Raw genomic sequence first — 115343 nt, forward strand, 5'->3', positions numbered from 1 at the left:
TTTCCCGTTCCATACCAAGACCTGTACCCCGGGGGGGGAGCCCACAGGGGACAGGGTACGTCAATGGCTGATGATCACATCAACCGATCACATCGACCAGCGCAGGGTGACACCGTAGGTCCGCGGCCGCACCAGGCCCTGACTGAGGCCGTTGGCCTCCGGCACGGTGCGGGTGACGCCGCGCTTGTCCGTTACATTGTTGGCGAAGACCGTTGCAGAGGTCGTGCCGAAGGTGGCACCCAGGCGCAGGTCGAACAGGTTGTAGCCACCCTGTTCGTTGGCCGTGATGCCAGGAACCGCGGAATTCATGTCGCTGATCCCCTTCGACAGGTAACGATGGGCAATGGTAACGGTGGGATCGAAATCGGCATCGAAGCGATAGATGGCGGTATTGGCGATGGACCAGTCAGCCGACCCGGCCAACCGCGCGCCCTTGGGTGCCGTGCCGTACCACAGGATGAACAGGTCTTCGTCCAGCCGCGCTTTCATGTAGGTGACGGTGCTTTGCAGGTCCAGATTGGCCGTGGCCTGCCAGGAAGCCGACATTTCCAGCCCCTTGATGGAAGCGGCCGCCCCGTTGGAAGCATAGTTGTAATTGTCGGGCGTCAGCAGGCGGAGCTGGATGTCGGTCCAGTCGACATAGAAGGCGGTGGCATCCAGCAGCAGCTTGCCATCGGCCAGCGTGCTGCGCAGTCCGGCTTCATAGTTCTTCAGGCTGTCACTGCGCGAACCGCTGGGGATCGGGAAGGCGGACAGGCCCGAGGTGTTCGGCGTGCCGAACCGGAAGCCTTCCGAATAGAGGCCGTAGACCATCAGCGTCTTGCTGGGGGTGTAGGTCAGCGAGACCTTGGGCGAGAAGCCATCCTCCTTGGTGTTGGTGCGCTCCACCGACGGATTGCCGGGATAGGTGGAAAAGCCGACGCTGGTGGAGGTGCTGGTCACCTCCGTCTTGAACAGGCGCCCGCCGGCCGTGATCTTCAATTCCGGCGTCACATGATAGGTCGCCTCACCGAACAGGGCGGATTCCTTGCCCGTCAGGTCGGTATAGTAGGCATTGAAGATCTCCCCGTCGGGCGCGATGATGCTGCCCGTGCCGGGACCGTAATTGGGAGAGGCGTTGAAGGCCGCCGCAGCACCCGCGGCACCCAGTTGCTCATAAAGGTGCTTGTCGCTTTCGAAATACATGCCGCCCAGCAGCCATTCCAGCGGACCATCATTGTTGGAGGCCAGACGCAATTCGGCACTTTTCCCGTCGCTGTCGCCACCGGACCGGACATAGAGCGGGTTGGTGATGTTCAGACCCAGATCGGCATTATAGGCGGCGCGATAGGGGGTGAAATCGAACAGGAAGCCCTGCTCCTTCTTCTGATAGGCACCCAGCGCCGTCAGGGTGGCGAAGCCCAGGTCACGGTCCAGCCGCAGGCTGTGGACCTGGACTTCCGTATCGTTGGGTTCCGACAGTGCGGTGGAACGGCCGAAGCTGCCATAGGCCGGGTTGCGGTAGGGGGCGTCGTCGGCCTCCGTCTTCTGGTACAGGCTGAGCCAGGAAAGCTCCGTCAGGTCGTCCGGGGTCCACACCACCGACAGGCGGCCACCGCCTACATCGATGTCGCTGGACCCCTTCTCGCCCGTGCCCGCATTGTCCAGATAGCCGGGGTCGCGCCGGAAGGTGCCGACGGCGCGCACGGCCAGCTTGTCCTCCACCAGCGGCATGTTGACCATGGCCTTGCCCGTCCAGCCGATGTCGGCATTGCGGGTGCGGGACAGGGTGGTCTCCAACGCCGCATCGGACCGGCCGGCATCAGCCTTGTTGGCAATATAGTTGACAGCGCCACCCATGGAGGCGGAACCGAACAGCGAACCCTGCGGACCACGCAGCACTTCCACCCGGTCCACGTCGAAGGCGTCGATGTCGGGGATGACGATGGTCCAGCCCGGCTCGGTCAGCGGGACCTCGTTGATGTAATAGCCCGTCGTCCCCTGGCCCTGCACATTGCCGGAATTGGTGGCGACGCCGCGGATCACGACATGCGAGGTGCCCGGCTGGAATTCGTTGAACACAACGCCGGGCGTGCGCTGGATATAGTCGGCGAAGCTCTGGGCGCCGATGGCTTCAAGCTGCGCGCCCGTCACCGCGGAAACGGAGCCGGAAACCGCACGCACGCTTTCCTGGCGCTTGGTGGCCGTGACGATGATCTCTTCCAGAAGGAAGCTGCCGCGGGCGGCCCCTGCCTCCTGCGCGCCGGCCGTGGCCAGGGGCGAGAGAAGGGCGATGCCGGAAAGCAGCAGCGTGCGGTGCCAATTGAAACGGGTCATTGCGAGGTTCCCCTGTTCTCTTATGGATGATTAAGGGCCGTGCCCCGGCCTCTGTCTTCCCCAGCCTATGCCCTTCCGGGCAGGCCCGGCATACCCGGGCAGGTCATTTACTGGTGTGATCGGGCCAACCGACCCGCGATCCCGGGTCCGCGACTACCGCAATGCAGCGGCGTGCAAGTGCTATGGGTCGCAGGCGCATACCAGCCGGACAACCATTGATTTCGGGCTCACGACAAGGGTTGCCGTAAATGGGGGACCGCAGTCATTTTGGCGATGCACAAGGTTCTGGCGACGGGCGACCGGCACCGTCCCTGGCCCGAAGACGACAATGTCGCCATCCGACGGCGACCGCCACAGCACCGCTCGTGCGGGGTCGCGACGCCACTGAATGTTGGCGCCGTCAATTGAGGGCGGTGATCACAACCAATAGGTTCTGATCACCGCAAGATAGTATTAGCCGCACGTCCGCCCCAGCCGGCGTGCCAGCCAGGTGGCGGACTCCGTCAAGGCGCGGTCAGCCAGGGGCGAGATGGAAACCGCTTCCAGGAAACTGTGGCTTGCCCCCTCGTACAGGTTCGCCACCACCGGCACGCCGGCCGCCCGCAGCGCAGCCGCCATGGACAGATTGCCATCCGCCAGGATGTCGCAGCCGGCAATGGCCAGGAAAGCCGGCGGCAGGCCCTGCAAGTCGGCCCGAAGGGGTACGGCGAGCGGATCCTCGTAATCGGCGGGACCCCGCAGATAGGCGTCCCAGAACACCACCATTTCGGCACTGTTCAGCATATAGCCGTCACCGCCATACCGTTGGTGCGAGGGGGTGACGGCATGGTCGAAGGCACCATAATTCAGCAGCATGCCATCCAGCAGCGGCTTGGCCTGTCGCCGCAGCAGCAGGTTCGCGGCAACAGCCATGTTGGCTCCCGCGCTGTCCCCGGCAATGGCAATGCGCGACGGGTCCAGCCCGGCCCCGGCCCCGTCCTGCCGCAACCAGTCGATGACGGACACGATCTCCTCCAACGCCGTCGGGAACTTGGCTTCCGGCGACAGGCTGTAATCGACACCGATGACGGCAATACCGGCGCGGGCCGCATATTCGCGCATCAGCCGGTCATGGGTGTCGAGGCTGAACAGCATCCAGCCGCCGCCGTGGATATAAAGCAGGGACGGCAATCCCCGGTCCAGCACGGGGCGATGGATGCGGATACGCACGCCGCGCGGGCCTACCCGCAACTCATCCGTCCGGGCCATGGCAGGGCCGCCCGCTGCCCAGGGCGCGCGCACCCGCTCGGCCACCTGCCGGCGGTCGGCCATGGTTTGGCCCGGCTGAGGCGGATGGGCGGCGTAGCCGCTGTTGATGGCCTCATGGAACTGCCGGATTTCGGGGGCAAGATCATCTGCGGCTTCGATACCCTGGCTCACGCACCACTCTCCCGGCTACGATCTCTTTCCGATGCTAAGGGAACCGGGGGGAAGGATGCTTGCCATGGCGGGCCAAACACTGCCGTGGGCGGGCCGATCCGGCCTCCCGAACTTGACCCGTACAAGGGAATTGCCTTTTCATCCCCTTTTCCGGGCCACGGATAAGCGGGACTGAGGGACAGGATGAAGCGCAGCGCCGATTATCTGGTGACGCAGCGGCCGGTCATCGCTCTGCAGGACGAATATCCCGCCGGTTTCGTCGATCCGTTCCATAGCCATCAGCACACGCAACTCCTGTATGCCTCGGCCGGTGTCATGTCGGTGGTGACCGATTGCACTTCATTCGTGCTGCCGCCGCAGCGGGCCCTGTGGCTACCGGCGGGCACCCCGCACGAAGTGTCCTGCCGCGGACCGGTTTCGTTGCGGACATTGTATATCGATCCTTCCCGCGACCGGGACCCGGGCCATTGCCGGGTGATCGAGGTGTCGGATTTCCTGCGCGCGCTGATCCTGGAGACCGTCGGCTTTCCACCCGATTATGACCTGCAGGGGCGTGAAGGACGTATCGTCCATCTGCTGCTGGACGAGATCGAACGCATGCCCAACGCGCCCTATCAGGTTCGCATGCCAGCCGATGAACGGCTGCTGCGCGTCTGCCGGGCCATCCTGGCCGAGCCGGCCGACAATCGCGACCTGGACGATTGGGCCCGCATGGCGACCATGAGCCGGCGGACCTTCACCCGGCTTTTCAAGCAGGAAACGGGGATGGGCGTCGCCGTCTGGCGCCAGCAGGTGCGCCTGATGGAGGCGCTGTCGCTGCTGGCCAGCGGCCGGCCGGTCACGCTGGTGGCCTTCGATGTCGGATATGACAGTCCCAGCGCCTTTACGGCGATGTTCCACCGGACCTTCGGTGTGCCGCCCAGCCTGTACCAGGTCCGCTGAGGCCGGGCGCCGGCCCGGCATGCCGACTGGCATCATGAATTTGACGATCGGAAATGCCACCGGCGCGGCGGGCGGGATGCAGGGCCCGCACCGGCCCCGACAGGCCCGCACCTGATCGGATCGGCGGTGCGGCAGCAGGGTGCGGATTGGTCCTTCGGCACCGGCGTCATTCGGCACTATCTTTTCGGAAATTTTTTTCATATAAGAAAAACAATGAAACAGGGGATTTGAGTGGCGGGAGAAAAAGGCACCCGGCTCGGGTGTTTGGTGGGGTGCCGAAGCCGACCTCTGCGTCACCCGGCGTTTTGCCGCGCCCTTCCCCTTGCCACCGCACACACCCCAGTTGGCGGCGGTCGCCTTTTCTTGAACCAACAACAAATCGGACAGGGAAAGACCATGAAATATCGCAAACGCCTTCTCATCCCCGCGCTGGCGACGGTGCTTCTGGCTGGCGGCCCGGTCCTGGGCCAGGTGCCGTCGCCCGTGCCGCCCGGCCCGGAAGCGGCCGCAGCCACGACGCAGGCGCCGGAGGCCGACGCCGACGCCGACGCCGATGACAGCGCCAGCACGGCGACCATGACAGCGGCGGATCTGGAAACGCTGCTGGATGGCTTCCTGCCCTATGCGCTGAAGCGCGGCGACATTGCCGGGGCGGTCGTGACAATCGTGAAGGATGGCGACATCCTGTTCAAGAAGGGCTATGGCGTCGCCGACCGTGCAACGGGCCAGGCCATTGACCCGGATACGACGATTTTCCGGCCGGGCTCCATCTCCAAGCTGTTCACCTGGATTGCGGTGATGCAGCAGGCGGAAGCGGGCCGGCTGGACCTGGACGCCGACATCAATACCTATCTTGATTTCAAGATCCCGGCGACCTTTGCCGAACCCGTCACCATGCGCCATATCCTGACGCATACCGCCGGGTTCGAGGAAGTGGTCAAGGACCTGATCGTCCTGAACGACAGCCAGCCGATGGCCCTGGGCACGCTGTTGTCCGCCCATGTTCCCGCCCGCATCTTCAAGCCGGGCACAGTCGTGGCCTATTCCAACTATGGCACGGCGCTTGCCGGCTACGTCGTGGAACGGCTCAGCGGCGAGAATTTCGCCGATTATATCACCCGCCACATCATGCAACCGGCCGGCATGAAATATGCCACCATGGCCCAGCCGCTGCCGGCCGACATGGCCGGGCTGATGTCCAAAGGGTATGAATCGTCCCGCGATCCGGCGCGGCCGTTCGAAATCATCAATCATGCCCCAGCCGGGTCGCTGTCGGCCAGCGGTGCCGATATGGCAAGGTTCATGATCGCGGTGCTGAACCACGGCGACGGCCCCAACGGCCGCATCCTGCGACCCGAAACCCTGGCACAGATGCTGTCGCCGCAGCATCGCCCCCTGCCCGGCCAGCAACTGGCCATGGGCCTGGGGTTCTACGAGCAGAACCGCAACGGCTACCGCATCATGGGCCATGGCGGCGACACGGTACTGTTCCACAGCGACCTGTCCCTGTGGCTGGATGAGGGGGTCGGGGTCTTCATCTCTCTCAACAGCACCGGCGATGAACGATCCCCGGGGCCCATCCGCAGCGAGTTGCATCGGCTGATCGCCGACCGCTATTTCCCGGCGAAGGCACCAACAGCCCCTGCCCCGACCGAAACCGTGAAGCGCAACGTGCCCGTGGGCGGCACCTTTTACAGCTCCCGCCGGGCCGACCATACGCTGGTCAGCTTCATCAACCTGTTCAGCCAGGGAGACCTGGTGACGAACGAGGATGGCACCGCCTCCTTCACCCTGTTCCGCGATTTCGCGGGCCTTCCCAAGCGCTGGCGCGAGGTGGCGCCCGACCGGTGGCAGGAAGTGGGAACCGACAGCCTGATGCACACCAGGACGGATGCGGATGGTCGCATCGTGACCATCACGACCGACGATTATCCGGCCATCTTCATCTTTGAACGGGTGCCGGCCTCCATCAACAAGGGCTGGAGCCTGCCGTTGCTGGGGGCAACCCTGTTCCTGGCCTTGTTCACCGCCTTGTGGTGGCCCGTAGCGGCCCTGGTGCGCCGTCGTTACGGACGGGCGCATCCGCTTGCCGGCGGCGACCTGCTGGCCGACCGTCTGGTGCGAGTGTCCAGCCTGATGGCGCTGGTATCCCTGGGCGGCATGATCGGCGTGCTGACATTGGCCATCACCCCGTTGATGGAAGGGAGCATCGGCTGGCTTCTCGCCCTGCTGAAACTGGCGGGCTGGCTGGGCATCCTGGGCCTGCTGCCGGCCGGCTGGCGGGCCTGGCAGGTCTGGCGGCAGCCCGCCGGTTGGGGCGTTCGCCTCCGCGCCACCCTGACGGTCGCCATGTTCCTGTCGGTGGCCTGGTTCCTGACCACCTACAACCTGGCAGGCTTCAGCCTCACCTACTGATCCCCGATTACCCATCCCCACCGCCCCCGGCCCCGTCCAAGGCCGGGGGCTTTGCATGATATAAGGAGCCTTCGCATCATGACCATCGCACCTGCCCTTTCCCCCGCCATCGCCGCCGGCGACCTGCTGTTCCTGTCCGGTCAGCTTGCGTTCGGCGATGACGGCGCCATCGTCGCGCCCGACGATGTGGCGCGCCAGACCGAACAGGTCATGGCCAATATCGCCCGCGTCCTGGCCGCCCATGGGCTGGCACTGGCCGATATCGTGAAGACCACGGTCTGGCTGACCGACACGGCCGATTTCGCGGCTTTCAACGCAGCCTATGCGCAGGCCCTCGGTACGCACAGGCCGGCCCGTTCCACCGTGCGGGCCGACCTGATGCTGCCGGGCGCGCGCGTGGAGATCGAAGCCATCGCCCGCCGTATCAGCGGGGAATGATCCAGAGCGTATTTCCGCTGACCGGAAACCCGCTCTCGCCCTTCAATTCCTCAAACCTCGGCGCCGCCGGGGCGGTCTTCCAGTGAAAGGAAAGCCGTCCCGGAAGCAAAAGCCCCGGAAGGCCTGCACCTTCCGGGGGTTTTTTTCCGTTCCCTGCTTCAGGCGCCAAGCGCCAGCGGGTCGGCCACGCGGGGCCAGTAATCGGGGCTGCGGGTGCTGTAGGGGATTTCGGCGAATGCCGGCGCGATGGCACCGGGGGTGGAGACATACTGGATGTCGCTGGCCATGGGGGCAAAACCGGCATGAAAATGCTGGGTGGATTTTACGATGACCATACGGGATGCCGTGGGGTCCAGGCCCAGGCCCGTGAAGGCATCGGGCTGGAATACCTGGCTGCGCTGTGAGGTCAGCACGATATGCAGACCGTCCCGTGCTTCCAGCCACACAGCGGTGCCCAACGGCGACGGCCCGCCCTCCAGCCCGGTCTGGAAATGGTTTTCCACGATATTGCGGACCGTGACCGTCAAATCGACCGGATCACCGGAAGCGGGACCGCACTTGCCGCCCAGCCGCAAATCGAAGCGCGATCCGATGCCGGCATTGCAACAGATATTGATGGCGCCCAGGTCCCAGAAACAGCCGATGACCACCTGGCCGAGGCCGCGTTCCAGCAGCCGTTTCAGGATGAAGGTGCTGTCGCCCGGTGCTCCGCCGCCGGCATTGTCGGCCACATCGGCCAGCACGACGGGCCGGCCCGGGACGGGCGGACGGTCCAGAGCCCGATCCAGCGCCGTATCGATGTCGGTCACACCGGGCCGCAACTGTTCACGCATCCGGTAAAGCCGCAGACCCAGGTCGCGGGCAAGACCCGCCGCCTTGCCGGCATCGCCATCAGCCACCACCCAGGTGCGCGTGCCCGTCCAAGGCGTATCACCCCAGGGAAAACCATGGGCCAGGGAGACCGACAGGATGCCATCCTGACCCTCCGCCTCCCGCATGGCGTCTACAAAACCGCGCACCGGTTCCACCGTCGTCGGGTAGAGGGTGATCATCTTGCAGTCGAAATCCCGCATCACGGGACGAATTTCGCCCCGCGCGGTCCGCAGGCACAGGTCGAAAAGTTCGTCGGCGCGCGCCGCTCCGTCGATATGGGGATATTCCTTCATGGCAATCAGCACGTCGGCATTGTCCAGCATGGAAGGCGACAGGTGGCAATGCGGGTCCAGCACGGCGCCGATGGCCACCCCGGGGCCGACCATGGCGCGGATGGCCGTGATCAGCTCACCTTCGCAATCATCCTGCCCCACGGCCATCATGGCGCCATGCAGGAACAGCAGCACCATATCGACCGGGCCCGACCGGCGCAGATCAGCCAATACGCTTCCCTTGAAGTCGGCCCATACCGGTGCCAGCACGCGGCCGGCCGGCTGGGAATAAACGCACAGGCTCTCCACCACTTCCAGGCCCGCCGCCTCACCGCGCTGGCGCCATTGCAGCAGGTATTGGCCGCCCTCCGTATCGGCATGCCGGATGGAAGCGTCGCCGTGGAAGATGCCATATTCCTCGAAGCTGCCACGCCCGGTCGGCATCGGCGCGAAGCTGTTGGTCTCCGTCACCAGGAAAGCCGTGAACATCCTCATGCCAGTTCCCCGCTGCAACGATCGGGAGACAGGTCGGCCGCCGTGACACCCAGGTCCGTGACGGACGATGGCAAAGGCCGGCCGGTCAGCATCGCCGCCCCGACCTGCGCCAGGGCCGGGGCCATCTGGATGCCATAGCCGCCCTGGCCAGCGAACCAGAAAAAGTCGGGATGGCCCGACGGGCGACCCAGAACGGGACTGCGATCGGCAACGAAGCTGCGCAGGCCGGCCCAACTCCGCGTCACGCGGCGCACGGGCAGGTCGGCCGCCGTCTGCACCCGGTCCACACAGACGGCGATGTCCCATTCATCAGCCTGCGCATCGCAGGGCGGGGACGGCGTCTCGTCGGCAGGGGACGCCAGGATCATGCCGGCATCCGGCTTGAAATAGAAACCGCCGCCGGGGTTGATCAGGGCCGGCCATTGCTGGATGTCGGCCCCGGACGGCGGGTCGAGCAGCATGGCCGTGCGCCGTAACGGCATCAAGCCGACCGCCGGCACGCCGGCCATCCGAGCCACATGATCGGCCCAGGCACCGGCGGCATTGACCAGCATGGAAGCCCGCACCTTCTCGGTTCCCAGCGTGACGATCCAGCCGCCATCCTGCCGTTTGACAGCACGCAGGTCGGCATCAGTGCGCAACGTCACACCGCCGGCCCGTGCCTGACGCAGATAGCCTTGGTGCAGGCCATGCACGTCGATATCCTTGGCATCCGGCTCCCACAAGGCATGACGGAATGCCCCCGATCGCAGGATTGGCACCTTGGCCACCACCTCCTGCGGGGTGAGCCAGCAGGCCGTTTCCCCGACCCGGCGTGCCCCGGCCTCGATCTCCTGCAATTCTCCCAGACCATCATCGTCGGCGATGTAAAGACAGCCGCGATGTGTCAGCAGCGGGTGGTCAGCGAAACCGGCGGGGGGCTGCATATAGAAGGCCCGGCTGGCTGAAGTCAGCGCCTTCACCGTATTGTTGCCGTACAATACGCTGTAAAGCGCGGCCGACCGGCCCGTCGTGTGATATCCGGGAAAGGCCTCCCGCTCCGCCAGCAGAATGCCTGAGCCCGGCACACCGGCCTGGACGAGACACGCCGCCATGGAGGCGCCGCCCATTCCGGCGCCAATGATCACAATCTCGAATTCCTGCATAGAGACAACCTCCCGTCTGCCTCGCATGGTCGGCAATCTTGTCCGATAAGTCAAATATTTTTCGTATAATGCAATTCTTCGATGCAAGAATGAGAGCTAACATATTGAAATAATAATAATATTGGATTTCCTAGGCACTCAAAACATTCACCGACGCCAAGCCAACGGCCCATGACGCGGGGATAATGTAGGATAGGCAGAGTAATTTTCCGATAGGAATATTGACTGTTGACCCGCGCCTGAAAGCCTGCTTCAATCCGTATAGTCAATAATTGCTCTGAAGTGCCCGCACCGCGCCCTTGCAAAGAGGCTGCGCCGGTCTTGCACGTATCAACGATAGGGTCGGATAACGGCCCTGCATGGACAGGAAAGGCGATTCCCCATGACATCGACCGCGCTTCTGGCAAGATGCCGGCCGCACCCGCTGCCCCTTCTGGCGGGACTGGCACTGACGGCTCTTCCCCTCCTGCCCTCCATGGCACAATCCACTGGCAGCCAGGAAATCCTTCTGGAAGAGATTATCGTGACGGCGCAAAAGCGTCTGGAGAACCTGCAAACCGTGCCGGCGTCGGTCAGCGTGCTGAGCGGTGCGCAGATGGCCAAGTCCAGCCCCGGCGGGCTGGCCGATTACGCTGCCTATCTGCCCGGTTTCAGCGTGACCAGCGCCGGCACACCCGGTCAGGTGACCATCGCCCTGCGCGGTATCTCGGCCGTTGGCCAGGCCGCCACGGTCGGCACCTATATCGATGACACGCCTTTGGGCTCCAGTTCCAACTATGCGCGGGCCACCAGCTTCGCACTGGATCTCTTCCCCTATGACATTCAGCAAGTGGAGGTGCTGCGCGGTCCCCAGGGCACGCTTTACGGTGCCAGCACGATGGGCGGCCTGCTGAAATACGTCACCCGCCAGCCCGATCTGAACAAGACCGAAGTCCGTTTCGGGGCAGAGATGTCCGGCACGGACAAGGCCGGCGGCGCCAACTGGGGTGTGCGTGGGCAGGTGAATATCCCGTTGGTGGAGGATCGGCTGGCCATACAGGCCAGCGCCTTCCGCCAGGAAAATGCCGGTTACATCGATAACCCGATGACCGGCGCCCGCAACACCAATCCGGTCGATCAGGAAGGCGCCCGCATCGCCGCCCTTTGGCGGCCGGCAGAGACCGTGACGGTGCGCCTGTCCGCGCTGTTCCAGAAGGTCGACGCCCTCAACAATTCTGTCGCTGCCTATGATCCGGTGACCGACAGGCCGCTGGGCGGCCGGCTGGACAGCCGCTATCGTATGGATCAATCCTTTGACAAGGACCTCTCCTTCTATTCCGGTACGCTGGACTGGGATCTGGATTGGGCCAACCTGACATCGGCCACCAGCTATTCCAAGGCTGAAACCGTGCAGGGGCAGGATGCCTCGCTGGTCTATGGCGACCTGTTCCCGATGTTCACCGGTGGCGCCGTCGCGCCGGGGCTCGCCCCGTTCGAACTGGGGCTGGACCTGGAGAAATGGACCCAGGAAGTCCGCCTGACATCGCCGTCCGGCCAAGGTTTCGAATGGATGCTGGGTGGTTTCTACACCTGGGAGGACAGTGTCCAGGCACAATTGCTGAACGCAACGGATATCAATGGCAATCCGGTGCCCGGTTTGGACCCGATGGCCATTGTGAGCATCCCGAGCCGGTATGAGGAGGTCGCCGTCTTCGGCAATGCCACGGTTGCGTTGACCGACAGGTTCGACGTGACGGCCGGCTTGCGCTGGGCCCGGAACGAACAGGATTATCAGCAGATTACCGACGGCGCCCTGGTCGGCGGTGCGGCCGAAATGGTCGGCGCCTCGTCGGAAAATGTGCTGACCTTCATGGTCAGCCCGCGTTTGCGGGTGAATGACGATCTGACGCTTTATACGCGCGTGGCCAGCAGCTATCGGCCCGGCGGTCCCAACGTGGCGCTGCCCGGTCTGCCGCCCAGCGTGGATGCAGACACATTGATCAGCTATGAGGGGGGTGTCAAATCCACGCTTCTGGACGGTCGGTTGCTGGCCAATGCCGCTGTGTTTCTGATCGACTGGAAGGATATCCAGATTGCGGCCAGCAATGGCGGCATCGGCTATCTGGAAAATGGCGGCAAGGCCCGGTCGGCGGGGCTGGAATTTGAAACGGTGCTGCTGCCGGGTGATGGCTGGCGGCTGGGCTTCAACGGGGCCTATACCGATGCCTTCTTTAAGGGCGATGTGCCCTCCGTCGGTGCGCTCGACAACGACCGGCTGCCCCTGATCCCGAAATTCTCCTTCTCTGTCACGGCGGATCAGGAAATAGCCCTTGCCGGGGACTGGACGGGTAATTTCGGGGGCGGATATCGCTGGTCGGGGTCGACCTATAATGCCGCGCCCAATGCGCCGGAAGCCGTATCGACCAAGTCCTATGGCGTGCTGGACCTGCATGCCGGGGTCAGCGACGGAACGGTTTCCGTGCGTGCCTTCGTCCGCAACGCCATGAATTCCCGCGCCACCACATCGGCCAGCATGCTGACCAGCGCGGTGGGCGTTCAGCAGCAGATCGACCGTACGGTCCTGCAACCCCGCACCATCGGGCTCAGCCTCGACGTCACCTACTGATCGGGCGAACAGCCCCGGTATCCCTGATTATTCAGATGACTGCTGCGCCTTGCCACAGGGGAAAAGGGTTCCCATCGACCCTTGCCCTGTGGCATTTTTTGTTTTCCGAAACGCTAAATCGAAATGCGGAACGGAAAAGCTGGCAGTTCTGGGGATTTGGAAACATGACGCGGAAAGCACCGATCGGGAAGGCATTGCGCCGCCTGCGTCTGAAAAATGACTGGACCCTGGCCGACGTGGCCGAGCGCACGGGTCTTGCCGTCTCCACCCTGTCCAAGGTGGAGAATGACCGCATGTCGCTGACTTTCGACAAGATCGTCAGCCTGTGCGAGGGGTTGGGTGTCGATATCGGCACGCTGTTCACGGGCGACGCACCGCAGCCATCGCCGGGCGAACCGGCGACCCAGCCGACGCCGATGATGACCCGGCGCAGCATCGACCGCGGCGCAGGCGACGACGCCGAGGCGGAGGTGGATACCAAGAATTACCGCCACCGCTACCTGAACACCGATATCACCCACAAGAAGATGATCCCCATCATCGTGGAACATTACGCCCGCACGCTGGAGGAATTCGGCCCGCTGGTCCGCCATCCGGGGGAGGAATTCATCTTCGTGATGGAAGGCGCGATCGAGGTCCACACCGAATATTACGCGCCCACCCTGGTGACGGCCGGGCAGAGCATCTATCTGGACAGCACCATGGGCCATGCCTATCTGGCGGCCGCGGATGGCCCGTGCCGTACATTGTCGGTCTGTTCCAGCCCCGAAACGCTGCGGGCCTTCAGCCCCGGCAAGGCCACATCCAAGGCCTGACAAATCAGCTCATACTATTTTGCGATGATCAGAACCAATAGGTTCTGATCATCGCCCTCAATCGCCGGCGCCAACATTCGTTGGCTTGGGCACGCCGCATGAGCGGTGCTGTGGCGGTCGCCGCCGGACCAGGTTGCGATGAGTTCTGCTCATCGCAAGGTGGTATCAGCCCGCCCCCACCATGGGGGCCGGACGGTTCACGAAGGCCTTCAGCGCGAAACTGCTCTGGATATTGGCCACGCCGGGCACGCGCGTCAGCACCTCCAGCAATGTCTGGTAGTGATCCAGGTCTCGCACCACGACACGCAGCAGGTAGTCGGCACCGCCGGTCATCAGATAGCCGCCCATGACCTCCGGCAACTGTGCAACCCGTGTTTCGAACACTTCCAGCACATCGCTGATCTGCCGTTCAACCGTGACCGACACGAAGACGATCATGGGACCGGCCAGACGTTTCTCGTCCAGATTGGCCGTATAGCCGCGGATATACCCCTCATCCTCCAGCCGGCGGACCCGGCGCAGGGTCGGGGTCAGCGACAGGCCGATCTTTTCGGCCAGGTCGCGCCAACTCATCCTGCCTTCCTGCGCCAGGGTACGCAAGATCTTGAGATCATAATTATCCAAGCCCGAATCGTGGTTCATTCGTCTTTCCATAGTGTAATTTTATAGTTCATTCATGCTTCCGTTCTGCTTAACGGTAGGCCAGATTGGTGACACTTACCAAGCGCCTTCCGATAGGCTTTGCGTGAAATGCAAAAGCCTTGCAGGGAAGCGATCCAATGGGTTTCGGGCTCGACAGCATCTATAATCAGGAAACCGGTCCCGCCTTCATGACCGGCATCCAGGCGCTGGTACGCCTGCCGATGATGCAGCGCCGCCTGGACCGGGCGCAGGGGCTGGACACGGCGGGTCTGGTCAGCGGCTACCGTGGGTCGCCGCTGGGGGCGTATGACCAGCAGCTCTGGAAAGCCAGGAAGCATCTGGCGGCGCATGACGTGCTGTTCCAGCCCGGCCTGAACGAGGATCTGGCCGCCACGGCCCTGTGGGGCGCACAGATGCACAAGGCCTATGGCGCCACCAGGGCCGATGGCGTGTTCGGCATCTGGTACGGCAAGGGACCGGGTGTGGACCGCACGGGCGATGTGTTCCGCAGTGCCAACATCCTCGGCACCTCTTCCCTGGGTGGGGTGCTGGCCGTGGGCGGCGATGATCACGCCGCCCAATCCTCCATGTTTCCGCATCAAACGGACGGCATTTTCCAATCGGTGATGATGCCGGTGATCCAGCCTGCCAATGTGTCGGAAATCCTGTCGCTGGGCCTGGCCGGCATCGCACTGTCCCGCTTCTCCGGCCTGTGGGTGGCGATGAAGACCATCGCGGAGGTGGTGGAAAGTGCCGGGTCCTTCCCCCTGCCCGACCCCTATCCCGCTTTTGCGCGGCCCGACGGCGCGGTGCCGCCGCATGGGTTGAACTGGGACCCGACCATCCCCTGGCCGGCGCAGCGCGCGGAGCTGGAACGGCGGCTGGTGGAAGAACGGCTGCCTGCCGCCATCGCCTGGGTCCGCGCCAACCGGCTGGACCGCCCCATCATCGATCCACCGGTCAAGCGGTTGTGCATCGTCACGGTCGGCAAGGCACATCAGGACCTGATGCAGGCGCTGGAAGATCTGGGTATCGGCCCCGGCGAGGCAGCAGAACTGGGCATCGCCGTCTACAAAGTGGCGGTGAGCTGGCCGCTGGACACCGCCAGCCTGATCGGCTTCGCGGGCGGGGCCGAGAACATCCTCGTGGTGGAGGAAAAGCAGCCCATCGTTGAAAACCAGATCAAGACGGCCCTTTTCAACCAGGATCGGCGCCCCCTGGTCCTGGGCAAGGCCGATGAGACAGGTGCGACGCTGCTGCCCGCGATCATGGAGTTCACCCCCCTGATGGTGGCAGGCGCGCTGGTCGCCCGGCTGGGCGGCAGCCCGGCCGCCGCACGCCTGGCACAGCGGCTGGCCGTTCTGGAAGCGCGCGCACCGAAGGGCACCGTCGTGCCGTTTCCGGCGCGCAAGCCCTTCTTCTGTTCAGGCTGCCCGCACAACAGTTCCACCAGGACGCCGGACGGCTCCATTGCCGGCGGTGGCATCGGCTGCCATGTCATGGCCTTGTCGCAACCCAAGCTGAAAACGGCAACCTTCAGCCAGATGGGCGGCGAAGGGCTGCAATGGGTGGGGGCGGCCCCCTTCTCGCAAACCGGCCACATCTTCCAGAATCTGGGAGACGGCACCTATCAGCATTCAGGCCTTCTGGCGATCCGCGCCGCCATCGCGGCCGGCACCAACATCACCTTCAAGATCCTCTACAACGACGCTGTCGCCATGACAGGCGGCCAGCCGGCGGAAGGTGCGCCCGACCCGCAGCGCATCCTGCGCCAGTTGGCTGCCGAGGGCGTGGGCGATATCCGCCTGGTGAGCGATGACCCGGACAAATGGCGCACAGGCCTGCCGCCCGGCGTCAACCTGCATCATCGCGACGAGTTGGATGCCGTACAACGGCAATTGCGGACCGTCCCCGGCGTTTCCGCCATCCTTTACGAGCAGACCTGTGCCGCGGAGAAGCGCCGGCGGCGCAAGCGCAAGGAGTTTCCCGATCCGCCGCAACGTCTGTTCATCAACCCGCGCGTCTGCGAGGGCTGCGGCGATTGCTCGGTCCAGTCCAACTGCATCGCTGTGGAACCGCTGGAAACCCCGCTGGGCACGAAGCGACGCATCAACCAATCGGCCTGCAACAAGGATTTCTCCTGCCTGAAGGGCTTCTGCCCCAGTTTCGTGGAGGTCGATGGCGCCATCCTGCGCAAACCCGACGGGAACCGGGTGAAGGAGATGGAGGCCGCCCGCTTCGCCACCGTGCCCGCCCCCACACTGCCCGCCATCGATGCGCCCTACAACATCTATGTCGCGGGCATCGGGGGGTTGGGGGTGCTGACCGTGGGGGCGCTGCTGGGAACCGCGGCACATCTGGACGGACGCGAGGCGACCGTGCTGGACTTCACGGGCCTGGCGCAGAAGAATGGCGCCGTGGTCAGCCAGGTGCGCATGGCCCCGGCTGGCCGGCCTATCCATGCCGTGCGCATCGGGGCGGGTGAAATCGACCTGATGCTGGGCACCGATCTGGTCGTGGCCGCCGGTGCCGATGCCCAGGCCAAGCTGGGGCACGGACGCTCGCACATCATCCTGAACGAGGATGTCGCGCCCACGGCCGACATCGTCACCGACCGCGACGCCAATCTGCCGGCATCGGCCATGATCGACCGTCTGACCCGGCGTGTGGATGGTGCCATTGATCGTCTGCGGGCCACGGCCCTGGCGGAGGGGCTGTTCGGCGATGGGGTTGCGGCCAACACGCTGCTGCTGGGCTATGCCTGGCAGAAGGGGCTGGTTCCCCTGTCCGCCGATGCGCTGCGGGGAGCCATCAAGGCCAATGGCGCCGCCGTGGAGATGAACCTGCGCGCCTTCGACTGGGGCCGGCTGGCGGCCGTGGACATGGCAGCGGCGGAAGCCATGGCCGGCATCACGAAGCCCGCCATCCAGGCGCCGGAAGCCCTGGAAGCCCTGATCGAGCGGCGGGCGGCCGACCTTGTCGCCTATCAGGACCAGGCCTATGCCGACCGTTACCTTTCCATGGTGGAGAATGCGCGGGCGGCAGCGCGCGGGCTGGGCGAACGGGGTGCGGACTTCATCCGCGCCGTGGCCAGCCAGGGATACCGGGTGATGGCCTACAAGGATGAGTACGAGGTGGCCCGGCTTTACACCGACCCCGCCTTCAAGGCCACCCTGTCGGCCCAGTTCTCCGGCCACAAGCGCCTTTCCGTCTGGCTGGCCCCGCCATTGCTGTCGCGCACCGACCCGCGCACAGGCCGGCCCGCCAAGCGCCGGTTCGGCCCCTGGGTCTTCACGCTGCTGCGCCTGCTGGCCAGAGGCAAGCGCCTGCGCGGCCATTGGCTGGACCCGTTCGGCCACACGGCCGAGCGCAAGGCCGAGCGGCAACTGGCGGCGCAGTACGAAGCCATGATACGGGGCATGGTCGGGCATCTGACCCCGGCCACGATCGACACGGCCCTGGAACTGGCCCTGCTGCCGGCCGACATCCGCGGCTTCGGCCCCGTCAAGGAAGAGGCGATGGCCAAGGCGGACGCGCAGCGGACCCGGCTGCTGGCCCGCCTCCACCGGTCGCGCGGCACCGCCGCGCCGTCGGCCGCTGCGGAATGATGCCGGCGGGAGGGGTACCGGGTTCCGACGGACGACCTGCGACATCCCCGGCGCCGGGGTGGCCACCTCCCCGGCCGACCACCGCCATCTGCATCAAAGCGCCCGGTAGGTGAAGCCGGAAAAGCGGGCGGTACCGGTCCCGGCCGAATAGAGGCCGGGACGCAGCATCAGGAAGCCGCCCCGCACATTGTGGTGATAGCCGGAGACCTCCATCCCGCGATCGAACCGTTTCCAGCTCTGCCCGCCGTCCCCACTGGTGTCGTAGGTGACGATGTGGCGGTCGTTGGTCACCCGGAGCCGCATGCGCCGCCCATGCGGGTTGGCTGGACGTCCACGCTCGATCCCGTACTGGTGCGTCACGAACCGTTCCGCATCAAAGCCCAGCCCGCAATAGAGCGATTGGTCATAGAACAGCACGAGCCCGGCGACACCCCCCGCTTCAATTTCGATATCGCATTCGAACCGGTAGGCATTGTCCCCTGCCACCAGCAAAAGCGGTGACGAATTTGCCGGCGCCACTCCGCGTGCCACAAGATGCAACGCCCCGCCCGCCACGCGCGCACGGGCAGCCTCATCTGCGGCGGGCTTGAAGAAATTCCATTTTGTGCCCAGCGCCAGGCTTTCGAAATCATCCGACAGCGCCATGCCGTGCGGCCCGGGCCGGCCACCGCCAGGGGCCGCGAGGGGCCGGGACAGATCCCCGCCCTTCATGCGGAACCAGCCATCATCGGTCCATTCCACAGGGTCCAGCAAGGCCTGGCGCCCCAGGGTCCAGAAGCCGTTCTCATAGCCGTGATAGACGGCCCACCAATCCCCCGCCGGCCCCTCCACCAGCGTGGCATGGCCGCGCGACCACCAATGTTCCGACGCATCCACGGTGCGGACCAGCGGGTTATGGGGACAGTCCTCCCACGGCCCATGGATGGATTTCGACCGGGCCGCGATCACCATATGGCCCGTCGGCGGACCGGCCGTGCCGCCCACGGCCGTGATCAGATAGAAATAATCGCCACGGCGCGTGATCTTCGGACCTTCCGGGGCGAAGCCCTCGACAATCCAGTCCTCAGGATAGCGCCAGGGGTCATAGACATGCTCCGGCTCCCCGACCGTGGACAGGCCATCTTCGGACAGCCGGATACGATCGCCCCTGGACAGGAACAGCCAGCGCGACCCATCCTCTCCCACGGCATGGCCGGGATCGATATGGCCCGGCAGGCCCAGATATTCCGGATCACTCCAGGGCCCCTCGATCCGATCGGCCCAGATGACATAAGTGCCGTCGGGCTTGCCCTTGACGGGGATATAGAGGAAATAGCGGCCACCATGCTTGGTCAGTTCCGGTGCCCACACCGACCCGATATTCCGGGTCAGCGCCGCCGTCACGGGGCGCCAGTTGATCATGTCGCGCGAATGCCAGATGACCAGCCCCGGATAACTGTCGAAGGTGGAGAAGGTCATATAATAATCCTGCCCGTCCTTCAGTATGGTCGGGTCGGGATGGTCGCCCGACATCAGGGGGTTCAGGAAACGTCCGTCCCCAAGGTCGGGCTTGCGCTGGTTGTCCAGCCCGCGCGCCCAGGCCAGCGGTTTGGCGGCCCCTGTCGGGCAGGCCCCGGCGGCCCTGTCGGGCGTTGATCCCAAAGCCGGCATGGTGGCCGCCAGCGTACCCGCACCCCCGATAAGGGCCAGGCCCATGGCATTGCGGCGGGACAGATCGGTCATCGCGCGTTCTCTTCCTCGGCTGGGTGGGTGACGGCCGGACCGCGCCGGCTTCGGAATGCAGGGGAAATAAAGCGAGAGAAGCGGATTCATCGCGCATGACGATGCACAATATCCACTACGGCCGATGCGGAGATGGCAGCAAAAAAATCCTGATGCTTTGCGGATCGTGATGCATCGCCAAGGATAATTGCGTGCGCCGCAGGCCTATTGGTGCCCGGATAATTCTGCCGAAGGCTGCATTTTCTTCCCCATTTCCCATGACGACTGCTGCGCCACTGATAGCGTTACCATAACCATCCGCCGCATGCGCGTCAAGACACCGGTGTCATAAAATGATCCGCTGACGTGAAGAGAAGCCCGGCGCCATCCTCGAAAGGAACGATGCCGGGCATATGGAACCGTGCCTTCAGAACCGGACCGTCAGGCGCCGGCCAGCGTCAGCACACCATCGATGCGGCGGTTCAATTGCCAGGGATTTGCGGCCTGCAAGGCCGGCGGCAACAGCGCATCGGGCAGGTTCTGGTAACAGACAGGCCGCAGGAAACGCGCCATGGCCAGCGTGCCGACAGAGGTGGAGCGAACATCGCTGGTGGCCGGGAACGGGCCGCCATGCACCATGGCGTGGCAGACCTCCACCCCCGTCGGCCAGCCGTTGGCCAATACACGGCCCGCCTTGACAGCCAGCAGGGGGAGTAACTCGGCCGCCACGGACCGGTCAGCCTCATCCATGTGGATGGTGGCCGTCAACTGGCCCTCCAACGCCAGGAGGACCTGGCGCAGTTCCGTGCCGTCACGACAGACGATGACCAGGGACGAGGCGCCGAACACCTCGTGCCCCATGACGGGATCGGCCAGGAAATGGGTTGCATCCGTGCGGAACAGCGCGGCGCGGCCCTGGGTCGTGCCCGCCGCCGCCTGTCCGGTTGCCACGCGCTGCACGCCCGGCCGGCCCGACAGCGTTTCCATCCCCTCGCAATAGCTGGAGCAGATGCCCGGCGTCAGCATCACCTGGGCGGCGACAGCCGACAGGTGGCTGGCCGCGGCAGCGATGAAATCCTCCGCCCCCTGCCCCTCCACGGCCAGGACCAGACCCGGATTGGTGCAGAACTGGCCGGCCCCCATGGTCAGCGATTGCACGAATGCGGCTGCCAGATCCCTGCCACGGTCAGCAAGGGCGGCGGGCAGAAGCAGCACGGGGTTGATGCTGCTCATCTCCGCATAGACGGGGATGGGTTCCGGCCGGCCATTGGCAATGGCAGCCAGCGCCAGGCCCCCGGTACGCGACCCCGTGAAGCCGACGGCCTTGATCCGCGGGTCGGCGACCAGCGCCTCCCCCAGCACCCGCCGGGTGCCGGGCAGATAGGAGAATACGCCCTCTGGCAGGCCGGCGGCGGACACGGCCGCCTGGATCGCGCGCGCGACCAGTTCGCCGGTGCCGGGATGGGCGCGATGGCCCTTCACCACGACAGGACAACCGGCGGCGAGGGCCGACGCCGTATCCCCCCCGGCAACGGAAAAAGCCAAGGGGAAATTACTGGCACCGAACACGGCGACGGGGCCGACGGGCTGGTTCATGCGGCGCAGGTCGGGACGCGGCAGCGGCTGGCGGTCGGGCTGCGCAGGGTCGATGGTCACGTCCAGCCAGTCGCCCCGGCGCACCGTGGCAGCGAAAAGACGGAGTTGGCCGACCGTGCGGCCCCGTTCCCCCTCCAGCCGCGCGCGGGGCAGACCGGTTTCCGCCATGGCGCGCGTGATCAATGCATCGCCGATATCCAGGATACGCGCGGCCACATCCTCCATGAACGCAGCCCGCACCTCGGGGGCCAGGGTGGAAAAGACGGGTAAGGCCGCCGCCGCCAGGGCACATGCTTCATCCACATGGCCAGGATCGGCGTCCCAGAAGCCGGGATCCAGGGTTGCCCCCGTCGCCGCCTCCACCGCCTCATAGCTTGTCTGCCCCCGGCGTTCACCCGCGCCGATCAGGATGCTGCCATTAATCATCTTCCTGAACCTCCATCTCGGGCGGGTTCTTCCCGCCTTTGCCCCCGCCGGCCATGCGACCGGTGGCCGGCCCGGTCGCGCCTGCGCGAACGAAACCGACACGCAAAACCGGCGCGCAATTGTTAGCGCTCCCAATGGCCCGATGCCAAGGACAAAGATGGGATGGCGGAAAGGAACCGCTCGGAACGGTGGTCAGCAAAGGCAATTCCGGTCCCGGGAGCATTGCTCGCCGGGACCGAATGCCCGTTGGGCGTCCTTTGTGGATCACATGGCCATTACAGGGGCGCCGCTGCCGCTGTAGGTCACCATGACCTTGTTGAGCCCGTCCTGCCGGTAGAAGGCGACATGCTCGAAGCATTTCTTGATGATCCGGAGGCCGCGCCCGGAAACGGCATCTTCGTCCACCTCATCGTCCAGCGCGTCGAAAATGGATTGGATACCGTCGGGCATCGCCTGACCGGCATCGCTGATCAGCAGCCGGACGCGCGCGCCTTCCAGGGCACAGGTCACGTCCAGCGTGCCTGTCCGGGTATCGAATGCATGCTCAATGATGTTGTTGACGATTTCGACAACACCGATCTCGAACAATATGAACTCGTCATCGCGCAATATATTCGAAGTCGCGGCCCGCAGCAGCCGTGTCAACCACGAAACCTGATCAAGACTGGCGGGCACCGTGACATGAAGAGCAGGCTCGTTGCTCATGGCACCGCTCATTGGCCAAGGGTGGCGATCGCACTTTCGGTATCGGGATGGATGGCGAAGACCTTGTCCATGCGGGTCAGCGCGAACATGGTCTGAACCGATTTCTGCAGGCCGCAAATGGCCGGCCGCTGCTTCAGGTTCAACGCCTTGATGATGGAGATGAGCGCGCCCAGGCCGCTCGAATCGATGAAGGCCACGGGCGCGACATCGATGATGATACGCTCGCCCGGCGCAGAAAATTCGGACAGGAACTGCTGACGGAAACGGACGGCAACCGCGGCATCGATGCGCGGCACCGTGACGGTCACGATCGGAATGGCACCTTCATGTCGGATATTGATCATATTCTCCCTCAACGCCCTGAGACGACTTCGAAGGCAAGGATACTGACATCATCCTCGAAACGCTCACTGCCCTGCCATTTCGTCAGGGCTCCGCAAAGAATAGCATCCAAATCAGCGAGCGGCGCGTCCCTTGAACTATCAAGAAGGATATGCAACCGCTCCTCCCCGAATTGCTCGCCATCGGGTCGGGCACATTCCGTCATGCCGTCCGAATAGAGGACGACGCGGGTTCCCGGCGCCAGAGGAACGGTGACAGACAGGTAATCCCCGTCCGCCATCAACCCGACGGGAAAACCGCCATCCCCGGCCGCCCGGATCGGCTTGCCCGGATCGATGATAATGGGGCTGGGATGGCCGGCCTGGCAGAAGGTCATGCTGTCGCCGCCCGGACTGATGATGCCGCAGATCATGGTGAAATAGTCGGGCATCCCGGCATCGACGCGGGCAAAGCGCCGGTTCAACTCGGATATGATCCGTTCCGGCGCGGGGCCAGACCGTTCCGCATGGGGAACGAAGGCCGCCACATCCAGCAAATGGTTCAAGGTGACCGACAGCAGGGCCGCACGGGCCCCATGGCCCGCCACGTCCACCATGTAGAACGCGACGGAGCCATCCGGCAGTTCCAGGTAATTGTACATGTCCCCCGAAACGAAGGTGGACGGCAGCATGAAGGATGCGAAGCGCAAGGGCCCCATATCCTTGATCGGCTCCGGCAGAAGACAGCGCTGCGCCACGGCCGCCGCTTCCATATCCTCCTGCAGGCGGGCATAGGCGGTCTTGATCTGCTCGTTCGCTTCCGCCAGCAGACGGTTCTTGCGCCGCAGCCGCTGCTGCAGCTCCAGCAGCCGTTTCACCACCTCCAGCCGCGCCTTCAGGATGGGGGGACTGATCGGTTTCAGCAGGAAATCATCGGCACCGGCCGCCATGGCTGCGCTGAAATCCGCCGCCCCTTGCCGCGCCGTCAGCAGGATGAAATGAACATAGTGCGGCAGGTTCATCGCCCGCAATTCACGGCACAGTTCGACCCCGGTGATGCCCGGCATCTCCCAATCGCTGATGACCAGGTCGATCTCCTCCCCGCTGCGCAGGGCCTCCAGGGCGGAGAGCCCGTCATGGGCCAGGCTGACGCGGAAATCATGCTGGCCGATCAGTGCCGTCAGCAGTTTCCGCATCAGCGCGTCGTCATCGACAACCAGAACATGTATCGGATTATCCATATCAGGTCCCGGTATGGTCGAGGGGGTGGAGCGGGTCGTTCGTGACATCAACCGTGGAACTGCCGCTATCATGCCCGAAAGGATCGACCAAGGGCAGACCGTCATTACCCAGGCCATCCAAACCCGCACCACCATCGAACAGCGGGGCCGACAACATGCCGAGGGGAATGCCCAGGCCGCCATCATTATCGATGTTCCAACTCGTGTCATAATGGCCCGCCGGAATGGTGGCGCCCGCCTGATCATAAAGGTCGATGCTGATGTGGCGGACACCGCTGTCCGCACCCGCATCAAGGCTGAGACTGCGCAGTACCGACTGGTAGACCGACACATCCGCCGTTCCCGACAGGATCAGCGCATGATGGGTCTCATCGAAACCGCCGCCCAGCACCTCGATATTGGTGCTGGCGATCAGCACACGGCCATCCGGCAGGGTTTCAAGCTGCAGGCCGGCCAGATACAGGCCATCACCATCATGGAAATCCAGCGGGTCCAGGGTGATGATGGCGCGCGAGACGGTCTGCCCGCCCAGCAGCGACAGGTTGAGCCCGCCGGCCACCAGCAGGTCACCGGCCAGGGCCCCATCGGCCGCGGAAAGGGACACGTGCAGGTTGGCCGACAGGGCCGCGCTGCCGCCGGCCGCCTCCCGTGCGGTGGCCGTGACGGTCAGGCCCAGTCCGCCACTGCTGCCATCAGGGGCATGCAGCGACAGGTTCACCAGATCCGCCGGCGCCAGGGTCCAGGAACCGTCATGGTTGTCCGTGCCGGCGGACAGCCGTGCCCCTGCCGGCAGGCCGGCCACAGTGACATGCAACGTCTCCGAACCGTCCAGATCGGTCAATACCGACTGGATATCCAGCGGAATACCGGCCCCGGACAGGCCGACGGCACCGGACACATGCAATGTCGGCATATCGGCAACGGCCGTGACGGTGACATGGACCTGTCCGCCGACACTGCCCTCGACGCCGCCCGGCCCCGTGACGCGGGCCGTGATGCCCAGGTTGAAATCGGCGTCGCTGTTGGCCGGCGGCCTCAGGGTCAGCCCGACAAGCTGGGCCGCGGTCAGCGACCAGGTTCCATGACCCAGGTTGGTGCCGGCCGACAGGCTGCCCCCATCGGGCACGCCCGTGACGGTGACGGTCACGGCCCCGGACAAGGCGGCATTGTCCGTCACGACACGAAGGTCGAGCGGCACAACCCCATCTTCCTGCACCGTAACGTCCAGGGCTGCCAGATGCAGCGCGGGCATCTGCGGCTGCACATGCAGGGTCAGGGTGGAACTGGCATGAGCCTGCGATCCGGTCTGGGTTTCCAAGGCCAGCGCCGTGACCGACAGGTTCACATCACCCGACAGCCCCTGCGGCAGGGTCAGGCGCAGTCCCGCAAGCTGCCCCGCGGATACGGTCCAGGTGCCGTCACCATTGTTCTGGCCGGCCGACAGTACCGCCCCCGCCGGCAGATTGCCGATCGTGACGGACAATTGCTCCGATCCGCTGGTATCGATCAGGGCGCTGTTGATCCCCAGCGCCACGCTGGCTCCGGACTGAACCGTCAGCGCGCCGACATTCAGGCTGGGCGTATCGGCAACGCCGGCCACGGCGACCGACAGATTGCCGCTGACCGTGACGGGGGTGGCCGTGCCGTCTTGTGCCGTGGCGGATACGCCCAATGTCAGGGTGCCAGAGAAATGGGCCGGCGGGGTCACGGTCAGGCCGGACAGGTCCGCCATGGTCAGCGACCAGACCCCATTCCCCAGGTTGGTTCCATGGTTCAGCGTCGCCCCCGCGGGCACGCCCGTGACCTGGATGCTGGTAAAGCTTTCCGATCCGTCCTTGTCGCCAAGGGCCAGGCCGATATTCAGGGCGATGGCGTTGTCCTCGTTGCCGGCCGCCTTGGCCAGGGTCAGGATCGGCGTATCGGTGACAGGCGCGATGGTAACCGAGACATTCCGGAGATTGAGGTTGAAATTGCCTTCCAGTTCCGACGCAACGCCGCCGACCTGGAAGTTCAGCGTGCCACTGAAATTGGCGGGCGGATTGAGCTTCAGCCCGACAACCTGTGCAGCGGAAAGCACCCAGTCGCCGGTGGCCGCGTTATAGCTGCCGGCGGAAAGGCTGGCACCGGCCGGCAGGCCCTTGACGACGAAGGACAGCACCTCCGACCCGTCCAGATCTCCCAGCACCCCGCCGATGGACAGGGCCAGCGGCTGATCCTCCACCCCGACGGGGGCGGAGAAGGTCACGGTCGGAAGGTCCGCCACCCCTTCCACATTGACATTCAGCAGGCCGATCTGCGTGGTGATGCCCAACACCTTGACCGAGATACCAAGCTGGAAATCACTGCTGTCATTGGCCGGCGGCGTGATCTTCAGGGTGGACAGCAGGCCCTGGCTCACGGTCCAGGTGCCGTCACCATTCTTGGTGCCGGCCGACAGGGTCGCCCCCGCCGGAACCCCGCCGATGGTGATGCTGAGCGCGCCCAGCAGGTTGAGGCTCACCAGGCTGGTGCCGATCGTGATGGCACTGTCCTCCAACCCCTTGACCGGGTTCAGCAACAGGCCCGTCAGAACCGGCAGCACTTCCGACGCCACCGTCACCGTCAGGACCTTCGACAGCGAAGCCATGGAACCGTCCGCCGTCTGGGACTGCGCCGTGACCGTGATCGGCAGGCTGCCGCTGAAACTCAGCGGCGGCGTGATGGTCAGGCCCGCCAACTGGCCGGGCTGAACCGTCCAGGAACCATTGCCATTATTCACCCCGGCCGACAGGCGCGCTCCATTGGGAATACCGGACAGCACGTAGGACAGGCTCTCCGCCCCGGTCAGATCGGTCAGCGCCCCCACAATGGTCAGCGGAATGGGGCTGTGATAGGCCCCGGCGATATTGCTGACCAGCAGCGTGGGTGCATCGGCCATCCCCGTCATCTGGACCGCAAGACTGCCATTGACCGTCAGGGCCCCGGCCCCCTGGCCAACACCGAAGGAAACGGCCAGATTGAAGTTCTGGCTGAAATTTGCCGGTGGCGTCAGGGTCAACCCCGTCAAGTCGGCCAAGGTCAACAGGTACGAACCATTCGCCTGCAGGGCACCATGGTTCAACGTGGCACCGGCCGGCAGGCCGGAGACGAGAACCGTGTTGACATCCGCCGCCAGGGCCACGGTGGACAAGCCCGTCAAAAGGTTGAGCGGCAGCGCCTGCCCCTCGATGCCGATGGCCGCCCCAAGACTGACCGACAGGTCTGAATGGCCAAGATCGGGCAGCCCCAGGCCCGGAGCAACCGTCACGGCAATATGGCTCGTGGCGCTGGCCTGGCTTCCACCCGACGTCTCCGTGGCCGTGGCGCGCACAGTCAGATCCAGGATGCCGCTGTAATTATGCGGCGGGGTCAGGGTCAGGCCGACCAACTGGCCCGGGGACAGCGACCAGCTCGTGCTGCCATCCGCCGCGATCGCGGCCAGTGTGCCATGGTTCAGCACCCCACCCGACGGAACACCGGTGATCGTAATTGAAAGCTGTTCCGACCCGTCCAGATCATTCAGCACGGGTGCCACCACCAGCGGAATGGGGCTATTGGCCAATCCTGCCGCCGGCAGCGCGACAAGGGTGGGGATATCGGCGACGCCGGCCACGGTGACCGGCAATGTCGCCACCGTGGTGGCCACACCACCCAGCCCCTCCGCCGCCGTTGCTGCCACGGTCAGGTTGAAACTGCCACTGTAATTGGCCGGCGGCGTAACGGTCAGGCCTGCCAACTGCGCCGGCTGCACCAGATAGCCGACACCGGGCACCAGCACACCTGCCGACAGGCTCGCCCCCACGGGCAGGCCCGACACGATGTAACTCAATGTTTCCGACCCATCCTGGTCCTGCAGCCGACCCAGGATATTCAGCGTGATCGGCTGATCTTCCAGGCCGCTGGCCGGCAACACCGCCAGCAAGGGCGCATCAGCCACCGGTGCCACCGTTACAGCCAGGCTGCCGTTGGCACTGACGGCCGTGGACCCGACATGGGCCGTGGCCCTGACGGAAAGATTGATCGTTCCGCTGTAATCCGCCGGCGGCGTCAGCGTCAGGCCGGCAAGGTCGGCCGCCACCAGGCTCCAGGTCCCGTCATGATGATCCGTCCCCGCCGACAGGCTGGCACCCGCCGGCAGGCCCGACAGGGTGATGGACAGCATCTCCCCCGGGGCCGCCCCCGCCAGGCCCGCCGCGATCGACAGGCCGATCGGCTGATCCTCCAGCCCCAGGGCCGGCAGCAGCACCAGGCTGGGCAGGTCCGCCACCGGCGCCACCGTCACCGACAGGCTGCCCGATGTGCTGACGGACTGGCCGTCAAGGCTGGCCGTCGCCGTCACCGTCAGCGACAGCGTCCCGTGATAATCCGCCGGCGGCGTCAGCGTCAGGCCGGCAAGGTCGGCCGCCACCAGGCTCCAGGTCCCGTCATGATGATCCGTCCCCGCCGACAGGCTGGCACCCGCCGGCAGGCCCGACAGGGTGATGGACAGCATCTCCCCCGGGGCCGCCCCCACCAGGCCCGCCGCGATCGACAGGCCGATCGGCTGATCCTCCAGCCCCAGGGCCGGTGTCAACGTCAATTCGACATGGACTTGTGTATCACCCGTACCCGTGCTCGGGTCCGTCGGAGACGTGCCGGTACCACCCGTGCCGCCTGTGCCCGTGCTCGGGTCCGTCGGGGTCGTGCCGGTACCACCCGTGTCACCTGTGCCTGTGCTCGGATCGGTCGGCGTCGTGCCGGTACCACCCGTGTCACCCGTGCCCACGCTCGGGTCCGTCGGCGTCGTGCCGGTACCACCCGTATCACCCGTGCCCGTGCTCGGGTCCGTCGGAGACGTGCCGGTACCGCCCGTGTCACCTGTGCCGGTGCTCGGATCGGTCGGAGACGTGCCAGTGCCGCCCGTGTTACCCGTGCCCGTGCTCGGGTCCGTCGGAGACGTGCCGGTACCGCCCGTGCCGCCTGTGCCCGTGCTCGGATCGGTCGGGGTCGTGCCGGTACCACCCGTGTCACCCGTGCCCGTGCTCGGGTCCGTCGGAGACGTGCCGGTACCGCCCGTGCCGCCTGTGCCCGTGCTCGGATCGGTCGGGGTCGTGCCGGTACCACCCGTGTCACCCGTGCCCGTGCTCGGGTCCGTCGGGGTCGTGCCGGTACCGCCCGTGCCGCCCGTGCCCGTGCTCGGGTCCGTCGGGGTTGTGCCGGTACCGCCCGTGTCACCTGTGCCGGTGCTCGGGTCGGTCGGAGACGTGCCGGTACCACCCGTGTCACCCGTGCCGGTGCTCGGGTCCGTCGGAGACGTGCCGGTACCGCCCGTGTCACCCGTGCCCGCGCTCGGGTCGGTCGGCGTCGTGCCGGTACCACCCGTGCCACCCGTACCCGTGCTCGGGTCCGTCGGAGACGTGCCAGTGCCGCCCGTGTCACCTGTGCCCGTGCTCGGGTCCGTCGGGGTTGTGCCGGTACCGCCCGTGCCACCCGTGCCGGTGCTCGGATCCGTCGGCGTCGTGCCGGTACCGCCCGTGTCACCTGTGCCGGTGCTCGGATCGGAGATGTCGGCGTTGGAGCGGGCGGTGGGGTTGGGGGCGCTGGCAGGAGAGATGCCGGGGGCGGCGTAGGCCGTGGCGGGGCTGGTCGCGGCGGAGGCGATCTGGGTCGGGTCGGGCGCCGCCATGATCCCTGCCGTATCGCCGGCAACCATTTCCGTACCCGAAACAGCGATGCCCGAACCAGTGGCTGTGCCCTGTATCTCCTGCGCAGGCACGATCTGGCCCGCACCGTCGATTTCCCGATCAAGGGCGCGGACCGGGCCGGCCGGTGTCTGGTGGGCGGGCAAGGGGAGCCCGTTGTCGCCTGTTCCGCCGGTGGCCGTGGTGAAGGTCTCGCCCGTACCGCCTTCCTGCTGGCTGCCGTAATGAACGGTGCCCAGATAGGCGTTGCCCGGTTCGTTGGGACGCACGGCCTCGGCCGCGGGACGTTCCAGGGCCTTCAGCGGCCGGTCGGGCGCATCGGCGACGCTGTCGCGGATGACGGGGGCCTTAGCGATGGGAGCGGTCTTGTCACCGATGGGAGCGGCCATGGCGGTTCTCCAGCCAAATGGATGGTGGGCGGAAGCTGGTTTTGGTTTTTAAAAAAGGAAGGCGGATCAGCGTTCGCGGAACGCACCATCAACCGTCGTGTAAATCGGCTTCAGCAGATATTGGATCAGTGATTTCTCGCCCGTCGTGATATCGGCTTGCACCGTCATGCCGGGGACCAGGACGTGATGCATCTCCTGGCTTCCGACATGGTTGGCGGCCAGTTTCACCCTGGCCTGGTAATAAGGTTGCTTCTGTTCATCAAGAAAGGTCGTGGGCGACACGCTTTCCAGCGTCCCGTCCACGCGGCCGAACCGGGTATAGTCGAAAGCCTGGATCTTGACCTTCACCGTCTGGCCCACCTTCACGAAGCCGATATCGCGCGGAGAGACGCGGACCTCGGCCACCAGTTCGTCATCAACGGGGACGAGCCGGGCAACCACGCCGCCGGGCGAGATGACACCGCCAATGGTCTTCACGGGCATCTCCTGCACGATGCCGCGCATCGGCGCGGTGGAGACCAGGCGTTCCACCCGATCTTCCTGCCCGTCCAACGCCTTGGCCAGTTCCGCCAGCTCGGCGTTCACCACGCCCAGCTTATCGAGCGTTTCCTGCCGCAGCCGGGTGTCCAGTTCGGCCAGGCGCGAGGCATTACCGTTCAGGTTGCTGCGCGTGGAAGCGATGACGCCTTCCAGCCGCTGGCGTTCGGACATGGCCGCCGCCCGCTCGCGCTCTGCTTCGATCAGCATCAGGCGGGAATTCAGGCCCTTCTCCACAAGGTCGGCCCGCATGGCCACCTTGCTGTCGATAAAGCCCAGATTGGTATTGATGCTGGCAAGCTGGGCCTGGCTCGATTGCAGCACGGAACGCAGTTCCTGCGCCTGATCGGCCAGGACCTGGCGCTGGCTCTCCCGCGCCTCCAACTGGCTGCCCAACAGCCGCTCATTTTCCACAACCAGTTCGGGCTGCCCGGCAAAGGCGGAAAAATCGGCCGCGCGACCATCGGCAAAGGCGGCAAGCCGTTCGGCCTGGGCTCGCAGGGCAAGCTGGCGGACCAGCATCTGGTCACGGCTGGACTGGGTGGCGGCCCCTTCGAACCGCACCAGCGGCTGGCCGGCCTCGACCAGTTCGCCGGGCTTGACCAGCATCTCGGCCACGATGCCGCCCTCCAGGTGCTGCACCGTCTGGACGGCGCCGGCCGGCACGATCTCCCCGAAGGAGACTGCCACTTCCTGCACAGGCGTGAAGGCCGCCCAGGCGATGAAGGCTGCCACACTGGCACCGGCCAGCAGGATGGCGGCGCGCGTCAGCGGGCGCACGCCGGGATCCTCCACCAGTTCGTCGGTGGCGAAGGAGGGCTGGGCGGAAAAGCCCGGGGGCGAGGAAAAGGACAGGGCGGAACGCATCAGATCATCCCCTTCGGAATACGGTCCCGGACCTTGTCCGCGGTGCCGAAATAGCGGGTGGTGCCGTTCTCCAGGATGAGCACCTTGTCGGCGATCCCGAGATGGCTGCGGCGATGGGTGGCGAAGAAGACGGTCGCCTGCTGGCGCAGCGCCTCGATCGCGGACATGAAGGCGAACTCGCCCTCGAAATCGAAGCCGCTGATCGGTTCATCCAGCAACACCAGCGGGGCATTGCGCAGATAGGCGCGCGCCAGGGCAAGGCGGGCCAGGACGGCCGTCGGCAACGGCTTCTCATGCAGGTCGAAGCGGGTTTCCAGCCCGTCCTTCAGCCGACGCACGGCATCGATGGCACCGGCACGGTCCAGCGCGTCGATCAGTTCATTGTCGCTGGCCGTGGGCGCAGTCAGACGCAGATTGTCGGCCAGCGTGCCCTGGAAGAACTGCGGCACCTGGGTGACGAAAGCGATGGAGCGGCGAAGCTGTACCGGATCGAACTGGCGGATATCCCGCCCGTCGATACGCACCGAACCACCCTGGGCCGCGTAAAGACCGCTAATCAGCTTCAGCACGGTGGACTTACCCCCGCCGCACCGGCCGACCAGGGCCACCACTTCACGCGGGGCGACCTCGAAGGAGAGATTGGCCAGCACCGGCTCGCTCTCCCGGCCATAGCGGAAGGTGACGCGGCTGAAGGTCACCCGGCCCTGGATCTCTCCGGCGCGATTGGGGCGGGCGGCCTCCGACCGCTCCGGCGGCGTGGCCATCAGGGATTCGATCTGCTTCATGGAGGAGCGGAGCTGCGTCACCCGCGCGCTGGCCGTAAAGGCCGCCTGCAAAGGACCAAGCATGCGCCAGACCAGCATCATGGACGCGATCAGGCCGCCGGTGGTCAGCACCCCCGTCAGCACCTGATGGATGCCGGTCAGCAGGGTGGCCAATGCTGTCAGGGTGCCCAGCGCCACGCTGATCGTGCCGACCGTGGCCGATGCCTGGGAATAACGAAGGTTGGCGCGCGCGGCATCGCGGACCACATTCTCGTACCGGTGGCGCCAGATATCCAGGTCGCCTAGGATACGGATGGCACGCATCCTTTCGATGATCTCCAGCGCCAGTTCCTGACGGCGGGCATTGGCATGGGCCGACCGGGTGACACGGCGCTGGATCACGGCATTCGCCACAATGCCCACCAGCGCATAGACGCCCACGCCCAGCAACGGCACCAGCCCCAGCCATCCACCCATCACGAAGATGGCACCGATGAACAGCAGCATGAAAGGCAGGTCCAGACAGGCCTGGGCCAGCGGACCGGTCAGCAGGTCGCGCACCCGGTCGATGTCACGCACCCGGGCAAGCTGGGCCGCGATGCTGACCCGTTCCGTCATGGCACTGGGCAGGTTCAGCAACCGGCCCAGGACAGCGTTGCCGACCAGATATCCCAGCCGGGCGCCGGCATGGGCCATGGTGCGGGTGCGCGCACGGCGGATGGCCAGTTCCAGCAGGCAGGCGCCGATGGCGCCAACCCCCAGCATGATCAGCAGGTCAGGCTGGTTGGCGGCGATCACCTTGTCATAGACGGCCATCACGAACAGCGGATTGGCGAGCGCCAGCATATTGGCGAGCAGGGTCAGCAGCAGCGAGACCAGCACCAGCGGCGCCCCTTCCGCCAGCCGCCCCCGCAACCAGGGCTGTTTCTCCCCACCCGATGACTGGGAGGCGGCCGGGGTGATCGAGATGGCCACGCCGGGGCCAAGCCCCTCACCCTGTTCGGAGCGATAGGCAACACCACCGGGCTGGGGCCTGATTATGTCAGACGGCTGCCCTTGGGTTCCACCAGCAGGGGCGCGCCCTGTGCCGGCAGGTAAAGCAGCGGCAGGCGACGCTCACGCCCGGCATCGTAAAGCCGGCGCAGCGCCGGGACGGAAAAGGCGTCCTGCGCCTGCACCGACGCGGCAAAACCAAGGCGGCCCAGCAGGTCGCGCAGATCGGCGACCGGATCGGGCCCGCACGCGGCAGGCATGGCTTCCAGCATCTGACGCTGCGTCATCGGCCAGCCGAGTTGCCGCAGCAGCAGGCCCAGCGGCTCCAGCTTCGCATTTATGTCGTTGCCGGCCGCATCCGTCGACCGTGCGGGGTTATTAACGGAAATGTCTTGCGACCGGGCAACCCCGGCCTCCAGGGACAGGGTCATGCCAGGAACTCCTGCGTCAGGTCGAGCTTGCCGTCGGCAAGGCTGTAGATGCGATCGGCCAGTTTCAAGGACGCGGGCCGGTGGCTGACCAGGATGATGATGCAGTCGCCGCGCACCTCGTTCAGCAGGGTGAACAGGCAGCGGTCACCCTCGTCATCCACGGCGGAACTGGCATCGTCGAACAGGACGATGCGCGGCCGGTTCATCAGGGCGCGGGCCACGGCGATACGCTGGGCCAGCCCGCGGGGCAGCGGCTCGGTGGCACCGTCACCGACAAAGGTGGAGAAGCCGTGCGGCAGGGCGTGGATCAGTTCGGATATGCCCACCCGCTCCGCGGCGGCCAGGGCTGCATCTTCCATTTCCGGCCGGAACATGGTGATGTTCTCGGTAATCGTGCCGCGAAACAGGATTTCATGCTGGGGCAGCAGGGCGATGGCCTGACGCAGACTGTCCGGCGTATAGGCCGACAATTCGCGTCCATCCAGAAGCACCCGCCCCTGCGTCGGCTGGTAGAAGCCCGCAGCGATGGACAACAAGGTGCTCTTGCCGCTGCCGTTGGCGCCCACCAGGGCAATGATCTCTCCCCGGCGGATATCCAGATCGATCCCGGCCAGAAGATCATCATCGGACTTGAAACCGAAATGCACGTTTTCCAGGACCAGGTGCGGTTCGGTCAGGGTTGCATCCTCCACACCGCCTGCCATCTCCGCCTTGGGCATGGCATAGATCTGGTTCAACTGATCGCGGGCGATGGAAGCCGATTGCAGGCGCGACCAGAACTGCATGATGCTCTGCATCGGGGCCAGCGAACGCCCGACCAGCAACATGCAGGCAGATAAAGCACCAACGGATAGGTTGCCGTTCAGCACCAGCAGACTGCCGAACCCAACCGTCAGCAGGCTGGCGAACTGCACGGTGAACTGGCCCTGTTCGGCCAGGTGCTGCGCCGACAGCTCAGCGGCACGGTGTTCTTCAAGCCGGCTCTCCTGCAGGTTCTCGTACCGGCGCAGCAGGGGTTGTTCCAGTGCCATGGCCTTGACCGACTGGATGCCCGTCAACAGGCTGATCACGAAACTCAGCCGCCTGTCCTCCACCTTCGTGATGCGCGACAGGGCATCACGGGCATGACGCAGCGCAGGCACAGCCGTGATGCACAGGAATGCCACCCCCACGATGGGGATCAGGACCAGCGGCCCCCCGATATAGAATATCAGCGCCAGATATATCGCGATGAACGGAATATCATACAGGCTGATCATGATCTGCCCGGAGGCGAAATCACGCAAAGTGGCAATGGAGCCGAGAAACTCCATATGGGCGCCCGATGAATGTGATTGGAACGTCCGGAGATCCGCATCCATCATATGAGAGACGGCGCGTATATTCTCCCCGGCTTCGAATTTTGCCCCAAGAGCGCCGAAAATACGCTGACGTAACAGCCGCAAGCAAAAGTCTAGAATCAGTGCAACAACGACACCGATTGCAAGAACAGACATCGTGTCAGCCGCATGATTGGGAATCACGCGATCATATACCTACAATATCGCAACCGGCATGGACAAGGACAGCAGATTTATGGTGATGCTAGACAAAAGTATGTATGGATTTACACGCCACGCCCGGGATGAAGGGCGCATATCCGATTTCGCCACATGAGTCATGGCCAGCCCCAGCCGAATGATTTCTGCGAAAAACTACTGACTCCATTCCACCGGACTGACCAGTGGGCAATTTGTATCTTTCGTATAATAAATATATACTTATATATTCCGATAATAACCGGAAGTTTATTGAATAAATAAAATTATTAACTTAGGTTTTTTAAAAAAATTTTCCTCCTTAATTAAATAAATCACCTCGGTCTTCGGAATATGGCTAAATTATGCAAACGGGCCGAACCAAGAACCAAATCCGACAGAAACTTGCGTCCACGCCTTTTGATACAGGGTGGCAGAGAGCTTGTGGAGAATGCATCATACGGAGAGACAAGGCGTTTTCATCCATATCAGTATATTCGACAGTACTGATATTCACCCTCCGCAGCCATCCGGAGCGCGTCTGCCATAGGGAGCAATCTGTCAGCTAATTTTTCAAATGTGGACCAAGAGGCGGCCTAGACTTTGACGGGACGATCACAGGATGCGGCGGTATGTCGCAGTCGCGTCCGGCGCGTAACTTGACAGTGGTAACTCGACTGGATAAGGCTGCTTGGTCGATCATCCGGATAGTTTCTCCAGGGGATGAAATTCGACGGGTCCAGCGCCTCTCCCGCTGTTTCCAATATCGAATGTTTCCAATATCGAAATCCATGACGGATCAGGTCATTGATCAGGCTGTTCCGGCCCAATCGAATAATCCCGCAGCCTGTGGCATCAGTCCACCACTCCATCCACGCAGGTGCTTGACAGCGTACACTCAATTGCATATGCGAGTTATTCTCATCCTCTCCCATTGATGGTCAAAGTTCCCGTGTCAAGAATAGCCACACCGCCGCCCCGTCGGGCCTTTGCACCAAGGCGGCCCGCCTGGGACGTGCCGGTCCGCATCGTGACGGCCACAGTCGGCGGCTATGGGCTGGCCAGCACGGTCACGGCACTGCTGGCGCGGCTGCTGCCAGTTCCCCCCGTGGAGGCCACCTTCATGGCGACCACCCTGTCCTTCGCCGTGATGACGGCGATCGTGGTCTGGGTGTTTGCCGCCCGCAACGCCCTGGCCGCCATGGGCTGGGTCGTGGGGCTGGCGCTGTCCACGGGCATGGCGGCATGGCTCTCCATCCGGTTCGGATGGCCCGCATGAAGGGTTTCCGCCAGACTCAATCATCGCTGCACACCTGGACCGGGCTGGTGGTCGGCTGGGTGCTGTTCCTGATCTTCATCAACGGTACCGCTGCCTTCTGGCGCGAGGAGATCAGTCACTGGATGCGCCCCGAACTGCCGGCTGCCGCCACGATCATCACCCCGGCCGACGAGACGCGAATGATGGAAAGTGCCCTGGCCGCGCTGTCGGCCAAGGCACCGGATGCCGCAAGCTGGACCATCATTCCTCCCGGTTCGCGCGGCAGCGGCACACAGCTCGTCTGGGCGGAAAGGGCCAAGCCGGGGGAGCGCATCCGCTTTCGCTGGCCCGACGCCACGAACAGCCTGTGGCTGGGCAATGATGGCAGGCCGGTTGAGGTGCGGGAAACGCGCGGCGGCGACTTCTTCTACCGCCTGCATTTCGATCTGCACTACATGCCTGTGCTGTGGGCACGCTGGTTTGTGGGCTTCTGCTCCATGTTCATGCTGGTGGCCATCGTCACGGGCATCATCACGCACAAGAAAATCTTCCGCGATTTCTTCACCTTCCGCCCCGGCAAGGGTCAGCGCAGTTGGCTGGACGGGCACAATGCGACGGCCGTGCTGGCTCTGCCCTTCCACCTGATGATCACCTATACGGGGCTGGTCACGCTGATGGCGCTGTACATGCCCTGGGGCATGCTGGCCAATTTCAACGACAGCGCTGAATTCTTCGCAGCAACGCAGCCGCAATTGCCACCGGCGAGCTATGCCGCGACACCGACCCCGCAGGCCCCCATCGCCCCCATGCTGGAACAGGCCCGCGCCCTGTGGCAGGGCGGAACCGTCGGCGGCGTCCGCATCAGCAACCCCGGCGACGCCGCGGCCCGCGTGCAGATCAGCCGGCATCTGGGTGACAGGGTCCTGGACCGTTCACAGACCATCACTTTCGACGGCGTGACGGGTCAGATGCTGGCCAGGCCGCCGCACAGCGGTGCCGGCATCGCCACCCGCGACGCCATGGTCGGGCTGCATGCCGGCCGCTTCGCCCCCACGACCGTCCGCTGGCTCTATTTCCTGTCGGGCCTGGCCGGCACCGCCATGGTTGCCACAGGCCTGGTGATGTGGACCGCCAAGCGGCGGGAAAAACTGCCCGACCCCGGCCGGCCCCACTTCGGCTTCCGGCTGGTGGAACGGCTGAATGTCGCCACGGTTGCCGGCCTGCCCGTGGGCATGGTGGCCATGTTCTGGGCCAACCGCCTGCTGCCGGTGGGCCTGGAAGGCCGCTGGCACGCAGAGGTGAACGCGATGTTCATCGCCTGGGGACTATGCATCGTCCATGCCTTCATGCGGCCGCCCAAGCGGGGCTGGGTCGAACAGTTCACCCTGTGCGCCGTCATGCTGCTGGGCCTGCCGCTTTACGACCAGATAACCGGCAACGGCCTGTGGCAGCATGTGCTGCACGGAGACACAACGCGATTCTGGACCGACGTCACGCTGTGGGGCCTGGCCCTGTCGCTGGCCGCCATCGCCTGGAAAGTGTACTGCCATAAACCACGCGCCACGGCCCGCACGCCGCGCGCATCGAAAGGGACGGCCTTGGCCGTGGCCGGAGAATGAGCCTTCTATCCTGGTTGCTGGCACTGGCCGGATTCGCCGCCCTGGCGCTGGCCATGCCGGATCATCACCATTGGCTGCGGGGCCGTGATCCCACGCCATCCGCGCGGCGCCGGCTGCAACTGGCCGGCACCCTGCTTCTGGTCGGCTCCTGGATCGCTGCCGCGGTCGCGTGGGGGGCCGCAACCGGCAGCGTCGCCTGGTGCGGGCTTTTGACCGTCTCCGCGGCGCCCCTGGTCCTGGCCCGCACCTATCTGACGCCGCGACGGCGCTGACACATTTCCAAGACGGACAAGCCCCGGATATATAATTGACTAGGAAACTAAATTCACATAGTTTCCTAGTCAACAAATGGAGCGCCCCCATGTCCCGTCCCCAACAGGTCGCAGAGCTGACGGATCATCTCGGCTTCTGGCTGCGCATGGTGTCCAACCATGTTTCCCACAGCTTCTCCCGCCGGCTGGAGGGGGAAGGCGTGACGGTGGCCGAATGGGTCGTGCTGCGTGAATTGTACGGAACCGACCCGTTGGCGCCCAGCCGGCTGGCCGAACGGTTGGGCATGACGCGGGGCGCCATCAGCAAGCTGGCAGACCGGCTGATGGCCAAGGGTCTGGTTGCACGGGCGGACGACCCGCGTGACGGCCGTGCGCACAGCCTGTCCCTGTCATCGGCCGGCCTGGGGCTCGTTCCCATGCTGGCCCGGCTGGCGGATGAAAATGAGGCCGCGATTTTCGGCTGCCTCTGCGCCGAAGACCGCAGCCGGCTGGAACAGGCGCTGAAGAAGATTGCACAGGCGCGGGGCCTGAACGACCCGCCCTTGACCTGACCCTTCCCTTCCCCCCGACCTCGACCCACCCTTCGGATAAGGAGAACCGCGATGGACGCGGAACGGATTGATATTGCCCGCCGGTGCCTTGCAGCAGCCCATGACGGCACGATGGATTTTCCCGGCATTGTCGGCATGCTGATGGATGCCGGCTTTGAAGGCTACCATGTCGATTACCGGTGCGGGACCAGCACCTATCACCTGCCGTGCGGCAACCATATCGTGCTGCCGTCCGGCCAGGGCCGGACCGATATCGCCCCACTTTTCCGGGCCGACAAGGTGGAAGCAGCCGTGCAGGAAGCGCAGGCGGGCGGGCCCGGCTACACCTACCACGGGTTCTGCGACAAGGTTGCAGCCGCGGGCTGCGCCGGTTACATGGTGTCCTTCTGTGGCCGGCGCGTCGTCTATTACGGCCGCACGGCCGAAACCCATGTCGAACATTTCCCGCAATGACGGGCATGGCGGAAACAGGGCCGGACGATCGCACGACGGCCCTTCCCCACCTTTATCCGTATCTGCATTGATCAGCACCTATGGTCCTGATCAATGCAGCCCGATCCGTCGGGCGTCGCCATCCGGCGGCTTTGCCCACGCGCGCATGGGCGCGTGAGCGGTAAACACGCCAACCGATTTGCGATGAGTTCAACTCACCGCAAATCGGTATTACATCTTGTCGGCGGGATGCCGGTCCATTCTACTGTCGTGGAACCATTGCCAAGGTACGGTCCCATGCAATCTCCGGCCAATACGCTGTCGCTCGATGAATACTGGATGCCCTTCACGGCCAACCGTCAGTTCAAGGCGGCCCCCCGCCTGCTGACCAGGGCGGAAGGCATGTACTATACCAGCGACGATGGAAGGCAGGTGCTGGACGGCACGGCCGGGCTCTGGTGCGTCAATGCCGGGCATGGACGCCGGGAGATCGCAACCGCCGTGGCCGACCAGTTGCGGGATATGGATTACGCGCCATCCTTCCAGATGGGCCATCCGCTGGCCTTTCAGTTTGCCGAACGGCTGGGAAGGATCGCCCCGCCGGGGCTGGACCGGATATTCTTCACCGGTTCGGGCTCGGAATCGGTGGACACCGCGCTGAAGATCGCCCTGGCCTATCAACGCGCCATCGGCCAGGGCACCCGCACCCGCCTTATCGGGCGTGAACGCGGCTATCACGGTGTCGGATTCGGCGGGGTGTCGGTAGGCGGCATCCTCAACAACCGCCGCACCTTCATCGGCCTGCCCGGCAGCGACCATCTGCGCCACACCCACGACCCCGCCCGCAACCGGTTCTGTCAGGGCCTGCCTGAACATGGGGCGGAACTGGCCGACGATCTGGAACGGCTGGTGCAGTTGCACGGGGCGGAAACCATCGCCGCCGTGATCGTGGAGCCCGTGGCGGGATCGACAGGCGTGCTGCTGCCGCCCCGGGGCTATCTGGAACGGCTGCGGGAGATTGCGACCCGTCACGGCATCCTGCTGATCTTCGACGAGGTGATCACCGGCTTTGGCCGGCTGGGCACCCCGTTCGCCGCCGGCTATTTCGGCGTCACGCCCGACCTGATCACGACAGCCAAGGGGCTGACCAACGGTGCCATCCCCATGGGGGCCGTTTTCTGCGCCCGGCACGTCCAGGATGCGCTGATGACAGGCCCGGAGAACCTGATCGAGCTGTTCCACGGCTACACTTATTCCGGCCATCCGGCGGCCTGTGCCGCCGGCATGGCGGTGCTGGACATCTATGAGCGTGAAGGGCTGCTGGTCCGTGGTGGCGAACTGGAAACGGAATGGCGCCAGGCCATGCTGTCGCTGCGCGATGCGGCCCATGTGACCGACATCCGAACCATCGGCCTGGTCGCCGGCATCGAACTGGCATCCCGCGACGGGGCGCCGGCGGCCCGCGCCTATGACGTGTTCGTTGATTGCTTCCAGCAAGGCCTGCTGATCCGCGTGACCGGTGACATCATCGCCCTTTCTCCGCCCCTGATCGTGGAGCGCGCACAGATCGGCACGATTGTCGCCACCATCCGCGACGCGCTGAACCGGGTGCGATAGGCAGGGCACCCGACAAGGGCAGGCGCGGGACGATCAACCTCCCATGCAGAGGATTGCAGGGCCAGCATCGATCCGGAAACGTGCCAGACGACTTCGATATCATGCATGTCTTTCATCATCACCCCGATCTTCACCGGGGTGATGGAATGAAAAGCACCAGTGAGCGAACGGAAGACTTCTCCGACGGCCCCTCAGGCCGCAGCGATGCGCGTCAGCTTTTCCCGGTCGCAGAGCATGCGGTTCGGCGCGGCCTCCCGCAGGGCACCCGCTTTCTTGAATTCGGAAATGGTGCGGCTGGCCGTTTCCAGTGTCACGGCCAGGATGGAGCCCAGATCCTCCCGCGTGAACAGGCGCACAGGCTCTTCCGGCCTTTCTTCCGACAACAGCAGCAGCAGCCGCGCCATGCGCTGACGGGCGCTGCCCGTGGACAAGCCGGTCAGGAAACCATCGGCCGTGGTCAGCGCCTCGTGCCATTTCTCCATCAGCCGCGTGTGCAGCCGGGTGCTGTTGGCCTGCAGGCGATGGATCGTCGCGACGGGAATCCGGCAGACCTCCAGCGGCTGCAAGGCAATGGCCATATGTGCATATGTCGGCTGCAACAGCGCCTCCAGACCGGCAACCCCGCCCATACGAACCAGCCGCACGATGCGCTGCGAGCCGTCCGGCTGAAACTGCACGAGCTTCAGCAGCCCGTCGCGGACGGTGAATATGGCCGCCGCCGGATCATCCAGCCCATAAAGCTGGGCACCCGCTTCCAGCCTCATCTCCTCGATCGGGGCGTGGATATGGTCGAAATCCTCCTCCCGCAGGTCGGCGAACAATACCAGATGCCGGATGCCGCACCTTTGGCAGGCCGCAATCCCTCTCCAGGCGGCGTCGATCTGCGACTGTTTCACGGTCCTGCCCCGCTCCTGTGCAGCCCTTGTTACAATTCCCACCAAAATCTGTGGAAAATGGGGTTTGTCAAGGCGGCGCCCCCAGGACAAAAGGTCCCGTGCGGGCGCAAGGACCGGACACAAGCCGAAAGCGTCGGGTGGAAAGTCCGGCGGCGAGCGCCTAAATTCCTCCGAGGGCACAGCCCGGAACCCGCAGGATCGAGGATATGATGGACAGCAGCTTTCCCTTCACCCGCAGCGACGAGGAATGGCGCCGCCTGCTGACGCCCGAGCAATACAGGATCATGCGGGCCCATGGGACGGAGGCGCCGGGAAGCTGTGCGTTGTTGCGGGAAAAGCGGCCGGGCCGCTTCTGCTGCGCCGGCTGCGGCCAACCCCTGTTCCAGTCGGGTGGCAAGTTTGAAAGCGGCACCGGCTGGCCCAGCTTCAACGATCCCCTGCCCGGATCGGTGGGGACCAGCGTTGATCGCCAATATGGCATGGTGCGAACCGAGGTGCATTGCGCCAATTGCGGCAGCCATCTGGGGCATGTGTTCGAGGATGGGCCGCCGCCAACCTATCTGCGCTATTGCATCAACGGCGTCGCGCTGGATTTCGAGTCGGACTGACCGGCCACCCTCGCCATCACGCTTGCAGCCGGGCAGCCGCCGGTATAACGAACGGGCTCCCGCCCTGCCGCCCGTCCGAAGGATTAGACATGTTCCAGGCCGCCCCGCTGACGATGACCGACAAGCCCAGCCTTTACCGGGACCTGGCGGGTATGGCGCGCGGTTTGCTGGATGGGGAACGGGACCTCGTGGCCAATGCGGCCAACCTGTCCGCCCTCCTCTTCACCTCGCTGCCCGACGTGAACTGGGCGGGTTTCTATTTCGTGCGCGAAGGGGACGAACTGGTGCTGGGTCCGTTCCAGGGCCGGCCGGCCTGCGTGCGCATCGCGCGGGGCCGCGGGGTCTGCGGCACGGCGGTGGCCACGGCCCGGACACAGCTTGTCCCCGATGTTTATGCCTTTCCGGGCCATATCGCCTGTGATGCGGCATCGCGGTCCGAACTGGTCGTGCCGCTTGTCCGTGACGGGCGCGTGCTGGGCGTCATCGACCTGGACAGCCCGTCCCCGGCCCGCTTCGATGCCGACGATCAGGCCGGGATCGAAGCGCTGGCTGCCCTGTTCATCAGCGGTTGCGACTGGCCCTGATCCAACAGGCGGGGCGGAACCGCACCGTTATCCCCGCCCCTCCCGCAGCACGGCATCGCGCACGCGGAAGCGATTTTCCACCGAGACGGGTGGCAGGTCATTGCCCCACGCCCGTGCGGACAAAGGTCAGCAGGCGAGCCATCCGCTCATCCGTCGGCCGCCCGCCGAAGGACCGTGCCCGCCAGCCCCGGCCGGGCCAGGGAAGCCGGACTGCCGACCAGCAGTCGGGATGATGACCGTGACGATGGCCCCACAGATGGCCCACCCCGTTTCGTATCGAGAAACAGAAACCGCCATAGTCGCGGACAGCAGATGAAAAGGCCCGACGGCAAGCCCACCGAACGCGGGGGCATATGCCCTCGATGCGGGCCGCCGCCCCGCGCGCCGTAATCCGTCCGCCAGGGGAACATGCGGCCGCCATCAGCATTATCAAGGCAAGCATCTTGAGGAGAGTGTCATGCCGGGACGGGCCCGCTATCAACGCTACGGCCAGCCGACGGGCGGCTGGGGTTCCGTGAAGTCCCTGGTCAAGCAGGCCGTCAAACAGCAGGCGGTTTCCACTTCTGTCAGCCTTGTGCGCGACCATAACAAGACCGGCGGCTACATGTGTACAAGCTGTGCCTGGACCAAGCCGGCCGAACCGCACCTGGCGGAGTTTTGCGAAAACGGTGCCAAGGCCACGTTCTGGGACCTGACGGCCAGACGGGTGACACCGGCCTTCTTCGATCAGCATCGTGTCTCGGAATTGCTGGAATGGTCCGACCATGACCTGGAAAATGCGGGCCGGCTGACACAGCCGATGCGCTATGACCCGGCAAGCGACAGATACCGGCCCGTCAGCTGGGAAGAAGCGTTCGCCGATATCGGCGCCAGACTGCGCGACTGCGCGCCGGAAGGCGTGATCTTCTATGCCTCGGGCCGGGCCAGCCTGGAGACTTCCTTCATGTACCAGCTTCTGGCCCGGCTCTATGGCAACAACAACCTGCCCGACAGTTCCAACATGTGCCATGAGACCACGTCAGTGGCCCTGCCGGAGAGCATAGGCACCCCGGTCGGCACGGTCTTGCTGGAGGATTTCACCCGGACCGACTGCATCCTTTCCTTCGGACAGAATGTCGGCACGAACGCTCCCCGCCTGCTGCACACGCTGCAACAGGTGCGCAGCCGCGACGTGCCCATCATCGTGTTCAACCCGCTGCGGGAGCGCGGGTGGGAGGAATTCGTCAATCCGCAGCATCCCGGACAGATGCTGACCAACAGCCCCACCCGAATTGCCACCCAATATCATCAGCCCCGGGCCGGCGGCGATATCGCGGCCATGACAGGCATGGCCAAGGCGCTGCTGGCCCTGGACGACGATGCCGTCATGACAGGCGGCCGCCGCGTGCTGGACATGGATTTCATCAATCGGCATACGCAGGGCTTCGCGTCGTTCGAAGCGATGGTCCGACGGACCGGGTGGCAGCAGATCGTCGCAGAATCAGGCCTTTCGCAGACCATGCTGGAGGAAGCAGCCCGGACCTATGCCCAGGCGCAGGCCGTCATTGCCATCTATGGCATGGGCCTGACCCAGCACAAGCTGGGGGTGGACAATGTCCAGATGCTGGTCAACCTGCTGCTGATGCGCGGCCAGATCGGCAAGCCGGGCGCCGGGATATGCCCCGTCCGGGGCCATTCCAACGTACAGGGCCAGCGCACCGTGGGTATCGCGGAGAAGACAGCGCTCGTCCCGCTGGACAGGATGGCCGACCTCTACGGTTTCGCCCCACCGCGTGAGGATGGCATGAACACGGTGGAGGCCTGCGAAGGCATCCTTGCCGGCACGGTCAGCGCCTTTGTCGGCCTGGGAGGGAACTTCCTGCGTGCGATCCCCGACCATGACCTGATGGAAAAGGCCTGGCGCACGCTGGACCTCAGCGTACAGGTAGCCACGAAGCTGAACCGGACCCATCTGGTCACAGCCGGCACCACCTACCTGCTGCCGACACTCGTCCGGTCGGAGATCGACGAGCAGGCATCGGGTCCCCAGATCGTGACGATGGAAGATTCCACGACCCGTATCCACGCCTCCCGCGGGAAGCACAAGCCCGCAAGCCCTCATCTTCTGTCGGAACCGGCGATCGTCGCCGGATTGGCCAAAGCCGTCCTGCCCGCCAACCCGAACGTACCCTGGGACCAGTGGGTGGCCGATTACGCCCTGGTCCGCGATGAGATCGAAAAATGCTTTCCGGAGGATTTCCACAGCTTCAACAGGCGGCTGGACATCCCCGGCGGGTTCGCCAGACCCGTGCCGGCCCGTGAGCGCGTCTGGGAAACCGACACGGGCAAAGCCAATTTCAAGCTTCCCCGCGCACTGTCGGCGAGTTTCGACGACGGCACGGACACCGGCATAATGCGGCTGGTGACCTTGCGCTCCAACGACCAGTTCAACACGACCATCTATGATTACGACGACCGGCTGCGGGGCATCCATGGTTCGCGGATGGTGATCCTGATCAACCGGGAGGACCGAATGCGCCTGGGCCTGCCCGACGGGGCAACCGCGCGGCTGACCACGGCGGCCGATGACGGGGTAAGGCGCAGCATGGGGGGCTTCCAGCTCATCGACTATGACATCCCGCGCGGCACGCTCGCCGGCTACTATCCGGAATGCAATCCCCTGATCCCGCTCTGGCAACATGCCGAAGAGAGCAAGACCCCGGCGGCGAAATCGGTGCCGGTCCGGCTGACGGCGGAATAAATCCCACCTCGAAACGGCAGCGGTTGGAAAGGCCGCAAGGACAGGAATGACGCCACCCGCATCATCGCGCACCAGGAAGGGCAGGACAACCACCCGGCAGGCCGCCCGGGATTTCGGACGGGCTGCCGGCGGCGCGCTCATCTTCTCGCTACCGATGCTGATGACCATGGAATTATGGTCGCTCGGCCTGTCCATGGACCGGTTGCGCCTGCTCGTGCTGTTCTGCACCTCGCTGCCATTGCTGGTCCAACTGTCGCATTATATCGGTTTTGAACATACGGAAGGCTATTGCGACGACATCGCCGATGCCCTGATGGCGATCGGCGTGTCGGCCATCATCTGCGCCGGATTGCTGGTCCTGTTCGGAACGATCACGCGCGACAGCGCCCCGGATGAGATCATCGGCAAAATCACGGTGCAGATGATCCCCGCCGCCATCGGCGCGCTGCTGGCCAAGAGCGAGTTCGCGGCGAAGGATGAGGATGAAGGACCCGATTGCCGGGAGACCTATGGCGGCGAACTGTTCCTGATGGGGGTGGGGGCGCTTTTCCTGGGTTTCAACCTGGCCCCGACGGAAGAGATGGTGCTGATCTCCTACCAGATGACGGAATGGCATGCCCTGCTGCTCGTGCTGCTGTCACTGGCCCTGATGCATGGCTTCGTCTTCGCGGTCGGCTTTGCCGGCGGCTCGACGATATCCGCCGACGAGCCGTGGTGGAGCGCGTTCGTCCGCTTCACCCTGCCCGGCTACGCCATCGCCATGCTGATCAGCCTCTACCTCTTGTGGATTTTCGGACGGGTGGACGGGCTTGACCATGAAAGCGTGGTGATGGCGATGGTGGTTCTGGCCTTTCCGTCGGCAATCGGCGCGGCGGCGGCCAGGTTGATCCTGTGAGGATGGCGGGCATGGACGGGAAGATGGATACGGATGCGCAACAGATGGGCCGGCCGGTCAGCGAATGGGTGTTCAGCGGCATTTCCGGCGTGATGGTGGCCGGCCTGATCCTTTTCCTGGGATACCAGGCCCTGTTCGGGGCGGACACACCCGCCGAACTGGAGGTCACCATAGAGCGGATGCGCACGGTGGATAATGGCACGATGGTCATGGTGGCCCTCGTCAACCGCGGGGATGAGGCGGCGGCGGCCGTCACCGTGAACGCGACCGCCGACGGGCGGACCGGCAATGCCGCTGCCAAGCAGATCGAATTCGACTATATCGCGGCCCATGCCATCCGGCGGGGCGCGTTCCTGTTTCCGCCCGGCACCACGCCGGACATGCTTACGATCGAGATCGGCGGCTACGCCGCCCCCTGACCGGAAATGGGTGGCGCAATGCCCGTCTCCCCCTTCCGGTCCCATCGCAAGATGATACGCACCGGCAATGATGCCGGTGACCGGTCCCGATCACCGGGACAGGGTGTCAGCCATCGACGGGCAGCGGCGCCGCCGGATCGACCAGTCCGCCGGCACGCAGTTCACGCCAGAAATCGGCGGGCACCACCTCCCTCAGCGCGCGACCATCCTCCGCGATGCGCCCGGGGCGGCTGGCACCGGGGATCACGGCGACAACGGCGGGATTGGCCAGGGCGAACTGCAAGCCGGCCGCCTTCATGCTGATGCCATGGCGGTCAGCCAGCGCCCTGATGCGGGCCACCTTCTCCAGGATGACCGGCGGAGCCGGCGCATATTCGAAATGCGGCCCACCGACCAGGGCACCGGAACTGTAGGGGCCGCCGACAACGATGCCCAACCCCCGCTCGGCCACCTTGGGCATCACCCGCTGCAGGGCCCTTCCATGGTCCAGCAGCGTGTAGCGCCCGGCCAGCAGGAACCCGTCGGGCTTCGGTCCTTCAAGGTCCAGCAGCAGTTCGATGGGCTCCACCTTGTTCACACCCAGGCCCCAGGCCTTGATCACCCCCTCGTCGCGCAGACGGTCCAGGGCCCTGAAGGCTCCCTTGCGGGCGCTTTCGAACATGGCCAGCCATTCATCTCCATAGAAATCCTGGGCCACGTCATGAACCCAGACGATGTCGATCCGGTCGGTCTTCAGCCGCTTCAGGCTGTCCTCGATCGACCGCAGGGTGGCATCGGCCGAATAATCGTTGATGACCCTGTTGGGCAGCCCGTCCCTGAACACGCCCCCCTTCTCACCCTGGTCGCGGGCGGCGACATCCTCCACCTCGTCCAGAACCAGGCGCCCCACCTTGGTGGAGATGACGTAATCCTCCCGCCGCCGCCCCGTCAGCGCCCGGCCCATACGGATTTCCGCCAGACCGGCGCCATAGAAGGGGGCGTTGTCGAAATAGCGGATGCCGTCATTCCAGGCGGCATCCACCGTGGCCAGCGCCTCCTCCTCCGGAATGGCGCGGAACATGTTGCCCAATGGTGCCGCACCGAAACCAAGGCGGCCGGGCAGGATATCCTTCAGTGCCATGATCATGTCCTCGACAAGTGGAAGTGCAGGGGGACGGCTCTCAGAGCAGGCCCAGGACCAGTTCCGCCGCGGCAGCGGAGGATTGCGGGTTCTGCCCCGTCACCAGGCGCCCGTCCCGGATCGCGTTGGACGCCCAGTCGGCGGCGGGATGGTGGATGGCGCCCAGTTCCGTTAGCCGGCTTTCCAGCAGGAACGGCACCTTCGACACGCCGTCCACGGCCCGTTCCTCCGCATCGGTGAACCCGGCAATGTTGCGGCCGGCGATGAAGGGAGAGCCGTCGGGGCGACGCATCCCGGCGAAGACGGCGGGGGCGTGGCACAGCGCCGCGATCACCCGGCCCGTCGCGTCGAACCGGAACAGCAGATCGTGCAGCTTCTTGTTATACGGCATGTCGAACACCGTGCCATGGCCGCCCGGCAGATAGACGACATCATATGCGCCGGCGTCCAGCGTGTCGAAGGCCGGCGTATCGGCCAGAAGTGCCGCCGGTTCCTTCCAGGCGTCGGCCTGTTCGGGCGTCGGCGCGCTTTTCGGATCGACCGGGACCCGGCCACCGGCGACGGAGGCGACGGTCACCTTGTGGCCGGCGCGGGTGAAGGCCAGATAGGGAACGGCATGTTCCTCCAGCCACAGGCCGGTCGGCTCCCCGTTCAGCATGTGGCCGTGATTGGTCAGGATGAAAAGAATGTTGGACATTGGTTCGGCTCCTTGGCTTTGCATGGTCCGATCATGTCTCCCCCTGACTTATTTTGGAAATTTATCTTTCCTATTCAAGATATTCAGATGACAATATAACTCATGCGCTACGACCTCAACCTGCTGCCGACCTTCATCGCCCTGATGGAAGAACGCAACGTGACCCGTGCCGCGGAAAGGCTGGGCATCACACAGCCCGCCCTGTCCAATGCCCTGACCCGGCTGCGCGCCATGCTGCACGACCCGTTATTCATCCGCGAACGCTATGGCATGCAGCCCACGGAAAAGGCGCTGGAACTGGCGCCCGTGATCGCGGCGGCTCTGGCCAGACTGGATGATGTCATCCTGGGACAACAGGAATTCGCCCCGGCACGGGCGGAAAGGCTGTTCACGCTGGCCCCGAACAGCTTTGTGGAATTCGTTCTGATGCCGGCCGTCGTGGCACGGCTGCGCGATCTCGCACCGGGCATCAGGCTGCGCATGGTGCCGTTCGGCACGGACCTGGCGGAAACGGGGGTGGTATCGGGCGGCACGGCCATGGTGCTGGGCCGCATCGTCGATCCCCCTGACAATCTGGTGGTGCAGCACATCATGGATGACGGGTTCGCCTGTATCGTGCGGGCTGGCCATCCGGAGATCGGCGACAGCATGACACGCGCGCAGTATGAGGCGTTGAAGCATGTCAACATGCTGCCGCCGGGCCGGTTGCGCGCGGGCCTGTTCCAGGCACTGCACAAGCAATCCCTGCGGCGCGACGTGGCCGTGTCGGTCACGCACTTCCTGGCCGTGCCGGAACTGGTCGCGGTGACCGACTATTGTTCCACCCTGCCGCGCCTGATCTGCCGACATCTGGCCCGCGACCCGCGGTTGAAGATCGTCCCCGCCCCCGTCGATCTCGGTACCTTCCCCGTGGAGATGGCGTGGCATGTCCGCTACCGGCACGACGCGGCCCACCGTTGGTTGCGGTCCCTGATCACCGATGTCGCGCGGACAATCCAGGCAGTGGGCGGGGCTGCATGACAGGGCCGCCCTCAGCAGCCCAGCAGATGCCACCCCGCGGAACCGGCCGCTTTATCGGAACCGGGCCGACTTATCCCCGAAGGCGGGCAGCTGGAACCGGGGCTGGGCCGGCTCCTCCTGAAAGCGGATCGGCACGCCGATATGGCGATAGCCGTCCTTGTCGGTCAGCACCATGCCGCGTTCGGCCACGAACGGATCGTCGAATGCATCCTTCAGGCTGCGCACCGGCGCCCAGCAGCAATCAACCCCGCGCAAAAAATCCTGCCATTCGGCCAAGGTCCGGGTGGGGAAGGTTTCCTTGAAGAAAGCGCGCAGCGGTTCCTGCTCGGGTCCCGGCTGCTGCTTGGCAAACGGCAACAGGTCCGGACGGTCCAGGGCAGTCAGCAGGTTTTCCGCAAACTTGATCTCCGACCCGCCCAGCACGATGAAACGGCCATCAGCCGTTTCATAGATATGGTACATGGCGGAGCCGCCGAAGCTGCGCATCTCCTTTACCGGCGGGTGGCGGTCTTCCGCGAAGACCGGGCCGGTGACATTGGGGGTCCAGGCCAGGGCGGCATCGAACATGGACAGGTCGATATAATCCCCCTGCCCCGTCTGTCCCCGGCGCAGCAGCGCCATCAGCACCGCCGACAACGCCATCAGGCTGGCGGCCATGTCGGCAACCGGCATATTGGGGCTGGCGGGCTTATTGTCGGTCAGGCCCCGGTTCAAGTCCACCAGACCGGCCAGCGCCTGCACCGTCATGTCATGGGCAGGCTTTTGCGCATAGGCCCCCTCCTGCCCGAAGGCGGAGATGGAGCAATAGACAACCCCCGGATTGACGGCGCGGATCGCGGCATAATCCACGCCCAGCCGCTTCACCACGCCGGGACGGAACGCCTCCACCACCACGTCGGCGGAGGCGGCCAGTTCCATGAAAAGGGCGTGATCCGCCGCATCCTTCAGGTTCAGCGTCACCGACCGCTTGCCGCGCCCGATATTGCGGAACCAGACGGTGGTGCCATCGGCCGTCTTCTGCCCGATGGCGCGGGTCGGCTCCCCCTGGCCGTTGGCGGGTTCCACCATGATGACGTCGGCGCCATGGTCGGCCATCATCATGGTCATGTGCGGACCGGGCAGGAAGGCCGACAGGTCCAGTACCTTGATCCCTTCCAGCTTCATCACGCACCCTCCCCCAGCTTGGGCGCGCGCACGCCCTTGGGCCGCTGCCCGTTGATACGGATGGGCGAAGACAGAAGCCGCAAGCCCCCCCCGTCGGCATCCGGATGATCGACAGTTTCCACCATCCCCACCTCGGCCACGAAAGGATTATCCAGCGCCTGATCCAGCGTTGTAATGGGGGCGAACGGCACATGCCCGCCCAGCAGCGCCAGCCATTCCGCCGTCGTCCGCTCCGACAGAACCGCGTCCAGCGTGTCGGACAGCAATTGCCGATTTACGCGGCGGGCGGGAATGTCCTTGAATTCCGGCCGTTCCAGCAGGTCTGGTCGTTCTGCCCGGCGGCAAAATTCTTCCCAGAATTTCGGCGTCTGGCACATCAGCATCGCCCAGCCATCCTTGGTCTTGAAAGACTGGCTGGGGGCAATGGAAGGATGGGCACCGCGCGGCAGGCGCGTGATCTGATCGCCGGCATTCAGATACCAGGTGGCGGGGTAGGAGAGCTGGTGCAAGGCCGTGTCGAACAGCGACACATCCACATCACAGCCCACCCCCGACGCCTTGGCACCCAGAATGGCCGATACGGTGCCGAATGCCATCATGGTGCCGGTCATGAAATCGACCATGGAGACGCCCAGCCGGGTCGGCGGTGCATCCGGTTCCCCGGAAAGGGCCATGAAACCGGCTTCCGCCTGCATCAGATAATCATAGCCGGGCCAGGCCTGCCGGCTGTTGCCCCGCCCATAGGCCGACAGATGGGCGCAGACCAGACGCGGGTTGATCGCCTTCACCGCCTCATAGGTCAGGCCCAGCTTGGCCGGCTGGTCACCGCGCAGATTGTTGATCAGCGCATCGGCCCCTTCCAGCAGTTGGTTGAAGGCCGCCCGCCCTTCCGGGCTTTTCAGGTCAATATTGGCCGATTGCTTGCCCTTGGAGAAGGTCTGGAAGAACTGGCTGTCCTGGTCGCCCAGGAAATGCGGCCCCGTGGAACGGGAGACATCCCCCCCCGTGGCGGCATTCTCCACCTTGATCACCGTGGCGCCCAGATCGGCCAGCAGCATGCTGCCATAGGGCCCGGCGCCATACTGCTCCACCGCAATAACGCGGATGCCGGAAAGGGGTCGGGTCATGGACAATCCTTCTCAAGGCGGGCGCGATGCTCCCATTCTCCCACCGTCACCCCGGCGAAGACCGGGATCCAGGGTCACAGGCGTCTCGCTTTACGAACTGGACCCCGGCCTTCGCCGGGGTGACGGTGTTAAAGGAGGGGGAAAAATCCCACCCCTTATACCCTGTGCCTTTGATCTCGACGCCATCGAGATCAAAGGCTTCGGCGGCACGAGCCGCCGCTGCGCCGGTCGGCGCGGATACCAAGGGGCATTGTCCATGCCCCTTGGTATTACACCGGATTGCGCGCAATCATCTGCTTGGCGATGATGATACGCTGCATCTCGTTGGTGCCTTCGCCGATGCACATCAGGGGCGCGTCGCGATACAGGCGCTCAATCGGATATTCCTTGGAATAGCCGTAACCGCCAAAGATGCGCATCGCTTCCAAGGTCACTTCCACGCCCGTCTCAGACGCGAAATACTTGGCCATGCCGGCTTCCATATCGCAGCGGTCGCCACGGTCATAGGCAGCAGCGGCATCCTGGACCAGCAGTTCGGCAGCGCGGACCTTGGTGGCCATCTCACCCAGCTTCAACTGGATGGCCTGATGCTCCCCGATCGGCTTGCCGAAAGTCTTGCGCGTCTGGGCATAGGCCACGCTTTCCTTCAACGCACGACGGGCAATGCCAACGGCGCGCGACGCGACATTGATGCGGCCCAGTTCCAGGCCGCCGACGGCCATCAGGAAGCCCTTGCCCTCAATCCCGCCCACCAGATGGCGTTCGGCATCCAGCTCGTAATCCTCGAAGATCAGCTCGGCACTGTCGATGCCCTTATAGCCCAGCTTCTCCAGCTTCTTGCCGGTGCGGAAGCCTTCATAGCGCTTGCCATTGTCCGGGTCGATCTTGGGCGCGATCATCATGGACATGCCGCGATGGCGCGGCTGGGCATCTGGGTCTGTCTTGACCAGCAGCGCCACGGCCCCACCCTCGATCCCGTTGGAAATCCAGGTCTTGGTGCCGTTGATGACATAGGTGCCGCGATCGGTGCGGGTGGCGCGGGTGCGGATGGCCTGCAGGTCGGTGCCGGCATCGGCTTCCGTCAGGCCCAGACCGCCCCGGATTTCACCGGCGCAGAATTTCGGCAGCCAATATTCCTTCTGGGCCTCGGTGCCGAACTTCTCCACCACCGTCGCCATCATGATATGGCTGTTGAAGATGCCGGTCAGCGACATCCAGGTTTCAGAGATCAGGGCCACGATGCGGGTATATGTCGATGCCGGCAGCCCCAGCCCGCCATATTCCGGGCTGATGGTGGCACCGAACAGGCCCAGTTCCTTCATCTGCTCGACCAGCTGGATCGGGTAGATGTCGTCATGTTCCAGCTTTTCCGCCACGGGGCGGACTTCGCGGGCCAGCCAGCGCTCGACGCTGTCCAGGATGGCGGCTTCATCATCGGGATGGATGCCGGGATGGGGCGTGGTCATGGTTCTAATCCCCTTGCTGGATCAGTAATTTTCAACCCGGTCTTCCACGGCGTGGCCGCGGAACGGGATCAGCATGTTGCGCTTGAACGAGCAGACGGTAACGCCGTTCTGGTTCTTGCCAATGGTGCGGATGGTGACGATGCCCTGGTTGGGCCGCTTTTCCGACGCGCGCTTGGCCAGCACTTCGCTTTCGCCATACAGCGTGTCGCCGGCAAAGACAGGGGCGGTGAACTTCACCTCATCCATGCCCAGATTGGCAATCGCCTTCTGGGACACGTCCGTCACGCTCATGCCGATCAGCAGCGCCAGCGTATAGGGGCTGACCACCAGATTCTGCTTGAACTCGGATGCCTTGGCGAACTCCGCATCGAAATGCATCGGGTGCGTGTTCAGCGTCAGCAGCGTGAACAGGTGGTTGTCATATTCGGTGACGGTCTTGGCCGGGCGATGCTCATAGATGTCGCCGACATTGAAATCTTCGAAATAGCGGCCGAACGTCTCGCGATAGCGGTTCGGGCCGACTTCCTTCCAGTTCTGCACCATTTTCTCTTCCATCCCTTCATCAACCCGCTGCAACGCCCAGCACGCGCCGGGCCGCCCGCACCACGGGAATTTCGATCAGTTTTCCATCCAGCAGGGCGACCCCCCCACCGGCTTGCTCAAAGGCTTCCAGCACGCGACGGGCGCGGGCGATCTCCGCCTCCGTCGGCGTGAAAACAGTGTTCACCGCATCGACCTGCGCCGGGTGGATGCAGGCGCGGCCCGTGAAGCCCAAGGCCTTGGCCCGGAGTGTACCAGCCCGCAAACCATCGGCGTCCGCCACATCGATATGCGGCACGTCGAAAAGCCCGACACCGCCCTCGGCAGCGGCAGCCACAAGCGTGGCACGTGCATGCAGCAGCGGTTCCCAATCCAGGGTGCAGCCCAGTTCCGCCGACAGATCGACAGCACCGAACAGCAGGGCACGAACGCGGCGGGCCGTGGCGATGGCGGCGGCATTGCGCAGGCCGGCCGCCGTTTCGATCAGCGGAACCAGCGTGATGTCACGGTCGCCGATCACCTCATCCAGCAACGCCAGATCGGCAGCGTCGGTCAGCTTGGGGAGCATCAGTGTGGCGGGCGCCACGGAACTGTCCAGCACGGCCAGCAGATCGGCCAGGCCCACCTTGCTGCGGACCGGATTGATACGCAGCCAAAGGCCGGACGGCGCGCCCTGTTCGGCGATGAAGGCGATGGCCGCCGCACGCGCCGCCGCCTTGCCTTCGGGCGCCACCGAATCCTCAAGATCGATACAGACGATGTCGGCGCCGGCCGCCAACGCCTTGCCGAACCGTTCCGGACGCGATCCCGGCACAAACAACAACGACCGCTCCGCCATGCTCATCCCCACCTCTATTTGTCCGGACATAATAGGGCAAAAAGTCCCCCGGTCAAGAGCCCTGCATCTCGGCAGAGGGATCAGGAAGGGGGCCGGGCGCCCCCACCTCTTCCCCGTCACCGGTCACCCAGCACCTCGTCGAAGAAACCCACCGTCGCCTGCAGCGCCTTCAGATGGGTGTCGCGGGTTGCCTCCGGCGTGGCCGACATCCAGCCATGATTGGCGCCGGGATATTCGATCAGCCGACCGTCAACCCCGGCATCCTTCAGCTTCTTCAGCATCACCTGCGCCTGGATCAGGGGGACGGCCTGATCCACCTCGCCATGCAGCAACAGGATGGGTGGGGTCTGGGCGTCCACATAGTTGATCGGGCTGACAGCGTGGATTTCCTCCACGCAATCCCCGGCATCCTTGCAGCCCAGGAAATCATAGATCGGCTTGAAATCCTCTGGCGGGCGGGGCCGGTCGGTCACGGTGAAATCATAGATGCCATACCAGGGCACGGCGGCCTGCACGCAGTCGCCCTTCTCCAACGGCACGCTCCGGTCGCAATCCACGGCGGCCATGGCCGCCAGATGGCCGCCGGCGCTGTCACCGAACACGCCGACGCGGGCGGGATCGATGCCATACTGTCCGGCATTGTCACGCAGCCAGCGGATAGCCGCATCCACGTCCTGCGCCTGGGCGGGATAGGGTGCCTCGGCCTTCAGCCGGTAATTGACGGCGGCGACCACATAGCCCCGCGCGGCAAGATCAGCCAGAACGGCGGGAAAGTTGGCAAAGGCGGCCAGCCCGCGCGAATTGCCCAGGGCCCAACCGCCGCCATGGACATAGACGATCAGCGGCCGGTCGCTGGTGCCAGGCTTGAAATAGACATCCAGCTTCAACGGCCGGTAACCGACGATGGTCGAATAGGTCAGGTCCGGCACGGCGACAACGCCGTCGGGATAGCCGACCCGCACCTTTGGCAGCCTGTCGGCCTGGCTCCAGCCGCTGCCAACCTCCGCCGTGATCGGCCGTTCGGCGAAAGCCTGCGGGACAACGATAGACATCGCAAGCCAGAGGGTCGTGGCCAGGAAGGATTTGCGCATGGGGCATGGCCTTTTTGATGAGGGGAAAGGGGTCGGTAAGGCCACCTCCTCGGAAGCCCCCCACCCCTGTGCCCATCATTCCGCCGGATGCCGGCCCCCGTCCCCGTGGACCGGCATCCATGCCCGCCTGACGGATAAAACCGGATATCCGCCTCAACCCGCCGTGGCGGGCACGGCGTCGGCGAAGGCCTTTGCGATATTGGCCCGGCTGGTCACCCAGACATCCGGGCGGCGCTTCACATGATCCAGGAAGGTCTGGAACGCACCGATGCGGCCAGGGCGGCCGATGATGCGCAGATGCAGACCCAGGCTCATCATCCGCGCGCCCTCGGTCTGGGCCTCACGATACAGCCAGTCGAAACTGTCGATGGCATATTGCGCCCAGTCGCGCGGGGTCAGGGATGGGGACAGCCAGAACTTCATATCGTTGCTGTCGATGGCATAGGGCATGATGACCATGGGCTTGGTCGTGCCATCGCTCATCGGGACATGATCCCAGAACGGGAAATCGTCGGAATAATCATCCATGTGATAGGAATAGCCCTCTTCCGCCAGCAGGCGGCGGGTGGCTTCCGTGTGCAGATAGCGGGACAGCCAGCCCTGGGGCCGGGTGCCGGTGGTCTTCTCGATGGACTGCCAGCCGTCACGGATGAACTGCCGCTCCCGGTCTTCCTTCATCCAGAACTGGTGCGTCCAGCGGTGGCCGTGGCAGCAGATCTCGTGCCCCTGTTCCACGATCTCCGCCGCCAGATGCGGCGCCCGCTCCAGCGCCACGGCGGCTGCGGTGAAGGTGGCTTCCACGCCATATTCCTTCAGCAGCCGCATCACACGCGGGGCACCGGCCTTGATGCCATACTGGTAATTGCTTTCATTGCCATGCATGCGAATGGGCTTGGCGACATGGACGGAAAGCTCGTCCACCGGCTCCGGCCCCTTATCGCCGTCGCGGATATTCTGCTCGGCCCCTTCTTCCACATTCACGACGATGGAAAGGGCCAGTTTCGCCCCGTTGGGCCAGGTGAAATCGGCGGGTGCGGGCATGGGTGACCTCAATGGTGCAAGGGTGCAATCAAAGTCTTGAGTTCTAATAGAATTGGACGCGACCCTGACTAGCGTCACCCCGGCGCAGGCCGGGGTGACGGTAGGGGTGATCCAACCTAAATCTGACAACTCAAACCCTATCCGGGGAAAGCAGGTTATACGTGACGCTCAAGCTGCAATCTGGCGGATACAGCCCAAGGGTGCCTCAATGCGGCTCTTCCCCGCCCGACACATTCATGCTTTCCGCCGTGATATAGCGGGCATCGTCAGAGCAGAGGAAGGCCACCGCACCGGCGGTATCTTCCGGCAAGCCGGGCCGGCCCATGGGGATGCGGCCCTTCATGCTTTCCAGATAGGTATCCAGCGACAGGCCCAGCTTCTGGCTGAAATATTCATTCTGCCAGGCGCCCAGTCCCGTCGTCACATGGTTGGGGCAGACATTGTTGACCGTGATCTGATGGCGCCCCAGCTCAATCGCCGTGGAACGCACCAGACCGACCAGCCCATGCTTGGAGGAACAATAGCCGGCCGCGAACGGAAAGCCCGACTTGGCCGCCTGGCTGGCGATATTGATGATGCGCCCGCCCTTGGCTGCCGGGACCATGATTTCCGCCGCCGCCTTGATGCCGTTGAAGCACCCGGTCAGGTTCACATCAATCACCGCCTGCCATTCGCTGGCTTCCAGTTCCAACAGCGGCTTCATGATATAGCCGATGCCGGCATTATTGACCCAGATATCCAGGCCGCCCAGCGTCTCCACCGCGAAGGCCGCCATGGCCCGCATGGAGGCAAGGTCGCGCACGTCACAGGTGAAGGTCTCCACCCGCGATCCGGTATCAGCGGCGATCTCTGCCGCCAGGGCCTGCATCTCCGACAGGCCGCCGATCATGCTGTCCGGCGTGGCCGCATCTGCGGACCGGCCGATATCCGACAGCACGACGGATGCCCCCTCAGCCGCCAGCCGGCGGGCAATGGCCTCGCCCAGCCCCTTGCGGCGGCCGGACCCGGTGACGACCGCGACCTTGCCGGCGAAACGCTTGGTGTTGCCCATGTCGCGCGCTCCTCAGCCCAGCTTGTCGGTCAGGATGAAGGTGACATCGGCCATGCCCTGAAACTGGGCAGAGATTTGCTGCATGGCTTCCGCCGCGATATCCTTGCCGAACTGGTCCATGTCGGCCACATCGATGATCTCGACATACTGGTAGGGCGGGGCCGCATCACTGCCCAGCAGGGCCAGCGACTTGAAGACCGTGAATTCCTGGATGGAAGCCAGGCCATTGACGGTGGGAAGATCGACGCTGCGCGCCCATTCCTCGTAAGCGGCCTGATCGATGCCGGGCTTCAGGTTGAACAGGGCGATGATGCGCGTTGCCATAAGTTTCCTCCGCCTGTCGAAGAATGATGGATAATGTGCTTGCGTAGAATGGATGATATATCATTATACCAATTACAAGCGGTTTGTCGCGCTCAATCGAAGGACCCCAACGCATGAACAAGCGCATCGTCCTGGCCCGTCCCGTGGGGACGTCGCCTGTGATCGAGGATTTCCGGCTGGAAGAGGTTGCCCGCCCCAGCCCCGGCCCCGACCAGGTCCTGATCAAGGTCGATCACGTCTCGCTTGATCCCTATATCGCCAGCGCCCTGCGGGGCCGTCACATGTCCGGTGCGGTTGCGGTGGAAGCGGTGGTGCCGGGTGAATCGGTGGGCACCGTGGTGGAAAGCAGGCATGCCAGCCTCGTCCCCGGTGACCGGGTGCTGTGCCGTGCCGGCTGGCAGGAATATGTGGTGGCCGATGTGCCGGCCGCCGGCGTGCCGCAGGGCCCGCTCAGCCTGGCGGCCCAGAAGATCGACCTGCTGGACGGCGTTCCTGCCACCGCGCTGCTGGGTGTGCTGGGCATGCCCGGCCTGACGGCCTGGGCCGGCACGGTGCGCGTGCTGAAGCCCATCCCCGGTGACACGTTCGTCGTTTCCGCCGCCACCGGCCCGGTCGGTGCCACAGCGGGGCAGTTGGCCAAGCGCATGGGTGCCCGCGTCGTCGGCATTGCCGGCGGCCCGCAGAAATGCGCCTTCGCCAAGGAGACGCTGGGCTTTGATGAGTGCATCGATCACCGCGATCCGGACTGGGCCGCCAATCTGGCCAAGGCCTGCCCGAACGGGATCGACTGCTATTATGACGGTGTGGGCGGCCGCATCCTGGAAGGCGTGATGGCCCATCTGGCCATGGGCGCGCGCATCGTGCTGGTTGGCATGATGGAACAGTACAAGGCCGCCACCCCCCTGCCCGGCCCCAACCTGGTGCCGATCATCAAGTTCCGCGCCCATATGGAAGGGCTGGTGGTTTACGATTACTGGCATGAGATCGACACGTTCCGGCGCCGCGTCGCCCCGCTGGTCCGTGACGGCCAGATCATCGTGCGGGAGGAGCCGGTGAACGGTCTTGCCGCCGCACCGGAAGCCCTGGTGCGCCTGATGGCCGGCGGCAATTTCGGCAAGATGGTCCTCAATCCGTGAGCGAGAAGATGAGCAACATCCCCCCCGTCGTGCCCCGCCTGGAAAGCCCCACCTTCCTGGTTCTGGCCTATGATATCGCCGACACCGCCCAGGCATTGAAGCTGCGGGACGATTTCATGGAAGGCCATCTGTCCCACACGGAAGCCAACTGGACCCGCTATGTCAGCGCCGGGCCGATGCGCACCGACGACGGCCAGGGCTTTGTCGGGTCCATGTTCCTGGTCCGGGCCAAGGACAAGGCCGATGCGGAAGCCCTGATGAATGGCGATCCCTATTTCCGTTCCGGCCTTTATGGCCGGGTGGAGATCGTGCCCGCCGTCGTCGCCATCGGCACGGCCATCGGCGGCCGCATCTGGACCGATGCCGCCCGGTTGAAATCGGTACAGCCCGCCGGGACCGCATCCCGCTGAGGTCGACCCGTCACATCGGGCGAAACAGGGGCCGGGGTCCGCCTTTTGCGCGGGCCCCGGCCCCTTGCGTTACAGCCCCAGGCCGGGACGGCGTGCTTCTTCCGTCAAGATCTCGATCAGGCTGGTCTCGAAGGTGGAAGGCGCGGCACGGCGGCGGCGCATGACGATCAGCGGTGTGGTCCAGGCCCCTTCCGCCAGGTCCCGGCCCATCAACCCCGTTGCACCCACCACCATGGATCGGGGCAGGAAGGCCAGCAGGTCCGTCCCCGCCAGGATGGACAGGCCGAACAGGATGGATGATGAGGTGATACGCGGCTTGATGGGTGCCACGCCCTTTTCCTCGAAATAACGGTCGATGCGGGCGTCCAGCCCGTCCGGCATCGGACCATAGATCCAGTCACCACCCGTCAGGTCCGCCAGCCCTTCTGCCCTGGACAGCAACGGGTGGTCCTGCCGGCCGGCCACGACCCAGCGTTCATGGCCCAGCACCGTGGTTGCAATCTGCGGATCACTGGCCGAAGCGCTGGTCGTCAGGGCAAGGTCGATGTCTCCGGCCAGCAGCATGCGCATGAAGGTCGGCTCCACCCCCGCTTCCACCCGCAGGTGCAGGCGCGGAAACAGCCGCTGCAGGCGCGGAATGGCATGCCGCCCGATGCCAGCCGCCGCCGCGGGGCTGACACCCAGCGCCAGTTGGGTGCTGCTGCGCCCCAGCGCCACATCCAGGTCCCGGCGGAACTGCCCCATCTCTCCCAGGATCGAGCGTGCGCGGATCAGCAGCGCATCCCCCATGCGCGTCAGCCGCACGCCCTTGGGCGTGCGTTCCAGCAGCATGACGCCCAGTTCGTCCTCCAGCCGGGCCAGGCTTTTGGAAAGGGCCTGCTGGCTCAACCCCTTCTGGCGGGCGGCCAGTGTCAGGCTGCCGGTATCGACGACCGCCAGGAAATATTCCAGATCACGCAGTTCCATGGGTCCGTTTCCATTGGCCGGCCCCGGCGGGGCCGGCCCCGGGGGTCAGAACGGCTTCACCGTGCCCAGGAAGGCCATGGTGATGATGCCACCCCAATAGACGTAAGCCAGCTTGCGGCCAAAGGCGAGCGCGCTATCCAGCTTGGCTTCCAGGTCGGGGGAACCGCCCTGGGCTTCCAACCGGTTGAAGATGACGATCCAGTCCCGCATGATATAGCGCAGCAGCAGCCCGATGATCAGCAGGCCGGAAAAAATGGTCGCCTTGGCCGCGTACCAGCCCGCCACGAACGGCCCGCCCGTGACTAGGCTGTAGACACCCACGCAGAACAGCGCGGGGATCACGACATAGCGGATGGCCTCGTCCGTCTTGGTCAGCAGCATATAGACGGGCGACTTGCGCTTGAAGAATGCCGTCAGCACAAGCGCGACCCAGGCCGCAGTGAAAATCCACATGCCAACCAGCCAGCCGCCGCCCAACGGCTGTACGCCCATGTTGTGGCCCAGATGCAGACCCAGCGGCAACAGCAGCACGATCCCCGTGCGCGGCAGCACGTCGATGCGGTAGGCGGTTTCCATATGCCGCTTGCGTTCGGCCAGCGACAGCGCCGGATTGGTCAACGCACGCGAAGCGTTGAACACGCCCCATTCCCCGCCCAGCCAATAGGCCATGGCGATGATGTGCGCCCAGCGCAGCATCAGATGCTCATCCAGATACATGCCCAGAAATTCCATAACCCCTTCCCCTTGTCTGTCCTGGTGCCGGCCGGAACCATCCGGCCCAGCCCGCCGCACAATGACGGGAAGCGGAAAGACAATCATTGACACAGGTCAATATGTCCGGACAAATAACAGGGTTATGGCTGGAACAGGGACCACACACACAAATATGATTTGTGCTGAATGACAACTGGGTGTGGGACACGCTGGCGAGACCGGCCCTAAGCTTCCTGTCGAAACGGCAATGTCGCCTGTTCCAAGAATGGTGGAGGTTGATCATGGATGGCTCTGGCAAGCCCGTGGATGATCGCGAGGGGGCGTTGGTGGCGGCCTATGATGGCCCTCCCGACTACCGCGTCGTCGGCCGGCACGGCATCTTCCCGGAAATGACGCATGACGAGATCGAGCGGTTCAATTTCCTGGCCCATATGAACCGCCATCTGGCCGGCCGCGTGATGCCGGCCGTGAAGGCGGCGTTCGAGGCGCGGATCGCGCCCGGCCGGGATTTCAAGAACCGCCACGACGTGCGCCGCGCCCTGGTCCAGGACCCGTACTGGCAGGTCTGGTCGGCGCTTCGCCGCAACACCATGGAAATGCGCCAGCAGGCCGGCCGATGGGTGGCACTGCGTCAGCGCGAGGAACTGGCCGCACGCGCCGCCGCCCTGACCGATGGTGATCCGCGCCTGCAACTGGACCCGTCGCTGGAACTGCCGCGCTATGTGGCTGCCATCGACCATCATTGCATGCCGGGCAGCTACCACACCGAATATGGGCCCGGCGACGTGGCCAATGCCGCCAATTACGACAGCGGCCTGTTCGCCACCACCGGCGGCATGCTGGGGCAATGGTCTGATGGCGGCGGTCAGGCCGTAGCCCGCTGGGTGGCACGCAACCTGCCGGACTTCAAGCCCAAGCGCATCCTGGATATGGGCTGCGGGCTTGGCCACAACGTGCTGCCCCTGGCCCAGGCCTTCCCCGAAGCCGAGGTGATCGGCGTCGATGTCGGCGCGCCCATGCTCCGCTATGGTCTGGCCCGTGCCAAAAGCCTGGGCGTGGAGAATGTGCGTTTCGTGCAGGCCAATGTCGAGAACCTGCCGCAGTTCGCCGATGGCAGCTTCGACTGGGTGCAGACGACCATGTTCCTGCACGAAACCAGCTATGGTTCCATGCAGCGCATCTTCAACGAGACGCATCGGCTGCTGGCGCCGGGCGGCATCGTGCTGCATGTCGAACAGCCGCAATATTCCCCGGAAATGCCGCTGTTCGAACAGGCGATGCGTGACTGGGACGCCTTCTATAATGCCGAGCCGTTCTGGACCAAGATGCACGAGGCGGACCTGAATGCCTGGATAGTGCAGGCCGGCTTTGCCAAGGAAAACCTGATCCATGGCGGCGTGACGGCCGTGGTGGACAAGTCCGTCTTCCCCGATGCCGCCGATGACAATGGCGAGGATTATGGCCGCAAGGCCGCATGGCACGTCGTGGGTGCCCGCAAGGAGGTTGCGTGATGTCGATCCAACAGGCCCTGGCCGGCGCATCGGCCAAACCCACGGGCAAGCGCCCGCAATTCCTGGACAATTGGGAGGCCGAACGCGCCATGGCCATCGCCATGACGCTGGCCGGCGAACTGGCGGTCACCCGCCAGCGGCTGGACACGCTGGAACGGCTTCTGGCGGCGAAGGGCATCGTGACCGGGGAGGAGATCGACACCTTCGTTCCCTCCAAGGCGCAGGCGGCGGAGCGCGGCCTTTGGAACCAGGAATTCATCGCCCGCGTGCTGCGTGTCGTGCAGCAGGAGGCCGAAGCCCTGTCCGTCAGGGATGAGACCAGCGAAGCCATCGGCGAGGAACTGGCGCAGTAAAGGCCGGATATGGATGCTATCGGCCATCACCCATGGCCGGTGGCTTCCATATTTCGGCCCATACCTTTCCGGCATGGTGATTGCCCCCACTCTATCTTGGACGCATGGCATCCGGCGCGCCTACTATTCCGGCCCCAATCTTCTGGCTGTCCGGGCACCTCATGACAAACAGCGACGCGCCAGGCCATCCGGCCAACGGCATCACCGATTACGCCGACTGGATCGGACGCACTGAACGGCAGACCGACATCGCCACGGAAGCCCCCTTGCGGGGGCTGGAGGCGTTGCTGGACCATGAAGGGGCACCGGCAGACACATTGCCGCCTCTGGGCCATTGGCTCTATTTCCTACCCTCTGTGGCCCAGGCCGGCATCGGGGAGGACGGGCACCCGCGAAAGGGCGGCTTCCTGCCGCCTGTGCCATTGCCGCGCCGCATGTGGGCCGGCGGCCGCCTGCGCTTCCAGGCGCCCATCCCGCTGGGCGCGATGCTGGAACGGGTATCCACGATCCTGTCGGTGACGACCAAGCAGGGCAAGGAAGGCCCCCTGGTCTTCGTGACGGTGCAGCATGAGGTAAGCGCCGATGGCCGGTCGGCCGTCTCCGAAGAACATGACATCGTCTATCGCGTGGCCGCCGACCCCTCCGCCGGTCCGGCGCCGGTGCGCCGCCTGCCGGCGGCACAGACACCGGATGCCAAACGGCGCCTGACGGCCGATCCGGTACGGCTGTTCCGTTTTTCCGCCCTGACCTTCAACGGCCATCGCATCCATTACGACCGCGACTATGCCCGCGATGTCGAAGCCTATCCGGGTCTCGTGGTCCATGGACCCTATCAGGCCGTGCTGCTGATCGACCATTTCCGGCGCAGCGTGCCCGGTGCCACGGTGGCGCGGTTCGATTTCCGGGGCCGGGCCCCATTGTTCGATACCGATCCGTTCGAGCTTTGCCTGACCCGGCCGGCGGCGGGCCCCTGCCTGCTATGGACGGCGGACATGCAAGGCGGCGTCGCCATGCAGGCCGAGCTGGAGGTGGCATGATGCGGGCCGCGAACTGGCGTTCCCTGCTGTTCGTGCCCGGCGACGCACCGGCCAAGCTGGCCAGGGCGGCGACACGCGGCGCCGACGCCGTGATCATCGATCTGGAGGACGGGGTGCCGCCGGGGGGCAAGGAAATGGCGCGGGCCGGGCTTGCCCGCCACGTCCCGGCCCTGGCCGCCCAGGACGTGGCCGTGCTGGTCCGCATCAACGCCGCTTGGCGGGCAGCGGTGCCGGACCTCGCCGCCGCCATCCTGCCCGGTGTGGCCGCCGTGATGGTGCCCAAGGCGGAAGATGTGGCCCGGCTTTCGGTCCTGGCCGACATGCTGGCGGAAGGGGAGGCCGATGCCGGCCTGCCGGTCGGCGGCATCAGTCTGGTGCCGCTTATCGAAACGCCGCTGGGGCTGGCCCGGCTGGCGGAAATCGCCGACGCACCCCGGCTGGCCGGGCTGGCCTTCGGGGGGGAGGATTTCGCCGCCGCCCTGGCCGTGGAACCGACGCCGGAAGTGTTGGAATTGCCATGCCGCCAGGTGGCCCTGGCTGCCGCAGCCCATGACCTGCCGGCCTGGGGCCTGCCCATCTCCCTGGCCGGGTTCCAGGATCTGGAAGCCTATTGCGCGGGCGCGCGGCGGGCACGGGCCATGGGGCTGGCCGGTGCCCTGTGCATCCATCCGGCGCAAATCGCCGTGCTGAACGAGAGTTTCAGGCCCAGTTCAGCCCAGATCGATGCCGCGCGGGCCATCCTGATCCGATGGGAACAGGCCGCCGCCACGGGGCAGGGTGTCACGGCCCTGGACGGCGCCATGATCGACCTGCCCGTTGTGGAACGCGCCCGCCGCATCCTGCTGCGCGCAGGATAGGCACCGGTCTTGCGGCAACCGCCGGTCAATAAGCGGTCTGCACCCCGTATTCATGTGCATGGTCGTGCGGCGGCGCCTGAAGCGCATCGGCCCGCCGCCCCGGCCCGTCGGGCACGGTGACACGGGGCGGCGGCGCGAAGGGCCGGATGCCCACGGCATCATAAATCTCCGCCGGGTAATAGACGACGCCGTCCTTCACCACCATGCGGATGCGACGGATGGCGCCCAGTTCCTCCAGCGGGTTGCCGTCCACCAGGAAGAAATCGGCCAGCTTGTCCCTGGCGATGCTGCCAAGCTGCTGGTCGCGCCCCAGATATTCGGCCGGTCCCAGGGTTCCCAGCCGCAACACCTCGGCAACCGGGATGCCAGCCTTGGCATAGAGTTCCAGCTCCCGGTGCAGTGACAGGCCCGTATGGTCGTCAGTGCCCGGCAACAGCCGGATGCCACTGTCATGGAACAGCTTCAGCACCTCCAGCACCTTGCGGAATCCGGCCTGATAGGCGGCATCGTCCGCCGCATCCCGGATGGGGGCGATGGCATTCATGCGGCGGCGCTGCAGGCCGATGGGCAGATGGTCGATATAGTCGGCCACGCAGGGACAGGCCACCCGGTTGCGGCTCAGCATCAGCAATTCCAGCGTCACGGCCGTGGGGTCATGGGCGACGCCCCTCTCCACCATGGATGCCAGCGTGCGTCGCACGGCCGGCCCGTCCAGGTCCAGCCCGCCCGTACGCGCCATGGCCGTCAGGCGCAGCGGGGTGCGCGTATCCTCGTCCGGTTTCAGCACCCAGCCCAGCATAACCTGGTTGACATGCGTCACCTCGTCATAGCCGGCCCTGATCATGGCATCGGCATTGGTGAAGGCCGGAATGTGCCCGGTCACGCCCATCCCCAGCCTGTGCGCCTCCTCAGCCATGACCGGGACCCATTCGGGGTTCACGGAATTGTAGATCTTGATCTGTCGGTAGCCTCGGGCGGCGTACCAGCGTACCGCGTCCAGCGCCGCCATCTGGCTGTCGGCCACGATACCGTTGCGCGCGGAATAGGGGCTGCGACCTTCGATGAAGCCGTTGCGCACAATGCGCGGACCCGCCACGCGGCCGGCCTCGATCTGGTCGGTCAGGTTCAGCAGCACGTCGTTGCCATTGCCCATGTCACGCACACTGGTGACGCCGGCGGCGACGTAAAGCAGGGCCGATTGCAGGCTGACATGGGCATGCATGTCGTGCAGCCCCGGCATCAGGGTGCCGCCTTCCCCTTCCACCAGCACCTCGCCCGGCGTCGCGGGAGTGTCCAGCGGCTGTACCGCGGCGATGCGGTTGCGGAAGGTCACGACGGAAACCGGGTCCGACAGCGTTCCCGTCTCCGGCTGGAAAATGCGCACGTCGCGGATGCGTACCGGCTGGTCGAAACGATGGGCCAGCCGTTGTTGAAGGGAGACATGACGATCGGCCTCGATGCGCTCGGCGGCATGGCGCAGTGTGTCGGCCGTATCCTCGTGCCCTTCGCGCACCACCACCCCGCCGGCCGATATCTCGGCGAACAGCCCGCCATCACCGTCCAGAAGCACGATGGACGGCTCCAGGTCGATACCCTTGATGAGATAGGCGTCGTAGCTGACCTTGCCGGCATCGACCTTGCCCAGTTCCTCCAGGCTCAACTCACCGGCCGGCAGGGTGGGAATGCGCCGGTCGCCATCGCGCAGCAGCGCGCGGGCATAGAGACCCAGGGCCCAGGGGCTGGCATACTGGCCCACATAAAGCGGCCGGTCATGGCCGGCCGCCCTTCCCTGCCCCATGGAATCCGCCCAGGCGGCCCCCGTCCCGTCGCGGGTGAACCGTTCGGTCACAGGGCTGCCGAAGGTGGAGGTGCCGGACAATACCCACTGCTGCGGCAGCCCCGTGGCCGGGTCCAGGACCAGCGTTTCGGCCATGGTCGGGCCGCGCCCGTTATTCTTCACGTCATGACGGATGGTGACGCTGTCACCGTCGATCACCGCCTCGACGAACCCGACCTTCTCCCCGCCGGCAATAACGCTCAGGCGCTCGATGCCGGCAGCGGCCGGAAGGGTCAGGGCCAGACCGGCAAGGATGGTGCCGGCCAGCAGGCCCGCGCGCAGCAGGGGAAACGTCATCTTTCCAGGGATCTCCGGTATAGGTGGGCGGCCGCGGCCAGATCCTGCACGGCATGGCCCAGCGACTTGTAGGCGGTGATGTCGGTATCGTCGCGCCGGCCCGTGACACGACCCAGCAGCACCTCGCCGATCTCGGCCACGATATGTTGGTCATCGACCAGCCCGGCCTGCCGGGCGGCCAGGAATTCCGCGGCGGCCACCAGCGCGTTGGCACGGCTGTCGACAATGTAGCGGCAGCGGCGGACCAGTTCGCCATCCACCTCCACGGGGCCGGGCACGCTGGACCCGACCAGATTGACATGAACGCCCGGCCGCAACCATTCCCCCAGCAGCACGGGCTGGCTGGCCCCGGTCAGGGTGCAGATGACCTCCGCATCGGCCACCGCGGATGGAAGATCGGTGACGGCGGAGACCGGCAGGCCCTGCCGGGCGGCATCGGCCGCCAAGCCGGCCGCCTTTTCCGTGTCGCGTCCCCAGATCAGGATATGCTGGAAATCGCGGACCAGCGGCAACGCCTTCAGGTGGGTCCTGGTCTGGCTGCCCGTGCCGATCAGCAACAGGTTGCGCACATCGCGCCGGGCCAGCGCATCGGTGGCCACCGCCGTGGCGGCTGCCGTGCGGATATGGGTGATTTCCTCGGCATCCGCGACGCAGACGGGCCGGCCATCGACGGGGTCGAACAGCACGACCAGACCGCGATGCCGGCGGATGGACGGTCTTTCGGGCTCGGGAAACACGCTGACCAGCTTGGCACCGAACAGGTCGTCACCGGCCAGCGCCCCCGGCATCTGCCCGAACAGCCGCCCGCCGCCCAGGTCGATGATGCTGCGCGGTAATTGCAGCGTCACACCGGCCGACAGGGTTTTCATGGCCTCTCGCACCATGCCGATGCAGCCGGGATAATCCAGCCCCGCCCTGACGGCCGCCGCATCCAGCGTGATCAGTCCGCTGCCTTCCATGGTCGATCCCTCCTGCATCAAGACATGTGGCCGGGCGCGCGGCGCGTGCCCGGCCACCGCCTTTACCAGAGACTGACCTTGGCGCCGACAAAGAAGCTGCGACCCAGAATGTCGTATAGGCCCTGTGCCCCGACCGGATAGGGCGGGTCACGGTCGAAGACATTGGTCATCCCGGCCCGCAGCGTCAGCGTATCGTTCACGATATAGCTGCCGGTCAGGTCGTGGCGGAAATAGGCGCCAACCCCCAGGATGTCGCGATCTTCCGACGTGTAGGTCACGTTGTGGACGGCGGCACTCAGATAATTGGTCGTCCAGGCCAGGCTGAGGCTGCCGTCGCTGTACCCGACCGTGAAGCGTCCCTTCCATTTCGGGTTGGCATATTCGCCGTTCGTGCTGTCCAGATCGTAACCCAGGCCCGACACGGAGGTTTCCAGCTTGTTGGTATACTGGACCATGGCGTTCAGACTGATGTCGCCGGCAATGGCCGTGACGCCCACATCCTCCAGCGCGAAATGGTAGTCCCCCGTCAGGGTCAGCGCCTCGAAGTCGGTGTAGCCGGCATTGACATAGCCCAGGCGGGCATCGATCACCTGCCCCGCCGCATCGCGGGTGACACGGCCGCAGATGGCCGGGTCGGGTGTGGGCGCGTCGTAACAGGTGGAGAAGATGGCCGTCAGGTCGAAGGTCGTGATGGCATCCTTGATCTTGATATCCACCCAGTCGGCCGTCAGCGTCAGGTTGGGGACGAAGGACGGGGTGATAACGGTGCCGACCGTCCAGCTATCGGCCACTTCGGGCTTGAGGTCGGGATTGCCACCATTGGTCACGGCGCGCGGCACATTGCTGATCAGCGAGGTGAAGGTGTCGCCCGGCCCGATGCCGATCTGGCTGTACAGCGCGCCGCAATTGGCAAGGCGCGCCGACGGGTTGGGACCCACATTCACGAAACGGCTGTCGCACGGGTCCTGGCCGTCGGCATCGATGCTGGATTGCGGCAGGAACAGTTCCAGCGCGGAGGGGGAGCGGAAGGTGCGGCTGTTGGACGCGCGGACCATCAGGTCGGACGTGACCTGCCAGCGCTCACCGATGTTCCAGGCCGTGTCCTTGCCCGTCAGCGAATGGTCGATATAGCGGATGGAACCTTCGATCTCGAAGCTGCGGACCAGCGGGATTTCCATGTCGCGATCGATCACGGGGATCAGCATTTCCCCGTAGAATTCGTTCGTGTCATAGGAACCGCGGGCCGGCACCACCGGCACGTCGCGGCCGATGCCATTGCGTGAGGCGTCGTTAGGCGAGAAGACCGACTTCTCGTACCGATGCTCGAAACCGATCGCCATGCGCACGTCGCCCGCCGGCAGGGAGAAGACCTCACCCCCGAGGTTCAGCGTGCCCACAGCCTGGTCCAGGTCGTAATCCTGCCGGAACAGGGCGTTGACATAGTCACGCGCCGCATCGCTCGGCGCGCCATAGCCAAACAGATTCAAGGGCTGGCAATTGGCGATGTCGGGGTTGGCAGAGCCGGGATTGTCGCGCGTGACACGGCAGACGACGGCGCCCGAGGCATCCTTCACGGCATCCACGGCATAGGTGAAGCGGGTCTGGTTGACCTTCACCGTGCTGTAATGGCCGCCCGTGTGGCCATAGACGCCGCTGGCGTTCCAGAAGAACTCCCGGTCGCCGACATCGAAAGTGCCTTCCAGGCCCAGCACGGCGCGCTGCGTGGCGGACTTGGCGGATACCTTCGCATTGTCCGGCAGCACGTCATCCAGCGCACGCGACAGGAAGAAGGCCGTACGCCCCTGGCTGGCCAGAACCTGCCGCGCCTGATCGCTGAGGAAGCCATTTTCCGTCGTGATGCGCAGGGCCGCGGACGAGCCGGTCTGCAAGGTGGTGTTGAACTCGCCCTGGTTGGCCGGCTCCGTGGCGTCCACCCAGGCGGCCGACCCCTCAAAGGTCAGCTTCACCCGGTCTGTCACGTCGTAATGGCCGTTGAGATAGGCGACGTTGCGTTCCACCGGCGACAGCAGGGATGTAACCTCCGCCAGGCTGTAGCCCTCCCCGCCGGAAGCATAGGCGAAGGTGTAATAGGTGCCGACATTGTAGGGCACGATGTTCCCGTTGGCATCGAACCGGGCGCGCACGCGCTTTGTCGGGTCGTTGGGGTCGGGGATGGTCAGTGCCAGGGCCGGGACAGGTGCCGGTGCGGTGAACAGCACGCCGTCGCGGTTGAATTCCGACAGGCGGTGGTCGTTGATGGTGATGGATGCCGGAATACCGTCATTGGGACCGGTATTGGCCGCATTGCCCGGTGTGGCCGTCGCCCGTGCCGTGGACGGGCGGTCGGTGTTCAGCAGCCCGCGCTCCCTGGACCGTTCGAAGGCGAAGGTCAGGTTGCCGCGGCCCTGATCGAAATTGCCGCCGACCAGCGCCGACACGCGATAGCTCTCGCGGTCGCCACGGTCGCTGATGCCACCCTGGACATCGACCTCGGCCCCTTCGAAATTATCCTTCAGGATCAGGTTCACCACACCCGCAATGGCGTCGGAACCATAGACGGAGGCACCGGTCGCCTGCACCGTCTCGATCCGCTTGATCATGGCCGACGGGATATTGTTCAGGTCGACCTGGTTGCCGGGGCTGGCCCCGTCGGTGGATAGCGGGTTGGACGACACGAAGCGCCGGCCATTCACCAGGGTCAGCGTGCGCTGGGAGCCCAGGTTGAACATGTTGATGTAGTTGCGCCCGACGCTGTTGCCCGTCTGGTCACCACGCGGGGTGTCGGAAATGCCGATGGACGGCAGTTCATTGATGGCGTCCGCCACCGTCTGGAAGCCACGTGCATTGATGACGGACCCGTCCAGCGCCTGCACGGGCTGGCTGGTCGTCAGTTCCGGGCGGGCGATACGCGATCCGGTAACGACGATTTCCTCAAGCTGGAGATCGTCGCCACCCGTCTGCGCCGGGGCCACGGAACCCAGCGCGGTGAAGGAAATGCCCGTCATCAGGGCCAGTGCCAACCTGTTCCTCATCTTCCTCTTGCTCCCCCTTCGAAGCTCTCGACCTGTTCCGCCGGTTTGCTGCCGGCGGTGTTTGCATTGCTTTCAGGCTGCCATGCACGCCTGGAAATGATCCGGTCCGTTTGCCACCCAGCAGGCGGCCGCCCGGGTATGGATTACCGGATCAGGGCCGTCAGACGACAAAATCGATGCGCGATACTTTCATCTTCTGTCACGGCCGTTCCCCCCGCAGCAGGGCGTGCAGCAGTCCCAGCCCCCGGTCCAGCCGCCCGGCATCCGCGCCGAAGCCGATGCGCAGATGCCGGCCGTCGCCGAACAATTCCCCGGGCACGGGCAGGACCCCCGCCGCCTGCCACAGGTGGCCGGCAACCTGCCGCCCGGTCAGCGGCACAGACAGGCGCGGGAACCAGATGCAGCCATGGGGCGGCACCTCCCCCTCGATCAGGCCATCGGCGCGCATGGCGGCGGCATGGGCCAGCAGCACCGGACGGGTTCGCTCCAGCACGGCCCGCCAATGCGCATCGAAAGCCGCGCTGTCGGCCATGACCTCCGCCGCCACGGCGTGGGCCAGTTTGGAAACACCCAGGTCGCGATGGGCATGGTGGGCGCGAAGACGCGCGATCAGGCCGGCATCGCCGGCCACCCAGCCGCATTTCAGGCTGAACAGGCCATAAAGCTTGGTCAGGCTGTTGACGGTCACGATATTGGGCGCCAGCGTGGCCGCACAGCCGGCCGGGTCCGCGAAGCCGCGATAGACCTCGTCGACGATGATCAGGGCGCCGAACCGGTCGGCCAGGGCTGCAATCTCCCGCAGCCGGTCATCGCCCAGATGGCGTCCCGTCGGGTTGTGCAGGTTGGTCAGCAGCAACAGTCCGGCCCCGGCCGCGAACCCCTGCTCCACCTGCTCCATGTCGATATCGTAGCCGGGATGGGCACGATCCACGAACCGCACCGCCGCGCCGGCCCTGGTGGCCAGGATGGGCAGGATATCGAAGCAGGGCCGCTCCACCAGCACGGGCGCCCCCGGCACCACCAGCATGTCCAGCAACAGATCCAGCCCGCTGATCGCCCCCGTCGTGGTCAGCACGCTCTGTTCTGCCAGTCCATAGCGCGCGGCGATGGCGGCGATCAGATGCGGGTTACCGGACCCGAAGACGCTGGCGAACCGGCTGCGCAAGCCACCCGTCAGCCCCCCCGCCAGCAGCCCGGACAGAAGACCGACGGGCTCAGCGATGGTGCTGTCGAACAACGCGATCGAGTTCGGCCGCCCCCGTACCTTGGCGGCCGCATCGATGGACCAGCCGGTGTAAGTCTGCGCATCGGACGGATCCGCCGTGCTCGCCTCGGTAAAAGCCAACCTCTCATCCTCCATCCGGTGCCAGGTTCCGCCCCCGGCACCGCCTGTTTGTCGTTCTGGGACAAGGTTAGGCGGATCGGATGGAAGAATTTCACCTGTCTTTGCCGTCGGGCGGATTTGCGCGCATTGAAATCACCCCTGAACGGGCAAACGGAGGAATGAACTGGTCCACGGGGCAGGCCGGAAGCGAAAATGGGCGGCAACCCCGTCATCACCGGGATTGCCGCCCATCCGTCAGACCACTGACTTCACCGCCCCCCTTGCCAGGGGCACCGGTAGGTCAGCCCGGCATATGGCCTTCACTGTTGGCCAGATACCAGCGGGCCAGTTCCTCCCGCGTCGGCCACCAGACATCGTCCAGGCCCTTGGCATACTCCAGAAACTCCCGCAGGCCCCGGATACGATAGGCGCGGCCCGTGACATGCGGGTGCAGACCGACATTCATCAACCGCGCCGTCTTCGCCCCTTCCTTACGCAGGACCGACAATTCCTCGATCAGCGTATCGCGGAAGGCATCCGTGGTCAGGTTGCGGCGGGTCAGCAGGGTGAAATCATTGATCTCGTTGGAATAGGGCACGGACACCAGCGGCCCGTTCTCCGTGCGCAACGGATAGGGCTGGTCGTCATTCATGATGTCACAATAGAACAGGAAACCCTGTTCGGCCAGGATGCCCGCCGTGTTCAAGGTGCCGCGCAGCGAGGACGACAGCCAGCCGATGGGCCGGCGGCCCACATGCCGCTCATACATCTCGATCGACCGCAGGATGATGTCGCGTTCCCTGGCGGGGTCCTTGGCGAAATTGGTCAGCAGCTCGCCCTGTTCGTAATTATGGGCCAGCAGTTCCCAGCCGCGTTCCAGGCAGGCATCGACCATTTCCTTGCGCCGCTCGAACGTGACGGCGTTGGTCGTGCAACTGGCCTTCACACCCATTTCATCGAACAGGTCGTAAAGCCGCCAGATGCCAACGCGCTGGCCATATTCACGCCAGGTGAAATTGGGAAAGTCGGGCGTGTCGCCGGGCAGCACGTCCGGCAGGATGGCCGGACCGCCGGCATAGTAAGGCTTGTCCGTGTCCTTCGTCAGATCCCAGGTTTCCAGGTTGAAGGTCAGGATCAGCGCGACCTTCTTGCCATCAGGCCAGCGCAGGGGGCCGCGCTTGGGCAGCGGCACGTAATCATAGCTCAGCATGGATCAGAACTCCTCCAGCAGCCGGCCGAAGCCGTAAACCTTGTCCTGGATGCCGTTGGCGCGCAGGGCGTGCCAGTATGTCGCCGTGTTGATGGCAATGACCGGCTTGCCCAGCCACATCTCCGCCGCGGCCGCCAGCTTCACCATGGACAGGTTGGTGCCGACCTGCAGGATGGCGTCCACGTCGTCGCCATCCAGTTTCTTCAGCACGTCACGCAGCCGGGGGGTGCCGACCTGGGCGATGGAGGTCCAGGACGGGCATTGCAGCGGCACGTCACGCACCGTCTCATACCCGTAGTCGGACAGGAAGTTGCGCACCTGCTCGTTGGCAACGGGATAATAGGGCGACACGAAAGCCACCTTCTTGACCCCGCCATAGGCGGCGATGGCGGCTGCCAGCGATTCCGACCCCGTGGACAGGTACAGACCGCTGATCTCGCGGATCTGGCGGCGGAACTTGGCCGCCCCTTCCGCCCCGCCATAGAAGGTGATGGCCGACATGCCCATCACCAGATAGTCGGGATTGCAGCTCATCACCGATTTCACGGCTTCCACCGTGTTGTTGGCGATTTCCTGCGTGCCGGCCAGGAACGTCTCGTTGCTGATGGCCTGGGCGTTGGAAACGATGATCCGGCTGTAATGGTTCGTCACCCCGGCCGGACGCATGTCATCGTAATCGGGCTGCACCGTGGTGTTGGTGCTGGGCCCCAGCACGCCGAACAATTTACGCCAGCCGCGGCTGTCCTTGCCTTCACCCTGCATCGGTCGGGGTCCCCCTTGCTTGTCGAAGATGGCTCACGCGATGGCCGCGGCATCGGCCAAACTCTGGAACATCGCCTGCCGGAGCAGGAATTGACGGCGCTGGGCAGGATCGTTGCGGATGGCCAGCATTTCGTCGCGGCGCTTCTCCTGCGCGGAGGCATGACCTTCCTTCATCATCTCCATGGTCTGGATGGTCTGCGCCTGCACGAAGCTTCGCGCGGCACCCCGGCGCTGGCGGCTGAACTGGTCCAGGCTGGCTTCGTCCTCGCCCTGCTTGATGATGGCGGTCAGGCGCCGGCACAGGTTGAAGGCATCATGGATGCCGCTGTTCATGCCGAACCCGCCCAGCGGATTGTTCAGGTGCGCGCTGTCGCCCACCAGAAAGGCGCGGCCCTGGCGGAAGCTTTCCGCCACGCGCTGATGCATGCGATAGATGGTACGGTGATAGGTGGGCACGCCGGTCTTTCCGATCAGGCGCTGGAACACACGGTCGCGGTTCTCGTCCGACACCAGTTGCGCATCGGAGGAGTTGGGACCGGCCGGCAGCAGGATGCGCCACACCGACGGCACACGCAGCAGCACCAGCCATTCCTCCGGATCGGCGACATAGTTCACATGCGCCAGATTGGGGAAGTAATCCTCCAGCGGTTCAGCCGTGGAAAGGCACAGGAACTTCTCCGGATAGGTGAAGCCCTCGAACCCGATGCCCAGCCACTTGCGCACGGCGGAATTGGCACCGTCGGCACCAATCACCCAGTCCGCACGCACCTTCTCGATGGCATAGGGCGTCTCGAAGGCCAGATCGACCCCCCCGTCGCCCTGGGACAGATACACCAGCCGGCTGTTGAAGCGAAGGTCGGCCTTGGGATGGGCTTCCAGCCGTTCCGCAAGGGCACGGGCCAGATGATACTGCTCGCATTGCAGGCGGTACGGATAACGGGTGATGTCCGCCAGTTCGCCCAGGTCGAAATCCACCACCTGACCCGTGCGCCGGTCACGGTAATGGTAGACCGGCGCCTTCAGGCCGCGTTCCAGCAGAAAATCCGTGATCCCCAGTTCGTCCAGCATCTCCAGCGTGGGCGGATGGAAGGTGGAGGCACGCAGGTCATGGGCACAGTCCGGCCCGGCTTCCAGCACCAGGACATCAATGCCCTGCTGGGCCAGGTAATAGGCCGCGACCGTCCCGACCGGGCCGGCGCCGGCGATCACCACCTGCGTTCGGATCATGGGAGAACCTTTCTAATCTTATCCTGGGTGATGTCAGTTGGTGGCCTTGCGCAGATAGGCAATCAGCGCGTCGCGGTCGGCCTTGTCCGGCAGGCCGATGAAGGCCATGGTCGTGCCCGGAACCAGATCGGTCGGGTGGGTCAACCAGACATGCATCGCCTCGTCGTCCCAGACGACGCCGCTGTCGCGCAAGGCCTGGGAATATTTGAAGCCGGACACCTGGGCAGCCGGCTTGTCGAAGAAGCCATGCAGATTGGGACCGACCTTGTTGGGCCGGCCCTCGGCCACCTCGTGGCAGGTGCGGCAGCGCAGGAACAGGCGCTCCCCCTTGTCGGGACCGGTCTGGGCTGCCGCCACCGGCACGAGCCCGGCCGTGACCAGCGCCAGCGCCAGGTGGATGGCGGCGCGCACCGCGACCCTGAACGTCTCTTTCCTGACAATCGCGTCGACCAATGAAACCTCCCGCCCCGGATCCTGTAATCATCCCCGCCGCCTATGGACGGACGAGGCGCTTTGCACGGGGTCCATTTGACGGGCCGTCGTACATTCGGTCGACCGGCGCCTCCCGATTTGGCCACAGGGTGGATAAAGGGGGCGGGACGGTTGGCGCCCCCGTCGGGGACGCCTATCGTTCACCTGCGGCCTGCTGCGCGCAGTGCCGCACACTACAGTTCCCGAAAACTGACTGCGGGACGCCTCAGGCGGTCCCGCAGTCTTTTTCCCTGATCGGGAAGCTGCATACGGGATTGATGCCGGGCCCTTGCCAAGGGGACCCGCGTAAAACGGGAGGATGTGAGCTTGAAGCGTCTTGTGACCGGCACCTTCACCGCTTTGTCCCTGCTGGCCGCGGCCAGCGCCTGCGTCGCGCAGGACAGCCCCGCGGAAATCTATGCCAAGCGGCTGTCCATCCTGATGGGCGGCGGGTCGCTGGAAAAGCTGTACGAGCCGCGGGAAAAGGTGGCCGGGGCCGAACAGATGGCGACCCTGCCCGCCGCCAGGCCACAGGACCGTTCCATCCGTCAGGAAGCACTGGACGCCGCCCGCGCCTATGCCGGCGAAAGCGGGGCACAGGCCTTCATCGTCTGGCATGATGACCGAATCCAGGATGAGACCTATTTCAATGGTGCGGCGGCCGACACGCCGCTTGTGTCCAAGTCGCTGTCCAAGCCCATGACGGCCATGATCATCGGCCGCGCCCTGCTGATGGGCCATATCCGTTCGCTGGACCAGAGCGTGTCGGATTTCATCACCGAATGGAAGGGAACACCCAAGCAGGCGATCCTCATCCGCCACCTGCTGGACATGCGCACGGGCCTGCTGGACCAGGGCTTCAGCGCCGATCCGCAAAGCCCCTGGAACCTTTCCTACCTGGCCGTCGATCACGAGAACTATATCGTCAACGATTATCCGCTGACCCAGACGCCGGGCTCCCGCTACGGTTATTCCAACGTCACCTCCGAACTGGTGGCTCTGGTGATCGAACGCGCCACGGGCCGGCGTTATGCCGAATTTGTCGGCACCGAGCTGCTGGCCCCCATCGGCGCGCCGGGGGGCGAGGTCTGGGTGAACCGGCCGGGCGGGCTGGCGCATTCGGGCTGCTGCATGATGCTGCCGGCGCGAAGCTGGCTGCTGATGGCCCGGCTGCTGCTGGATGACGGGGTGGCCGACGGAAAGCGGCTGCTGCCCGAGGGTTATGTGCGCCAGATGGCGACGGCCACGGCGGAGAACCCGCATTACGGCCTGGGCGTCTGGGTTGCGGGGCCTTATCAGGAACGGCGTGGCTTCGGGGCGCCCGGCGCGCCCGGGCCGCAGGTGCTGCACAGTGCGCCCTATCTGGACCGGGACCTGTTCATGTTCGACGGCAACAGCAACCAGACAGTCCAGATTTCCCGCGCCGCCGGCCTGATCGTGCTGCGCATGGGACCCAATCCACCCAAGGAGGTGGATTGGGACAATAGCCGTCTGCCCAACCTGCTGCTGGGCGGCCTGAATAAGCCGGTCACGCTGGCGCCCCAGGCGCAGTGAAGTGGTGATGACGGCGGCAGGGTACGGCCCTGCCGCCGTCATTTCTGGTTCTGCGCGGCCACCAGGCTCAACTCTGTACCGATGGTGGCCGCCGTACCCTTCAGATCGTCCAGATAGCGATCCAGCGCCGCCTCCACCTTCATGGCGGTGGCGAAGAACACCATGGTCATCGCCGCCTTGAAATGCTCACCCACGAAGATGGGCACGGCGATGGAAGCCGTCTTTCCCGGTGTCAGATTGTGCTGGTTGCGGCCCTGCACGGCATAGCCGGCGGCGCGGATACGCTCCACATTCAGGGCGGCACGGGCGACGGACAGATATTCCGGATCGACCTCCTGCGACACCTTCATCCAGCGCAGCAGGGTTTCCCGCTCATCATCTGGCGTATAGGCCATGGACAGCTTGCCCGATGCGCTGTCCAGCACCGGCAGGGTGAAACCCGGATAATAGCGCTCGAAGGTCAGTGCGGTGTTGGCATGGGTGCTGTCACGCAGCATCATGTTGCGCCCCACGCGCGACGCGATGGCGACGGGCCAGCCGATGCGCCGGGTCAGCGATACGATATGCGGCCGCGCCACCTCCACCAGCCGGTCATCATCCTGGAAGCCATAGGCCAGTGACTGCACCAGGGCTGTGGGGCGATAGCGCTTGCGGTCGGGCTCCTGCTCCACCAGCCCTTCATAGACCAGGGTCTGGACCAGCCGGCAGGCGGTGGGATAAGGCACGTCGGCCGCCCGCGCGATCTCCATCATGGTCAGCGAGCCCTGACGGTTGATGGCCTTCAAGGCCGCGATGGCCCGGCTGATGGCCCGGATCGGCACCCCTTTTTCCATACCCGCCCCCTGCCCCTTGCTTGTGATGCGTCGGGATGATGGTGCCAAGGGGCGGGGGTCATGGTCGCAGAATGGATATCCGCCTATCCGCCTGTTGGACAGGAGGGACAGTTCTAGCCCAGCCGCCGCTCGCCCGCACCGGCCAGGGGGCTGTTGGCGGGCCATGGCGGTGGTGGACGCCGCACCCCGTCGGCCGGGCCGGCAGCGGCGGCCGGCGGCGCACGATCCCCGATGCCAGCGGCAGCCAGCGTGTCCAGCAGCCATTTCTTGAAGACGCGGACATGGTGCGCCTCCCGCCGGCTGTGCGGCACGGTCAGGTAATAGCCCAGTTCGCGCGTCAGCACACCGTCGAACGGCTCGAACAGGTGGCCATCGGCAATCTCCCGCTGGAAATAGGCTTTCTGGGCCATGACGATGCCGACGCCGGAGATGGCGGACTGGTAGACCACGCTCAACTCGTCGAAGACAAGCTGATCGCGCGGGGTCAGCCCCTCCGCCCCCATCAGGGCCAGCCAGTTGGGCCAGTCCGCGCGCCGCAATTCCTGATGCAGCAGCACATGGTTCTTCAGGATGTCGATGGGATAGGGACGGCGCGCCGGGTCCAGCAGCTTGGCGCTGCAGACGGGCCGCAACTCGTCACGGAACAGCAGGGTGCTGTCCACATTCTTCCAGTGTCCCCGGCCATAGCGGATGCGCACATCCACCTGGTCGCGGCCGAACTCCGTACTGTCGGTGGCGGAGATCAGCTTCACCTTGATATCCGGATGCCGCACCTGGAAGTGTGGCAGGTTGGGGATCAGGAAGCCGATCAGGAAACTGGTGTAGGCCCGGACCGTCAGCACGGGCGGCGGCTGCACGCCCAGAAACTCATCCGTGGCCTCCGACAGGCGCACGAACCCGTCAGACAGGCGCATGGCGAAGGCCTCGCTGCGCTCCGTCAGCGCCAGGCCATATCCCGTGCGCTCGAACAATGGCTCGCCCAGGTAATCCTCCAGCGCCTTGACCGACCGGCTGACGGCACCCTGCGTCACGCACAATTCGTCGGCCGCTTGCGTGAAGCTGAGATGGCGGGCCGCCACCTCGAAGGCGCGCAGCGGGTTCAACGGGGGGATACGGCGGGTAACACGACCTTTTCCAATCGTCATGATCACACCTCTTTGGCCCAAGGCTTTCACTCCCGGAGGTGAGGTTAGCTCATGCCCTGCCGACAGGCAAGAAATATGGAATATATGCCATATTGCATCACAACATCTCTTCATCGCGGTGCGGCGGCATCCATATTCTCGCGCCGAAATGAGAAAATGTCGGCCCCATATTTCCAGCGCTTTCAATAGTTTATCCCGATACGACCCGCCCACACCCGAAGAGGAGGCGTGGAAGCGGCGCTGCAATCCCAACAGGACCGGAGGCCCTTTCCCGTGCGAGAAACCGTCATCTGCGTGCCGCTGCGCACGCCCGTCGGACGTTTCGGCGGACAATTCAAGGGGCTGTCGGCCCAGGCCATGGGCGCGGCCCTGCTGCGCGGCCTGCTGGACCGCACGGGCCTGCCACCGGCGGCGGTGGAGGATGTGCTGTTCGCCCAATGCTATCCATCCATGGACGCCCCCGCCCTGGGCCGGGTCGTGGCGCTGGACGCCGGATTGCCGGTGGAGGTCGGGGGCCTGCAGGTCGACCGGCGCTGCGGGTCGGGATTGCAGGCCGTGATCTATGCCGCGATGCAGGTGGCCACGGGCGCCAGCGATCTGGTTCTGGCCGGCGGGGCTGAGAGCATGAGCAATGCGCCCTTCTACAGCACGGGCCATCGCTGGGGCGTGCGCGGGGACGGCATGATGTTCCATGACGCGCTGGCGCGGGGCCGCGTGACGGCCGGCGGGCTGAACTTCCCCGTACCGGGTGGCATGCTGGAAACGGCGGAAAACCTGCGCCGCGACCATGCCATCAGCCGGCTGGAACAGGATGAGTTCGCCTGCCGCTCGCATGAAAAGGCCGTCGCAGCCCAACAGGCCGGGCTGTTCGATGCCGAGATCGTGCCCGTGACGGTCCCGGGACGCCGGGGCGACGTGATCATCGAACGGGACGAGCATCCCCGTCCGGAGACCACATTGGACAGCCTGGCCAACCTGAGCCCCATTCTGATCCGCCAAGACCGGGACGCCACCGTCACGGCGGGCAACGCGAGCGGCCAGAATGACGGGGCATCGGCCTGCATCGTCACCACGCGGGCAAAGGCCGACGCCCTTGGCCTGCACCCCATGGCGCGGCTGGTTTCCTGGGGCGTTGCGGGGGTGGCACCGGACCGGATGGGCATCGGCCCCGTGCCGGCAACCACCAGGGCGCTGGACCGCGCCGGTCTGCGGCTGGCCGATATCGACCTGATCGAACTGAATGAGGCGTTCGCGGCACAGGTCCTGGCCTGTACCCGCGGCTGGCATTTCACACCGGGCGATTTCGACCGGTTGAATGTGCAAGGCTCCGGCATCTCGCTCGGCCACCCGGTCGGGGCAACGGGCGGACGCATCCTGGCCACCCTGCTCCATGCCATGCAGCGTCGGAACGCTCGCTATGGGCTGGAAACCATGTGCATCGGCGGTGGCCAGGGACTGGCTGCGATCTTTGAACGGGCCTGAACCGGCGGGAGACCGACCGGACCGCATGGCGACATGCGAAATCCTCACCCGGACAGCTATTGACCCATCGAAGTCGTTCTATTAAATGGAATGTATTACGTATTTCATTCCATGACGAGGATGATCGTGACGGATAATGTTGTGGAAATCGGTTTCGACACGATCGATGAGGCGCTGGCCGCCATCGCCGGCGGCCAGATGGTCGTGGTACTGGACGACAAGCATCGGGAGAACGAGGGCGATCTGATCATGGCGGCGGCGCATGCGACGCCGGCTGCCATGGCCTTCATGGTCCGCCACACGACGGGGATCGTCTGCGTGGCGCTGACGGGGGAACGGGTGGACGCGCTGGACCTGCCCCCGATGGTGGCCAGCAACAGCGACCGCCATCAGACCGCCTTCACCGTTTCCGTCGATGCACGCCGGGGCACCAGCACGGGTGTATCGGCCGCCGACCGGGCCGCCACCATCCACGCCCTGACCGACCCCGCCACACGGCCGGACGACCTGATGCGCCCGGGACATATGTTCCCGTTGCGCGCGCGGCCGGGCGGCGTCCTGGAACGGCCCGGCCATACGGAGGCAGCGGTGGATCTGGCGCGCCTGGCCGGCTGTGGTCCCGCCGGGGTGCTGTGCGAGATCGTGGCCGAGGATGGGTCCATGGCCCGCACGCCCGAATTGCTGCGCTTCGCCCGACGGCATGGGCTGAAGATCGTCACCATTGCCGATCTGGCCCAGCACCTGCGCCAGCGGCCGCATGAAACCATCGACCGGGCGGGTGCCGCCTTGCGCCAGGCATTGGCCTGAACCGTCCCGGTGGCAACACAAGAACAGGAAGGAAGCAGGAAACGCCATGTTCAGATCCGCATTTCCCGACAGGCTTGATATTGCCGGAACATCGATCGAACTTCTGACCCGGGGTGCGGGGCGGCCGCTCCTGTTCCTGCATGGCGGGCACGGGGTCGATGCCGGCGATGCGCTGGTCGAACGGCTGGCCGCAGCCGGTCACAAGGTGATTGTCCCTTCCCATCCCGGCTTCGGCGCCAGCCCACGCCCGCCCGGGGTGACAGGTGTGGACGATCTCTGCCACATCTATCTGGACCTGATGGAGGCGCTGGACCTGCGGGATGTGGTTCTGGTCGGCGTATCGTTCGGAGCCTGGATCGCGGCGGAACTGGCGACCATGGGCACGGGCCGCATCCGCCGCCTGATCCTGATCGACGCGGTGGGGGTGAAGGTCTCCGACCGGGAAACGCGCGACATCGCCGACATCTTCGCCACCACGGTGGAGGATATCCCGTCGCTGTTCTTCCACGACCCGGAAAAGGGCAAGGCCCTGTTTCACGGCTTTGATTTCAAGAACATGACCGATGCGGAAGTGACGCGCTTCGTGCGCAACCGCGAGGCGCTGCTGCTCTACGGCTGGTCTCCCACCCTTTACAATCCCAAGCTTCTGGGGCGCCTGCGCCGGGTGAATGTCCCGGTCCTGCTGCTCTGGGGCGCTGATGACAAGGTGGTGGGCGTGGAATATGGCCGCCGCTATGCCGCCGCCTTCAAGGATGCGCAGTTCGCAGTGATCGGGGGGGCCGGTCATTACGGCTATCTGGAACAACCCGACGCCTTCGCCAGCCATATCGACACGTTCCTGGCAGCCTGAACCGGCATGGCGCTGCCCGCGGACCCCGCGGGCCCGCCCCGTCCCCCAAAACCACGCCCCGAGGGGAGAGCACCCATGGAATTCTGGCATTTCAGCGAACAATCCATGCATCCGGCCTGGAACGACATTTCCGGCCCCACCAAGGTGCTGGTCGACAATGCCCATTGCGACCCGGAAATCGCGCACCAGCTCTATAACCGCTATCTCGACGAATGGGTCGTCGCGGACAGGCTGGGCTACAACATCATGGTGAATGAGCACCATGCCTCGGCCAATTGCATGTCAGCATCCTGCCTTCTGACGCTGGCCATACTGGCCCGGCAGACGAAGAACGCCCGCCTGCTGTGCCTGGGCGTGCCCGTCACCAACCGGACCGACCCCTATCGCGTCGCCGAGGAACTGGCGATGATCGACACCATTTCCGGCGGGCGGCTGGAAATCGGGCTGGTCAAGGCCTCGCCCTTCGAACTGGCCCTGTCAAACCAGAGCCCGGCCCGCATCATGGACCGGTACTGGGAGGCGCACGACTTCGTCGTCAAGGCGCTGACCCACAAGGGCGGCCCCTTCTCCTGGGAGGGGGAATTCTATAATTATCGCAATGTCAATGTCTGGCCCCGCCCCTTGCAGCAGCCCATGCCCCCCATGTGGATCACGGCATCGGGCGCAGCCACGGGCCGGCGCATCGCCCAGTTGGGCTATGTCTGTGCCACCTTTTTCAACGGCGCCGGAACCAGGCCGCTGTTTGACGCCTACAAGGAGGAATATCGCAACACCCACGGCCGCGCCGCCCCGCTGGACCGTTTCGCCTATCTGGCCATCATGGTCTGCGGACGCACCGAGAAGGAGGTGCAGGAGCGCGTGGCCAAGGTGAAACCCTACCTGGAGGTGCAGCCGCGCACGCCCAAGGGATGGATCAACCCGCCGGGCTATGAAAGCGTGGAAATGAACGCCATGGCCTTGCGCATGGGCAAGACGGGGCGCATCAATTTCGGCCTGCCGGCCAACCCGTCCCTGGCGGAAATGGCCGATGGCGGCATCATGTTCGCCGGCACGCCGGATCAGCTTTATGACCAGATGTCACGCTTCTCCGACAAGGTGGGCGGCATCGGCCGGATGCTGATGCTGGGGCAGGCCGGCTATCTCGACCATGCCGAAACCGTGGACAGCCTGACCCTGTTCGCCGAGCAGGTGGCACCGCGCCTGCGGGATTATGCCAAGGCCAAAAGCGCCGCGGTCAGCGACGCGGCGTGATCGGAAAACCGCGGCAAGGGGCGCAAAGCCAGGGCCGGGACCGATAAACATTCCGGCCCCGGCCCTGGCTCGCCTGCATGATGATCCGCAAAAAGGGTCATGCGATCAGCCGCAGCGCATCGCGGACATTGCCGATGCGCTGATTGGCCGTGCGCGTTGAAACCGTGATCTCGTCCATGTTCTGATGGATTTGTGCGACCGCGCCGGACGCGCCATGCATGTTGCTGTTCATCAGGCGCGCAACCGCGCTCTGTTCCTCCACGGCCGAGCAAGTACCGATGACATAGCCGCGCACGGCATCAATGGCCCCGCGTATGGCATCCAGCTTCTCCGCCACATCGCCGGCCACCGTTTGCAGCCCGACAATCTCCCGCGAGATGCGCTGGGTTGCATCGGCAGCCTGACGGGCCAGCGACTTGACCTCTCCCGCCACGACCGCAAAGCCGCGCCCGGCCTCACCCGCCCGCGCGCTTTCGATCGTGGCGTTCAGGGCCAGCATGTTGATCTGTCCGGCGATCTCCCCGATCAGCTTGACGATGCCATCCATCGACTGGGTGCCGTCCAGCAGACGCCGGGTGGCCTCGTCGACAACACTCGCCTCCTGGAAGGCCTTCTCCGTCGCCTGCTTGGACCGGGTCATGCTCTGCGCGATTTCCTGGATGGAGGCGTCGAGCTGTTCGGAACCGCTGGCGATGGCTGCGACATTGACGGAGGTCTGCTGCGATGCGGCAGAAGCGTTCTCGGCCTTGTCGTTGGATTGCTCCACGGCGGAGACGATCTCGCCCAAATAGGCCTGGACGGCCTCCAGTGTCTCTTCCTTGCGGTGACGGGCCTCCACAGCCGCCGTCACGTCGGAAGCGAACTTCACAACCTTGAAGGGCTTGCCGTCACCGTCCAGAATGGGGTTGTAGGTCGCCTGGATGTAAACCGTGCGTCCGCCAGCCGCCAGCCGCTTGAACTCGGCCTGACTGAAGCGCCCCGCCCGCAACCCGTCCCAAAAGGCACGGTAGGCAGGGCTCTCCGCCTCGGCCGGGTCCATGAACATGCTGTGGTGGCGGCCCTGCCCCTGATCCAGCCTGTAGCCCATCACCTTAAGGAAATTCTCGTTGGCATCCAGAATGGTGCCGTCCATGCTGAAGGAAATGACGGCCTGGGAACGGTCCAGTGCCTCCAGCTGCCCATGGACCTCACGCGAACGCTTCCATTCCGCCGTGACATCGGCCGCCACCTTCACAACCTTGGTGACACGGCCACGCCGGTCGAAGATCGGATTGTAGCAGCCATGGATCCAGATCTCTCGTCCGCCCTTGGCCAGGCGGCGGATCATCTGCACCTCGCTGTTGCGGCCTTCGCCCAGGGCCCGCCAGAAATCGGCATAATCGCGGCTCTTCCGCGTGGCCTCGTCCACGAACATGCTGTGGTGCCGGCCTTTGATCTCTTCAAGGCTGTAGCCCACCAGCTTCAGGAAGTTGGGATTGGCACCCAGGATCACGCCATCGGGCGTGAACTCGACAATGCCTTGCGCCTTGCTCAGGGCGGCAAGCACCGCCTCCGCATCATGATTGCCACCGAACAACATCGCTACCCCCCGATCGTCAGAAAGCACCACCACCGAACGAAATAAATCCTACGGCAGCTTTTCGACGTTTTCAGCATATCGGAAGGTTATAATCATTCGTCGACGGATTTTAATTCGAACACCGGACACCAAATTAATATTTATTAATGGATATGAACTTATACGTTCGGATACAAAATTTTTCCTGCAAATAAACCCCAAGAAAATATCCCGGATTGTATTGAAAACGGTACAATTGCACCCTGATATCAAGGAAAGTCATTGATATTGATGGATGAATCCTCATCAAAAATCGTGAACCCAAACGCAGGAAACGATATGGGCATATGGCTGGGTTGGTTCTTCGGTGTCAAACCGACCCAGCCTTGTCGCCGGAAATTTCCGGAAAAGCGCAAAAGCATAGGTTCTGTCGCCATTCCCGGCTGGGACATGGTCAGCGTGCAGCCGCCACCTGTTTCAGCACACCATAGACATAGTCCACCCCCTCATGGATGGACTTCACAGCGATACGTTCGTCATGGCCGTGGATGCGGCTCATCGTGTCGGGATCAACAGGATAGGGCCAGATGCCATAGACGGGTATGCCCCGTGACCGCCAGGCCCCGGCATCGGTGGAGGCCTGCAGCATCATGGGCAGCACCTCTGCCTGCGAGACCCGTCTGGCCTGATCCTCCAGCGCCCGGAACAGGTCGGTTTCGATGGAAGATGGCTGAATGGCGCTGCGCACGCGGAAGAAGGCAGCCTGTTCCTCCTTGGGGCGTGAGTTCACGATCTCCACCTCGATAGCGGGATTGCCGATCAGGGCTTTCACCTGGTCGACGAATTCATAGACATCGACACCCGGCATCAGGCGGGCATTCATGATGGCTTCGGCCTCGCCGGGGATGACGTTGGGCTTCACCCCGGCATTGATCATGGTAACGACCATCGTATCGCGCATCAGGGCAGACAGGGTCACCGCATCATCCGGACGGGCCGCCATGACGGCCTTCGCCGCGACCAGCCTTGCCGCATCGTCCTGTGCCGCCAGCAATTTCTCCACCGCCACCGATAGCGGGCCGGGATAGATCCGGGCCAGGCCCTTGAAATAGGCGACGGTCTGCGGCAGCAGCCGGATCGGCGTCTCCGCGAAGGCGATCTTTTGCAGGGCGTCAATCAACTGCCCGTTGGCGGTCGTCAGCGGCGGCAGGGGGAAGGAGGAATGGGCCGCCGGTCCCCTGGCCACCAATTTCAAATTCAAGGTCTGCTTGTCAGCGACAGAGACATTCACCTGACGGACCGTGCCGTCCGCGCCTGTGAGGATGCCGCCCCCTTCGTTCAGGGCCACGGCCGCGTCGATCTTGTCCCAATGGTGCTGCGCCAGCCAGCCGGTATTGTACTGTCCCTGCTCCTCATCCGCCTCCGCCAGGAAGATGACGTCGCGCTTCAGCTTCACCTTGTCTTCCAGCAGCCGCAGCACGGCGCGGGCATAGATGGCGACGGAACCCTTATTGTCCAGGGCGCCGCGGCCATAGACGAACCCGTCCTTGATCACGGCGGCGAACGGGTCGACGGTCCAGTTCTCCCGCTGGGCCGGCACGACATCGGTGTGCGCGGCCAGCAGGACGGGGGGCAGGCTGCCATCGCCCTTCAGCCGCGCGATGAAATGCGCGGCCTTGCCGTTGGGGGCGGTGATAATCTCCGTCTCCACCCCATGCGGCTTGAACAGGCTTTCCAGATAGGCGGCGATCTTCGTGGTGTCACCCGGTGCGTTGGTGGTGTCGTACCGGATCAGTTCCTGCAACAGGGCGACGGTCCTGTCCCCTTCCGCCTTGTCCTTCGCGGTGACCGGGGCGGCGAGAAGCAGGGCCAGGGCGGGAATGGCAAGGCGGAGGGGGCGCATGGCTCGGGTCCCTTTACTTGACGGTGATCTGATAGCTTCCGGTCGATTGATGGCCATTGGCGGCCACCACCGTCCAGTCCACCTTGTAGGTGCCGGCAGCCAGGGGACCTTGGGGCGTCACGGTCAGCGACTGTCCGTCCGCCCCGTCGGCCACCATAACCCCGCCGCCGGGGGCGGGCGACAGGGTGACGGTGGCCGCACCCGGCGTCAGCTTCTCCGAAAAGGACAGCGACAGGGTGGACGGGGCCGGACCGGTGCTGCCGGCCGCCGGATCGGCGGCGACCAGCTTGGGATGGGCGATGGCGGGAACGGTCAGCAGCAGCGACAGGGCGGCGGCCGGCAGCAGGCGATGGATACGCATGGTCTTTCTCCTGAAGGGCTGGGGATCAGAACCGGTAAGTGGCCTTCACATGGAAGGACCGGCCGTTGACGCCATAGGGCGCGATATAGGCGTAGGGGAAGATGCCGTTATTGTCGGCGCCATTGGTGCCGGCGGCAACGGAGGCAGCGGTCGAGGCGATCTGCTTTCCCGGATATTTGTCGAACAGGTTCGACACACCGGCGGAGAGGCTGAAATCATCGGTCAGGTCATAGCCCGCCTCGAAATCCACCACGATGTCGGCACGGAAATACTGGATGATGTCGGAATTGGCCGAGCCGGGCGCCGCCGGCACCAGCTTCACCTTGTAGCCGGGGGTCAGGGCCGCCACCTGGGCCGGGGTACGGTTGGTCAGGGCCACCTGCGCCACTTCCCCATAGCGAGTGCCGGACAGGTTCAGGCGCAGCGCATCCTTCTGCCAGTTCAGGCTGGCGGTGATCTTGTCCTTGGGCATGCTGTCGGTGAAACGCACCTGCTGCGACAGGTCGAACAGGACCGTATTGATTCCAATGGCGGCCAGCGGGGCGGGCGTGCCAGCGATACGGTCGAACTTGGTATCGTTGAAATTGGCGGCCAGCATGCCGGTCAGGGTGCCCCACTCATCCAGATCGTGGCGGTAACGCAGGGTCACATCCACGCCCTTGGTTGTGGTGTCCACGGCGTTGGTCAGGAAGGAAACCGCCCCCACCCCCGGATAGCCCTGGGCCGCCAGCATGCTGGTCAGGGTCGTGGACTGGAAGTTGGACGACATGGCAATGCGGTCTTCGATCTTGATGCGGTAGTAATCGACCGTGGCATCGAAACCATCCATGGAGAACACCACGCCGGTGGAGATATTGTCCGATTTCTCCGGCTTCAGTGCCGTGGCGCCGATCAGCGGGGCCGTGGGATGGTTCACAGACACGGCCCGGATGCGCAGCGGCTGGCCATTCACGAAGCTGACATTCCGCCATAGGCGCTGGACAGATCCCAGCCGAACCCCGCCAGATCATCACCCTTCAGACCGAAGGCACCGGAACCGTTGGTGATCTCGATCTCCTGCAAGGGCAGGAACCCGTCGGGATAAATGGCCCGTACCGTCTCATCCTGGCCGGCACGGCGGAAAAAATTGAAGCTGTTGCCCTTCAACCGGCTGTAACCCCCGAACGCATAGGCCGTGATGCCATCGGTCAGCGGCTTTTCCGCGTTCAGGAACAGGGACAGGTTTTCATATTTCGGGTCACCGAACTTCCAGATATCACGGTCCACCGTGGCTTCGCGCGGGTCCAGCGTACCGCTGGACGGGGTCAATCCGGTACCCGACCCGTAATTGCCCGACGGCATGACGAGGGCCCCGGCGGCGTTGCGGCCGAAATATTGCTGGCGCGTATCGGGCGCGGCGCGGTCGCTGGCATTATGATCCTGATACTGGACCGTCAGGCGAAGGAAGCCGTCATCGCCGAGTTCGATCCCCTTGGCGACGGCGATTTCAGTATGTTCACCATCGCCCTTCTCGGTGAGACCGAACCGGGCGGACGCGAACCCGTCCGTACCCCTGGCAAGCTGCACGTTCAGCACGCCGGCAATGGCATCCGAGCCATATTGCGCGGCCGCACCGTCGCGCAGCACCTCCACCCGCGAAATGGCGGCAGCCGGGATGGAATTGAAATCATAGGCCACGTCGCCGCGGCCGATCTGGCTGCTGCCGTTCAGGTCCGGCGCCGTGTGCCGGCGTTTACCATTGATCAGCACCAGCAATTGCCCCGTGGACAGGCCGCGCATGGTGGGCGGCGTCAGGAAGTCCAATGAGCCCGCCGCCGCGGGGCGGGGCGTGCTGAAACTGGGCACGGCCACTTTCAGCATGCTTTGCAGGTCGGGCGCACCGCCGCGCGTCAGTTCATCGGCTGAGATGCTGTCGATCGGTGTCGGGCTCTGCGTCACGATACGCGGCTCGAAGCGTGAGCCGATGACGATGATCTCCTCCAGGTCCGCCGGCTGCGCCAGCGCGGGCGATACCGCCAGCACCGCCAGAGCGGAGACGCCGGTGAATGTCAGATGCTTCAGTTTGTTTCCCATGATGAAGGTTCCCTGTTGATCTGGTTGGTCGGTGGCTTGACGACGGCTCTTGCGGCTGTCTTCGGAACGCGCCTGGGGCTTCGGGCAAGGCTTGCCCGTTCACGGAAGGCGGGCTTCCGTGGAAAAAAGGTCCGATGCGGTCGGGGTGATGGCGGGTTTATGAGATCATGGCGGTGCCTGTCGGGCTGGCATTGTCATTCCCGTCAATGCAGCACTTGGCCCAGGAACGTCCGGGTCCGCTCATGCTGCGGATTTGTAAAGAAATCAGCCGGCTTTGCGGCTTCCACGATCTGGCCGGCATCCATGAAGATGACGCGGTCGGCCACCTGCCGGGCGAAGCCCATCTCGTGCGTGACGCACAGCATGGTCATGCCCTCACCGGCCAGTTCGACCATGATGTCCAGCACCTCCTTGACCATTTCCATGTCAAGCGCGCTGGTCGGTTCGTCGAAAAGCATGATCTCCGGCGACAGCGACAGGGCGCGTGCGATGGCCACCCTCTGCTGTTGACCGCCCGACAATTGACCGGGGAATTTGCGCGCCTGATCGGGGATGCGCACGCGGGTGAGATAGGCCATGGCGATCTCTTCCGCCTGTGCCTTGGGCATGCGCTTCACCTGGGTCAGGGCGAGCGTGCAGTTCTCCAGGATGGTCAGGTGCGGGAACAGGTTGAACTGCTGGAACACCATGCCGACACGGCGGCGGACCGCCTCCACGCTGCGGGCATCGCCGGTCAGCTCCGTGCCCTCCACCGCGATCTTTCCGGCCTGATGTTCCTCCAGCCGGTTGATGCAGCGGATCAGGGTGGATTTGCCGGACCCGGACGGGCCGCAGATCACGATCCGCTCCCCCCTGGCCACGGTCAGGTCCACGTCGCGCAGGACATGAAAGTCGCCATACCATTTATTGACGCGGGACAGTTCCACGGCGTTCATCGGCGGTTCCCCTTGGACATCCGCGTTTCCAGCCAGCGCGCATAGCGGGAGATGGAAAAGCAGATCGTGAAATAGATCAGCGCGATCAGCAGGTAGGTCTCGGCAAACGGTGCCGGCCAGTCGGGATCGGCCAGTGCTGCGCGGCCCGCGCTCAACAGGTCGAACAGGCCGACCACCAGGACCAGGCTGGTATTCTTGACCATGACGATGACGGTGCTGGTCAGCGGCGGGATGACCTTGGCAATCGCTTGTGGCAGCACGATCAGGCGGGTCGTCTGCCGCCAGTTCAAGCCCAGCGCGGCAGCCGCTTCCGTCTGGCCCTTCGGAATGGCCTGCAGCCCGCCACGCAGCACTTCGGCGATATAGGCGGCCGATACCAGGGTCATGGCGGCCAGCGCACGGGCCAGCTTGTCGATGCTCACCCCCTCCGGCAGCATGATGGGCAGCAGGATCGACGCGATGAACAGCAGCGACAGCAGCGGCAGGCCCCGGATCAGCTCGATGATGCCGATGGAGAGGTATCGGGGCACGGGCAGGCTGGCCCGCCGGCCCAGCGCCAGCAGCACGGCCAACGGAAAACCCAGCCCCAGCGACCAGACGGTCAGCAGCAGCGTGACGGGAAGCCCGCCCCAGGCCGATGTCGGCACCGGCCTCAACCCCAGAACGCCGCCGCCCATCAGGACAAGGCTGCCCAGCATGCCGCCCACCCACAGGCCCAGCGTCAGCTTCGTCCAGTTACGCGGCGGCAGGCTCCATAATCCCAGACCCAGGATCAGGACGCAGACGGCGATGGGCCGCCATTGTTCGGCCGGGGGATAGATGCCAAACAGGATCTGCGGATATTTTTCGGCCAGGAAGGCCCAGCAGGCGCCGGCCTGCCGGCATTCAGCGCCCGCGCCGGCCCATACACCATTGATCACGGCCCAGGACAGAAGATGCGGCAGCATCCAGGCCAGCCCCAGCAGCCCGATCAGGGTCATGCCGGCACTGACCATGTCACCAAACAGCAGGCGCCATAGGGGCCGGCGTTCGGCCAGGGGGGCTGCGCGGGCCGGGGTGGGTGCCGTGCGCACGAAGACGGGCGTGGGTTGGGTCATATCCGTCATCGCGTCACCAGGGCGATCCGCCGGTTGTACCAGTTCATGAACAGTGAGGCGGTGATGGAGATGGTCAGGAAGACCAGCATCAGGATCAGGATGCCTTCCACCGCCTGGCCTGTCTGGTTGATGGTCGTGGCCGCCACCAGGGCGATGTCGGGGTAACCGACAGCCAGGGCCAGGGTCGTGTTCTTGGTGATGTTGATATATTGGCTGGTCATGGGCGGGATGATCACACGCAGGGCCTGCGGGACGATGATCAGGCGCAATATCGTGCGTTCAGTCAGGCCAACCGCCCGCCCCGCCTCCCACTGGCCCTTGTCCACCGCGTCGATGCCACCGCGGATGATTTCCCCGATGAACGCGGCGGAATAGAGCAGAAGGCCCGCGAATACCGCCGTGAATTCCGGCGACAGGCCGATGCCGCCTGTCGGATTGAACCGCCCGATGACGGGCCGGTCCAGCACAAGCGACAGGCCGGAGGAAACCCAGGCCAGACCCGCCAGCAGCAGGGCGGAAACCAGGCCGATCCGGCCATAATGATTGGAAATGCCCGTGCGCAACCGCTGCATCCGGCCATACCGCCATGCGGCCAAAGCACCCGCCAGCCCCAGCAAAAGCGAAACCAGGAACGGTCCCTTGTCACCCATGATCACAGGCCGGGGCAGGTACAGCCCCCGATCGGCCAGGATCACACCGTCCAGGGGCATGAAGGCCGCATGGATATTGGGCAGACCCAGGGTAAGCAGCGCGTACCAGAACAGCAATTGCACGACCAGCGGCGTGTTGCGCATCGCCTCCACATAGGCCGTGGCGGCCCCGCTGGTCAGCGGGTGGGCCGACCGACGGGCCAGCGCCACGCCAAGGCCCAGGAAGGTCGCCGTCAGTGCCACGGTCACGGCCAGGAACAGCGTATTGCCCAACCCCACCAGGAAGGCCCACCCGAAACTGTCGGTGGGGCGGTAATTGATGATGCTTTCCGCGATGGGAAAGCGCGCGGCCCGTTCCAGAAAGCCGAAGCCGCCGGTAATGCCGCGTTCATCCAGATTGCTGGCGGTATTGTGAACCAGCCAGCCGACACCACCGGCAACCGCCGTCAGCAGCAGGGCCTGCAGCAAGATGTGCCGGGTGCGGGTGTCATGGAAAAGGGCGGAAAGGCTCGTCATCCCCGCCCCCCTTAATTGAATGCCATGGGAACCATCAGGCCCCCATCGCGGAACAGGCGGTTGGGACCACGATCCAGCTTCAGCGGGCTGCCGGCACCGACATTGCGGTCGAACATCTCACCGTAATTGCCCAGTTGCTTGACGATGCGGTACGTCCATTCCTCGTCCAGGCCCAGTGCCGCGCCATTGCCGGGCTCCACGCCCAGGAACCGGCGGATGGTCGGGTCCTGGCTTTGCCGCATCTCATCGACATTGGCCTGATCGATGCCCAGTTCTTCGGCCATCAGCAGCGCCTGGAACGACCATTTCACGATGTCGAACCATTGGTCGTCGCCATGCCGCACGGCCGGTGTCAGGGGGGACAGCTTGCCATCCGCCGGGAAGATGATGAAATCGTCCGGGTTGCTGGCCATGGTGGCGCGGACCGAGGCCAGGCCCGACGCATCCGTAATCAGCGCGTCGCAGCGGCCGGAAAAGAACGCCTGCCTTGTCGCCTGCGTGCTGTCGAAGATCACGGCCTTCAGGTTCGGCGCCACGGACGCCATCAGATTGGTGAAGGTCACCTCCGTCGTCGATCCGGTCTGCACACAGACCGACGCACCGTCCAGTTCACGCGAATTGGTCACGCCCCTGTCCCGGCGGACCATGATCCCGTCATAGTCGTAGTAATTGGGCAGGGTGAAATTCACGCCATTGGCGTCGCGCGACAGGGTCCAGGTGGTGGTGCGGGGCAGAATGTCGATCTCCCCGCTTTGCAGGGCGGTCAGGCGCTGCTGCCCCGTCAGGGGCACGAAGCGCGCCTTGTCCTTGTCGCCCAGCACGGCGGCCGCCACGGCGCGGCAGGTCTCGATGTCCAGCCCGCGCCAATAGCCATGGCTGTCCGGTGCGCCAAATCCCACCGTGCCCGTGCTGGCCCCGCAATTGACGTAACCGCGATCACGCACGGCCTTCAGCGTGCCGCCCGCCGGGCCACTTGCCGTCTGCTTCCGCTCCGCCGCCGGCTGGCCGCAGGCGGCCAGTGCCAACAGGCACACCCCCGCCAGAAGCCGCTTGCCGATCCCTCGCATGGGCCCGCCCTCCCCGCTTGTCGCCTCAACCACCCAGGACGGGAATGGCCAGCGCCGCGAACAGCGCCTCCAGATCGGTCCACAGGTCCTCCGGATCTTCCATCCCGATGGAGATGCGCAGGATCAGGCCCTCGTCGGTCCAGTTGGTCGCCACCCGGTCGGCCTTGATCGCCATGGGCACGACAAGACTGCGCGTGCCGCCCCAGGATGCGCCGATGGCAAAGGTCTTCAGAACGCCGAATGCCTCTTCGATCACCGCGTTGGCCGGCGGCTTCAGCACGACGGAGAAGACGCCGGACGCGCCTGCGAAATCCCGTTTCCAGATCTCATGCCCCGGACAGGTGGGCAGCGACGGGTGCAGCACCCGCTCCACCGCCGGCAGTTCCACCAGACGGCGGGCAAACTCGGTCGCCACCGCACCGGCATGGCGCATGCGCACGCCCATCGTCTCCAACCCGCGCAGGGCCAGCCCGCAATCATCCGGCGACACGCCGATGCCGATCATGCGCATCGTGTCCTTCATCCGGCGGAACAGGGCCACATCCTTGACGCTGATCGACCCCATCAGCAGGTCGGAATGGCCGCCGACATATTTGGACAGGGCCTCCGACGAGAAATCCGCCCCATGGGCCAGCGGCTTGAACAGCAGCGGCGTGGCCCAGGTATTGTCGCATCCGGTCAGGATGCCGCGATCCTTCGCGACCTTCACGATGGCGGGCACATCCTGGAATTCCATGGTCGTGGAACCGGGGCTTTCCATCCAGATCAGCCTGGTATTCGGCTTGATCAGCGCCGCGATCCCCGCGCCGATCAGCGGATCATAGACCGTGTATTCCACACCCCGCGGCTTCAGGTAATTCTCGCAGAAACCCCGGCAGGGCGGATAGGCCGTATCCGGGATCAGCACATGGTCGCCCGGCAGCAGCACCGTCAGGAAGACGATGGTGATACCCGCCTGACCCGACGGCACGATCACCGTCCGCTCCCCCCCCTCCAGCGCTGAAAGCTGTGCTTCCAGGGTGCGGGTCGTCGGCGTGCCATGCAGGCCGTAGGTATAGCCGTCCGGCCCCCGATACTTGCGGTTCGTATAGGACTTGGCGTCCTCGAAAACGATGGTGGAAGCGCGATAGGTCGGCACGCCCAGACTGGCGAAACCTTCGTGCGAAACGGCGGGGTGGATGACGCACCGGGACAGGTCGCGCATGACGTTCCTCGTGATGTTGACTACACGAATGTGTGGGCATAAGGGTACAAATTCAATTGACCTGATCACACAGGTCCATGCATAGACCTTATACCCCTCCCCATCCCGGACCCACTGCCATGCATTTCCGCCAGTTGGAAATTTATCGCGCCACGATGATCAGCGGTTCGGCATCGCGGGCAGCCGAACTGCTGCGCATCACCCAGCCGGCCGTCAGCCGCGCGCTGGTGGAGCTGGAGGAAAGCCTGGGTTTCGGGCTGTTCGACCGGATAAAGGGCAGGCTGGTGCCCACACCGGAAGGACAGATGTTCTTCCGTGACGTGAACAGCAGCTTCATCGGACTGGACCGCCTGCGCGCATCGGCCGCCCGCATCCGGGATTTCGGATCGGGCAGTCTGCGCATCGCCAGCATGGCAGCGTTCGGTTCCACACTTGTGCCGAAGGCCGTTCACACCTTCCGGCAGAAGAACCCGCATATCGCCATCACCCTTCAGGTCCTGTCATCCTCGTCGGTACGCGACCTTGTCGCCAATCAGCAGTTCGATATCGGCATCGCCGCCGACGAGGTCGACCTTTCCGGGGTGGAGCATCGTATCTTCAGTAGTTTCCGGGCCGTGCTGGCGATCCCGCCCGGCCATGCGCTGGCGACGCGGTCCATGGTGGGGCCGTCCGATCTGGACGGTCAGCCCTTCATCGCGCTGGCACCGGAAGACCGGGCCCGCCACAGGATCACCGAGATCATGGAAAATGCCGGTGCCAGACCCGAAATCATCGTGGAAACCCCCAGCGCCGGCACGATCTGCGCCCTGGCTCTGGAAGGTGTCGGGGTAGGTCTGGTCAACCCGGCTGCCGCCGACGGCTATGCGGACCGGGGGCTGGTATTCCGGCCGTTCAAGCCGGATGTGCAGTTCAAATCCTATCTGCTGTTCCGCCCCGACACACAGAAGAACCGGCTGGTCCGAAGCTTCGTGGCCGAACTGCTGCATTTCCGGGACCGCGTCACATTGCCGGGGACGGGCCGGGCCCGGCCGGGCGAAACGGCACCGGGATCCACCAGCCGACAGTGAAGGAGCCCTCTGCCGCGCCGCATGAAGGCGCGCACGCGGCGCCAACTCTTGATGAAAACGAAAGTCTCCGGCCTTCCGGTCAGGACAAACCGGCGGTGGTCGCCGCCGGACCAGATCCCGGTGAGTTGCTCTCACCGGGATCTGGCATCAGTCATCGAAACACGGGGGTGGTGGTAGCTACGGGAGGGCATAGGAACCCGCAGTCACCCTGCCATCGATCACTTGTCAGCCGCGTTGCCGGACTTCCTGCGCCGGGGGGCCAGGTTTGGTTCGTCACCAGTGATTGGTGCGGCGTGTTCTTCGCGCAGGGCGGTGATCACGCTTTTCCAATCGCCCAATGCTGCCTGCCGGTGGACACGATGATTAGGGTACCAGGGAGAGCGCTCCCCCCCGATGCCCCAGCGCCAGTCAACCGAATGTGCCAGCAGCAGTGACACAGGCGTACCCATGGACCCGGCCAGATGGCCGACACCTGTATCCACGGCCACCACATGATCCAGATTGGCAATCACCGCTGCCGTGTCGATGAAGTCCTGCAGAACCGGGCTCATGTCATGCAGCCTTCCCTTGAAGGCCAGACAGTCGGCCGCCCGCGGACCTACCTGCAAAGAGATCCATTGTGCATCCGGCACGGCATCCAGAATGGACCCCAGCAGCGACAGCGGCAAGGACCGGCGCGCATCTTCCGAATGCTGTGGCCGGCCGGCCCAGACCACGCCAATCCGGCGCTTGCCCTCCTGACGTGGCGGCAACAATGAGGCACCGCGCGCCACCTCCGCCGCTGGCAGGGTCAGCCAGCCGGGCAGCAGCGGCAGATCCGGAACCCGAAGCGACAGCATATGCGGCAGGCTGAGCAGCGGCACATGATAGTCGGGTGTATCATCAATGCTGAACTGATGCGGATTGTCCGGGCGCGACACGACACGGAAGCCCGGCCCCTCCAGAACCGACGATATCAGACGGACCAGCGGGGCCGACACTTCCAGGATCACCTCGGCCAGGCCATGGCGTTCCTTCAGGATGCGGGCCAGGGGTGTGAATTGCAGAATGTCACCGAACCCCTGCTCACCCCAGACATAGACACGTTTGCCCTCCAGCGTCTCCCCCTGCCAGCGGGGGGCGGACAACAGACGGCGCGGTTCCGGGAATTGATCCCAGACCCAGCGCCATTCGTAATCCGCCCAGCCGGTGGCGAAATCGCCCCGGGCCAGACAGGCCAGTGAATGGTTCCAGCGGGCCAGCGCATTGCCGGGCGCCAGTTTCAGCGCCACGTTGAGCGCCATGACGGTGGCATCGATGAACCCGGCCGTGCGTAGCGCCTTGTCCAGCGTCTGCAACACCTCCTCCAGCCGCTCCAGCCTTCCATCGGGCATGCCGTCCGGCAACTGGGCCAGGGCTGCTGTCAGTTCGGGCAGCCTGTCGCCCATTTCGTCCACAAGCTGGTTGCCAAGGTCGCGCGCTTCCGGCAGCACACGGCCGAACAGGATGACCCCGATGATCAGGGGAACAATGGCCTCACGCGACTGCTCCATCCACGCCAGCCCGGTCCCCATATTGACCCAGGCCGAGTAATTCAGCGGCGACAGATGCAGGACACGGTGATAAAGCGGAATTGCGTCGGCATGGCGGCCTTTGGTCTGCAGCATCACGGCCAGATTGACCATCGCCGCTGCGGCACGCGGCATATCCCCAATCCGCTCGAACACCGTGCCAAGCGAGCAGTAATAAAGCGGTTCTTCAGGCTCCAGCTTCAACGCATGTTCGAACAGGCCGGCGGCGCGTATATTGTCGCCTTCAAACGCGGCGATCACGCCCAACTGGTGCAGGCTGGGGGCCGTCAGTTCCGGCCGCTCGGTCAATTGCAGAAAGATGTTGCGCGCCTCTGGCAGCTTGCCCGCGGATTGCAGGTGCAAACCCTGGGCAAATGCCGGCACCCGACGCCCGATCTCCATCAACACCGCGCCGGCACGCTCCACCACAGGGATGGAGAAGTCGACATTGTTACTTACGCTCATCTTGTTCAGCGCCTTTGATGGGGTCGGAGGTCATTTGCAGTTGTTCATATACACCGCCGCCTTCCGATCCAGCCACCGCGATTGGCAGGTTCTGGCCGGTCGCGGTGGATCCGCCGGTCGTGCCCGTTGCTTCCACCGAGGTTCCACCGGACGACGAGGTGGACGTCGGGGAAGAGGAAGAAGAGTTGGACGCCGAACTGGTTGAACTTGTCGATGTGGTACTTGCTGTCGTTGCCGTGCTGGTCGGCGCGACACTGGTGGTGGGGGCCGCAAGACTGGCAGTCGGCACAATGGCCGCCACCACCTGACGCTGAACCGTGCTGGCCGTCAGAACGGGGGCCGGTGCCGTGACGGTCAGGGTACCAGTCTGATACTGGATCACGTAGTTGCCCAGTCCCGTGCCGGTGGCATTGGCAGCGGTGATGACGTAACTGCCGGCCACCGCTGCCGCCGGTGCGCCAGGGCTGTCAAGGGTCACCTGCTGCACGCTGTCACCATTCAGAAGACCACTGGTCGTGAAGGCAGACAGCACCAGAGCGGTCCCGGCCACCTTGCTGGCATTTCCTGCCATGACGGTCAGGGCGGCCGGGTTCACCGTCAAGATGCCATTGGCATAGATGATCGTGTAGTTGGACAGACCGATACCGTCGGCACCCGATGCGGTAACGGTATAGGCGCCGACAGCGGCCGTGTTTGCCGTGCCGCTGGACGTCAGGATCACGGTGCCCACCGTGTCGCCGTTGACCAGGCCATTGCTGGTAAAGCCCGTCAGAGACAGGCTGTCACCATAGGTCTTGGTAGCGGCGCTTGCCGTAATGGTCAGTGCTGCCGGCGTCACGGACAGGGTGCCGTTGGCATAGGTGATGGTGTAGTTGGACAGACCCGTCCCGGCAGCCGCCGACACCGTCACACCATAGGTGCCTACCGATGCCGTCGCCGCACTGCCGGCACTGGACAGGCTGACACCCGTCACGCTGTCCCCATTCACCAGACCGGCAGCGGTGAAGCCTGTAAGGCCGGCTGTCTGACCGTAGACTTTGCTGCCATTGCCGGCAGTAACAGTCAGCGGGGCACGGTTGACGGCCAGCGTTCCGGGGACATAGTTGACAGTATAGTTGTCCAGGCCGGTGCCGCTGGCCCCCCCGCCATTGATGGCATAGGTTCCGGCTGATGCTGTGGCGACCGTACCGGCGCTGGACAGGCTGACGCCTGTGACAGCGTCGCTGTTGACCAGACCCGCGACGCTGTACCCTGACAGATCCACCGTCTGGCCATAGGTTTTGACAACGTTCGCCATGGTGATGGTCAAGGTTGCGGGTGTGACGGTCATGCTGCCGCTGGCATAAAGGATGGTGTAGTTGCCCAGACCCGTGCCGGTCGCGTCAGACACGGTGATGTCATAGCGGCCGACAGGCGTGGTGACATCAATCGCCGGCCCTGTGAGGCTGACACCTGTCACCTGATCACCATTGACCAGACCGGACGTGCTGAACCCGGCCAAGCCGTCCCCACGTGTGCCATAGGTGCGGCTTGCATCATTGGCAGTGACCGTCAGCGTCGCCTTGTCGACCGTCAGATTACCGTCCAGATAGGTGATGGTGTAATTATCCAGACCCGAACCCGATGCCCCGGAGGCGGAAATCCGGTAGGTCCCGATCGTGGCCCCGGCATCGGCGCCGCTGCTGGACAGGGCGACATTGTCGACCCGGTCACCATTCAGCAGGCCGCTGCTGGTGAAATTGCTGAGACTGGCGCTGGTGCCGTAAATCTTGGAGGTACTATCCGCGGTGATGGTCAACGAGGCGGGCGTCACCGTCATCTGCCCATCGACATAGGTGATGGTGTAGTTGCCGACGCCGGACCCGCTGGCCCCACTGGCCCGGACAGCATAGGTGCCAACGGCGGCGGTGGCGTCAACACCGGCGCTGGACAGGCTGACTGCCGCGATGCTGTCATTGTTCAGCAGCCCGGCGACGCTAAAGCCGGTCAGACCGGGCGTGCTGCCATAAACCTTGCTGGCATTGCCGGCCGTCACGGTCAGGGGAGCCGGCGTCACGGTCAGTGACCCATTGACATAGGATACGGCATAATTGTCGAGGCCCGTGCCACTGACCCCGTTGGCCGTGACGACATAGGTGCCGACCGCGGCCGTGGCATCAAGACCCGCACTGGACAGCGTGACCGAACTGACACTATCCCCGCCCAGCAGGCCGGATACGGAGAAACCGGACAGGCTTGTGCTGCCGCCATAAACCTTGCTGGCGTTGGTTGCGGTGATGGTCAGCACCGCCTTGCCGACAGTCAGCGACCCGTCAGCGTAGCTGATATTGTAATTGTTGAGACCGGTGCCCGTGGCCCCGCTGGCCCTGACCGAATAGACACCCAGCACGGCATTCGCCGCAGCGCCGTCGCTGGACAGCGCGACCGCAGAGATCGTATCGCCATTGACCAGACCCGAAGCAGTGAAGCCCGTCAGCGCCAGCTCCTGGCCATAGGCCTTCACCTGATTGGAAGCCGTGATGGTCAGTTCCGCCCGCTCAACCGTCAATGTGCCGCTGGCATAGGTAATGGCGTAATTCGAAAGGCCTTCACCCGTAGCCGCCGAAGCGTTAATGGCAAACGTGCCAGCCCCGGCACGCCCCATCTCCCCGTCGCTGCTCAGGGAAACACCGGTGATCCTATCGCCATTGATCAGGCCATCAACGGCATAGCCGGTCAAGGCAATACCACTGCCATAGACCATGGTGGCATTGGCCGCCGTCACCGTCAGCGCCTTGGCCGTGACGGCCAGGGTGCCGTCGACATAGGTGATAGAGTAATTTGCCATCGCGTCGCCGGAAGCACCGGACGCGGTGATCGTATAGCTGCCGACATTGGTGGTGACGTCGGAACCGACGGAAGACAAAGTCAATCCGTCGACACTGTCACCATTCAGCAGACCGTTACTGGTGAAGCCTATCAGGTTGATGCCGTCACCATAGGTCTTGGTCGCATCGCTGGCGGTGATGGTCAGGGCCGCCGGGTTGACGGTCAGGGTACCGTCAACATAGGTGATCGAATAGTTCGACAGGCCCGTGCCGGACGCATCGGCCGCACTGATCGTGTAGCTGCCCACACTCGCCGCCGTACCGCTGCCGGTGGAGGTCAGGCTGACGCTGCTGATGCTGTCACTGTTCACCAGGCCACTGCTGGTGAAGCCGGTCAGGTTGGCGCTGCCGCCATAGGTCTTGGTCGCTCCCGACGCCGTGATCGTCAACGACGCCGGGTTGACGGTCAGCGTCCCCTCGGCATAGGTGATCGAATAGTTCGACAGGCCCGTGCCGGACGCATCGGCCGCACTTATCGTGTAGCTGCCCACACTCGCCGCCGTACCGCTGCCGGTGGAGGTCAGGCTGACGCTGCTGATGCTGTCACTGTTCACCAGGCCGCTGCTGGTGAAGCCGGTCAGGTTGGCGCTGCCGCCATAGGTCTTGGTCGCTCCCGACGCCGTGATCGTCAGCGACGCCGGGTTCACTGTCAGGGTACCGTCAACATAGGTGATCGAATAGTTCGACAGGCCCGTGCCGGACGCACCGGCCGCCACGATGGAATAGCTGCCGGCATTCGCCAACGTGCCGGCACCGCTGGAAGACAGGCTGACGCCGCTGATCACATCGCCATTGACCAGACCGGCGCTGGTGTAGCCGGTCAGGTTGGCGCTGCCGCCATAGGTCTTGGTCGCTCCCGACGCCGTGATCGTCAACGGGGCCGGGTTCACTGTCAGGGTACCGTCAACATAGGTGATCGAATAGTTCGACAGGCCCGTGCCAGACGCACCGGCCGCCACGATGGAATAGCTGCCGGCATTCGCCAACGTGCCGGCACCGCTGGAAGACAGGCTGACGCCGCTGATCACATCGCCATTGACCAGACCGGCGCTGGTGTAGCCGGTCAGGCTGGCGCTGCCGCCATAGGTCTTGGTCGCTCCCGACGCCGTGATCGTCAACGACGCCGGGTTCACCGTCAGCGTCCCCTCGGCATAGGTGATCGAATAGTTTGACAGGCCCGTGCCGGACGCACCGGCCGCCACGATGGAATAGCTGCCGGCATTGGCCAACGTGCCGCTGCCGGCAGAGGTCAGGCTGACGCCGCTGATGCTGTCACTGTTCACCAGGCCGCTGCTGGTGAAGCCCGTCAGGTTCGCGCTGCTGCCGTAGGTCTTGGTCGCTCCCGACGCCGTGATCGTCAACGACGCCGGGTTCACCGTCAGCGTCCCCTCGGCATAGGTGATCGAATAGTTCGACAGGCCCGTGCCAGACGCACCGGCCGCCACGATGGAATAGCTGCCGGCATTCGCCAACGTGCCGCTGCCGGCAGAGGTCAGGCTGACGCCGCTGATACTGTCACTGTTCACCAGGCCGCTGCTGGTGAAGCCCGTCAGGTTCGCGCTGCTGCCGTAGGTCTTGGTCGCTCCCGACGCCGTGATCGTCAACGACGCCGGGTTCACCGTCAGCGTCCCCTCGGCATAGGTGATCGAATAGTTCGACAGGCCCGTGCCGGACGCACCGGCCGCCACGATGGAATAGCTGCCGGCATTCGCCAACGTGCCGCTGCCGGCAGAGGTCAGGCTGACGCCGCCGATACTGTCACTGTTCACCAGGCCGCTGCTGGTGAAGCCCGTCAGGTTCGCGCTGCTGCCATAGGTCTTGGTCGCTCCCGACGCCGTGATCGTCAACGACGCCGGGTTGACGGTCAGCGTCCCCTCGGCATAGGTGATCGAATAGTTCGACAGGCCCGTGCCGGACGCACCGGCCGCCACGATGGAATAGCTGCCGGCATTCGCCAACGTGCCGGCACCGCTGGAAGACAGGCTGACGCCGCTGATCACATCGCCATTGACCAGACCGGCGCTGGTGTAGCCGGTCAGGCTGGCGCTGCCGCCATAGGTCTTGGTCGCTCCCGACGCCGTGATCGTCAACGACGCCGGGTTCACCGTCAGCGTCCCCTCGGCATAGGTGATCGAATAGTTTGACAGGCCCGTGCCGGACGCACCGGCCGCCACGATGGAATAGCTGCCGGCATTGGCCAACGTGCCGCTGCCGGCAGAGGTCAGGCTGACGCCGCTGATGCTGTCACTGTTCACCAGGCCGCTGCTGGTGAAGCCCGTCAGGTTCGCGCTGCTGCCATAGGTCTTGGTCGCTCCCGACGCCGTGATCGTCAACGACGCCGGGTTCACCGTCAGCGTCCCCTCGGCATAGGTGATCGAATAGTTCGACAGGCCCGTGCCGGACGCACCGGCCGCCACGATGGAATAGCTGCCGGCATTCGCCAACGTGCCGCTGCCGGCAGAGGTCAGGCTGACGCCGCTGATACTGTCACTGTTCACCAGGCCGCTGCTGGTGAAGCCCGTCAGGTTCGCGCTGCTGCCATAGGTCTTGGTCGCTCCCGACGCCGTGATCGTCAACGACGCCGGGTTCACCACAAGCGTACCGTCTGCATAGGTGATCGAATAGTTCGATACGCCAGTACCTGTCGCGCCACTGGCCACAATGGAATAGCTGCCGACAGTCGCAATCGTGCCAGAACCACCAGAGGTGAGGCTGACGGCGCTGATGCTGTCACCGTTGAGCAGGCCAGAACTGGTGAAGCCCGTCAGGTTGATCGAATTGCCGTAGGTCTTCGTCGCGCCACTTGCCGTGATCACGAGTGCCGCAGGGTTCACCACAAGCGTACCGTCAGCATAGGTGATCGAGTAGTTAGACAGACCCGTGCCAACCGCGCCCGACGCCACGATGCTGTAGCTGCCGGCATTGGCCAGCGTGCCGGAACCACCAGAAGTGATGCTAACACCGCTGAGACTGTCGCCATTTACCAGACCAGAGCTGGTGAAGCCCGTCAGGTTGATCGAATTGCCGTAGGTCTTCGTTGCACCAGTGGCTGTGATCGTCAAAGCTGCCGGATCGACTACCAATGTGCCATTGGCATAGGTGATTGAATAGTTTGAAAGACCCGTGCCCGTCGCACCGGAAGCATCGATCGTGTAAGTGCCGACGCCGGCTGTAGCATCGGTTCCCCCGCTGGGGGTCAGAATAACAGAGGCGATGCTGTCACCCGTCACCAGACCGGAGGCTGTATATGCAGTAACGCTGACGCTGGTGCCATAGGTCTTGGTCACGCCGCTGGCCGTGATCGTCAGCGCGGCAGGCGTGATGGTCAGGTTCCCGTTATAGGCGAACTGATAAAGCCCGCCTGAATAGGTGGCGCCAGAGCCGCCCATAACGGCAGTACCAACCGAAGTATTACCAGAAGCCGGCGCCCAGGTAAGCCCCACCGTGGAAATGCCACTGGTAATGCTGTTTCCATTTTGGTCAATCGCGCTAACAACACTGACAGAACCCGGAGCCTGACCATAGGTACCGGCGCCCGAACCGGTGAGCGTGATGTAGGGCAGCGCCTTCAAGATCGGATAGGGATAGCCCTGCACCCAGTCATTGCTGCTGAAGACCGACTGCGCCAGCGGGCCGTTGCTGAACCATTCAGATGTGGAAAGGCCCGTGACCGTGCCGGATATATTGCTGTTGCTGACGCCCGCCGTCAGGCCAGACTTCGTGACATCCCAGAAACTATCAATGACCGTACCGCTTCCGCTGCCACCACCCACCAGACCAGCAACGCCTGTGCCCGCCAGCGCGCTGATGCTGTTGGCCGCATAGGTTGCGGAAATCAACCCTGTATTATTACCGGCCAGACCACCGATGGCGGTACCGTTCGGTGCGGCATTGATGCTGGCTGTGCTGTAAGCCTTGACGATGGTTCCACCGCTATTGAAACCAACCAGCCCACCAACGTTCGAGGAATTTAGATCGACGACAATAGAGCCGGAGGCATAAACGTTGGAGAGCGAGCCGATATTCTGACCAATCAACGCACCGACATTGGATGCAGTCTGCCCGGAACGCAGGCTGACATTGGCGGCGCTGTTGACAACGCGGCCAACGTTCATGCCAAGAAGGCCACCGACAGCATTATTGTTAGCCCCAAGGTCAAGCGCACCGGACACGAAGACATTGGTCACCGTGCCCGCATTATTGCCAGCCAGCGCCCCGATATTCTGGTTGGAACCGGCACTGCTGATGGAAACATTGCTGAGGGTGAGGCTGGAAACTACACCGGTGGTCCCGATATAAGAAATCAGCCCCGCGTTATTGTAGTCGGCATTGGCGATGGTCAGGCCGGAAATGGTGCGGCCCCAACCATTCAGCACCCCATTGAAGAAGGTGGGCGAATTGTTGGCGTTCGCCGTATTGAACCCGAGCGGCACCCACCCCTTGGACGACCACAGGCTGCCGGGGCGCGTCAGTTCACTCATCGTGATGTCGGCGATGATCTGATACTGCGCCGTCGGGTCCAGATTGATCAGCTGCAACTGATGGGCATTGCTGATGGTCTTGGAATATTCCATCCGCAGCATGGGCCGCGTATAGCCATTGACCATGTACCAGGTATTGGTCAGGTCCAACCCGCTATAGGTGGCCGTGGCATAGGCGGCAGTGCCGCTGACATCGGTGCCGGCAAAGCTGCCGGTACCGCCGCCTGCCCCCACCGTCTGGCCGCTGGTGCTGCTGTCCCAATAGATATTGGCGATGGTGCCGGCATTGTCACCGACAAAGGCCCCTACCGCTCCAGACCCGGCCGACACCTCGCCGCTGGCAAAGACAGTACTGATGAAGCCGGTATTATAGCCGACAAGCCCGCCGACAGCCGTGGCGCTGGCCCCAGCCGTAACACCGGCAGTGGCATAAGCGACGCTGATGGTGCCGGTATTGGCACCAACCAGCCCGCCGACATATTGCGCGGCACTGGTCGCACTCAATGTACCCGTGGCATAGGCGCTGAGGATGGTGCCGGCATTGGTCGCGGCCAGCAGGGCGACATTGCCGCCGCCGCCCACAACCGTGCCCTCATAAACACCGACACTGGTCAGCACACCAGCGCTGCCCACCGAGGCAAAAAGGGCGACATTGCTGATGCCGGTATTGTTGATATAGAGGTTGTTGATGGCGTGGCCCTGGCCATCCAGGGTGCCGGTGAAGCTGTCCGGCGTGGCGTTGCTACCGCTGCCGCTGAAACCGATCGGCAGGAAGCCCGTGGCCGTGTTCCACACGCCCGATGCGCGGCGCACCTCCCCCATGTCAATATCACGGGACAGTGTATAGCTGGCGGACAGGTTCAGGTTCACCAGTTGCAACTGGTGGGCATTGCCGATGGTCGTGCTGTATTCCGCGCGCAGGATGGGGCGCGTGTAGCCTTCGACCAGATACCAACTATTGGTGAAATCAAAACTGTTATAGGTCGCGGAGCTGAAGGCAGCGGTTCCGCTGAACCCGACAATGGCTGTGAAAGCGGCGTCTTCCGCGCCAAAGCCAACGGTCTGACCCGAGGTGGAGCGGTCCCAGTATGCGGTGGCAATGAGGCTGCTGTTGAACCCGGCAAAACCGGCAACATTGCTGGAGCCGCTCCCCGACGCCACGCTGCCAACGGCATAGGCATTGGTTATGGTACCGGCATTGGTGCCGGCAAACCCGGCGACATTCGTGCCCGTGCCATTGACCGACACACCACCCAGCGCATAAGCGTGGATGACCGTGCCGTCATTGTACCCGACCAGCCCACCGACATGCTCTGCTCCATTGCCGGCCTGCACGGACGCACTGGCATAGGAATTGGTTACAGTTCCACCATTGCCGCCCAGAAGACCACCGATATGCATCGCGGCAGAACCGACACTGATGGAGCCGATGGCATATGATGTGCTGACGGCGCCACTGTTGGTGCCCACCAGACCGGCAACCTGTATCGCACCGTTACCCGCCTGCACCGTCCCATTGGTATCGCTACTACTGATGGTGCCTTGGTTGGTACCAACAAGGCCACCAACCGAACTTGCATTGTCGCCGACCAGGATGCGGGCCAGCACGGTGCTGCCAGAGACATTACCGGCGTTCAGACCGACCAACCCGCCAACGACAAGTACGCTGTTGCCGCCCAAAAGGCTGCCTACCGCCCCGCTGCTCAGGACCTGGCCCGTCGCGCTATTATGCCCCAGCAACAAGCCGGCAAAGCTCAATCTATTGCTGGCGTTGACGGTGGCAGTCACCAAACTGGCGCTGATCGTGCCGCTATTGGAACCGATCAGGCCGCCGACATAGCTGATACTGCTGCCCAGGGCGGTAACGGTGCCGCTGGCCATCACGCCGCTGACGGTACCCTGGTTCACCCCGGCCAGCAGACCGAGATTATTCCCACCACCGGAAACCGATGCCCCGGTCAGGGCCAGGTTGGAAACCGAGCCGGTGCTGGCGATGGTGCTGAACAGGCCCAGGCTGCCCGAGGCGGTCTGATTGATGGTCAGGCCGCTGATGGTATATCCATTACCATCCAGCGAACCGGACAGGCTGAGGGGTACGAAGCCGGTGGCCATGTTCCACAGGCTGGAGGCACTGGCCAGTTCCGCCATGGTAATGTTCTTACCAAGGACGTAAGTGCCAGACGGGTTGATGGCGATGGCCTGCAACTGGTGGGCATTGGCAATGGTGGTCCAATTCTGCGCCCGCAGGAAGGGCCGGGTTGCACCCTCGATCTGGTACCAAACGGACGTGAAATCGAAACTGCTGTAGGTAGCGGAGGCAAAGGCAGCCGCACCGCTGAACCCGGTCGCGGAGAAGCTGCCGCCAGAACTGGTGCCATAGGCATTCAACTGGCCAGAGCTGCTGGTATCCCAATAGGCGTTGAGCACCGTGCTGCTGGCCATGAGGCCGACCAGACCGCCCACGGAAACGCCGGTGGCCGCCGTCACCGGGCTGCTGGACCAGACATTGGCAACCGTGGCTAAAACCGTACCACTGGTGGCGACTTGCCCGATCAGGCCGCCGACAGCGGTGGACCCGACGCCGGCCGTCACACTGCCGGTCGAATAGGCCCCGATGAGGATGCTGCCAAAGACACGCCCCATCAGCCCGCCGACATTGCTGGAGACGGAGCCCCCAATAACCTGCCCGGTGGCAAAGCTACCCAGCACCGACGATGAAGTCAGGTTAAAGGCCTCTGCCGATCCGACCAGCCCGCCGACATAGGTGGCGGAACGACCAACCGAAACGGTGCCAGAGGCAAAGCTGCCGCTGACAATGCCATTCTGCATATGCCCGGCAAGCCCCCCGACATATTGCGCGGAGGCCACAGTTGCCGCCGGGTTACCAACCGCGATATCGCCGGTCGCATAGCTGTTGAAAACCCGGGCACTGACAACGGTGGCGGTTGTCTGGGAATTGACGCCAACCAAGCCACCAACATACTGGTTGCCGGTGCCGCCAAGGGTGATATTCCCCGTCGCATAAGAGTTGGTGATAAGACCTGAACTGCTGCCGACCAAGCCGCCAATGCGGGTTGACGCATTCTGGAGCCCGATATTGACCGCTGAATTGGCGTTGGCGATCGTGCCGTTGGTGTTGATCCCGACCAGCCCGCCAATATACTGCGTCAAACTGCTGGTGCTGGTGGTGGCGGTAATCGTACCGGTGGAGTAGGAATTAAGTACGGTCAGTACATTGGCGTCGCCCGCCACCCCGCCGACGCGCACATTCGACACGCCAAGGACGAAGCTGATATTGGCGTAACTGTCGCTGATGTAGGAATTGGCCGTGGCCTGCCCGGCCAGACCACCCATGGCTGATATGCCGGAGCCGTTTGCCGATGTGATCGTGGCGTTGCTGTTAAGGATGGTGCCGCCATTCAGCACACCCACCAGCCCCCCCAGGCCAACAAGGCGGGAACCCGATATGGTACCATTGACGGAACTGTTGAAAACGGTGCCGGACATCCGCCCGGACAGGAAACCCCAGGCCGTCGTGGCCGACGTCGGCACCCCACCACTGATGGTGGCGCCGGTCAGCACCAGATTGGCCAGCGACCCGGTACTGCCGACGGAACTGAACAGCCCGATATTGGACCAGCCGGCCTGGCTCAGGGTCAGCCCGCTGATTGTGTGGCCCAGCCCTTCCAGCGTGCCCCCAAAGGCAAATGTAGGCGTGGCGTTGGCGCCGGTGCTGTTAAACCCGATGGGCGTCCAGGCGCCGGACAGCGTCAGGTTGCTGGCCAGGGCATAGGAACCCGTCGCACTGATGGCTGCCAAGTCCGCCGCCGACGTGATCATCGTATAGGCGGTACCATTGATGTCCAGGCCCGTCGTCAGATCCACCGGGGCGTTGGCGGCAAAGCGCCCGCCGGTACCACCATTATTGGTGACAACCGACAGGCTGCTGCCGGACATGGCGGCATTGACAGTGACGCCACGATAGGCGTCCAGCGTCAGGGAATTGGCCGAGGTCCAGGTAATACCGGAATTGATAAAAATATCGCCATTACCGCTGGCATTGGTAGTACCGCCTGCTGCCACTCCGGTGCTGGTCACGCTGGTATTGGTGGTCTGCAGCGTCACGCTGCCCATAGCCAGGGCCGATTGAATGGCCGCGGCATAGGCTGCGTTAACAGTCAGATCAAACGGGTCCAGCAGCCAGGAACCGCCCTTGCCCTTTGGCGCCCCGACATCAACCCGCACCCCATCGAACGCCAATTCATGGCCCGACGTCTCGACAAAACCACCGTCACCCCACAGCGCCCCGCCACGGGCCAGCAGTACACCCTGTACATGGGTGTCCTCGCTGTTGACGATGACTGTGCCCCCCTTGCCGGTGTCGGTAGCGGACGCATCGATGCGGCTTTGGGCATCCATGGTGACGGAGGCGGTATCGGCCCGCCCGACCAGGACGGTACCGCCGCCCGCAGCGCCGCTGGCCGTCAGCGTGGCGCCCTGCAAAGTGATGGGGCCGCTGCCCTCCAGCACCAGTTGGCCACCCTTTGAGGACAGGCCGGTGGCTTCCATCACGCCGGTCGCCTTGATCACACCGGCATTGACACGGTTCAATGCCTCCGCGGTCAGATAGATGGCACCACCCGTCGACTGGATGATGCCACCGGCCTCGATTTCCGCCCGCAGCAGCGATGCCTCGACCTTCAGCGGGACCCCGCCATCCGGCGTCAGAGTCACCGTCTCGCCTGCTGCCAGGATGACCGATCCCAGTTCCGCCCGGATCAGGCCACGGTTGGTGATCTGCGAGGCCAGCAGAACAACGGAACCCCCACGCGCCTTCAGACTGCCTTCGTTGACAATGGCGCCATCGGAGCCGCCCCGACCGAAGGCAAGGTGGCCCTTCTCGAAATCCTCATTGGCAATGTCCAGGGTAGAAGCGACAAGGCCGCCCACATCGACCGTGGCACCACTGCCGAACACGACCCCGTTGGGATTGACCAGGATGACCGTGCCGGGGGCGGTGATCATCCCGTCGATGAATGATTGTCCGGCACCGCGCACCCGGTTCAGCGTCATCGACTGGGCATCGGGCTGCTGGAAATGCACATACGCGCCGGAGCCGACATTGAACTGCTGCCAACTGATGATGGCCTTGTCCGTTGTCTGCTGGACATTCATCACCGCGCCGGACGTGGTGATGCTGGCGACACCGGACTGTACCTGTCCGCCCGTGGGCAGCGCATCAGGCGCCGCAGAACCGGCCATGGCCTGCAGCGTAAGCGCCTGTGCCACTGACAGCATGGCCGTGCAGAGCAACAGGCGGGAGCGCAGAACGGGGCGGATGCGGGGGGCCGGGCCGGTCTTCATCATCCGCTCCTTACACCGTCACGACCATTTGAACCCAGGCCCGCAGGTCTCTCCGCCGGCTATCCAAGTCCGCACTGGTTACGCGCCGGCTGCCATCATTGCCGACATGATGCGAAACAGAGGCCCGCGCCTGAACATTGCGGAACGGCGTCCATTGCACCTCTGCGCCAACCCCCTGCAACACATACTGATTATGTGGAGAGGAAAGATCCTGCCACCCATCCCAGGTGTTCTTGTGCTGTTCGATGACACCAGCGTCCCAGTGTACCGACAGGCGCAGATCATTGGTGACGCGGTGGCCAAACTCGACATTCAGCAAGGCACCCTGGTCACCATTGCCCACATTGACAGGATAGGCACGCACACCGCCAATCCCCCCCAGGGTGAACTGTTCGGCACTGTTCAGATTGCGCGTGGCCACCTGGGCCGACAGCGTGATGCGGGCATCACCATCGGTCCACAGGTTCTGAAACCGCGCCACCGAAAAGTTGGCCTTGCCATAATAGCCCTGGGTACGGGCAGTGGCCTTGTCGAATTCCTTGTTGGTACGGTTTCCGGACAAATCGACAAAACCCGCCTTCACCTGTCCATCCAGGACAAAGGCCCCACCGCCCATCCAGGCGTCACGCATGCGGCGATGGGCGGCAAACGTAACCGCCGCCACTCCATTATCGGAAGATTCCAGGCCGGCCACCCGGTCATTGGTCCATTTATGTTCGGCACCCAGCGCAAAATTGACCGGATCCGACGAAGTCCGCAGCCCCAGCCAGCGCACATTCAACGCCACCGTCTGCGCATCGCCCTTCGGCGTCGCAGCATTATACTTCCTGTCGACCTCGTACCGCAGGGCGCCAGCCATGGCTTCAAACCAATACGCGCCGTCCATCACCGGCGCGCCTACCAACACCTGCATGTAGCGGGAGGATTTGGTGATCTGGCCGGTCAGTGCGAGCTGTTCCCCGACACCAAGTGTGTTCGATACTGTCATCATGCCCAGGGCACGGACATCACCGATTTCGCGGACCGAACTGTTATCGACCAGCAGGGTTGTGTTCACCGGCTTGGGTTCCAGCAGTTTCAGGCGAACATCGGTCGTGCCATCCTGCTCCCCCGCGTCCAGCACACCCAGGGCTTGCATGCCGGGGATCTGCGTCAGGTTGGACACGCCCTCGGCAATCGCGCTCGGCCGCAGCGGCTCCCCGGCGGCATTCTGCGCATGGATGAAAGCGGCGGCCCGGTCCGGGTCCAGACGGGTATTGCTGCTGGGATCGATCAGCACCCGACCCACGCGGGCTTCCAGCACCTGGATGGTGACAATACCATTCTCCAGCGTCTGACTGGGCAGCACCGCCCGCGCGAGATAGTCATGCTTGCTGTAATACCGGGCGATCTTCGCTGCCGCTTCACGCAGATCGCCCAAGGTGCAGTCACGCCCGATATAGGACGTCAACTGTGCCTGCAGTTCCTGCTCCGGAATCAGGGTCGAAACAATTCGAAAACCAGTTACGCGGACCGTCTCTCCCTCTTTCAGAAATTCGGCTTCCGGTGCGGGGGGAGCAAGGGAAGGCAGAGAGGGAGCGGCTGGCTCGTTGCGTGGAAGATTACGCTCCACATCACGCAATATCTGACCAGCATCCTGCGCCATCGCCGGATCGGATACAGCCGAGATCAGGACTGTAATGGCTAAAATTCCGTTGGTGCGAAAATTTTTCAACCATGCACCTATCGCAATAATATAATTACCATTCGCCCCCGGAAAAGATCCACCCTACATAGACCCGATCTGAACCGGCTTACCACGCATTAATGTAAGGTTTTTGACAGAACCTCAAGGGTCATGCGGACAATCTATCCTGAATAACGTCCATGCAAATTTTAGTGAGGATGTTTTTCAATAAGCAGGTGCTACATCGCCTTCCAGCCTTTCTCCGAAAAAATCGCCACTCATGGTCTGTGCCCCTTGGGCGCTATTCCACCCAATCCCGTGGCAGGGTGCGCGCGGCCAGCGCCATCAGCAGGGCCGCCAGCAGGTAGAAACCAAGGCTCAACAGCATGGCATAACGCAGGCCGTCCTGCGGATAAAGCGGCAGCAGCAGGTCGGACATCCAGCCCAGGATGAAGGTGCCCAGCCCCGGACCCAGCAGATTGTTGATGAACAGGAAACTGGCCACCGCCGTCGCCCGCATGCGCGGATGCACCAGATGCTGCACGGCAGAGATGACCGGCGCCAGCCAGACATAACCCAATGCCATGGGCACCAGCATCAGCAGGAACATGCCCCACGACAAGGTCTGCGACATGATGCCCATGGTGAAAAGCGGCACGGCGACCAGGAAGGACAGGGCGGGAAGCAGGGCGAGCGCCCGGCGGTTCCCGGCCCCCACCCTGTCACCCAGCACGCCGCCCAGCATCACGCCGGCGATGCCCCCCGCCGCCAGCAGGGCGCCCAGGAATTGCGAGGTGCCGACAAGGTCCAGGCCGAAGCTGCGCTGCAGGACGGATGGCACCCAGAAGGCAAGCCCATAGCCCACGATGGAACTGGACGCGGCCCCGAAGGCCAGCAGCCAGAAGCTGGGCTTGCGCGCCAGCGTCGCCAGCACGGGACCCAGCCGCAGGTCGGCGGCGACAGCCGTCGCCGCCTGGCGCTGGCGTGGTTCGCGCACCACCAGCCGGAACAGGGGGGCCAGCAGGACACCGGCCAGACCGACCACGATGAAGGCCGCCCGCCAGTCGATATGCGCCGCGATATAGCCGCCGAACAGCACGCCCAGCGCCGACCCGATGGGAATGCCCAGCGAATAGACCGCCAGCGCCCGGGCCCGCTGCCGGGCCGGGAAATAGCTGCTGATCAGGGAGAAGGACGGGGCCACGCCCCCCGCCTCGCCCACACCCACCCCCAGCCGGCACAGGAACAGCGTCCAGAAATTCTGCGCCACCCCGCACAGCGCCGTGAAACCGCTCCAGACGACCAGGGCGCCGGTGATCACCCAGGTACGGCTGGTCCGATCGGCCAGCCAGCCCAGCGGCACCGCCGCCGTGGAATAGAGCAGCGCGAAGGCGATACCGCCCAGCAGCCCCAGCTGCGTGTCGCTCAACCCCAACTCGGCCTTCACCGGCACGGCCAGGATGCCCAGGATCTGGCGGTCGATGAAGTTGAAGATGTAGACCAGCAGCAGCATGGCAAGCACCAGTGCCCTGTATCCGGGCGTTCCGTGGCCGTCGGCATCCCCTGCGGCGGGTATGGCGGAATCGCGGTCCATGGGTTTCCTCCCTGTTCTTGTCATTCCCTGCCGCTCAGCGGGGTGCCATGCGGATGGCGCCGTCCAGGCGGATCGTCTCGCCGTTCAGCATCGGGTTGCGGATGATGCTTTCCACCATCTGCGCATATTCGGCCGGATCGCCCAGGCGCGGCGGGAACGGCACCTGCCGTCCCAGCGATTCCTGTGCCGCCGCCGGCAGGCTGGCCAGCAGCGGCGTCAGGAACAGGCCGGGGGCGATGGTCACGACGCGGATGGCCAGTGGGGCCAGGTCGCGCGCCGCCGGCAGTGTCAGCCCGACGATGCCGCCCTTCGACGCGGCATAGGCCACCTGCCCCATCTGTCCATCAAAGGCGGCGACG

84 protein-coding genes (1 of these 84 only partly in view) are annotated in these 115343 nt (G+C 64.5%); 30 read left to right on the forward strand and 54 right to left on the reverse strand.

Annotation, left to right across the window (positions count from 1 at the left end; genetic code table 11):
* Positions 1–87: 87 nt before the first annotated feature.
* Together ABC728_RS08060 and ABC728_RS08065 are read right to left on the reverse strand one after the other, a co-directional pair.
* Positions 88–2316, reverse strand: coding sequence for a TonB-dependent receptor (locus ABC728_RS08060; protein ID WP_416617930.1), 2229 nt, complete (start codon positions 2314–2316; stop codon positions 88–90).
* A 453-nt stretch (positions 2317–2769) separates the two neighbouring features.
* Positions 2770–3735: an alpha/beta hydrolase fold domain-containing protein gene (locus tag ABC728_RS08065; protein ID WP_416617931.1), complete on the reverse strand. Its 966-nt coding sequence runs from the start codon at positions 3733–3735 to the stop codon at positions 2770–2772.
* Between the two features lie 183 nt (positions 3736–3918).
* Between ABC728_RS08065 and ABC728_RS08070 the strand changes: the two genes are divergently transcribed.
* From ABC728_RS08070 to ABC728_RS08080, 3 genes are all read left to right on the forward strand, one after another.
* Entirely contained in the window at positions 3919–4677 is a 759-nt protein-coding gene (locus ABC728_RS08070) for an AraC family transcriptional regulator (RefSeq protein WP_416617932.1), read from the forward strand.
* A gap of 396 nt (positions 4678–5073) precedes the next feature.
* A complete protein-coding gene (locus tag ABC728_RS08075) occupies positions 5074–7092 on the forward strand; it encodes a serine hydrolase (protein ID WP_416617933.1) in 2019 nt (672 codons plus the stop codon).
* A gap of 78 nt (positions 7093–7170) precedes the next feature.
* Positions 7171–7530 (forward strand): RidA family protein, encoded by a 360-nt coding sequence (locus tag ABC728_RS08080; RefSeq protein ID WP_416617934.1) that lies wholly within the window; start codon positions 7171–7173, stop codon positions 7528–7530.
* A 158-nt stretch (positions 7531–7688) separates the two neighbouring features.
* Here ABC728_RS08080 and ABC728_RS08085 read toward each other — a convergent pair whose 3' ends face one another.
* Both ABC728_RS08085 and ABC728_RS08090 read right to left on the reverse strand, forming a co-directional pair.
* On the reverse strand, positions 7689–9170 hold the full coding sequence (locus ABC728_RS08085; protein WP_416617935.1) for a M81 family metallopeptidase: 1482 nt from the start codon (positions 9168–9170) through the stop codon (positions 7689–7691).
* Entirely contained in the window at positions 9167–10315 is a 1149-nt protein-coding gene (locus tag ABC728_RS08090) for an NAD(P)/FAD-dependent oxidoreductase (RefSeq protein ID WP_416617936.1), read from the reverse strand. The genes ABC728_RS08085 and ABC728_RS08090 overlap by 4 nt, the downstream gene beginning before the upstream one ends.
* Positions 10316–10697: 382 nt before the next feature.
* On the opposite strand from ABC728_RS08090, the gene ABC728_RS08095 reads away from it, so the two are divergent.
* Both ABC728_RS08095 and ABC728_RS08100 read left to right on the forward strand, forming a co-directional pair.
* The gene (locus tag ABC728_RS08095; RefSeq protein WP_416617937.1) at positions 10698–12920 is read left to right on the forward strand and encodes a TonB-dependent receptor; all 2223 of its coding nucleotides are present in this window, start codon (positions 10698–10700) and stop codon (positions 12918–12920) included.
* A 164-nt stretch (positions 12921–13084) separates the two neighbouring features.
* Positions 13085–13735 (forward strand): helix-turn-helix domain-containing protein, encoded by a 651-nt coding sequence (locus ABC728_RS08100; protein WP_416617938.1) that lies wholly within the window; start codon positions 13085–13087, stop codon positions 13733–13735.
* 165 nt (positions 13736–13900) lie between these two features.
* Here the strand turns inward: ABC728_RS08100 and ABC728_RS08105 are convergent, their stop codons facing one another.
* The gene (locus ABC728_RS08105) at positions 13901–14377 is read right to left on the reverse strand and encodes an Lrp/AsnC family transcriptional regulator (RefSeq protein WP_445376341.1); all 477 of its coding nucleotides are present in this window, start codon (positions 14375–14377) and stop codon (positions 13901–13903) included.
* A 137-nt stretch (positions 14378–14514) separates the two neighbouring features.
* Between ABC728_RS08105 and ABC728_RS08110 the strand changes: the two genes are divergently transcribed.
* Positions 14515–17985 (forward strand): indolepyruvate ferredoxin oxidoreductase family protein, encoded by a 3471-nt coding sequence (locus ABC728_RS08110; protein ID WP_416617940.1) that lies wholly within the window; start codon positions 14515–14517, stop codon positions 17983–17985.
* A 93-nt stretch (positions 17986–18078) separates the two neighbouring features.
* On the opposite strand, the gene ABC728_RS08115 is transcribed toward ABC728_RS08110, so the two are convergent.
* The 10 genes from ABC728_RS08115 to ABC728_RS08160 form a co-directional block, all read right to left on the reverse strand.
* Positions 18079–19707 carry a family 43 glycosylhydrolase gene (locus tag ABC728_RS08115; RefSeq protein WP_416617941.1) on the reverse strand — a complete coding sequence of 543 codons (1629 nt, stop codon included), beginning with the start codon at positions 19705–19707 and terminating at the stop codon, positions 18079–18081.
* A gap of 420 nt (positions 19708–20127) precedes the next feature.
* Positions 20128–21708 (reverse strand): aldehyde dehydrogenase (NADP(+)), encoded by a 1581-nt coding sequence (locus ABC728_RS08120; RefSeq protein ID WP_416617942.1) that lies wholly within the window; start codon positions 21706–21708, stop codon positions 20128–20130.
* A 264-nt stretch (positions 21709–21972) separates the two neighbouring features.
* Positions 21973–22413: an ATP-binding protein gene (locus tag ABC728_RS08125; RefSeq protein ID WP_416617943.1), complete on the reverse strand. Its 441-nt coding sequence runs from the start codon at positions 22411–22413 to the stop codon at positions 21973–21975.
* 8 nt (positions 22414–22421) lie between these two features.
* Positions 22422–22757, reverse strand: coding sequence for an STAS domain-containing protein (locus ABC728_RS08130; RefSeq protein WP_416617944.1), 336 nt, complete (start codon positions 22755–22757; stop codon positions 22422–22424).
* Between the two features lie 8 nt (positions 22758–22765).
* Positions 22766–23974, reverse strand: coding sequence for a PP2C family protein-serine/threonine phosphatase (locus tag ABC728_RS08135; protein WP_416617945.1), 1209 nt, complete (start codon positions 23972–23974; stop codon positions 22766–22768).
* A 1-nt stretch (position 23975) separates the two neighbouring features.
* On the reverse strand, positions 23976–30062 hold the full coding sequence (locus tag ABC728_RS08140; RefSeq protein ID WP_445376342.1) for a beta strand repeat-containing protein: 6087 nt from the start codon (positions 30060–30062) through the stop codon (positions 23976–23978).
* Between the two features lie 66 nt (positions 30063–30128).
* Positions 30129–31466 (reverse strand): HlyD family type I secretion periplasmic adaptor subunit, encoded by a 1338-nt coding sequence (locus tag ABC728_RS08145; protein WP_416621128.1) that lies wholly within the window; start codon positions 31464–31466, stop codon positions 30129–30131.
* On the reverse strand, positions 31466–33205 hold the full coding sequence (locus tag ABC728_RS08150; protein WP_416621129.1) for a peptidase domain-containing ABC transporter: 1740 nt from the start codon (positions 33203–33205) through the stop codon (positions 31466–31468). The genes ABC728_RS08145 and ABC728_RS08150 overlap by 1 nt, the downstream gene beginning before the upstream one ends.
* 62 nt (positions 33206–33267) lie before the next feature.
* Entirely contained in the window at positions 33268–33654 is a 387-nt protein-coding gene (locus ABC728_RS08155) for a hypothetical protein (protein WP_416621130.1), read from the reverse strand.
* Positions 33651–35150: a peptidase domain-containing ABC transporter gene (locus ABC728_RS08160; protein ID WP_445376343.1), complete on the reverse strand. Its 1500-nt coding sequence runs from the start codon at positions 35148–35150 to the stop codon at positions 33651–33653. The genes ABC728_RS08155 and ABC728_RS08160 overlap by 4 nt, the downstream gene beginning before the upstream one ends.
* A gap of 1051 nt (positions 35151–36201) precedes the next feature.
* On the opposite strand from ABC728_RS08160, the gene ABC728_RS08165 reads away from it, so the two are divergent.
* The 6 genes from ABC728_RS08165 (at position 36202) to ABC728_RS08190 (ending at position 40920) form a co-directional block, all read left to right on the forward strand.
* Positions 36202–36450 (forward strand): DUF3649 domain-containing protein, encoded by a 249-nt coding sequence (locus tag ABC728_RS08165; protein ID WP_416621132.1) that lies wholly within the window; start codon positions 36202–36204, stop codon positions 36448–36450.
* Positions 36447–38048, forward strand: a complete 1602-nt coding sequence (locus tag ABC728_RS08170) for a PepSY-associated TM helix domain-containing protein (protein WP_416621133.1) — start codon at positions 36447–36449, stop codon at positions 38046–38048. The genes ABC728_RS08165 and ABC728_RS08170 overlap by 4 nt, the downstream gene beginning before the upstream one ends.
* Complete coding sequence (locus ABC728_RS08175) at positions 38045–38320, forward strand: DUF3325 domain-containing protein (RefSeq protein WP_416621134.1); 276 nt, start codon at positions 38045–38047, stop codon at positions 38318–38320. The genes ABC728_RS08170 and ABC728_RS08175 overlap by 4 nt, the downstream gene beginning before the upstream one ends.
* An 89-nt stretch (positions 38321–38409) precedes the next feature.
* Positions 38410–38871 (forward strand): MarR family winged helix-turn-helix transcriptional regulator, encoded by a 462-nt coding sequence (locus tag ABC728_RS08180; RefSeq protein ID WP_416621135.1) that lies wholly within the window; start codon positions 38410–38412, stop codon positions 38869–38871.
* A gap of 51 nt (positions 38872–38922) precedes the next feature.
* Positions 38923–39324 carry a DUF1398 domain-containing protein gene (locus tag ABC728_RS08185; RefSeq protein WP_416621136.1) on the forward strand — a complete coding sequence of 134 codons (402 nt, stop codon included), beginning with the start codon at positions 38923–38925 and terminating at the stop codon, positions 39322–39324.
* Between the two features lie 276 nt (positions 39325–39600).
* Positions 39601–40920: an aspartate aminotransferase family protein gene (locus ABC728_RS08190; protein ID WP_416621137.1), complete on the forward strand. Its 1320-nt coding sequence runs from the start codon at positions 39601–39603 to the stop codon at positions 40918–40920.
* A gap of 191 nt (positions 40921–41111) precedes the next feature.
* Here the strand turns inward: ABC728_RS08190 and ABC728_RS08195 are convergent, their stop codons facing one another.
* On the reverse strand, positions 41112–41816 hold the full coding sequence (locus ABC728_RS08195; protein ID WP_416621138.1) for a Crp/Fnr family transcriptional regulator: 705 nt from the start codon (positions 41814–41816) through the stop codon (positions 41112–41114).
* A 209-nt stretch (positions 41817–42025) separates the two neighbouring features.
* On the opposite strand from ABC728_RS08195, the gene msrB reads away from it, so the two are divergent.
* The 5 genes from msrB to ABC728_RS08220 all read left to right on the forward strand — a co-directional run bounded on the left by msrB (position 42026) and on the right by ABC728_RS08220 (position 47062).
* On the forward strand, positions 42026–42424 hold the full coding sequence (msrB, locus tag ABC728_RS08200) for a peptide-methionine (R)-S-oxide reductase MsrB (protein WP_445376401.1): 399 nt from the start codon (positions 42026–42028) through the stop codon (positions 42422–42424).
* Positions 42425–42513: 89 nt separating this feature from the next.
* Positions 42514–43008, forward strand: coding sequence for a GAF domain-containing protein (locus ABC728_RS08205; RefSeq protein WP_416621140.1), 495 nt, complete (start codon positions 42514–42516; stop codon positions 43006–43008).
* Positions 43009–43465: 457 nt separating this feature from the next.
* The gene (locus ABC728_RS08210; RefSeq protein ID WP_416621141.1) at positions 43466–45748 is read left to right on the forward strand and encodes an FdhF/YdeP family oxidoreductase; all 2283 of its coding nucleotides are present in this window, start codon (positions 43466–43468) and stop codon (positions 45746–45748) included.
* Positions 45749–45794: 46 nt separating this feature from the next.
* The gene (locus ABC728_RS08215; protein WP_416621142.1) at positions 45795–46643 is read left to right on the forward strand and encodes a TIGR02587 family membrane protein; all 849 of its coding nucleotides are present in this window, start codon (positions 45795–45797) and stop codon (positions 46641–46643) included.
* A gap of 11 nt (positions 46644–46654) precedes the next feature.
* Positions 46655–47062 (forward strand): hypothetical protein, encoded by a 408-nt coding sequence (locus ABC728_RS08220; protein ID WP_416621143.1) that lies wholly within the window; start codon positions 46655–46657, stop codon positions 47060–47062.
* Positions 47063–47168: 106 nt separating this feature from the next.
* On the opposite strand, the gene ABC728_RS08225 is transcribed toward ABC728_RS08220, so the two are convergent.
* Together ABC728_RS08225 and ABC728_RS08230 are read right to left on the reverse strand one after the other, a co-directional pair.
* A complete protein-coding gene (locus ABC728_RS08225) occupies positions 47169–48182 on the reverse strand; it encodes an aldo/keto reductase (protein ID WP_416621144.1) in 1014 nt (337 codons plus the stop codon).
* Between the two features lie 40 nt (positions 48183–48222).
* On the reverse strand, positions 48223–48879 hold the full coding sequence (locus tag ABC728_RS08230) for a type 1 glutamine amidotransferase domain-containing protein (RefSeq protein WP_416621145.1): 657 nt from the start codon (positions 48877–48879) through the stop codon (positions 48223–48225).
* A 102-nt stretch (positions 48880–48981) separates the two neighbouring features.
* Between ABC728_RS08230 and ABC728_RS08235 the strand changes: the two genes are divergently transcribed.
* Entirely contained in the window at positions 48982–49899 is a 918-nt protein-coding gene (locus ABC728_RS08235; protein WP_416621146.1) for a LysR family transcriptional regulator, read from the forward strand.
* A gap of 51 nt (positions 49900–49950) precedes the next feature.
* Here the strand turns inward: ABC728_RS08235 and ABC728_RS08240 are convergent, their stop codons facing one another.
* The 9 genes from ABC728_RS08240 to ABC728_RS08280 all read right to left on the reverse strand — a co-directional run bounded on the left by ABC728_RS08240 (position 49951) and on the right by ABC728_RS08280 (position 58541).
* Positions 49951–51063 (reverse strand): CaiB/BaiF CoA transferase family protein, encoded by a 1113-nt coding sequence (locus ABC728_RS08240; protein WP_416621191.1) that lies wholly within the window; start codon positions 51061–51063, stop codon positions 49951–49953.
* Positions 51063–52190 carry a CaiB/BaiF CoA transferase family protein gene (locus tag ABC728_RS08245; protein WP_416621147.1) on the reverse strand — a complete coding sequence of 376 codons (1128 nt, stop codon included), beginning with the start codon at positions 52188–52190 and terminating at the stop codon, positions 51063–51065. The genes ABC728_RS08240 and ABC728_RS08245 overlap by 1 nt, the downstream gene beginning before the upstream one ends.
* Positions 52191–52459: 269 nt before the next feature.
* Positions 52460–53656, reverse strand: coding sequence for an acyl-CoA dehydrogenase family protein (locus ABC728_RS08250; RefSeq protein ID WP_416621148.1), 1197 nt, complete (start codon positions 53654–53656; stop codon positions 52460–52462).
* 21 nt (positions 53657–53677) lie between these two features.
* The gene (locus tag ABC728_RS08255) at positions 53678–54199 is read right to left on the reverse strand and encodes a MaoC family dehydratase (RefSeq protein WP_029011445.1); all 522 of its coding nucleotides are present in this window, start codon (positions 54197–54199) and stop codon (positions 53678–53680) included.
* 19 nt (positions 54200–54218) lie between these two features.
* The gene (locus ABC728_RS08260) at positions 54219–55034 is read right to left on the reverse strand and encodes an HpcH/HpaI aldolase/citrate lyase family protein (RefSeq protein WP_416621150.1); all 816 of its coding nucleotides are present in this window, start codon (positions 55032–55034) and stop codon (positions 54219–54221) included.
* 116 nt (positions 55035–55150) lie between these two features.
* A complete protein-coding gene (locus ABC728_RS08265) occupies positions 55151–56125 on the reverse strand; it encodes an alpha/beta hydrolase fold domain-containing protein (RefSeq protein WP_416621151.1) in 975 nt (324 codons plus the stop codon).
* Between the two features lie 153 nt (positions 56126–56278).
* Entirely contained in the window at positions 56279–57166 is an 888-nt protein-coding gene (locus tag ABC728_RS08270) for a polysaccharide deacetylase family protein (RefSeq protein WP_416621152.1), read from the reverse strand.
* A gap of 205 nt (positions 57167–57371) precedes the next feature.
* A complete protein-coding gene (locus ABC728_RS08275; RefSeq protein WP_416621153.1) occupies positions 57372–58217 on the reverse strand; it encodes an SDR family NAD(P)-dependent oxidoreductase in 846 nt (281 codons plus the stop codon).
* 12 nt (positions 58218–58229) lie between these two features.
* Positions 58230–58541, reverse strand: coding sequence for a hypothetical protein (locus tag ABC728_RS08280; RefSeq protein ID WP_416621154.1), 312 nt, complete (start codon positions 58539–58541; stop codon positions 58230–58232).
* Between the two features lie 113 nt (positions 58542–58654).
* On the opposite strand from ABC728_RS08280, the gene ABC728_RS08285 reads away from it, so the two are divergent.
* Together ABC728_RS08285 and ABC728_RS08290 are read left to right on the forward strand one after the other, a co-directional pair.
* Positions 58655–59677, forward strand: a complete 1023-nt coding sequence (locus ABC728_RS08285; RefSeq protein WP_416621155.1) for an NADP-dependent oxidoreductase — start codon at positions 58655–58657, stop codon at positions 59675–59677.
* 8 nt (positions 59678–59685) lie between these two features.
* Positions 59686–60087 carry a YciI family protein gene (locus ABC728_RS08290; RefSeq protein WP_416621156.1) on the forward strand — a complete coding sequence of 134 codons (402 nt, stop codon included), beginning with the start codon at positions 59686–59688 and terminating at the stop codon, positions 60085–60087.
* Positions 60088–60156: 69 nt separating this feature from the next.
* On the opposite strand, the gene ABC728_RS08295 is transcribed toward ABC728_RS08290, so the two are convergent.
* Complete coding sequence (locus ABC728_RS08295; RefSeq protein WP_416621157.1) at positions 60157–61053, reverse strand: LysR family transcriptional regulator; 897 nt, start codon at positions 61051–61053, stop codon at positions 60157–60159.
* Positions 61054–61098: 45 nt separating this feature from the next.
* Complete coding sequence (locus ABC728_RS08300) at positions 61099–61785, reverse strand: hypothetical protein (protein WP_416621158.1); 687 nt, start codon at positions 61783–61785, stop codon at positions 61099–61101.
* A gap of 263 nt (positions 61786–62048) precedes the next feature.
* Here ABC728_RS08300 and ABC728_RS08305 point away from each other — a divergent pair, with 263 nt between their 5' ends.
* The 4 genes from ABC728_RS08305 to ABC728_RS08320 all read left to right on the forward strand — a co-directional run bounded on the left by ABC728_RS08305 (position 62049) and on the right by ABC728_RS08320 (position 65525).
* Complete coding sequence (locus ABC728_RS08305; RefSeq protein WP_416621159.1) at positions 62049–63278, forward strand: class I SAM-dependent methyltransferase; 1230 nt, start codon at positions 62049–62051, stop codon at positions 63276–63278.
* Positions 63278–63631, forward strand: a complete 354-nt coding sequence (locus tag ABC728_RS08310) for a hypothetical protein (protein ID WP_416621160.1) — start codon at positions 63278–63280, stop codon at positions 63629–63631. The genes ABC728_RS08305 and ABC728_RS08310 overlap by 1 nt, the downstream gene beginning before the upstream one ends.
* 161 nt (positions 63632–63792) lie before the next feature.
* Positions 63793–64668, forward strand: coding sequence for an FAS1-like dehydratase domain-containing protein (locus tag ABC728_RS08315; protein ID WP_416621161.1), 876 nt, complete (start codon positions 63793–63795; stop codon positions 64666–64668).
* On the forward strand, positions 64665–65525 hold the full coding sequence (locus ABC728_RS08320; RefSeq protein WP_416621162.1) for an HpcH/HpaI aldolase/citrate lyase family protein: 861 nt from the start codon (positions 64665–64667) through the stop codon (positions 65523–65525). Before ABC728_RS08315 ends, ABC728_RS08320 begins: the two co-directional genes overlap by 4 nt.
* Before the next feature lie 25 nt (positions 65526–65550).
* Here ABC728_RS08320 and ABC728_RS08325 read toward each other — a convergent pair whose 3' ends face one another.
* The 8 genes from ABC728_RS08325 to ABC728_RS08360 form a co-directional block, all read right to left on the reverse strand.
* The gene (locus tag ABC728_RS08325; protein WP_416621163.1) at positions 65551–67659 is read right to left on the reverse strand and encodes an amidohydrolase family protein; all 2109 of its coding nucleotides are present in this window, start codon (positions 67657–67659) and stop codon (positions 65551–65553) included.
* The gene (locus ABC728_RS08330) at positions 67656–68618 is read right to left on the reverse strand and encodes an ornithine cyclodeaminase family protein (protein WP_416621164.1); all 963 of its coding nucleotides are present in this window, start codon (positions 68616–68618) and stop codon (positions 67656–67658) included. Before ABC728_RS08330 ends, ABC728_RS08325 begins: the two co-directional genes overlap by 4 nt.
* A 62-nt stretch (positions 68619–68680) precedes the next feature.
* Positions 68681–71650 (reverse strand): TonB-dependent receptor domain-containing protein, encoded by a 2970-nt coding sequence (locus ABC728_RS08335; RefSeq protein WP_416621165.1) that lies wholly within the window; start codon positions 71648–71650, stop codon positions 68681–68683.
* Positions 71651–71849: 199 nt separating this feature from the next.
* Positions 71850–72995, reverse strand: coding sequence for a pyridoxal phosphate-dependent aminotransferase (locus ABC728_RS08340; protein WP_445376344.1), 1146 nt, complete (start codon positions 72993–72995; stop codon positions 71850–71852).
* A gap of 280 nt (positions 72996–73275) precedes the next feature.
* Positions 73276–74184: a hypothetical protein gene (locus ABC728_RS08345; protein WP_416621167.1), complete on the reverse strand. Its 909-nt coding sequence runs from the start codon at positions 74182–74184 to the stop codon at positions 73276–73278.
* 3 nt (positions 74185–74187) lie between these two features.
* On the reverse strand, positions 74188–74946 hold the full coding sequence (locus ABC728_RS08350; protein ID WP_416621168.1) for a maleate cis-trans isomerase family protein: 759 nt from the start codon (positions 74944–74946) through the stop codon (positions 74188–74190).
* A gap of 33 nt (positions 74947–74979) precedes the next feature.
* Positions 74980–76173, reverse strand: coding sequence for an FAD-dependent oxidoreductase (locus ABC728_RS08355; RefSeq protein WP_445376345.1), 1194 nt, complete (start codon positions 76171–76173; stop codon positions 74980–74982).
* A 33-nt stretch (positions 76174–76206) separates the two neighbouring features.
* Positions 76207–76626 (reverse strand): c-type cytochrome, encoded by a 420-nt coding sequence (locus tag ABC728_RS08360; protein ID WP_416621170.1) that lies wholly within the window; start codon positions 76624–76626, stop codon positions 76207–76209.
* Positions 76627–76971: 345 nt separating this feature from the next.
* Here ABC728_RS08360 and ABC728_RS08365 point away from each other — a divergent pair, with 345 nt between their 5' ends.
* Entirely contained in the window at positions 76972–78198 is a 1227-nt protein-coding gene (locus ABC728_RS08365; RefSeq protein WP_416621171.1) for a serine hydrolase domain-containing protein, read from the forward strand.
* A 38-nt stretch (positions 78199–78236) separates the two neighbouring features.
* On the opposite strand, the gene ABC728_RS08370 is transcribed toward ABC728_RS08365, so the two are convergent.
* Both ABC728_RS08370 and gcvA read right to left on the reverse strand, forming a co-directional pair.
* Positions 78237–79019 (reverse strand): helix-turn-helix domain-containing protein, encoded by a 783-nt coding sequence (locus tag ABC728_RS08370; protein WP_416621172.1) that lies wholly within the window; start codon positions 79017–79019, stop codon positions 78237–78239.
* A gap of 125 nt (positions 79020–79144) precedes the next feature.
* Positions 79145–80176 (reverse strand): transcriptional regulator GcvA, encoded by a 1032-nt coding sequence (gene gcvA / locus ABC728_RS08375; RefSeq protein ID WP_416621173.1) that lies wholly within the window; start codon positions 80174–80176, stop codon positions 79145–79147.
* Between the two features lie 273 nt (positions 80177–80449).
* Here gcvA and ABC728_RS08380 point away from each other — a divergent pair, with 273 nt between their 5' ends.
* From ABC728_RS08380 to ABC728_RS08395, 4 genes are all read left to right on the forward strand, one after another.
* Positions 80450–81658 (forward strand): acetyl-CoA C-acetyltransferase, encoded by a 1209-nt coding sequence (locus ABC728_RS08380; protein ID WP_416621174.1) that lies wholly within the window; start codon positions 80450–80452, stop codon positions 81656–81658.
* Between the two features lie 126 nt (positions 81659–81784).
* A complete protein-coding gene (gene ribB, locus ABC728_RS08385) occupies positions 81785–82465 on the forward strand; it encodes a 3,4-dihydroxy-2-butanone-4-phosphate synthase (protein WP_416621175.1) in 681 nt (226 codons plus the stop codon).
* Between the two features lie 46 nt (positions 82466–82511).
* Complete coding sequence (locus tag ABC728_RS08390) at positions 82512–83315, forward strand: alpha/beta fold hydrolase (RefSeq protein ID WP_416621176.1); 804 nt, start codon at positions 82512–82514, stop codon at positions 83313–83315.
* Positions 83316–83390: 75 nt separating this feature from the next.
* Positions 83391–84566 carry an LLM class flavin-dependent oxidoreductase gene (locus ABC728_RS08395; protein WP_416621177.1) on the forward strand — a complete coding sequence of 392 codons (1176 nt, stop codon included), beginning with the start codon at positions 83391–83393 and terminating at the stop codon, positions 84564–84566.
* A 97-nt stretch (positions 84567–84663) separates the two neighbouring features.
* Here ABC728_RS08395 and ABC728_RS08400 read toward each other — a convergent pair whose 3' ends face one another.
* The 10 genes from ABC728_RS08400 to metC form a co-directional block, all read right to left on the reverse strand.
* Positions 84664–86145, reverse strand: coding sequence for a methyl-accepting chemotaxis protein (locus ABC728_RS08400; protein ID WP_416621178.1), 1482 nt, complete (start codon positions 86143–86145; stop codon positions 84664–84666).
* Between the two features lie 433 nt (positions 86146–86578).
* Positions 86579–88027 carry a M20/M25/M40 family metallo-hydrolase gene (locus ABC728_RS08405; RefSeq protein WP_416621179.1) on the reverse strand — a complete coding sequence of 483 codons (1449 nt, stop codon included), beginning with the start codon at positions 88025–88027 and terminating at the stop codon, positions 86579–86581.
* 13 nt (positions 88028–88040) lie between these two features.
* Positions 88041–88388: a copper resistance protein CopC gene (locus ABC728_RS08410; protein WP_416621180.1), complete on the reverse strand. Its 348-nt coding sequence runs from the start codon at positions 88386–88388 to the stop codon at positions 88041–88043.
* A 25-nt stretch (positions 88389–88413) separates the two neighbouring features.
* Positions 88414–89340 (reverse strand): TonB-dependent receptor domain-containing protein, encoded by a 927-nt coding sequence (locus ABC728_RS08415; RefSeq protein ID WP_416621181.1) that lies wholly within the window; start codon positions 89338–89340, stop codon positions 88414–88416.
* The gene (locus ABC728_RS08420; RefSeq protein ID WP_416621182.1) at positions 89337–90461 is read right to left on the reverse strand and encodes a TonB-dependent receptor plug domain-containing protein; all 1125 of its coding nucleotides are present in this window, start codon (positions 90459–90461) and stop codon (positions 89337–89339) included. The genes ABC728_RS08415 and ABC728_RS08420 overlap by 4 nt, the downstream gene beginning before the upstream one ends.
* Before the next feature lie 203 nt (positions 90462–90664).
* Positions 90665–91396: an amino acid ABC transporter ATP-binding protein gene (locus ABC728_RS08425; protein WP_416621183.1), complete on the reverse strand. Its 732-nt coding sequence runs from the start codon at positions 91394–91396 to the stop codon at positions 90665–90667.
* Entirely contained in the window at positions 91393–92502 is a 1110-nt protein-coding gene (locus ABC728_RS08430; protein WP_416621184.1) for an amino acid ABC transporter permease, read from the reverse strand. Before ABC728_RS08430 ends, ABC728_RS08425 begins: the two co-directional genes overlap by 4 nt.
* Entirely contained in the window at positions 92499–93659 is a 1161-nt protein-coding gene (locus ABC728_RS08435; protein ID WP_416621185.1) for an amino acid ABC transporter permease, read from the reverse strand. Before ABC728_RS08435 ends, ABC728_RS08430 begins: the two co-directional genes overlap by 4 nt.
* Positions 93660–93670: 11 nt before the next feature.
* The gene (locus tag ABC728_RS08440) at positions 93671–94726 is read right to left on the reverse strand and encodes an amino acid ABC transporter substrate-binding protein (protein WP_416621186.1); all 1056 of its coding nucleotides are present in this window, start codon (positions 94724–94726) and stop codon (positions 93671–93673) included.
* A gap of 25 nt (positions 94727–94751) precedes the next feature.
* Positions 94752–95930, reverse strand: a complete 1179-nt coding sequence (gene metC / locus ABC728_RS08445; RefSeq protein WP_416621187.1) for a cystathionine beta-lyase — start codon at positions 95928–95930, stop codon at positions 94752–94754.
* A 119-nt stretch (positions 95931–96049) separates the two neighbouring features.
* Between metC and ABC728_RS08450 the strand changes: the two genes are divergently transcribed.
* Positions 96050–96997 (forward strand): LysR substrate-binding domain-containing protein, encoded by a 948-nt coding sequence (locus tag ABC728_RS08450; RefSeq protein WP_416621188.1) that lies wholly within the window; start codon positions 96050–96052, stop codon positions 96995–96997.
* A 218-nt stretch (positions 96998–97215) separates the two neighbouring features.
* Here ABC728_RS08450 and ABC728_RS08455 read toward each other — a convergent pair whose 3' ends face one another.
* From ABC728_RS08455 to ABC728_RS08475, 5 genes are all read right to left on the reverse strand, one after another.
* Positions 97216–99012, reverse strand: coding sequence for a tetratricopeptide repeat protein (locus ABC728_RS08455; protein ID WP_416621189.1), 1797 nt, complete (start codon positions 99010–99012; stop codon positions 97216–97218).
* The gene (locus ABC728_RS08460; protein WP_445376346.1) at positions 98999–111727 is read right to left on the reverse strand and encodes an MBG domain-containing protein; all 12729 of its coding nucleotides are present in this window, start codon (positions 111725–111727) and stop codon (positions 98999–99001) included. Before ABC728_RS08460 ends, ABC728_RS08455 begins: the two co-directional genes overlap by 14 nt.
* Before the next feature lie 7 nt (positions 111728–111734).
* Entirely contained in the window at positions 111735–113438 is a 1704-nt protein-coding gene (locus tag ABC728_RS08465; RefSeq protein ID WP_416622051.1) for a ShlB/FhaC/HecB family hemolysin secretion/activation protein, read from the reverse strand.
* A gap of 253 nt (positions 113439–113691) precedes the next feature.
* Entirely contained in the window at positions 113692–114984 is a 1293-nt protein-coding gene (locus ABC728_RS08470) for a spinster family MFS transporter (RefSeq protein ID WP_416622050.1), read from the reverse strand.
* 34 nt (positions 114985–115018) lie between these two features.
* A protein-coding gene (locus tag ABC728_RS08475) for an SDR family NAD(P)-dependent oxidoreductase (protein ID WP_416622049.1) crosses the window boundary here: on the reverse strand, positions 115019–115343 show its final stretch. 437 nt of this gene lie beyond the right edge of the window; 325 of the gene's 762 nt are visible here — the last part of the coding sequence; its start codon lies beyond the right edge, outside the window; the stop codon is at positions 115019–115021.

The organism is Niveispirillum fermenti (assembly GCF_052474395.1).

Coding starts and splice junctions, on each gene's coding strand:
- ABC728_RS08070 (WP_416617932.1), top strand. CDS start 3,919: ATGAAGCGCAGCGCCGATTATCTGGTGACGCAGCGGCCGGTCATCGCT.
- ABC728_RS08235 (WP_416621146.1), top strand. CDS start 48,982: ATGCGCTACGACCTCAACCTGCTGCCGACCTTCATCGCCCTGATGGAA.
- ABC728_RS08395 (WP_416621177.1), top strand. CDS start 83,391: ATGGAATTCTGGCATTTCAGCGAACAATCCATGCATCCGGCCTGGAAC.
- ABC728_RS08155 (WP_416621130.1), bottom strand. CDS start 33,654: ATGACCCTGTCCCTGGAGGCCGGGGTTGCCCGGTCGCAAGACATTTCC.
- ABC728_RS08315 (WP_416621161.1), top strand. CDS start 63,793: ATGACAAACAGCGACGCGCCAGGCCATCCGGCCAACGGCATCACCGAT.
- ABC728_RS08125 (WP_416617943.1), bottom strand. CDS start 22,413: ATGAGCAACGAGCCTGCTCTTCATGTCACGGTGCCCGCCAGTCTTGAT.
- ABC728_RS08305 (WP_416621159.1), top strand. CDS start 62,049: ATGGATGGCTCTGGCAAGCCCGTGGATGATCGCGAGGGGGCGTTGGTG.
- ABC728_RS08405 (WP_416621179.1), bottom strand. CDS start 88,027: ATGCGCCCCCTCCGCCTTGCCATTCCCGCCCTGGCCCTGCTTCTCGCC.
- ABC728_RS08290 (WP_416621156.1), top strand. CDS start 59,686: ATGAGCAACATCCCCCCCGTCGTGCCCCGCCTGGAAAGCCCCACCTTC.
- ABC728_RS08280 (WP_416621154.1), bottom strand. CDS start 58,541: ATGGCAACGCGCATCATCGCCCTGTTCAACCTGAAGCCCGGCATCGAT.
- ABC728_RS08355 (WP_445376345.1), bottom strand. CDS start 76,173: ATGATCCGAACGCAGGTGGTGATCGCCGGCGCCGGCCCGGTCGGGACG.
- ABC728_RS08140 (WP_445376342.1), bottom strand. CDS start 30,062: ATGGCCGCTCCCATCGGTGACAAGACCGCTCCCATCGCTAAGGCCCCC.
- ABC728_RS08190 (WP_416621137.1), top strand. CDS start 39,601: ATGCAATCTCCGGCCAATACGCTGTCGCTCGATGAATACTGGATGCCC.
- ABC728_RS08230 (WP_416621145.1), bottom strand. CDS start 48,879: ATGTCCAACATTCTTTTCATCCTGACCAATCACGGCCACATGCTGAAC.
- ABC728_RS08170 (WP_416621133.1), top strand. CDS start 36,447: ATGAAGGGTTTCCGCCAGACTCAATCATCGCTGCACACCTGGACCGGG.
- ABC728_RS08145 (WP_416621128.1), bottom strand. CDS start 31,466: ATGCGTTCCGCCCTGTCCTTTTCCTCGCCCCCGGGCTTTTCCGCCCAG.
- ABC728_RS08400 (WP_416621178.1), bottom strand. CDS start 86,145: ATGTTGTTCGGTGGCAATCATGATGCGGAGGCGGTGCTTGCCGCCCTG.
- ABC728_RS08220 (WP_416621143.1), top strand. CDS start 46,655: ATGGACGGGAAGATGGATACGGATGCGCAACAGATGGGCCGGCCGGTC.
- ABC728_RS08105 (WP_445376341.1), bottom strand. CDS start 14,377: ATGAACCACGATTCGGGCTTGGATAATTATGATCTCAAGATCTTGCGT.
- ABC728_RS08160 (WP_445376343.1), bottom strand. CDS start 35,150: ATGTCTGTTCTTGCAATCGGTGTCGTTGTTGCACTGATTCTAGACTTT.
- ABC728_RS08455 (WP_416621189.1), bottom strand. CDS start 99,012: ATGAGCGTAAGTAACAATGTCGACTTCTCCATCCCTGTGGTGGAGCGT.
- ABC728_RS08460 (WP_445376346.1), bottom strand. CDS start 111,727: ATGATGAAGACCGGCCCGGCCCCCCGCATCCGCCCCGTTCTGCGCTCC.
- ABC728_RS08110 (WP_416617940.1), top strand. CDS start 14,515: ATGGGTTTCGGGCTCGACAGCATCTATAATCAGGAAACCGGTCCCGCC.
- ABC728_RS08130 (WP_416617944.1), bottom strand. CDS start 22,757: ATGATCAATATCCGACATGAAGGTGCCATTCCGATCGTGACCGTCACG.
- ABC728_RS08090 (WP_416617936.1), bottom strand. CDS start 10,315: ATGCAGGAATTCGAGATTGTGATCATTGGCGCCGGAATGGGCGGCGCC.
- ABC728_RS08450 (WP_416621188.1), top strand. CDS start 96,050: ATGCATTTCCGCCAGTTGGAAATTTATCGCGCCACGATGATCAGCGGT.
- ABC728_RS08255 (WP_029011445.1), bottom strand. CDS start 54,199: ATGGTGCAGAACTGGAAGGAAGTCGGCCCGAACCGCTATCGCGAGACG.
- ABC728_RS08320 (WP_416621162.1), top strand. CDS start 64,665: ATGATGCGGGCCGCGAACTGGCGTTCCCTGCTGTTCGTGCCCGGCGAC.
- ABC728_RS08345 (WP_416621167.1), bottom strand. CDS start 74,184: ATGCTGAGCTATGATTACGTGCCGCTGCCCAAGCGCGGCCCCCTGCGC.
- ABC728_RS08115 (WP_416617941.1), bottom strand. CDS start 19,707: ATGACCGATCTGTCCCGCCGCAATGCCATGGGCCTGGCCCTTATCGGG.
- ABC728_RS08435 (WP_416621185.1), bottom strand. CDS start 93,659: ATGACGAGCCTTTCCGCCCTTTTCCATGACACCCGCACCCGGCACATC.
- ABC728_RS08285 (WP_416621155.1), top strand. CDS start 58,655: ATGAACAAGCGCATCGTCCTGGCCCGTCCCGTGGGGACGTCGCCTGTG.
- ABC728_RS08350 (WP_416621168.1), bottom strand. CDS start 74,946: ATGCAGGGTGAAGGCAAGGACAGCCGCGGCTGGCGTAAATTGTTCGGC.
- ABC728_RS08420 (WP_416621182.1), bottom strand. CDS start 90,461: ATGGGAAACAAACTGAAGCATCTGACATTCACCGGCGTCTCCGCTCTG.
- gcvA (WP_416621173.1), bottom strand. CDS start 80,176: ATGACGATTGGAAAAGGTCGTGTTACCCGCCGTATCCCCCCGTTGAAC.
- ABC728_RS08060 (WP_416617930.1), bottom strand. CDS start 2,316: ATGACCCGTTTCAATTGGCACCGCACGCTGCTGCTTTCCGGCATCGCC.
- ABC728_RS08250 (WP_416621148.1), bottom strand. CDS start 53,656: ATGACCACGCCCCATCCCGGCATCCATCCCGATGATGAAGCCGCCATC.
- ABC728_RS08180 (WP_416621135.1), top strand. CDS start 38,410: ATGTCCCGTCCCCAACAGGTCGCAGAGCTGACGGATCATCTCGGCTTC.
- ABC728_RS08240 (WP_416621191.1), bottom strand. CDS start 51,063: ATGAAGCTGGAAGGGATCAAGGTACTGGACCTGTCGGCCTTCCTGCCC.
- ABC728_RS08430 (WP_416621184.1), bottom strand. CDS start 92,502: ATGACGGATATGACCCAACCCACGCCCGTCTTCGTGCGCACGGCACCC.
- ABC728_RS08225 (WP_416621144.1), bottom strand. CDS start 48,182: ATGGCACTGAAGGATATCCTGCCCGGCCGCCTTGGTTTCGGTGCGGCA.
- ABC728_RS08390 (WP_416621176.1), top strand. CDS start 82,512: ATGTTCAGATCCGCATTTCCCGACAGGCTTGATATTGCCGGAACATCG.
- ABC728_RS08245 (WP_416621147.1), bottom strand. CDS start 52,190: ATGACCCGACCCCTTTCCGGCATCCGCGTTATTGCGGTGGAGCAGTAT.
- ABC728_RS08075 (WP_416617933.1), top strand. CDS start 5,074: ATGAAATATCGCAAACGCCTTCTCATCCCCGCGCTGGCGACGGTGCTT.
- ABC728_RS08440 (WP_416621186.1), bottom strand. CDS start 94,726: ATGCGAGGGATCGGCAAGCGGCTTCTGGCGGGGGTGTGCCTGTTGGCA.
- ABC728_RS08205 (WP_416621140.1), top strand. CDS start 42,514: ATGTTCCAGGCCGCCCCGCTGACGATGACCGACAAGCCCAGCCTTTAC.
- ABC728_RS08275 (WP_416621153.1), bottom strand. CDS start 58,217: ATGGGCAACACCAAGCGTTTCGCCGGCAAGGTCGCGGTCGTCACCGGG.
- msrB (WP_445376401.1), top strand. CDS start 42,026: ATGGACAGCAGCTTTCCCTTCACCCGCAGCGACGAGGAATGGCGCCGC.
- ABC728_RS08085 (WP_416617935.1), bottom strand. CDS start 9,170: ATGAGGATGTTCACGGCTTTCCTGGTGACGGAGACCAACAGCTTCGCG.
- ABC728_RS08260 (WP_416621150.1), bottom strand. CDS start 55,034: ATGGCGGAGCGGTCGTTGTTGTTTGTGCCGGGATCGCGTCCGGAACGG.
- metC (WP_416621187.1), bottom strand. CDS start 95,930: ATGCGCGACCTGTCCCGGTGCGTCATCCACCCCGCCGTTTCGCACGAA.
- ABC728_RS08425 (WP_416621183.1), bottom strand. CDS start 91,396: ATGAACGCCGTGGAACTGTCCCGCGTCAATAAATGGTATGGCGACTTT.
- ABC728_RS08300 (WP_416621158.1), bottom strand. CDS start 61,785: ATGGAATTTCTGGGCATGTATCTGGATGAGCATCTGATGCTGCGCTGG.
- ABC728_RS08215 (WP_416621142.1), top strand. CDS start 45,795: ATGACGCCACCCGCATCATCGCGCACCAGGAAGGGCAGGACAACCACC.
- ABC728_RS08295 (WP_416621157.1), bottom strand. CDS start 61,053: ATGGAACTGCGTGATCTGGAATATTTCCTGGCGGTCGTCGATACCGGC.
- ABC728_RS08080 (WP_416617934.1), top strand. CDS start 7,171: ATGACCATCGCACCTGCCCTTTCCCCCGCCATCGCCGCCGGCGACCTG.
- ABC728_RS08335 (WP_416621165.1), bottom strand. CDS start 71,650: ATGAGGAACAGGTTGGCACTGGCCCTGATGACGGGCATTTCCTTCACC.
- ABC728_RS08325 (WP_416621163.1), bottom strand. CDS start 67,659: ATGACGTTTCCCCTGCTGCGCGCGGGCCTGCTGGCCGGCACCATCCTT.
- ABC728_RS08210 (WP_416621141.1), top strand. CDS start 43,466: ATGCCGGGACGGGCCCGCTATCAACGCTACGGCCAGCCGACGGGCGGC.
- ABC728_RS08470 (WP_416622050.1), bottom strand. CDS start 114,984: ATGGACCGCGATTCCGCCATACCCGCCGCAGGGGATGCCGACGGCCAC.
- ABC728_RS08100 (WP_416617938.1), top strand. CDS start 13,085: ATGACGCGGAAAGCACCGATCGGGAAGGCATTGCGCCGCCTGCGTCTG.
- ABC728_RS08310 (WP_416621160.1), top strand. CDS start 63,278: ATGTCGATCCAACAGGCCCTGGCCGGCGCATCGGCCAAACCCACGGGC.
- ABC728_RS08410 (WP_416621180.1), bottom strand. CDS start 88,388: ATGCGTATCCATCGCCTGCTGCCGGCCGCCGCCCTGTCGCTGCTGCTG.
- ABC728_RS08330 (WP_416621164.1), bottom strand. CDS start 68,618: ATGGAAGGCAGCGGACTGATCACGCTGGATGCGGCGGCCGTCAGGGCG.
- ABC728_RS08095 (WP_416617937.1), top strand. CDS start 10,698: ATGACATCGACCGCGCTTCTGGCAAGATGCCGGCCGCACCCGCTGCCC.
- ABC728_RS08175 (WP_416621134.1), top strand. CDS start 38,045: ATGAGCCTTCTATCCTGGTTGCTGGCACTGGCCGGATTCGCCGCCCTG.
- ABC728_RS08265 (WP_416621151.1), bottom strand. CDS start 56,125: ATGCGCAAATCCTTCCTGGCCACGACCCTCTGGCTTGCGATGTCTATC.
- ABC728_RS08270 (WP_416621152.1), bottom strand. CDS start 57,166: ATGCCCGCACCCGCCGATTTCACCTGGCCCAACGGGGCGAAACTGGCC.
- ABC728_RS08135 (WP_416617945.1), bottom strand. CDS start 23,974: ATGGATAATCCGATACATGTTCTGGTTGTCGATGACGACGCGCTGATG.
- ABC728_RS08120 (WP_416617942.1), bottom strand. CDS start 21,708: ATGATTAATGGCAGCATCCTGATCGGCGCGGGTGAACGCCGGGGGCAG.
- ABC728_RS08185 (WP_416621136.1), top strand. CDS start 38,923: ATGGACGCGGAACGGATTGATATTGCCCGCCGGTGCCTTGCAGCAGCC.